Raw genomic sequence first — 89486 nt, forward strand, 5'->3', positions numbered from 1 at the left:
TCTAACATCTTCAATCTCATAGGTCTTTTCTTCTTGTTTTGCCTTCTCTTCTTTAGGTAGTTCCTCATCACTTTCTAGTGCTGTTAGAAGGACACCTATACTAGATGCAAGATTCTCTGCATCTTCTTTGATTTCCATTAGTAGCTTTATTCTTGGCACTTTTTTCTCCTTTCTCTGGTTGCATTAATTCCATAGCTATCTTCTTGGCAACAATTGAGATGGCTATTAAACTTTCTGCCATCTGTTCGTTTTTTACTAAGTCCACTTTGTTCCTCCTTTCATACTCCTTGGGACATTCATTAAATTTTTGAGTAAGATTTCTCCTCTCATACTCCTTAGGACATTTGCCTTCATTTTGAGTAAGTTGTATCTCCTCATACTTCTTAGGACATCCTGTTTGTATTTGAGTAAGACTTCTTCCCTCATATTCCTTAGGACATCTAGTAAGTTTTTGAGTAATTATTTTTTCCAGGGTCTTAATTTTTCTTGAATCTTTGGTAAATGCTTATTTTTGATGTTATTAACTGTTTTTTGGGATATTCCTACTACTTCTGCGACTTCTCTTTCTTTCATTTCGTAGAGGAAAAGTAGTTTTAGAACTTTTTTATCTCTTTCAGAAAATTCACTAATGACTTCTAAGAATGCTTCTTCTAAAAGTTTGTACGTTACTATTTCCTCAGTATTTTTAACGCTAGTTACTTCAAAGTCGTATTCTTCTTCAGCAACATCAAGGGATAAGGGAAGACCATATTCTTTTGTTTCGACAAAGCCTGTTTCTAAACTTCCTGCTTGGACGTAGTTTCCATTTTTCTCAGCCACTGTTTTAATTCTGTCTTTATCTTGTAGTTCTTCTAAATTCTTGTAGGCTCTTTGGATTCTCTTTTTTTCTCTCCAGATTGGTTTCATATATTCTTTGTAGACTTCTTCACTAACTTCGATTTCTTTGCCATTTATTTCTAAATATCTTTTCTTTGCCATCTTTTGCCTCCTTGCAAAATCTCTAGATCCGCAAGAAGGCCATCCGTAAAAACAAAAAAAGACGGCAATAGAAAACCATGATTTGGTTTTCCGACTGCCGTCTAGCGTTCTTGCGGATATCTTTTACTTATTTAAAATTTTAATTTCGCCTTTAACTACATAGGCTATGGTTGTACTTTTACCTCGCCTGATAGTTAGCTTTTTCTTGTCTTCACTAATATCACAGACTCTTTTTCCTTCTTTGTTTCTTATTTCTATAGGATCACCTCCTTAATATAAAAATAGCCAGATGAGTTTCCTTTTGAATACTCATCCGGCCATTTGATAGTTACATTTACTTCTTTGCTCGGTATGGTTTTTTCTTATTTTTGTTTGATATTTCCAGTGTTGAGATTTTCCCACAGTGTGGACATTTTGCTGCTATCTCTATTTTCTCTAAAGGAATTCTTGATACATCAAAAAATCTCTTTTTACAGACTGGACATGCCATTTGTTCCATAATACCTCCTTATCTTTCCTTGTTAGCTTCTTTGCTAATTTCTTTCTTAAAAAAATATAGCTAAGCTATATTTTAAAAACTAAATTCGTTATATAGTTCTTTTGTTAATTCAAAGTCATTAGGTGCATAGCCTAATACTTTTAATCGAACTAATGCTGCTGTTTTTGATACTTGGAATTGCTCTGATACTTTCATGATGAAATCAAATAGATAAGTCTCATCCTTAATGTGCTTATCATAACCTAGATAGTATAGATACTTTATAATCGCTTTTTTATTCATCAAAAGACAAGAAGCAAATGTGTTTGCCTGCCATTCTATTGTATCCATAAATCCCCAGCGTTTATTTTTCTTCTTATTAACATCGCCAGTTCTACAAGCTAGTGACGCAGGCTTTTCTTCTTCATTAAAAAAAGTTAGTTGGTTTGGATCTCTATAGAATACACACGGATGAATTACACCATGGCCACATTCATGAGCTAGGGTAAATCTTCTAAATCCTTTATCTCTTGGATTGTCCAATTGCTTATCTATTAGAATAGTATTGGCTCTATCTGTAAGATATTCTAGTTCCCATTGCCCAGTTTCAACATTTGGTATTAGGCTTTTCATTGTTCGTATTACTTGGTCATCATTAAAGACCATCATCCCTGCATAGCATCCGTTATGAGATAAGTAGGCATATTCAACATTAAACCCTAAATCAAATTCTGCCAGTCCCTCAATATCTACTGCTTCAAAATTCTCGATTGCAGAAGGACAATATTTATTGAGAATTTGCTCGGTCAGTGATTCAATTTGATCTAAAGTGATAAATGGAGCACCTGTACTTGATTTGTTGAAGTTATATTGATACATGCCTACCTCTCTTTTTCAATTTCTTCAATGAATTTTATCCACTCTTCTTCTTTAACATCTAAGTCTCTAGCCTTTCTCAAAGCTACGCTTAAGCCTTTAGTCTTTAAAATATACTCTGGCAAATCAGGTGCCACCGTATTTCTTTGCTTTCCAGCTAAATCCATCATAATGGATGATTCTTCTTCATCCAAGTTTAATATTTTAGCAATTTGGTTCAACCTATCTAAGTCAAAAGAATCTCTTTTTCCTTTCTCTACATCGCTTAGATACGGTGAGGAAATATTAAGCCTGTCCGCCATATCCTTTAAGGTGATTCTTAAATCCTTTCTCTTCTGAGAAATAAAATCCCCAAAAGTCAGTTCGTGATTGTTCATGATTACCTCCTATTACTTTATTAGCTAATATGCTAACTTGTTTATATTTTACAACTTATTAATTGATGTGTCAAGTCCTAATATCTATTCTGTTCACTCTCCCTATAAATATCTATCCTGCCTACACACCCCTACGATTTTTACTATTGATATGTTCCCACAAGGTGTTTTCCAAATAAAAAAATGGCTTTTAAGATTTCTTCTAAAATCCTAAAAGCCATTGATTTCAACAGTCTTATAGCTTGTTATTCTATTTTCTTGACATCAATACTACACTCTCCACGTGCATTGTCTTCGCGAACATATCCACCAATTTGACATCTATGACTGCAAATCCGTTTTCTGTTAACATCTTCAAATCTCTTGCTAGTGTTGCAGGGTCACAGGAGATGTAGACGAGTTTTTTTGCTGTGGATTTTATTATTGCGTCGACTACTTTCTCGTCCATTCCTTTTCGTGGTGGGTCGACGAGGATTATATCGAAGTGTTCTTGTGTGAGTTTTCCTACGACGTTTTCTGATTTTTCTTCAATAAACTGAATGCTTTCCAGGTTGTTTAGTTTTTTGTTTTCGTTAGCATCTTTTACTGCATCTTTTACGACTTCGACTCCGATTGTGTTGTTGCCATTTCCAATGTACATTGTTGTGGTTCCGATTCCGCAATATAAGTCCAATATTCTGTCATTTGCCTCTGCATTCATCATTTGTTTTGCTGTGTCGTAGAGCAAACTTGTGTTGTATTTGTTTACTTGGAAGAATGATTTAGGGCTTATTATGAATGATAAATCTCCAATTTTATCCACAAATTGTTTCTTCCTATAAATCAAATCAAAGTTTTTATTTTTCGCATAAATTTCTACGATGCTTTCTACAGATTTTAAATTTTCTAGCAATTGATCTGATAAATAATCCATGGAGATTTGGATTTCGTCGTTGTAATTGGATCTGATTTTGATTTCCGACACGCCATTCAAATCCTGATTTTCCAGCCAATTTATCATTTGATTGATTGCTTTTGATGCGATTTTGCAAGTGGATATTTGTGTTAGGTTGTGTGTTTTTCTGTTGTAATATCCAAGTTTTCCATTTTCCACTTTCAAATCTACTTTATTTCTGTAATAATATTCAGCGTTTGTGAGTATGTCGACATCTTTTACATCTAGTTTCGCGATTCTTTGCAATTTGTTGAGTACAGAATTTTTTTTGATTTCCAACTCTTTTTCATATGTAATGTCTTGCATGCTGCATCCGTCACATTCGTAGTAATGTGGGCAGAGCGGTTCTTGTTTATGAGGTGATTGTTGTATTGTTTTTGTTTTTGTTGCAAATATCAAATTCTTTTTTTCTTTTATTTTCTTTGCTTCGATTATTTCTCCGACACTTCCTCCATCTACGAATACTGTTTTTCCTTCGTATTTCGCGACACATCTTCCGTCATCTATCATATCTATTATTTCTAATTTCATTTAATCACCTCTTTATCTTTTTATTATATCAAATTTGGATGTAAAAAAGATTGGGACCAATTAATCCCAATCTCTATTTTCGCTATTTTCTTTCAAATTGCGCGTTGTATAATTGTGCGTAGAATCCGTCTTGTGCTAATAATTCGTCATGTTTTCCTTTTTCTACGATGTCTCCGTCTTTCATTACAAGTATCAAATCTGCGTTTTTGATTGTGGATAATCTGTGCGCGATTACAAATGATGTTCTTCCTTTTGCAAGTTCGTCCATTGCATCTTGAACGATTATTTCAGTTCTCGTATCCACGGAGCTTGTGGCTTCATCTAGTATCAACATTGGCGCGTGACTTACCATTGCACGTGCGATTGTGAGTAGTTGAAGTTGTCCTTGAGATAATGATTGTTTATCGTTTAAAATAGTGTCATATCCATTTGGAAGTGTTCTGATAAAGTGATCCAAGTTTACGCGTTTGCACACGTCAATCAATTCTTCATCAGTTATATCTTTTTCTCCGAATGTGATGTTTTCTCTTACACTTGCTTCAAATACCCAAGAATCTTGTAATACCATGCAGAATTGGTCTCTCAAATTCTCTCTAGATAAGTTTTTCGTATCAATTCCGTCTACCAATATTTGTCCGTTGTTTATTTCGTAAAATCTCATTAATAGATTTACAATCGTAGTCTTTCCAGCTCCAGTTGGTCCAACGATGGCGATTTTTTCTCCTGGATTTACTTTTACGCTGAAATCTTTGATGATGATTTTTTCAGGATCATATCCAAATCTAACGTCTTTGAATTCGACTTCGCCTTTTGCTCTGTCGAGTTTTTCAGTTACGTTTTCTTCTTCTAATTCTTTTTCGTTCAAAAATTCGAACACTCTCTCCCCTGCCGCTGCAGCTCTTTGCAATGTATTGAAGCTTTGTGCGATATCTGATAATGGATTGGTGAACAATCTCACATAAATCATAAACGCTACTATTACACCGAATGATATCTTGCCATTTATTGCCAATGCGCCACCGACTATGCAGACCATAACGTACGAAAAGTTTCCTGCAAATTGCATAATAGGCATCATTAGTCCTGACAAGAATTGCGATTTCCATGCGCTTGTGTAAAGTTGTGTATTCATTTGTTCAAATTCATCTATCACACGTTCACCAGCGTTGTATGCTTTGATTACGTTGTGACCAGTGTACACTTCTTCGATTTGTCCGTTGATATCACCTAAGTTTTGTTGTTGTGCTTTGAAATATTTTTGTGATTTTTTCATTATTATTGTGATGAACACAAACCCTACAAGTGATGACAATATCGTAGTTATCGTTAAAATCCCTGAATTGTAGATCATCATTACAAGTGTTCCTAAAAGCATTACAATACTTGTCAACAACGTTCCTATTGATTGGTTCAAGCTTTGGCTGATGGTGTCGACATCATTTGTAACCCTACTTAGAATGTCTCCGTAAGTTGTGTTATCAAAATAGCTAAATGGCAATTTGTTGATTTTGACTGCAATTTTTTCTCTGAATGATTTGGAGATTTTTTGCGTAACATCTGCCATGATAAATCTTTGCAACAAATTCAGCAATAAAGACGATCCATAAAATATTACAAGCATTATTGTAATAGATTTGACATTATCCATATTGATTGAAGCCAAAACAGGCTTTCCTTTGACCATTTTAGGAAGTCCTTTTGTGATTTCGTCTGTAATGAGTTTTAGCTTATCTGGTCCAATTATTTGCAAAATCGTCGCTATTACGCTTGCTACAACTGCTATCAATATCAATGGAAAATAAGGTTTCAAATACCTTGCCATTTCTTTTAATGTTTTTTTGAATTTTTTCGGTTTTTCATTTACAGTTTGTCTAGGCATTTAATTCCTCCTCTGTTAATTGCGAGTAGGCTATTTCCTTGTAAACTTCACAATTTTGTAATAAATCCTTGTGTTGACCAATTCCAGCTATTTGTCCGTTTTCAAGTACGATTATTTGATCTGAATCCATGATTGATCCCACTCTTTGTGCGACAATAATTGTCGTGGCATCAGGGTTGTTTTCTCTCAATTGATGTCTAAGTTCACTGTCTGTTTTGAAATCAAGAGCGGAAAAACTATCATCAAACAAGAATATATTTGGTTTTTTGTAGACTGCCCTTGCAATGGATAATCTCTGCTTTTGTCCACCAGAAACATTCTTGCCTAATTGCGCGATTTCGTGGTCAAATTTTTCGTCAAATTTTTCAATAAATTCCATAGATTGTGAAGTATCTGCAGCTTCTTCGACTTTTTCAGTATCCACACCATCTTCTGAAAATGAAATGTTCGATTTTACATTTCCTTTGAATAGGAATGATTTCTGTAGAACTGCACCTATTTTTTCGTACAAAAATTTAAGCTTATACTTTCTAATGTCGATTCCTTGGATTTTTACAACGCCTTCAGTTGCATCATAAAATCTCAAAAGCAAATTCAAGATAGTGCTTTTACCAGATCCTGTGGAACCTATTATAGCTACCTTTTCTCCTTTTTTCACCCTAAAATCAATATCCTTTAAAATATATTGCTCAGAATCTGTGTATTTGAAAGATACATTGTCAAACTCAATTTCATATTCGTAATCTTCATTTGATGTGTCAATATCTCCATCTTTAATTGAAAGTTCTGTATCCAACACTTCGTTGATACGATTTGCAGAGATTTGCGCTCTTGGAATCATGATGAAAATCATGCTCATCATCATAAATGACATGATAACTTGCATTGCATAAGAACTGAACACAACCATGTCTGAGAACAAAACGTATTTGTCCATCATCCCTGCGGCGTTGATAAGTCCTGCTCCGATAAAATAAATTACCAACGTCAAAATCGACATGCTGAAGTTAATCATTGGAAAAAGAGTTGACATCGCACGACTTGTGAATAATTGTGTGCTAGTTAACTCTTCATTCGCTTCGTCAAATTTATTTTCCCTGTATTCTTCAGAATTATATGCTCTGATTACAGCAAGTCCTGTCAAGTTTTCACGCAAAATCCTGTTGATATTGTCGGTCAAAGTTTGCATCATTCTGAAATTCGGCATAACCAAAACCATCAATATAGCTACAAAAATTATCAATATCACAACAGTTACAGCAGTTGCCATTGTCCATTCAAATCCCTTGTTGTAGATTTTCGTAATCGCCCACACAGCCATGATAGGAGCTTTTACTAATATTTGTAAACCTATCACTATTACCATTTGAATTTGCGTAATATCATTCGTAGATCTAGTTATCAAACTAGCAGTGGAAAATTCATTGATTTCTTTCATGGAAAAACTTTCCACCTTAGAAAAAATTCTAGACCTCAAATCTTTAGAAAATGACGCCGATACCTTCGACGCCAAATATCCTACGATAATTGCTGAAATTAAAGATCCGAATGCACACAAAAGCATCCATTTTCCTTCGCCGATAATATCACTTACAGTATGACCCGGACTTTCCACATACATCGTGATTTTCGACATATAATCCGGAATTTTCAAATCCAAATACACTTGAGTAACGATAAACACAAAACTCAAAAGTATCTGCATCCATTGTTTTTTATTCAAATATCTAATTATTTTTATCAAAATTATCATCCATTTCTTTAAATTTATCTTCGCAAATCTTGCTTATCTTTGGCAGATTTTTAATAAGCTTGTCGATTATTCTGACGAAATTTTCGGAATCTTCTTCTCCCAAAGCATCAAACATTTGACCAAGAGCATACATTATCTTGTCCTCAGTTTCTTGGGCGACTTTTTCTCCTTTTTCAGTTAAACTTACCAAAGTTTTTCTTCTGTCGATTTTATCTCCAGTTCTTGTTACAAGTTCGCGTTGTTCCAATTTTTTAATAATAGCTGCAACTCTCGCGCTGGAAATCCCCATAGCAAGTTCGATTTCTTTCGGATAAGTCGAACCGCCTTCCGATTTGATAAATCCCAAAGCCATGTTTTCTCCTCTGACAGAATCGTTGATTTGTTTGTGAGGATGATGCTTTCCAATGCTGTGCACGCATCTTATAACTTCTTTTGCTAATTTTTCATTCATAATATCACCTTTTACCTAATACTATTAGAATTATACGCTTAACAATAACCATTGTCAATGATTTTCTCGAATATTTTTCGATTTCGTTCAAATCAAAAACAACCACCAAGATATTCTTGATGGTTGAATTCATAAAATTATCTAAATCAAATTTTTCTAAATTAAATTGACATCTTCCCCGTTCAATACTTTCTTCACCGTTCTCATTGAACACATTTTACCGCACATTGTACATGAATCTTCTTCGATTGGTTGAGATTCTTTTCTGTATTTTTTTGGTTTTTCGCTGTCAATTGCAAGTTCGAACATTTTTTCCCAATCCAAGTTAAAACGTGCTCTGCTCATTTCGTCGTCTCTTTCTTTTGCTCCAGGGATTTTCTTTGCGATATCTCCAGCATGAGCTGCGATTTTCGTAGCGATGATTCCTTCTTTCATATCTTCCAAGTTAGGAAGTCTCAAATGTTCTGCAGGAGTTACATAGCACAAGAAATCTGCTCCAGTACTTGCTGCGATTGCACCACCAATTGCTGATGTGATGTGATCGTATCCCGGTGCAATGTCTGTTACCAAAGGTCCCAACACGTAAAATGGCGCATTGTTGCAGATTGTTTTTTCGATTTTCATGTTTGCTTCGATTTGATCGATTGGCACATGGCCTGGTCCTTCAATCATTACTTGGACATTTTTTTCGTAGGCTCTTTTTGCCATTCTGGATAAATTGATTAGCTCTTGAATTTGCAAATCATCTGTCGCATCGTTAATGCAACCCGGTCTTAAAGCATCTCCCAAGCTTAGTGTGACGTCGTATTTTTCGCAGATTTCAAGTACATCGTCGTATCTTGTTACAAGTGGGTTTTCCTTGTTATTAGCAATCATCCACGCGAATAATAATGACCCACCACGTGATACGATTTTTGTAATTCTGTCTGTTGTTTTCAAATGTTCAGCGATATCTCTTGTAAGTCCAACGTGAATTGTAATGAAATCCACACCGTCTTTTGCGTGTTGTTCCACAACTTGTAAGAATTCTTCTTCAGTAATATCCTTCAATTCTTTATCTAACATTCCAACGCAATCGTACATCGGAACGCTACCAATCATTGCAGGAGAATATTCGATAAGTTCTTCTCTGAACTGTCTAGTCTTTCCGTAATTTGACAAATCCATTATCGCTTCTGCATCCATGTCGATTGCCACTCTAACTTTTTCCATTTCCTTTTCAATGTTGTAGCAATCTTTTGAAATTCCCAAATTCACGTTGATTTTAGTCTTCAAACCTTCACCAACACCGTGAGCATCCAATGATTTGTGGTTTTTGTTCGCAGGAATAACCGCATATCCTTTTTCAACTTTTTCTCTAAGAATTTCTACGTCTATGTTTTCTTTTTCCGCTACTCTTTTCATTTCTTTTGTAATGATTTTCTTCTTTGCAGCGTCTAATTGAGTTGTATATTCCATAAATACCTCCTATGTTGATTTGGAGACTGGAAAAAAATAACGGATACATAACCCATGTATCCGCAAAAAACATTCTAAGTTCTTCCCTTCGCATGCATTATCATGAGCAGGTATAAGGGTTTCTAAAAAGATCTCAGCGTAAAGCACCCCCAGACTCCGAATATATTATAACACAAACTTTTAATTTAATTCTACAAGCTTGATTTTGTCGTTTTTCTTAATAATTCCGCCCTTTAAAACTTTGCAGAAAATTCCTTCCGTTGGCATAATACAATTGCCGACTTTTTGTTTAATCGCACAACCTTTGTGACATTCTTTTCCGATTTGTGTAACTTCTAGAACACATTCTCCAATCGTCAACACTTGACCGACAGGAAGCGTAAACAATTCAATGTTTCTCGTTGTAATATTTTCTGCGAAATCTCCGTCTTTCAAATCAAGTCCCATTTCTCGCATTTTGTCAATGGATTCTTCTGCCAAAAGCGACACTTGTCTGTGCCAATTTCCAGCGTGTGCATCTCCAACCAATCCATGATCCACTCTAAGTTCTGCAAATTCTACAGGAGTTTTCACAGTGCCTTTTTTCTCGCTGATATTCACATCGATTACAACTGCCTCATCACTGTCGACACTTCTGTTGTAAACGCCGCTTTTGCCGCCTTCTTTGTGAAGTAATTCCACATTTGTAATTCGCATCGAACGGTCAATTGCCTTGCACATATCGTAAATCGTAAGAGCCGCAACGCTTGCAGCCGTCAAGCTTTCCATCTCAATTCCTGTTTTTGATTCGGTGTTTGATTGGACGAAAATATCTATATAATCATCTGCTAATTCGAATTTAACATCAACACCTGTGATGAAAATATTGTGACACATTGGAATAATTTCCGATGTTTTCTTCGCAGCCATAATCGCAGCAGTTTGTGCGACACTCAAAACGTCGCCTTTTTTGATGGATTTTTCTGTGATTTTTTGCATAGTTTCTTTTTTCATATAAATCCTACTATGAGCCACAGCAACTCTTTTAGTAGTTTCCTTTTCAGATACATCCACCATTCTTGGCAAACCATCTTCGTTAAAATGAGTTAAATCCACATTAACCTCCTATAGTATTCATATCCCTCTTGTTGAAGTTACCTTCTTCGAGATAATGTCTTTCTGGTTTATTGTATATTTCTTGTGTAATAATTTGACGGATATCTTCATCATTTCGAATACAATCTTTCAAATTAATCGACTTATTAGAATGCAAACACATCAGCAAATTGCCCTTGCAATCCAGCCTAACTCTGTTACATTCTGAGCAGAATTTGTGAGAAATCGGATTGATAAATCCCACAATCGCACCATTCGGATTGGTGTAATATTCTGCGACCTTCGATTTTTGTGAATCGCTGTCAATTTTTTGAAGATTTCCGATTTTTTTGATAATTTCTTCGTTCGACACGTAATCATCAGATTTTCCAATCGCTTCGCCAATAGGCATCAGTTCGATAAATCTTACAATCACACCATTCTCTGCGAATTTCACAAAATCTTCTATCTCATCGTAGTTGAAATGTCTCATCACAACGGTGTTGATTTTAATTGGTTTCATATCCATTTGTTTTAATTTATCGATGGATTTCAGTACCTTTTTCAAATCTCCACCACGCGTTATGTCACGAAATTTATCTGCATCCAAAGTATCCAGCGAAATGTTGAATCTGTCCACGCCACTTTCCTTTAAATCATAAGCCATGTCGTACAATTTAATCGCATTGGTAGTCATGCAGATTTCTTCGATTCCCATGTTCTTGATGCCTTTTACCAAATTCAATATTCCGTTTCTAACAAGAGGTTCTCCTCCAGTTAAACGTACTTTTTTTATTCCCAAATCTTTGAAAACTTCTACGATTTTCAAAGTTTCATCTATAGTTAGAATTTCGTCGTGATTCAAATGCGTGATTCCTTCTTCTGGCATGCAGTATTTGCATCTCAAATTACACTTGTCAGTCACCGAAATTCTCAAATAATCTATCTTTCTTCCGAGAGCATCTTTCATTTTACCACCTTTGTATATTATATCATATAACGCTTGGCGATAAAAAATCCCCAACTCGATTTCTCAAATTGGGAATTCAATAAAAATTATTCTTTTAATAAAAGTTCCTTTGCTTTTTCTAATCTTTCCTTCATGGAATTAATGTGAGATTCAGACACATTATCTTGGTCGGATAATCTCTTGATACCTTCTTGCAAAATATCAATTTCGTTGTCGTAATCCTTCATACTTCTGTAAACATTAGCATAAGAACTGTAAAGTGCAGGAGTACACAATCCGTTTTCTCTTGCAGTATCATAAGATTTTATCGCAGATTGGAAATGCGAATCCTTTCTGAATTTTTCTCCTTCGTTCCAATATCTCAAACCTTCCTTTGCACCCTTTGCTAGATCGTCTAAGTTTTTGATATCGAACACTTCAACCCTGCTATTGTGTGGGTGAATTACAACTTCTTTTGTAGTCTTGATTTTGTTGAAAATCTCATCCAAGCTGTCCTTGTTCTTTTCTTTTAATTTCTTCAACACATCCATCATGTGATAAACAGGAATTTTCTTGGATAATTTTTCTTGTGCTTTGTCCTCGTATTCCTTAACCTTAGCTATGGAATCATCTCCAATGTAGACCCAAGCAGTCACATCATTTGCAAATTGGTCATCTACGATTTTGATGTTTTCATGTTCCATCAAAGATTTTGTTTGGTTCAAATACTTGTCCAAATCATCCTTGTAAATGTTTGCGATAATTTCATCGTCAACACCTTTTTCAACTAAGTACACCGATTTCAAATTATCCAAGTCAACTTTTTCGAAATCATCATAATCCATACCCAAATAATGTTGTTCGTATTCTGCAACATACAACACAGGTGCTTGTTCAAATCTGTAGTTTGGGGTCGTATCTGATTTTAACAATCCCGATTTTCTAGTAATCATATTAGGAGTTACACGATTGATAATCACATTATCAGTTTCTTTCAAAATCCTCTTTAATTCTTCTTGTTGCAAATCACGAGCTTCGTCTTCTTCCAAATTATCCTTGATGATTTTGGATTCCACATCCAACTTATCTTTTATTCTTTCTCCGTGATAAGTTTCGAATCCGAAAGACTTAGAATCATCACCATAACCGTAACCAACATAGAAAACTTCCCCAGTGTCTTTTACGCTCCATTCGTAAACGTACCAATCATTTTTGTGAGCTTGGTTATTAGTTTCCTTTTCTTCTGAAGAAAAAACGCTTTTTAATTTATCAAATATACCCATAATATCCTCCAAATTTTAAATAATACGATACATCAAATAAAGTCCTGCTAAAATGATTAAAATGAAAAGCAAAATATCAAAATCTCTGTTTTTAATCGCACTCAACATCTCCAAAACAATCATAATCAACACAATAGCAATGGATGCGTAGATGAAAATATTTGATAATGGAGATATCAACACGCTTACAAGTCTAGGATAACTCATTCTAAGTTTCAATTCCACGATAAACAGAATCACGCCCAAAATCATAGACCAAAACTCGTATTTGTATAATTTGTTTCTCAATTTATTCATAGTAGTGCCTCCCAAGATGCTTTTTACATTACTTTGAATATACTTTACTTTATTATACCATATTCGATTTGTCGCAATAAAAAAACGCGAAAATTTTTGCAAACCTTCACGATTAAAATTTATTATGATAAATTAAAAATAACAAACCATTAATGCTAAGAATATCATACGGAGCAAATTGTTTGATTTCAAATCGAAAAAATCCGTCCAAAATCGCATTTGCGTAAGCGTTAGCGTGCTTGCGATTTTGGATTTTGAGATTTAGAAATCTTCAATTTGTGGAGTTTAGATATTCGTGCATTAAGGTTTGTTATCCAGTTTTTTTAGCATTAATGGTTTGTCATTAAATACTCAATATTTAATTTTTCAAATTTATTCTAAAACAGGAGCCATTAGAACTTTACCAGTTCCTCTATACACATTCACAAGTCCTTCACCGCTTGTCGCAGAACCTATCAATGATTTACCAGCTCTTTCAACTGTAAAACTCAACGATCCACTCCAAGCAATTGCCATGTTTCCATCTATCTTCAACACATCATTGTCAAGCGTTATTTCAATCAATTCTTCTCTTGGTACATAAGATTCCAACGCAACAATTCCCGTTCCGTGAAGTCCTAAGTTGAACAACCCTTCTCCACCTGCAACAGCTGATGAAATATTGGATTGCATAATAGCTTTGTGTTCCAATTCAGAATCACAAGCCAAGAACAATCCATCTTCAATGATGATTTCGTTGTTCCAATCATCTGCATCCAATAAAATAATGTGCTTGTATGTTGGTTCCAAAACCAATAATCCATCGCCTGTGTATTCAGGTTTTATAGCACCTTCACCAGTCACAGAACCACGCAAAGCTTTTTTGAAGAAATCTCCCGCGCCTTTTATTCCAGTAGTTGAACTAACATTTCCAAGCATCCATTGCATAGCTCCTGCTTGTACAGTGATATTTGATTTTGAAACATCGCACAATAATTGTCTTCTTCTTACATTCATTTCTGATGCAAAGTAAGAACTTTGTGCTTGTTCATAATCTACGGACAAATCCCTCTTGTATTCAATAACTTTAAATGCTCCATTTTGTTCTTTGATTATAACATCATCATTGTCTTCAAAATTTTTAACTTTAAACATTTAGCACCTCTTTTCATGAATATTATATCATAATGTTCAATTTTTCTGATTTGCATTTTATCAAATTTGTTATATAATTACGTCTTGGCTATTTTAAAATTTTATTATATAATTTTACAAAAGAAGGGGATAATTATGTCAAAAAAAATATTACACACCTCCCTTGCATACGTGGCGGTACTAACTGGTGCAGGCCTTGCAAGTGGACAGGAAATTTTGCAATATTTTACAGCTTATGGCAAATCCGGCTTGTGGACAGCGCTATTTGTTTTGATATTGCACACATTTATAGGAGCGATTATTTTGGAACTTGGTTCTTATTATTTCGCAGATGAACACAGTGATGTTTTGGACGAAATAGCATCCAAGAAATTCACAAAAGTATTCGACATTTTACTTATTTTAACTGGATTTATAATCGGATTCGTTATGCTTTCCGGTGCAGGCTCCAACCTCAACCAGCAATTTGGACTAGCACCGTGGATTGGTTCACTTATTTGTGCATTGCTTGTAATTTTCGTAGGAATGATGGATTTTGAAAAAGTAACCAGAATTATCGGTGCATTTACGCCAGTTATCGTGGCTTTGATTTTAATCGCATCAGTCTACACAATAGCAAAATTTGACGGAAACTTTAACCACTTAGACCCAATCGCAAGAACTATTCCGAAAAACTTCGGCAATCCTTGGCTTGCAGTAGTCAATTATTTTTCATTGTGTATGATGGTAGGATTGAGTACGGCATTTGCAATTGGTGGTAACCATGTACTATCTGAAGAAGCGAAAGTCAGCGGATTGTTAGGAGGATTTATCACAGGAACAGTAACAGCTCTTTTGGCAGTTGTTTTGTTCATGAGAGTTGACATTCTAAAAGATGCAGACCTTCCTACACAAGTTTTAATCGAAGAAATCAATCCAGTTTTAGGTTTGATAATGAGTTTGGTAATATTTGGAATGATTTTCAACACAGCTATCGGGTTGTATTATTCGTTAGCCAAAAGATTTTCAAAGGACAATCCGGCAAAATACAAAATGTATTTGATAGGATTTGTAACGATAGGATTTTTCCTAAGCTTTTTAGGATTCAGAAAACTTATCAGCATCACTTATCCAATCATAGGATACGCTGGAATAATTCTTATAACATTCTTGATTTACGCATATATAAGAGATTTCCAAAAAATCAAAAAAGAATCCAAGAGAAGATTTAAAATCTTGGATTTGTTGGAAAAGAAATACGACGACGATCAAGATTACACTAAAAAAGACGAACGAAAAGTAAAATCTATGATTAATCAGTCAAACTTAGACAACGACGTATTGGAAGAAGAAATGGAAACTATGGCTGAAGAAAATCAAGAAGACGACGATGTTACTGAAGAAAACACAGAAAAATAATATGTGGGCTGCTTTTGTAAGCAGCCTTTTTTAGTGGAAATTTTTGTAGATTAGAAAGTCCTACGGATTAGAAACCTCAGCTAATTAAAAAATCCTCCGGCTAAGAATATCATACGGAACAAATTGTTTGATTTCAAATCGAAAAAATCTATCAAAAATCGTATTCGCGTAAGCGTTAGCGTGCTTACGATTTTAGGATTTTAAGATTTAGAAATCTTCAATTTGTGTAGTCTAGATATTCGTGACAGAGGATTTTTAATTTATTACACCAAAAGATTTCTCACTTCTCCTAATCAATTTTACTTGTTATTTTCTTGCATCATATTTTCATTAGTGATATACTAGGAAAAATATTTTAAAGCGAGGAGATAATATGAAAACCAATAAAAAATCCCTATTGAATTTTCTGATTCCGTCCATTATCGGGATAATTATATTCATGATTCCCGTAAAATACGACGGCAATTGGACTATAATAGTCAAAATTTTAGCCGATTTTATCGCCAAAATTGTCGGCGATTATCTGCCAGCACTTTGTACGATTATAATTACGATATCGTTCGTGATGAGCATTATGGCAAGTTTCAATGTCAAGTTCATCAAAGAAAACAAACTTTTGAACCAAACATTTTCTGTAACTCCTGTTTGGTTAGTACTTAGAATTCTAGGATTTATAGTCGTGTGGATGGTAGTGTTGAAGGACAAGCTTAACCTTGGGCCGTTTTTCGACATGATAGTTGCCGATGAATCTGCTACATTTATACTCAACGATTTGTTGACATCACTTGTAATTATTTTCGTAATAGCAAGCATGCTACTCCCACTGTTGCTTGATTTCGGTCTTTTGGAATTTATCGGTGCGATTTTCACAAAAATAATGCGCCCAGTGTTTTTGATTCCTGGACGTGCAGCTGTGGATTGCATCACAAGCTGGATTGGAGATGGAACTTTAGGGGTTATGCTTACGGCTAACCAATACGAATCAGGATATTATTCTGCCAAGGAAGCTGCGATTATTTCTACGAATTTCTCCGCAGTGTCCATAACATTCAGCCTTATCGTTTTGTCCCAAGTCGACATGGTAGATTATTTCGGAGTGTACTACCTTTTGGTGTGTCTTGTCGGAATTGTGTGTGCGATAATAATTCCAAGAATTCCACCATTGTCACTCAAAAAAGACGACTATGTAGTAGAATCAGCTCATGATAATGAAAATATATCAGAAAATTATTCTTCATCCGTCAAGTACGGGCTTGATTTGGCAATAAAAAGAGTTGAATCGCACAAAGGGATTGGAGAATTTTTGAAAAACGGATTGGAAAATGCATTCGGAATGTGGTTTTCGGTGATGCCGATTGTTATGATAATCGGAACGGCATCACTTGTACTTGCAAACAACACTCAAGTTTTTGAAATCCTTGGCAAGCCATTTTTGCCACTGTTGAATTTCTTGAAAGTTCCAGAAAGTTTGGAAGCTTCCAAGACAATGATTGTAGGTTTCAGCGACATGTTCACACCATCAATCATAGCTGCAAGCACAATTCAATCGCAAATGACCAAATTCATCGTAGCGACAATTTCCGTAACGCAATTAATCTACTTATCAGAAGTCGGTGGACTAATCCTCGCATCGTCAATTCCTGTAAATTTATTCGAATTGTTCGTAATTTTTATCGAACGAACAATAATCTCACTTTTGATAGTAGCTCCAATCGCACATTTGTTGTTTATGTAAACAAAAACCAGAGAAACATTCTCTGGTTTTTTTGATTATTCCATTAAAAATTCACTAATACACTCAGCTATTTCAACTGGCTTTTCAGTGTGAAAATCGTGTGATGTATTCTGGATAAATAGTGATTGTATATTCTCTTGATTATTATTTTTTTCTACTTTGTTTTTCTTATATTCATATAAATCATCTGGTGTATCAGCTAATAATAACAGCGTTTTTACTTTTATATGCATGTCAAAAACATCCACATCTTCTTTGAACTTTATATAAAGCAAATTAGAAATTGTGTCAGCATTCATCTCAAGACTATTTTCTTTTATATAACTTCCACTAAATTCAACTTCTTTTTCCACAGTTGTTTTCGTGAAATCATTCGTAATTATTGCCCCGTCTAAAATAACTAATTTATCTGGTTTTATCACTTCAATGTTCCTAATCAATAAGTCTGCACCTAGTGAATATCCAATAACTACTGAATTTTTTGGTATCTGAGTTTCTATCCATTTTCCAAAATCTTCTTTGTTTTCGACGTTCACATCTATATTTGAATATTGTCCAGGTAAATTGATATATTCAATGGTATAATTGAATTTATTTAACTCTTTTTCAAGCTCATTTACGTTTGATTTATCACATCCTAAACCTGATAGCATATATATTTTTTTCGTTATTTCTTTTGTATGATTCATATTTATTCTATTGTCCACGTAATTGTAACAGTATCTTGCACATCGATATCGTCAGCCTCGATGTCTATGTCATATGTCGATGCCGCTTCACAAACCATCAAATCATCCATCGGCGAAGAATATATCTCAATTTCTCCCCACGAATAATCTATGTTTAGTATTTCTTTCAACTTCACACCAGAAGCCTTCGCCAACACCTTTGCCTTCGTCGTAGAATCTTCTACAGCTTTTTCTAGCAAATCATTCTTGACCTTTTCCTTGTCCTTTACAGTGTGATTGATTTCAAACTTCACTTTTACATCGCAATGCGCCAATTCGTACAAAACTTTCCCCAGTATCTTATTGTCATTTTCAAACTCAATATATGTGCGATGCTCGTATTCGTAACCTACGAACTTTTCCTTGTAGTCGTTATTTTTATCGTGATAACTCTTATATTTTGAATCAATCGAAAAATGAGTTGTCTTCAAATTCTTCGGATCGAGCCCCGCATTTTTCAAAGCGTCTCGTAAAATCCTCGTGTCTTGTGTCGATTGTTCAATAGTTTCGTCATAATTCCAGCGCAACCCCTCAGCCTTTATCGTAATCTTGATAGTGTCAGGCTTCACCGAAATCTTTCCCTTACCTTTTACACGAATAGTTCTTTCCATAATAATCTCCTTTTGCTGACAAATTTATCCTACAACTTCGTCGATGTACTCTGCTTGTTCCACGATAAGATCGATGATTTTCGAGCGATAATCTTGTGGATATTTGTATTTTGCAAGAAGCCTTTTTATCGTCCTTCTCATATTTGCCCTGCCCGATTCTCTCATCATCCAATCGGAAGTCATCTCGTTTGCAATAGTCCTTGTCAAATCCTGAGTAAACTTCACAAGCTCCTCGTTAGTGTAGAAGTCCGTAATATTTTCAGGCTTACTAATCGCATGATAAAACGCCAACTCTTCCTTGCTAAGGCCAAGCTTCTTGTTCTCCTCGTCCATCTTCACCATATCTTGCGCTAACTTTATCAGCTCTTCACGAATATAATCCATATCGTACTTTGACTTCTCGTCTTCCACAACTCCCACAAAATGATCCAAACTCTTCGCGTTATCGACCATATTGTTTCGATATCTTTTCATAATATTTTGAAGTCTTTCGGAAAAATCCTGCCCCTTAACAATATCTCCCCTGGAGAAAATAGCAATCTCATCCTTTAATAGTTTATTCAAAAGTTCAATACTGATATTTTTTTGTTCCATCTTTTTGATTTTTTCCATAAACAAAGGATCAAACAAACTAAACCCATTCTCAAAATCTTGGAACAAATTGATAACGCCGTCGCTGTGAATGGATTTTCTCAAAAGTTTTGAAATCTCCATGTCGATTATGTGTTTTGGAATCTTACCACCAATTGTAATCCTATTCAAACTCGTTCGTATAGCTTCGATAAATGCAGCCTCTCTTTGCTCATGTTCTGAAGTAATCGAAGAACACAAAGTGTGCGATTGTTTTAATTCGTAGGATAGCTTCTTGAATTTATTTTGGTTATCTTCTGAAAATCCCAAAACGTAATTCAAGCCATCCATTATAAGTTCTGCAATTTTTTCGTCATTGACATTTTCATCGAAGATTGCCTCATAATCAAACCTTTTGAGATAAACTTCCCTGATTTTTTCTAACTTAGCTACAAACAAAGGATAGGCAGATTTTCTGATATCGGCATTGTCGATAATTTGTTGGTCTGATTTTGTGTAATCAATCATAGCCTTCTTCAACGCATTTGCAATCCCGATATAATCCACAACCAAACCGCCCTCCTTGTCCTTGAACACACGGTTAACTCTCGCGATAGCCTGCATCAAATTGTGACCTTGCATTGGCTTAAACACATACAACGTCGCCAAACTTGGAACATCAAATCCCGTCAACCACATATCCACGACAATCGCAATCTTGAACGGATCATCGTCGTTTTTAAACTTGCTCGCCAACTCTTCCATTTCGGATTTGTTGCCTATAATCTTCTTCCAATCCTCTGGATCGTTGTTGCTTGAAGTTGCCACCACATTAACCTTTTCATTCCAATTAGGACGAATCTCCATAATTTTCTTGTAAATCTTCACCGCAATTTCTCTGTTGTAAGCGACAATCATAGCCTTTCCTGTCAGAAGATCTTTTCTAGTAGTTTCGTAGTGATGAATAATATCGTGAACAAGCGTATCGATACATTCATCAGATCCAATCACCTGCTCCAACCTACTCAAATCACGCTTACTTCGTTCGATATCATACTCATTAGCATTTTCTGCAAGCTCTTCGTACTTATCATCAATCCTCTTCAAAATATCAGAATTCAAACCGAGATTAATTACCCTGTTTTCATAATACACAGGCTTAGTTGCACCATCCTCAACAGCTTGGCTCATATCGTAAATATCAATATATTCCCCGAAAATTTCCTGCGTATCCTTGTCATTCTTGCTAATAGGAGTTCCAGTAAAACCAATATAAGTAGCATTCGGAAGAGATTTTCTCACAAGCCTTGCCATCCCCGACTGAACCTTCCCGTCCTTCGATATTTTTTCACGAAGACCGTACTGTGACCTGTGAGCCTCATCTGCAATCACAATAACATCATCACGATCAGTCAACGACTCATCAGACTCTGCGAATTTTTGCATCGTTGAGAAGAAAATCCCGTTCGACTTTCTGTCATTAAGCAAATCGTGCAAATTCTTCCTTGAAGTTGCTTGAACAGGAGTTTGCCTTAAAAACCTTCTCGCCCTCGCAAACTGTTCAAAAAGTTGTGTATCCAAATCATTCCTGTCCGTCAACACCACAAAAGTCGGATTAGAATACCATTGATCCATATTCATCAAATAATGCACATAGAAAACCATCGACTTTGATTTGCCTGAACCTTGCGTGTGCCAAAAAACACCACCCCTGCCATCTCCGATAGCCATCGCTTGTGTAGTAGAATGCGCAGCCTTTTCCACAGCAAAATATTGGTGATATTGTGCGAGGATTTTATTTGTAGAATCATTTTGATGCTCGAAAAAAATGAAATTTCTTATAATATCCAACAACCTATGTTGCTCCAACACGCCTTCCACAAGCGTCTTGTAATCTGCATACTTCGTCGACTCATACGAACCATCCGTCGATTTCCATTCCTTATACCACGATTCTCCAGCAGTAATAGTTCCCACCTTCGTAGTCGTAAAATCAGAAATAATATTGAAAACATTGTACACGAAAAGCTCTTCGATATCGTGCTGATAGTTTTTGATCTGCCTGTAAGCGCTCGACACATCAGAATTTAACGAAGTCATAGATTTAAGTTCTACGACAACCAATGGAAGACCATTCACATACACCAACACATCCGGCCTTTTCGTATCCTTGCCGACAATCGTAAGCTGATTAGTCACCACGAAAGTATTATTCATAAAATGATCGTAATCAATCAAATGCACCCTGTCTGTCACAGGCATGTTATTTTCAAGGTGAACAATTTCGATACCGTTTTGCAAATATTCGAAGAAAATCTCGTTTCGATCCACAAGAAGGCCCGCGTCGATATTCTTAATCACATGAATAGCCTGATCAATTGCAGCATCTTCCAGCTCACAGTTAATTCTTCTAAGAGACTCCCTCAACATCTCAGATGCAATCGGACTTTTCATACTGTCCCTTACAATATCTTGGTGAGCTACGTATTTATATCCCAAATCCTCGATAGCCTTGATGAAAATCTTCTCAAAACCATCTTCCAAATAAACATCACTCATTTTTGACCTCCTCTCCCTCGATTTTAATATTACTAACATCAATCTCGCCCGCCATCAACTTCGGTAGCAAAGCATCACGTAATTCGGCAAGCTTGGTGTTTTGGATTCCTAATTTTGCTGATAAATTTATATTATTGCCAGTTACATTAAAATAACGTTCCATCGTTTTTCTATCTGGTACAGCTATTTTAAAATCATCCTTAAAAATCGTAAAACTAAAATTAGAAATTCCCGTAGATTTTACTTCGTATTTTGTTAAAATCTTATTTCTATATGAGTATTCCAATAAATTATACACAAACCACCTTATACTTGAATCATTAATTCTTATTAGTTTACAAAAACTAGCACATATAACATCATTATTGTACTCATTTAATAGTTCATCAGTCACCAAAAGCATTCTTCCCAAATCTTGATTAGTGCTTCCTCCAGATGATTCAAAAATAATATCCCCAACTTGTAGCCTTCTATTTTTCAAATTACTTTCAGTGTGATATCTGTAGTTATCCATATTAAAATATCCGAATTTACTATCTGGAATATCAGTTCCTCTTATGACATAAGCTGGAATCAAATACTTTTCTTGAGGTTTTTCTTTTCCCCAGCCTCCTCCAATATCGAAATCTAATAATTCTCCAATTGGTTTAACTTCCCAGCCTTCTGGAATCATGCCCAACTCACTCTCAACAAAATTCCCATCTTGAAATGGTTCAAAATCCACAAACCACGATTTGAATATCGCTTGTGCTTGGCTCTCTAAGTTGGAAATAATTTTATTGTTTATTTCGATTTTTGAGTCAAGACTTTTCAATATAGTTACAATTTTTTCTTGTATGGCTCTTGTAGGAATCAGTATTTCAAAATTATTCAAATTAGATATCGTTAATGCCTTTTGTGTAGATCCTATTTGTTTGCTAGTAATCTGATATTTAGCTTCTGGCGAAAAAAACCAGTAATATAGATATGATTTATTAATTTGTTTTAAGTTTCTAAACCATGTTAAATTTCCATCTTTAAAGTAGAACTCTTCATTTTTAACTAAATATGGTACTCCCAGCGTTCCAACTGATGTCAGTAATAAATCCCCACAAGATGGCACACCATATTTGTTTTTAATTTCAATATATCTTTCTTTCGAAATAAATAGTTTGTTTGATATTCTTTTATTTGATTGTTTCTCAATTATTTCCTTACTTCGATAAAACGGAATTCCTTTTTCTTTGTATTCTGACGCGAATATTCTTTTACTTGATGATATATCTGATAGTTCTTTAAGCTTATATTTTTCAAAGTTTTCCTTAAATTCCATAGCCAATAGCTCCAAGTTGTTCCTTAATCTTCTTTTCCAATTCGTTGGATTCTTCAAATAGATCTTTTAACTCTTCTGTTAGTCGTTGCATTTTGTCTTCGAAGTCTTCTCCGTCGTCGTCCATTTCTTCAAGTCCTACGTATCTTCCTGGTGTGAGTACGAATAGGTTTGTTTCTATTTCGTCCATGTATGCTGCGTGGGCGTATCCCAATTCTTCGATGTCTTTTCCATTGACGAAGTTTTTGTAAGTTGTGGTGATTTTTGCAATGTCTTCTTCTGACAAATCACGGTGCGCTCTGTCTATCATGTGGCCTAGGTTACGGCAATCCAAGAATAGTGTTTTGTTTTTTTGTTGTTTGTTTTTGTTTAATATCCACAACGACACTGATATTCCTGTGGAATAAAATAATCTGTCGGGCATTGCTATGATGCATTCCACTAGGTCATCTTTTATTATATTTTCTCGGATTTCTCCTTCTTTTCCAGATGCGGACAATGATCCGTTGGCAAGTACGAGTCCCATTTTGCCAGTGTTATCATCCAAATGGTATATCATGTGTTGCATCCATGCGTAGTTTGCGTTTCCTTGTGGTGGTGTTCCGTATTTCCATCTGGAATCTTCTGATAGTTTGTCGCCGCCCCATTCTTTTAAGTTGAATGGTGGATTTGCCAATATGAAGTCTGCTTTTAATGATGAGTGTTGGTCTTTGAAGAATGTATCTGCAGCACCATGTCCCAAATCACCTTCCAATCCGTGAATTGCGAGGTTCATTTGCGCAAGCTTCCACGTGTTGGTGTTGTATTCTTGTCCATAGATGGATATTTCGTTGATTCTTCCTTGATGGTTTTCGACGAATTTGGCAGATTGTACGAACATTCCCCCTGCGCCACAACAAGGATCGTACACGCGGCCTTCGTATGGTTCGAGGATTTCTACGAGTGTTTTTACGATGCTTGTAGGCGTGTAGAATTCGCCGGCGTTTTTTCCTTCAAGGGATGCGAATTGGGCGATTGTGTATTCGTAAGTGCGTCCGAGGATGTCTTTTGAGTTGCCGTGTTCTTTTAGTTTCAAATTGTTGAACAAATCCACAACTTCCCCGAGTCTTCTTTTGTCAAGTTCAGGACGTGCGTAGTTTTTAGGTAGGATTCCTCTTAGTCTGTCGTTTTCTTGTTCTATCGCAACCATGGCTTCGTCGATTATTTTTCCGATTTCTGCTGTCATTGCTTTGGATGCTACGTATTCCCATCTGGCTGTTTTCGGTACGAAGAATACATTTTCTGCGATGTATTCGTCGCGGTCTTCTTCGAATCCGTCACCTTCTTCTAACAATTGGTTGTATTTTTGTTCGAATGAATCCGATATGTATTTGAGAAATATCAGCCCAAGTACAACGTTTTTGTACTCTGCTGCATCTATGTTGCCTCTTAATTTGTCTGCCGCTTGGAAGATTTCTTTTTCAAATCCAAGGTTAGCTCCTGTTATATTATCCATGTAATCACCTGTTATATTTTCATTCTTGTTTATTAAATATTCTTACCTTTTATTATATCAAAATGAGTTTGTTAATTCAGCATTGTAGCATTTGATTTTCTGCATAAAAATAGAGCGAAAGTTTGGTTTATTTCGCTCTGATTTTAAAATTTTTGAAAAATAAATTATTCTTCTCCAAATATATCCAAGTTTTCTATGAATCCATTTTCTTTCCACCACGTTGCGACATCAACATCGTATTGTTTTGATTCGTAATCTATGTCGATTGCTTCGAGATCATCTAGTTCACGATCCACTTCGAACAGATGTAGCTTGCCTTTTACTGGAAATGGGTTGATTGGAATTACACGATTGAATATCCACGAATATCCCTCAAATGTTTCATCATCATATAAAAATGCGTCTTCTCTGTCGGTTTCGTCGTTGTATTTTCGAATGTCAGCCAATTCTGCAATTGCGATTGCGTGTCCATTCATGAGCGATGTTCTTTCGAATTTGTTTCTGGCAGTGGATGCGCAAATCAATATCCATCCGCGATAATCTGTTTTCCAACTGCGTAGTTCAATCCATTTGCATCCCATGGCTATCATGGTTGCGTAGAATGGTTGTATACTTAGTGCTTTCATTGATGTTTCCTCTTTTTAAAATTTCTTATGTACAAAATCGGGTTTGATTGTCAAACCCGATTTTCGTTAGATATTAGTTGTCACTTCTTGCGAATCCGTTTTTCATTTCGCAGCTTGCTGTGAATAAAACGTCGTGAAGTAATTTGTCTGTTTTTTCTTTTAAGAAATCTGCCATTTCTTGGTTTGCTTTTTCAAGTAATTCGTGAGCGTTTGCTGAATTCTTAGCAAATTCTTCGTCGTATTTGTTGATGATTTCGTTGGATTTTGATTGAACTGCTCCTTGGTATCTTTCGATGAAGATAGCTGTTTTGTTGAAGTGAGCATCGCAAAGTGCTGCTATGATTCTGTTAGCCCAGTAGAAGTTTTCAGATGTTGCTTTTACTACTTGGTCTCCTACATAGCTTGGTGTTGTTTCTACGTTTGCGTAGAATGCAACTGCTGCGTTGAATGCGTTGCTACCGAATGACAACCATTGAATTGCTCTGATTTCTTCTGGAGCGTAAGGTCTTATTTGTGTAAAATGAGTTACATTGTCACGGCTAATTCCTAATGGACGATACATTCCACGGTAGTTTGGATCTCCGTGTTTTGCGTAGCAATCGTAAGGTGTTCCTTCGTAGTGGCTGGACAATATTGTCTTCATATCTTCAACTGTGATTTTTCTTTCTGGTACCATTGCCCATGGCAAATCATCAGATTCTGGTGTAAAATCAGCATCAATTCCATCCCAAATCAATGTGTTTGGATTGAAATATCTTAGCATAATCCATGCTCTTGGTGTGTTATATGTGTGATCTGAATGATCATGAGATCCGTATGCTAATCTTGGATTTACATAATCTTCTTGATCTAAGAATAGATGATGTTTTTCGGACCATTCTTTCAAATCTTTTGAACACATGAATTCTTTTTGTTCGCCGTATGCATCATCAAAATCAAAATAATCAATTCCCAATTGGTTTGGCATTACAACGTATGCATCATCAGGAACTCTTCTTGCCATCCAGTGATGTCCACCGATTGTTTCCAACCACCAAATTTCGTCAACATCTTGGAATGCGATTCCGTTTGATTCATAAGTTCCGTGTTCTTCTAATAATTTTCCTAATCTTTCAACGCCTTCTCTTGCAGAGTTGATGTAAGGAAGAACAAGAGTTACGAAATCTTCTTCGCCAAGTCCACCGAATTTTTCATCTTTTGTTGGAGATTGAATCAAAGGATCTGCACCTTGAACTCTTGCGTTTGTAGTGATAGTTTCAGTAGCGCTCATTGAAATATTTTTTTCGTTAACGCCTGATGCCGCCCAATCTCCTTCAAATGTGTCAGAGTTTGGAAGTGCTGTGTATCTCATAGGATTATCAGGTAAATCCACCTTACATCCTGATAAAACTGATTCGTATTTTCTTGGTTGATCTTCTGGTTTTACAACGATAAATCTCTTAGCTGTAAAAATTCCAGAAGGAGAATCTTCACTTCTTGAAATAATTGTGGAGCCGTCAAAGCTCGCTTCTTTACCTACTAATAATGTAGTACATGCCATAATTACATACCTCCTTAAATGTGATATTCTTTTTTAATATCCAATATCATTATACCCCTTTTTCTATATTTTTTACACAGAAAAAAGAAAAAAGACTATCGTTTTTTTGATAGTCCTTTTGATTTTATTCCTCTTCGTTTAATGCATCGATTGTATCATCAGTCAATCCCTTTAATTTTTCGACATAGTTTGCATCGTGATTTTTCTTAGGAATCAATATTATCCTGTCGTTTTCAAGTTCACACTCAAATATATCTCCAACTCTTAGGTCGTATTTTCTCATTAATATATCTGGTATTGTAATTTTGTTTCCTTTTTCTACTTCGAAATTCATATTATCCTGCCTTCTTCTGTAATGTTGTGTTTACTTTATTTTAGCATTATTTCGTGAATTTGAAAAGTTTCTCCTATTTGGTTGTTTAATTTTTGAATATGCTACGAAAACTATCATTCCTATAACTGCATTTACTACGATTGCTCCACCTGGTTTAATATCAAATTGATAAGATTGAACTATTCCCAACATCATATACAAAATACCGAGTATTATCGTTATGATGTATGTTTTCTTGTAGCTTTTTGCAATTATGAGCGCTGTGGCTACTGGAAGTACAATCAATGATGTTACCATCAACGCTCCAACTATTTTCACTGCAAGAGCTATAGTAATCGCTGATAAAAAAGTAAATATTGCATTAATTCGATTTACTTTCACCCCAGCAAGGCGAGCGATATTTTTGTCGATAGAAATAGCCAATAGTCCAGAATATTGCGATATAGACACCACTAAAATTAATATGAAAATCACAGAAATATTTATCACATCTCTGTTTGTCACAGAAGAAATGCTTCCGAAAAGATACGATTCAAATGAATTTCCTCCTGGAGCAAAATCAGATAATATCGCTGCAATTCCAAGTCCCGTACTCATTATGACAGCAGTTGCCATATCTCCGTATTGTGGGAATTTTTTTCTGATTAATTCTATTAAAAATGCCGCTACAACACAGACTATTGCAGAGCCTAATAAAGGATCAAATCCTAAAATAAGTCCAAGCCCAACTCCACTAAGAGCAGTATGAGAAAGCGCATCTCCTATCATCGATGTTTTACGATTAACCATTATTATTCCAATCATCGGAATCATTATCGAAAGCATCAATCCTGCTACCAATGCTTTTCTCATAAACGCAAATTCTAGCATTTTACAAGCCTCCCTTCAATCATTTCGTATTGTGTTCTATCAATATCCAAAGCTTCTATTTCTTTTATTTCGTGAGTTACCATTATTACAGTTATGTTGTAATCTTTGTTGAGTTTAGCAATTGTTTTTATAAATTTCTCTTTGTTTTCTTTGTCAACACCTGCAGTCGGCTCATCGAGTATAAGAAGTTTGGGCTCGTTAATCATCGCCCTACAAATCATAGCTCTTTGTTGAAGCCCTCCCGACAACTCATTTACTGGACGATTAATATATTCTTTCATTCCCATTTCTTCCATAATTTTCCTAGCTTTATCGTAATGTTTTTTGCGTGCGACTTTAATTAGCCCAAAATCTTCATACAAATTTAACGTTACAAGCTCCAAACAAGTAATCGGAAACGCAATTTTGTTTACAATATTTATTTGAGGAACATATCCTATATCTCGGTAGCTTTTGTAATCTTTAATATTTTTATCTAAAACTTTGATTTCTCCGTCATCAGCTTTTAACTCTCCCAGCATTAATTTCAATAAAGTTGATTTACCGCTACCATTTCCTCCAAGGATTAGAGCCATTTCTCCTTGATTTATCTTCAAATTCAAATCTTTAAGCACCAAATCTTCATTATAACCAAAGTTTAAGTTTTTAATAGTTACTGCATTCATTTATACACCTGCCTTTTTCATAGATTCGTATAAGTTTTTCAAATTCATCTCAATTAATTCGATATATCCTTGATTATTGTCTTGTTGTTCTTTTGTTATAAATTCCATCGAAGCCAAAGGCTTTATATCTCCTCCCAATTCTTCCGATAAAGTCTTCGCTTCTTTAGGAGGTTTTCCATATTCATAAAATACCGTAGTAATGTTTTTTGTTTTCGCAAAATCCACGGCTTTTTTTATTGTTTTAAGACTTGGACTTTCCATGCTAGTAAGACCTTCTAATGGATACTGAGTAAGCCCAAAATCCCTCGCTATATATGCATAAGCGTAATGTGTTACCAAAAAGCTTTTGTTGTCTAATTTACTAAATTTTTCTTTGTATTCTGCGTCAATATCTGTCAATTTATCTACATATTTCAATTTGTTTTTGTGATAAATTTTCTTATTGTCTGGATACTTTTGTATCAATTTATCTTGGATACTATTCAAGTACTTCTTTGCATTTACAACTGATAACCATGAATGTGGATCGTAAGTTATCTTATCAAACCCTGACGAAGAACCTTCCATTACAGGCTTTAATTTGCCCTCATCTTGAAGTAATTTACCGTTAGTATCTTGTAAATAATACGGTAGCAAATCTTCGCTTATTCTGTCTGATACGAAAATCCACTTGCCATCATCTTTTATGTTGTAAAATATCTCCCCAGATTCATGGCCCATTTCAAGGCCATATACTTTTCCTTCTTCTACATCAAAAGTGTTTTTTTGGTGAACAATCTCACCCTTTTGATTCATAATTTCCTTTGCTTTTTTGACTAATTCTTTCTTGTCTTCTCCATTATCCTTGAAGAACGCAACTCTCATAATATCTTCATGAGTGTGCCCAAAATCTATTTTGCGTTTTCCTTTTGTTAAATCCAATCTTGCCATATATTGAAAGTCGCCCCTAGCAGCAGCTCCTTTGTATGTGATTAACTCTACAGAATCCGACAACTTCAAAATATCCAAATTAGGCAAATTCTCGTGTACCTTGTCTACCCAATGTTCCATATTCGCTCCGTTTACTACCAGCAAATCTGCCTCGGCAAGTTTTTTCATATCCTTGGCAGATGGCTCCCACAAATGAGGCTCCTTATCCACCGGCATGAAAGTTCTCACCTCTACAGTATCTCCTGCAATCATCTTCACCAATTCATGCACTGGAAAAAAAGATGTGTAGATAACAGGCTTTCCTGAAGATTTCTTCATATGATTGGAACATCCTGCAAACAAAATCATGCACAAGACTAATAGAAAACTCAACAGTCTTTTTTTCATTTAATTCTCCTTTTCAAAAATAAAAGGACAGGTTGTCCCTGTCCTTTGTCAATTTCATATTCAAACCTTATTCTTCGATTTCTCCGATAATTTGTTTATCAGTTGTGTTTGGTTTTACGAAAGTTGGGAACCATCCTTCTTTTGCAAATAATTCATCCTTGTCATTGCCATATCTCATGTGGAAATGTGTCAATTCTTCTTCGCCGTGAATTGGCATCATTAATAAAACTTTATATTTCGCATTAGAATCCACAGCTTCGAAAACATCCCATTCTAGCATATGTGATCCGTGTTTAACAGCCTTTTTTTCTACAAATTTGTACTCAGTTTCAGCGATTTTGTCTCCATTTTCTGAAGGAATTTTGCTTGTGAAAGTAATTTTATTTCCTTCGATTTTCAATCCATTGAATTCACATTTTCTTTTTTCAAGATAATCTGCTTTTGCTTTTTTCTCATCAATATTTTCTTTTTTTGCTAAAGTTTTGAAAGCACCTTGAACTTCTGGCTTTTCCAAATAGCTTCCCATGTTGTTCCATTCTCCAGCCCAATCAGACAAGCTTACTTCTTCTTTTTTGTCCTCAGTTTTTTCAGTAGCGTTGTTGTCTTCTTTTTTGTCTTCTTGTTTTTGTTCAGCTTGTTTTGTGTTTTCTTTCGGTGCATCTTTTTGTGCTCCACAACCATTCAGCAATAACGCCGCTGACATCACTCCAACTATAGCCATCAATTTTAATTTATTCATATCAATACTCCTTATTTGTATTTGTTAGTAGAGCAATACAAGTAGTTATTAATATCTCAAAACAAATTTGAATGCATTCTAATTTTATTAATTAATTAACTTATTACAATAAAATCTTATTTTTAGTCTAATCATTCTATTAAATTTTAAATATGTAATAAGTTTTTTGAGAATTAAAAACTTATTTAGTTGCAAATTACGTCTAATCTGCAAAATCAATTGTAAAAATCATCCTACTAACTTTATCCAAATAAATAATAACATTATTTTTTTGTTCTGTCAATAATGATAATCATTTGAATTTAGATTTTTTCAATCAAAAAATCGGATTTGAATAATCAAATCCGATCTGTGATGTTCTATTTATCTTGTTTATTCATTGTGCAACAGTCCAATCTTTCTTCGCCGAAAGTGTTTTTGTTTTCGTTGCCCAATTTTTTTAAAAATTCTTCAAAATTTTTCTTTATTTTGCTAAAAATTTTCATTTAATCACTACCTTTTTAGTTTCAATGTCAACTTGTTTACATTTATATTATACACCTATTGAGTTTCATTTTCAAATTCCAAAAAAATTTGACGTGATTAGAAGTTTAAATTATAATATTAGTAGTTACAGTTCATATTTTGTATTTGAACTTCTAATTTAATTTATGGAGGAAATCAATGAGCTTTGGTGCTAAATTAAAACAACTCAGAGAAGACAGAGGTCTTACTCAGACGGAACTTGCGGACAAGCTTGGCGTGACTTTGAAGACTATAAGCAACTACGAAACGAAGGGCACTCGCCCACGCACGCAAGATATGTACAAGAAAATCGCGGAGTTTTTCAATGTCGACATCAATTTTTTGTTGACTGTGGAGGATAATTTCGTGCTGGATTCTGCTAAAAAATTTGGATATTCTGGTAAAAAGGATGCTGAGAATTTGGTGGATAATTTGTCGGGGCTTTTTGCTGGAGGTTCTCTTCCAGAAGAGGACAAGGACAAACTTTTCAATGCGATTGCTGAAGCCTATTACGAAGCCAAGTTAGAGAACAAAAAATACGGAAAAAACAAGAATAAAAGGTAGTTTATGTACAATAGATGGATATATGATAAGGTAAATAATTTGGTTGAAAAATACCACACCAGAAATCCCGATGAGCTTTTGGATTTGTTGGGAATTAAGCTTCACTATATCGATAGTCCGTCCAAACTTTTGGGAGTGTATCAAGTAATTCTTAGAAATAGGGTTATTTTGATTGCGAACAATATCGGAAGTTTGAAAAAAATCGTTCTGGCTCACGAGATTGGCCACGACCAACTTCACAGGAAATACTGCATTGATGGTCACGCTTTTCACGAGAACAAGGTGTTCAATCCTACGGATGTTTTTGAGAATGAGGCGAATATTTTCGCAGCTCATCTTTTGATTTCGGATGAAGATTTGATTAAAACGATGCGTGAGTACACCGACGATAAGACTATGGCCTACAAGCTGGGTGTGGATATTAATTTGTTGAATTTGAAAATATCTGAGATGGTGAAGCTGAACAAGTTTCCAGCAGATATTTGTTATATTGAAAATCCAAAATCTACTTTTTTGGAAGATTATAGTCCGTTGGATGACGAGTAAGGAGGTTGTTATGGGACTTATAGATTACTCTTTGGAGCCAAAATCTGATATTGCTTTTGTGGATATCAAAAGTTTTTACGCTAGTGTTGAATGCGTCAAGAGAAATCTGAATCCTTTGACAACTTCTCTTTGCGTCATGAGTAATTCCGACAACGCGAGTGGATTAATTCTCGCAAGTTCTCCTACTTTCAAGAAAGTTTTCGGAAAGAAGAACGTCGGTAGGGCTTTTGATTTGCCTTTTCACGTCCACGATAGGAAGTTTAACTTCCAATCAGCTCTCAGACAGAATTTGCCTATCACCGACTCTTATATAAAATACATTGAAACTTGGGCGAAAAACACCGTCATCGTCCCTCCTCGAATGGCCCTGTACATTGAGGAGAATTTGAAAATCCAGAAGATTTTCATGAATTACGCAGCGAAAGATGAGATTCTTCCCTATTCTATCGACGAGGGCTTTATCGATTTGACTACTAGTTTGAATTATTTCATTCCCGATAAAACAATATCGCACAAGGACAAATTGGATTTGATATCTTCTAGAATCCAAAACGAAATCAGAAACAAAACTGGTTTGTACTCTACGGTTGGAATGAGTAATTCCAATCCTCTGTTGGCAAAACTTGCGCTGGACAACGAAGCGAAGAAAACCGTGAATATGAGGGCAAATTGGTCTTACGAAGATGTGGAGGAAAAAGTGTGGAACATTCCCGATTTGACAGATTTTTGGGGAATCGGTGAAAGAACAAAAAGAAGGCTGAATAAATTGTGTATTTTTTCGGTGAGAGACCTCGCAAATTCCAATCCCGATATTTTGAAAAAAGAATTCGGAATAATGGGCGTGCAGTTGTGGTTTCACGCAAACGGCGTCGATGAATCCAAGGTCACACAGCCTTATAAGGGAAAATCAAAAGGTCTCGGCAATTCGCAAGTCCTTCCCAGAGATTACTCCAAGAAAAGTGAAATCGAAATAGTTCTCAAAGAAATCGCAGAACAAGTCGCAATCAGAATTCGACGAATCAAAAAGAAGGCGACTGTGGTGTCGATCTACGTTGGATATTCCTTCAAGGAAAACAAAAGATCCATCCACGCACAAAAAACCATCTCCCCTTCTCAATCAACAGCAGAGCTAACAGCTCATGTCATGGATTTGTTCCATCAAAAATATCAGAGAGGATCTGTCAGAAGACTTGGCGTAAGTTATGAAAATTTGGTGGACGAAGCGTGCATATCATTTTCACTTTTCGAAGACATTGAGAAAATAGAAAAGCAGAAGAATTTGGAATCTGCAATCGACGAAATAAGAGACAAATACGGATTCACTTCCATTCAAAAAGCGACATCTCTCATGGAAGGATCGCGTGTAATCGAACGAAGCAAACTAATTGGAGGCCACTGCGGTGGAATGGACGGTACTTATGATTATTAGAAATTATCTTCCCTACAAATCAGCAAGGGAATATTGCGACAGAAAAATGGCAAAATGGATGGGATTTTTCCTGTCAGAACACACGACAGCACTACATTCGATGACTGAAAATGTCAGCATTCAATCGTTGGGTGCGAGTAGTTTGCTTTTACTGATAAGCCAAGCTTTTCTGAATGATTTCACAGTTGAAATCTTCATACTCAACAACAAATCATACGTCGGGACAATCTACGATTTTTTCGAAGACAAGATATATTTCGAAAGCGACAATCAAATGATAGAGATAAAATTCAGCGAGATTTTGAACATTAATTTGATGGAGTAATTATGAACACATTACACAAAAACACATTTCAATTCGATTATTTTTCGGACAATTTCATAACTTTTGAGAAGGACTTTTACAAATACGCAAACATCAACGTGCCTCTTACATTTCTCACAGACGACATTTTGGAACACATGGTGACTACGAAAAGCGATTATTTCAGAATAAATGCGAAAAACTGCAAAGATAATCGCGACCATTATTTTATCTTCAGGAAAAGTTTCGTAAAAGAAAACAAATCCATAATTCTTTTTGAATACGTCGGTCACAAAACGCAAGCTTAAAGATTTGTAGAAATTTTTATTTACTTGTGTTGTAAAGTCGTGGTCTTGCTTTGTGATTCCAAATGCAAAAACCCTTATGAACGAATATTTTTCCGTACATAAGGGTTTTTTAGTGCAGAATGTTACTGCAATTTATTGTCAAAACTAAAGTCTTTCTAGAAGTGATTTCACAAATTCGTAAGTTCTTTGTGTAGATTCAATTGAAAGTCTTTCCTTAGGACTGTGAACGTCTTTCATAGTAGGTCCTATGGAGATCATTTCCATGTCTGGGAAAGTATCGATGAATACTGCTGGTTCCAATGCTGCGTGGACTACTTCAACCTTCATTTCTTTTCCAAACAAATCTTTGTATGTTTCAAGCGCCAAGTTTCTCAATTCAGAATCTTTTGCAAACGCCCATGGTTTGTAGTAATCTTCCTTTTTAACTTCAAATCCGTATTTTTCATAAACTTTTGACACATCTTCAGTGTGTGCATCGAATGTTTCAGGGTTTGAACTTCTAAGAGAAATGGTTACCTTCAACACATCATCTTTTATTTCGAAAATCGCCAAGTTGTTGGAGCATTCAACGATATCTGGGTATTCCTTCATCATGCTGTACACTCCGTGAGGGACCTCTTCGATGAAAGATAAGATATCTTCCTTATCTTTTTCATCCAATACTTTGTCTGCGTTGTCGCATTTTTCAATCTTAACTCTCATATCTTTATCCAATGGATATTTTGCAATTAAATCAGAAAAATCAACATCGTAATCGTCTTCGTTAGAACTGAACACAACCTTCGCATCTCTTGGAATAGCGTTGTGTTTTGTTCCACCTTCTATACTAACAAGTGCTACAGGTGATTTTTCTTCGATTAACTTCAAGGCTTCACGTGCAAATTTGATGGAGTTACCTCTTTGTTGGTGAATTTCCATTCCTGAGTGACCACCAAGCATATTGTTGATGTTCATAACAAATGTGTTTTTCATTTTATTGTCCACGTAATTTAGCTTTTTCGTACCAATTATATTGTGTCCACCAGAACAACCAGACAACAAAATTCCTTCTACTTCAGCGTCAATATTCAAAAGTTTTCTACCTTTGATATTTTCTCTCTTCAAAGCTCTCGCACCGACCATTGTAGTTTCTTCATTAGTTGTAACCAACAATTCAAGCGCTGGATGCTTAGCTTCCTTGTCTTCCATAATCGCAAGTCCAATAGCACTTGCAATACCATCATCTGCTCCTAAAGTTGTGCCTTCTGTTTTAACCCAATCACCATCTACAACAAGTGGAATAGGATCTGTCAAAAAGTCGTGTTCAACTCCGTCAGCTTTTTCTGCGACCATATCCATGTGGCCTTGAATTACAACTGAAGGATGATCCACATAATCTGGATGAGCTGGTTTTCTGATTATAATGTTGTTGCTTTCGTCTTGAATTGTTTCAAGTCCCAAATTTTTTCCAGTCTTGTACAAGAAATCACTCACTGCTTGTTCATTTCCAGATTCTCTAGGAATTTTAGTCAATTCTTCAAAATAATGAAACACTCTTTCTGGTTTTAAATTTTCTAACATATTTTCTCCTTTTCTGTTCAAATTACTCTTCAAACAAACACATTCTTTGAGATTAACCCAAAGAATGTGTTCAAATTTCTAAATTAATGTAACAATATTCCCGAAAGAATACCGTAGTAGTTACCAATTACATAACCTAACGTACCTACCAGAAGCGCAGGAACGATAAGTTCTGTCCAACCTTTTGATACAGCCATTGCTGCTGCAGTAGTTGGTCCACCAACATTCGCATTTGATGCGATAATGATTTCTTCGATATTGAATTTGAAAAGTTTTCCAAATATCAATGAAACTATTAAGTTGATTAATACAACGATTAATGCGAATACTAATAACAATGGAGATTCTCTCAAAATCAATCCTATTGATGCTGGAGCACCAATAACTGCGAAGAACAAATAAATCAAGAAAGTACCAATTTCTTGGCTACCTCTGATAGATGAAATTTGTTTAGGAAATACTGATGCAATTATCATAGTAAATGTAGTCATTAACAAGTATTTATTTCCCAATAATCCACCTAAAATTGCACTTCCAGCTCCTTCGCCTGAGAATAAGTTCCCAAAAACAGTGGCTAATTTGTCAGAAATAGCTACGATAACAAATGATAATGCTACTGTGAAAGCAATGTCTTTAAGAGAGATTTCTTTTGCTCCCCAATATTTTGCAGCCATAGTTTTATTAGCTTCCTTGTCAGATTCTGATTGTTCTTCCAAAGCGTTAACAAGTGGCATCTTATAATGTTTCTTGATAACAGCCATTGTTGGAAGTGCCATCAATGTGAAGAAATATAAAGCCATAAGTAAGTTATCTGCAACTAATGCAGCTGATACAGTTGCTCCAGGAACCTTGTATTGTTGACTCATTGCAACGAAGTTTACTGAACCACCAGTATAAGTACCCACAAACATTGGAACTATGTCGTTCAAAGCAGGAATTGCATTCTTCAAAGCAAAGTATGCAACAAATCCACCTAAAATTGTTCCAATACCACTGAATAAATAAATAATTAAAACTCTTCCTGAATCTCTACCAATTTTTTTGATATCAGCGTTAAATAACAACATTGGTACAGCCAACGGAACTACATAACTCCATACAGCATCGTAAACAGGTGCTTCTGTTGGAATAATTTTAAGGTTTGACAAAATTAAAGTAAAAGTCAAAGCCAAAATACATCCTGTAACCTTACTTGCCCATGTATATTTTTGTTCCAAATATATTGCAAGAGCAGCACATGATGCCAACACAGCCCAAAGTATCCAAGTACTTTCGGCACTAATAAATGATCCCATAAGAATCCTCCTTCAAAATATTTTATTTAATTAAATTATAATACCAATAAATAAATCATGCAAGTGTTTTCTTAAAATTTATAAATAAAATCACAAGTAATTTACTTGCTTTTAAACCTATATTTTTACAATAATTTCCCGTTAAATTCAAATCATATTTGCGTTAAATATGAAAATGTTTTTGTTCTCACAAATAAAAAAGGCATTAGATTTACTAACGCCTTCAAAATTATTTTTGAATCATTGTGTTAAGCACAATAATATCAGTTTCTTTCATACCTTCCTTAGCAACATAACCAATGCTTCTGATAGTTTCTTCGATATCGTCTTTTAACAAACCATCGCCAGCTTCGAAGTTTCTGTTATTTTTCGCCAAATAATATCCTGAAATTCCTGCATCTACAGCTGTTGCGATTTTTGCAGCACAGGATGGTTTCGCACCGTCACAAATCATACCCGATGCAATCATCAAGGCATTGCCGATTGTTTTTTCAATCAAATCCAAATCCTTAGTTTCCATGTAGCAAATTCCAGCTCCTGCTGCAACTCCCGCAGAAGTAACTCCACAAAACGCTGAAAGCCTACCTATAAATCTTTTGATGTGAAGTGCTGTCAAGTTTGTTATCAAAAGTCCACGGTATAATGTTTCTCTGTCGTAATTTTTTTCATTTGCAAATACAACCAAAGGCATCGTGCATGTTATACCTTGGTTTCCACTTCCTGCATTTATTACAACTGGTAGTGAACAGCCACTCATGCGTGCATCTGATCCTGCTGCAGCTCTTGCCTTAGCTTTTGTTCTGATAGATTCATCTTCGTCTATCAAAATCTTGCCCATTGCAACTCCCCATTTTCCAGTCAATCCTTCATCGGAAATATCAGAATTCAAAGTAATTTGTTTTTCCAACAAATCCTTAACCTCATCTAAGTTAACATTGTTTGCGTATTCAAAAATATCCTTTACTGAAAGTTCGTCATAATTTTCGTATTCTGGTGTGTGAGTGTAGCAGTTATCAATATGTATTACTTCGTCATTTTTCGTAACTTTGACAATATTTGTGTGTTTGTTTTTGATTTCAACATCCACAGTATTTCCATTTTCGTCCTCTGCTACAATTTCTATGTCTAAGTTTTCCACGCCTTCTTTTAAGCTAACTGTGATGATGTCCTTTGCCATCAAATCCTTTGCAGCCTTGATGTCATCTTCTGTAACCTTTGACAAAACCTCAAGCCCAAGACAAGAATCTCCCGCAACAGTTCCAATAGCAGTCGCAGCTTCCACACCCTTCATACCGTTAGTGTTTGGAACAGTAACTCCCTTAACGTTTTTGATAATATTTCCTGAACACATAACCTCGATTTTAGTTGGAATATCCCCCAAAACTTCCCTAGCCTTTGCCGCTGCCAACGCAATAGAAATCGGTTCAGTACATCCCAACGCCATAATTAATTCAGATTTTAATAATTCAGTGTAATTCTTCATTTGTACTCCTTAATAAAAAATAAATTTATAACAATTTCGTCTATATATTAACCATTATAACACTACAGATACATTATTGTAAATGATTTCAAACTGTTACAAATACTCCAAAATCACCTTCCACTCATCTTCCAAATCATCCAACCTGTATCTAGCATTTGCAGGTGATGTCGAAGGAAGCTTCGTAGCATCCACCCCCAAATTCTTTTTGTGATATCTCTCAAAACACTTAAAAGAAGCAGTCCCGTTGCAAAAAACATGATTAATATTTGCACAATCCACAATCTCCTTCAATTTAGAAGGCACCACGTTTTTGATACTAGAATCTGATGAACCAATAATATCGCACTGATAAATCGAATCGTACACAGCAATATTATGCCCCAACAAAAACCTCTTCCTCTTCTCAATACTCACATCCAAATCCACATCGAAAAGACTCTCCATCAACTTCCAAAACCTGTTTTGTGGATGACCATAGAAAAACCCGTACTCCCTAGTCTTCACCGATGGAAAAGAACCCAAAATCAAAATCTTGGAATTCTCATCGTAAAGAGGAGACAACGGATGAACAATCGTCTCGTAATTTCCCTTCATAAATCCCCCTCTCTTTTGATTATATCACACGCTTTTCTCTGAAAAATAAAACCATCGCAATCATGCAAACAATACACTCACTCACAGGATACGCTGCCCACACGCCAGTCATCAGAAAAACCCTCGACAAAATCAAAGCCGTAGGAATAATAACCACAAATCCCCTCGCAAATGAAATCACCTGAGATTTTGTTGATCTTTCAGTTGACGTAAAATACGTCGAAACCACTATATTAAAACCAATGAAAAAGCACGCTACAAAATATATCTTCATTCCATTCACAGCGTAATCTTGAAGCAAAACATCATTCGCCTTATTGTAAAATGCCGCTAAAATATCCGCGTTCAAATAAATCACACCGTAAATTAAAACCGACAACATAATTTGCGTAACAACAGAATACTTCAAAATTTTTCTCACATCTTCAAAATCATTTTTCCCGTAATAATGACTGATAAGAGGTTGAATACCTTGCGACAAACCAGTATAAATAGCCGTAACCACCAAAGAAATCACAGTAATAATACTGAAAGCCGCCACCCCAACATTTCCTGAAATCCCGAGAATAATCATATTGAAAGTAAACATCACACTCGCAGAAGTCGCCTCCGTCAACAAAGCAAACATCCCCTTCGACACAATCTCCCCAAAACTTTGAAAATCAAAAAAATTCTTGTTCAAATGAAAACCGTTGTTTCTCGCAATAATATACGGAAAAATCACCATCATACTTATAATTGGAGCAAGACCCGTCGCAAAAATCGCCCCGAAAATCCCCATATCCATTGGAAAAATAAACACATAATCCAAAATCACATTCGAAATACTACCAATAACCATCGCAGCCATCGATAACCTCGGATTCCTGTCATTTCGGACAAAACACTGCAAAATATTATTCATAAAAAAAGCCGGCGCAAATAACATCATAACCCTCAGATAAGTATTAGTCATCTCAAAAATACTATCGTCCGCTCCCAGAAATCTCACCAATTTACCCGAGAAAAATGCCCCCGAAATCACAAACAAACATGCAATGCTAAGCCCCAAAACCACAGCATTCGTGAAAATAGTATTCGCATCATCATCCAAATCCTTACTCTTGAAAATCGAATATTTGATACCACCACCAATACCAATCATCAAACCGATCCCGTTAATAATACAAAACATCGGAAACGCAATATTAAGAGCAGATAAACCGTCCGCCTTTAACCTCCACGACACAAAATAAGTATCCATCAAAGTATAACAAGAAAAAGCAATTTGCGCGAAAATATTCAGAAATACATATTTCCCAAACTCGCGAAAAGTCTTGTGATTTCCCATAAAAACTCCTTCAATAAAAATAAAACGCCCACACACAATAGCCTTTGTGTATGGACGCGTTTCAAACCATGAAATAATTATACCATATCTCGCCCCAGTTTGTCGGGAGTGGGGTTAGAGGGTGTGGCGCGGAGTGAGTGTGGGTGCGGTGTGGTGTGGAGAGGGTGTGGATATGAGTGCGGGTGTGTGAGCGTGGACGTGCGTGGGTGTGTGTAGATAGGGTGTGGAGCAGAGCATTGAAACAAACAAAAAAGATCGTAGCTAAAAGAGTCATCTGGAAAAAATTGTTCAAAATTCAATCAAAAAAATCCATCAAAAATTTGACCGCGTAAGCGAAGCGTGCTTCAAATTTTAGGATTTTGAGATTTAGAAATCACAAATTTGCGTAGTCTAGATATTCGTGCAAATTGGTTTTCTACTTTCCCTTGTTCTGAAAGTAACTTCAACAATTTTTGTAAGCCAGATGAATGTGCTACGACTTTTTGTGTTCTCCATGTCTCTGTAAAACGTAAATGTTCTGTGATTATTTTTTGTGTAAAATTTTGGGAGGTGTGCATCGAAATAAAAGTAGATTACCAGTTTTGCTAAGAATATCATACGGAGAAAATTTAGCTGATTTCAAATCGAAAAAATCCGTCCAAAATTTGACCGCGTAAGCGAAGCGTGCTTCAAATTTTAGGATTTTGAGATTAGAATTTTCCAATTTTTGTAAGCAAGACGAATGTGCTACGACTTTTCTTGTTTTGCATGTCCTTGTACAACTTCTATGTCCTGCATCTTCGTCTTTATGTGAAATAAAGTAGATTACCAGTTTTGCTAAGTTTGCATTGAAACAAACCAAAAGCATCGTAAACAAGCAAATCATTCGGAAAAAATTGTTCTAAATTCAAGCAAAATGAAACGTTAAAAATCGCACTGTTTGGGCGTCAGCGAGTTTGCGATTTTAGTTTCATGAGCGATGAATTTATCAATTTTTGTAGACAGATGAGTGATTTACGAGTTTTTGTGTTTTATGGTCTTGAAGCTACCTACACAAATTTGCGCAGTCTAGATATTCGTGCGAACTGGTTTTTTACTTTCCCTGTCCCTGTAAAAGGTAGCTGTCCAGCGATTTTGTTGTTATGTGAAATAAAAGTAGATTACCAGTTTTGTTAATTGTGCATTAAAATAAACAAAAAAGATCGTAGCTAAATGAGTCATCTGGAAAAAATTGTGTAAAATTCAATCGAAAAAATCCGTCCAAAATTTGACTGCGTAAGCGAAGCGTGCTTCAAATTTTAGGATTTTGAGATTAGAATTTTCCAATTTTTGTAAGCCAGACGAATGTGCTACGACTTTTCTTGTTTTGTATGTCTCTGTACAACGTCAATGTCTTGCGATACCTTCCCTGCATCAAAAAAGAGGTGCCCTTGCACCCCTTTACTCACAACAAATTATTTTACAACAACTCTGTTGTTAATGTCTTCCTTTTCCTTTGGATCTGGATCAGCAGTTTTGTTACCGAATACCATTTGCGCGTCTAGTTTCCAAGATTTTGGAATATCGAACATTTCCTTAACCGCATCGTCTATAACTGGATTGTAGTGTTGGATATTTGCTCCCAAACCCAATTCTTCAAGCGCCGTCCAAATATTTAATTCCAACATACCGATAGATTGTGCTGCCCAGTGTTCAAATCTTTCAATTTCAGCGCCTGTGTCTTCTGAAGCCTTCTTCAAAGTTTCTTCGTCAGAAAAATACAATACAGTTCCATAGCCACTCTTGAACATATTTATCTTGTCCTCAGCAACCTTTCCATTGAAAACCTCTCCGATTTTGTCCCATAACTTGTCGTGGTCTTCTTTGAAAACAACCACAACTCTTTGACTTCTGATACCGTAAGCATCAGGTGTCAACTCAGTAATATTCTTTATAGTATTAGTAATTTCCTCTTCGTTTGATTTTATATTCTTGTCCAAACTGTAAATAGTTCTTCTGTTTTGTAGTGATTTTTCAATATTTGTCATCATTTTCTCCTTTTTATTGATCCTCTTCTGGTTTTTCCTTAATAAAAGTTCCATTTCTCAAATCTAAGCTCGCTTGTCGCAAATCCTCGTTAGTGTTCATAACAATTGGACCAGCCCAAGCAATCTCCTCATTCGTAGGAATAGATTGTAAAAATAAAACAATAACATCTTCATCTTTTGCTTTTATTGTCAATTTGTCGCCATCAGTAGTCGTCACAGCTGTTTTCTCAGAAACAACATCACCTTCCACCTCAATATCGCCAATCAACGTAAACAAAATAACTTGCTGATCATCTTTCGTGTCAATCGTAATTTCCTCGTTCTTCTTAATCTCGATTTCGTAAAAATCAAGCGGCAAATATTTCGGCGCATATCCTTTTATACCCTTGTACTCGCCAGAAATAACCTTAACCTTCGCATTGTCTTTTTCAATGATTTTCAAATCATCACCACGAAGCGATTGATAATGAGGCCTTACCATCTTGTCCTTTGCAAGTAAATTCAACCACAATTGAACACCAAGCATCCTCTTTGATGGCTTCGGCATCTCCTCGTGCATAATCCCACTTCCAGCAGTCATCCATTGAACCTCGTTGTCAGTAATCGTGTCCTCATTTCCCATCGAATCCTTGTGAGTCATCGTACCCTCACGCAAATACGTTATCGTCTCAATCCCACGATGTGGATGCATCGGAAATCCCTTAATATAATCCTCAGGATCAGTGCTGTCAAAAGAATCCAACATCAAAATCGGATCGTATTCTTTTGTAGTATTGCGGCTCAACACCCTCACAAGACTAACCCCAGCACCATCCTTCGTTCTAAAACCCTGCGTCCTATTCAAAATTTTCCTCTTCATATTTCCTCCTGAATTTATTCATCAATATTATTAATTCTTCCTTCTCATCATCATCCCACAGAGAAATCAATTCATCCATAAATTTCAAATTCTCAGGAACAATCTCATCCATCAAATCTTTTCCCTTATCAGTCAAATCCAGGATAAATCTTCTCTTGTCAGCCTCATCCTGCTTCCTCGTAATAAACCCATCCTTCTCCAAATTCTTCACGATAACAGGAATATTGCCACTCGTAGTCAAAATCTTCTCCATAACCTCTCCAGTTGAAAGCCTCCCCTTAGAATATAAAGCCTCCATAACTGCAAACTGTCCCAAAGTAAGATCGTGCTTCAAAATTAATTTGTTGTTCTCGCGGCGCAGAGTATTAATAACCCTACTCATAGAAATATACACCGCCATTGATTTTTTTGTATTCATACTATCCCTCTGACTCAATATTATCACTAACTAGAGATAATTGCAACTAACCTCTCCCTTTTCCGTTTAAAAAAGATGAGATGATATTTTGTTCTTCTTGTCCCCTATAGAAAAAACGTAGATGTCCAGCGAATTATTACGTGTGCATTGAAACAAAAGTAGATTACCAGTTTTGCTAAGTTTGCATTGAAACAAACCAAAAACATCGCAAACAAGCGAATCATTCGGAAAAAATTGTCCTAAATTCAAGCGAAATGAAACGTTAAAAAATCGCACTGTTTGAGCGTCAGCGAGTTTGCGATTTTAGTTTCATGAGCGATGAATTTATCAATTTTTGTAGACAGATGAGTGGTTTACGAGTTTTTGTGTTTTCCATGTCTCTGTCATGTGTCGGTGTCCAGCGATTTGTAATTCTGTGAAACAAAACTAGATTACCAGTTTTGCTAAGTTTGCATTGAAACAAACCAAAAACATCGTAAACAAGCGAATCATTCGGAAAAAATTGTTCTAAATTCAAGCGAAATGAAACGTGAAAAAATCGCACTGTCTGAGCGTCAGCGAGTTTGCGATTTTAGTTTCATGAGCGATGAATTTATCAATTTTTGTAGACAGATGAGTGGTTTACGAGTTTTTGTGTTTACTTGTCCATGTCATGTGTCTATGTCTTGCAAACTGGTTTTCTACTTTCCCCTTGTCCCTGTACAACGTCTATGTCCTGCGACACCTTCACCGCATCAAAAAAGAGGTGCCCTCGCACCCCTTGCTATCTACTCAAAATCATATCGAATTTTTGTTTCAACTCTTGTGTTGATGCTGCAACATCTCCCGTCGAAAATACCGCCGATGTCAATGACACAGAATCCACATTACAATCGAAAATCATCCTAATATTGTTCTTGTTAATGCCACCAATCGCAGTGATTGGAATGTGAATTTTCTCAGCAATCTCCTTCAACGTGTCGATTGTAACCCTCACGAAATCATCTCCAGTGAACGTCGGAAAAATCGCCCCCACACCAATGTAATCAGCGCCAGCCTCTTGTGCCTCCAACGCTTGTTCCAACGTGTGACAACTAATCCCAATAATCTTATTGTCACCAAGAATCTCCCTAGCGTACTTAATCGGCATATCCTTTTGTCCCAAATGCACCCCGTCGACATCACACGCCTTAGCAATATCAACCCTGTCATTCACAATCAAAAGTTTGCCCATGCTTTGAGTAATCTCTTTTATCCTAAAAGCCTCGCGCATAATGCTTCTTGTATCCATGTTTTTTTCTCTAAGTCTCACAGAATCTGCACCATTTTTCAGCGCAATCTCAATAGTCTCTGATAAATCCCTTCCCTTGAGAGTTTGTTTATTCGTGACCAAGTTCAACCCTAAGTTAAATTCCTTATTCATTTTCCAACTCTCCTTCAAAAAATTTGTAGAAATGATTTGTCGGCCCATTTCCCTTGCCAATATGCAAATCATGCTTAATAGCATTAGTAATGTAATCCTTACTGAATTTCACAGCACCATCTATCGATTTTCCAAGCGCCAAATTACTAGCGATCGCACTTGAAAGCGTACAACCAGTCCCATGAGTGTTCTTCGTGTCAATCTTTTCAGTCACAAATTCGTGGAAATTCTCGCCATCATACAAAATATCAATCGCATCTCCCACATGATGACCGCCCTTCACAAGAACGTATTTCGCTCCCATATCGTGAATAATCACAGCTGCCTTTTTCATATCGTCCACGCCGTCAATCTTCATTCCACTAATTCTCTCTGCCTCTGGAATGTTCGGAGTTATACAAGTGCACAAAGGAATCAAATCCTCAATCAACAAATCAATCGCATCTTCTTGCATCAAACAAGCGCCGTGTTTTGCATACATCACAGGATCCAACACCACATTTTCTGGTTTGTACTCCAATAATTTGTCCCTAACACAACTCATAATCCTCTTGTTCGATAACATTCCGATCTTCACAGCGTCAGTTCCCATATCATTATAAATACAATCAATCTGATCCTTTATAATCTTGTCGGGCAAATCCTCAATCGACACCACCTCAAAAGTATTCTCTGCGACCACCGAAACAATAACGCTCATCGCATACACCCCGTGCGCCGACATAGTCTTGATATCCGCTTGAATTCCCGCTCCGCCTGAACAATCAGAACCTGCAATCGTAAGAACTTTCTTCATAACTCCTCCTAATAATTTGCTGCAAATTAAATTATATACCTATAATCATTTTACTTCAACTAATCCCTGTTGTAGAGTTTCACAATCGAAGAAATTTTACATTCAAGCTCATCCGTAAGCCAATCTTTTTTCATTCTCCACGTCCAGTTACCTAACGTGTTTGGCGTGTTCGTCCTGTAATCATCACCCAAATCCAAGAAATCCTGCATCTGACACATACACAAACTAGCACTCGTCATGTAGGCAACTCTTATCATAGCCATTTCCGCATCATCTGAATTCACATAATTTTTAATGTATTCAAGCTCTTCTGAAGACCTGCTTGTAACAAATCCATTTAACGTTTGATTGTCGTGAGTTCCAGTGTAGTAAACACAATTTTCCCCCACGTTGTGCGGCAAATAATCCGATTCCTCGTTCACATCAAACGCAAACTGCATCACCTTCATGCCCTTGAAACCAAACCTGTCGCGCAAATTTATCACATCATCAGTAATCAAACCAAAATCCTCAGCGATAATTCTGTCAATCAAGTCCTCTTTCTTCAAAATCTCAAACAACTTCGCGCCCTTCGCCTTAATCCATCGTCCGTTTTCAGCAGTGTTCTCCGATGCGACAATTGCCCAAAAAGCTTCGAATCCTCTAAAATGATCCAAGCGAAGCACATCGTACATTTTCAAATTGTGATTCAACCTTTTCAACCACCAATCAAAACCAGTTTTCTCACAATAATCCCAATCATACACAGGATTTCCCCAATATTGCCCAGTTTCAGAAAACCTGTCCGGAGGAACACCTGCAACAAGCTTCGGTGACAAATCCTCGTTCACCACAAACATATCGGGGTTTTGCCACATATCGCTGCTTTCCTTCGACACATAAATCGGTAAATCGCCAAATATTTTTATCCCCAAATCATTCGCGTAATTTTTCAATTCGAAATACTGCTTGTAAAACAAAGCCTGAACGAATACATTGTATTCAATCTCATCTTTTAACAATTTTTCGTAATAATCGACGCTTTTCTTCTTTCGGTATTTTATATCATCTGGAAATTCCAACCAAGATTTGCCATTAAAATGCTTTTTCAAAGCCTCAAATAAGCAAAATTCTCGAACAAGTTCACGCTCACTAAAATTTTCTGTGTCGATTATCTTCAAAACCTCGTTGTTCTCAAAAGCCTTTCGTAAAATCTCATCCTTTACTTTTGCCACATAATCGTAATCCACAAAATCATCTTCGAATTCATATCCACGAACATCACTCTTCGTCAGCAAACCATCCTCAATCAACTTGTCGATGTCGATGTACATGTAGTTTCCAGCAAAAGTTGACGGCGACAAATACGGGCTGTTGCCATCAGAACTAATCGGAACAAGTGGCAATATTTGCCAGTAAGTTTGCTTCAATTTCTTCAAAAATCTCACAAATTCATACGCACTCTCACCAAAACTTCCGATTCCATATTTAGAACTCAAACTGAACACAGGACACAAAATCCCTGCTTTTCTATTACCACTCATATTAGCCCTTCTTGTTTTGTTCACGATACATTCTCGTGTAAATCTTGCCATTCGCCAACAATTCTTCGTGCGTTCCTTTTTCCACAATAACGCCCTTGTCCAACACGTAAATGCAATCCACGTTTTTAATCGTGGACAATCTGTGCGCAATTATAAATGTAGTCCTGTTTTGTTTCAATTTGTCGATCGCGTATTGAATCACAGATTCCGTTTGCGTGTCGATGTTTGCCGTCGCCTCGTCCAATATCAAAATCTTCGGATTGGTGATGTAACTTCTCGCAAATGCTATAAGTTGTTTTTCACCAGCAGAGAAACTTGCGCCATTGTCCTTGACTTCCTCATCAAGACCATTTCTAAAATCTATCAACCTGTCCGCACCGATATCTCTCAACGCATTCTCCACTTCTTCATCTGTAAAATCCTTGTCGAGCCTGATGTTACTCCTAACATCTCCCATAAAAAGCACCGGATCTTGTGGCACCAGCGAAATATTCTTTCTTATAGAATCCACACTGTAATCGTTGAAATTCTTGCCGTCGATTTTGATTACGCCTCGTTGTGGCTTATAAAATCCTAAAAGCAAATTGATTATCGTAGTCTTGCCACTTCCAGTAAATCCAACAAATGCAACACTCTCTCCACTTTTTATATCGAGCGACAAATCTTTAAGCACAGGTTCGTTTTCAATATACGAAAAATCCACATTTTCAAACTTCACATCGCCCTTGATGTCGCCGATTTCTCGTTCTGGGAACTCCTCAACCTCAGTGTCCAACAATTCAAACACATGCTCTGCTGCACTGAACGATTGCTCCAACGAGCCCATTCTTTCCACGCAGTTACTGATGTACAAGAAAGTCCTCGAAGTGTATTCCATCGTCAAATACATGCTCCCCAACTTTACATCAGTATTTCCAGTCAAAACATTGTACGCGTAAATTCCAAGTATCGTAATCGTCGCAAAGTTTCTGAGAAGCTGCGACACATTATAGCTCATCGTACCGTAAGCCCTCGTCACCATATACCCGTAATCGTAGACATTTTTCGCAGAAGTTTCATAATCCTTGCTGAAATCATCTTCCAAATTAAACGCCTTTATTATCTCAATATTGTTTATTGTCTCGTTGATTTTCGCATTTTCCTCGCTGATGTATTTTCTCATATTTGTAAATGCAAAGCGTGATTTTCGCAAAAATCTTCTGAAAATATAAAACATAATTGGGAAAAACAAACACACAATAATCCCGATTTTCGTGTCAGTTATCAGCACCATCGCAATCATGAATATACTCACAATCACGCTTACCATAAGCTGCGCCAATACCATTTGGTAGAAACTCTTCACAGTTTTCGTGTCGTTCGTAATCCTGCTGACAACTTTTCCAGCCGGTAAATTATCGTAAAATGATATCGGCATTTTTTGAATGTGATCGTACACATCCATTTGCATCCTACGTGCGATTTTGTTCGCAGTCTTCTCCAAATAAACCGTAGAATTGTATTTCCACAACGAATCCACGAAGAAAACCATCGCATACAAGCACAACACAAGCGCTAATTTTCTAATATTGTAGACAAGTTTTTCTCCTGTAAGTAAATTGTTGATGATATACGCAAGTATAATCGGCCCGATAATCTCGAACACAGTCATCAACACCGTAAACACCATCCCTATCGCCAAGTTTTTCTTCTCGTTTAGGGAGTATTTTATAATTCTATTCGTCACACTCTTTTTCATATGCACTCTCCACTGTCTGTCTCAAATATTGCTCCTTGTACCAACCGTCTTGTTTCATCAAATAGTCGTGATTACCTCTTTCAACTATTTTGCCGTTTTCAAGAACGATAATCTCGTCTGCATCCTTCATTTGGCTAATCCTGTGAGTCGCGATGATATTCGTCTTGCCGGAGCGAATCCTTCTGAAATTATCCAAAATATTCTTTTCCGTCGTTCCGTCCACAGCGCTCATGCAGTCGTCCATAATCAAAATATCCGGATCTTTTATCAAAGCCCTCGACAACGCAATCCTTTGTTTTTGACCTCCAGACAAACTAATTCCCTTTTCTCCACACAACGTGTCCGCTCCATTCACAAGCTTATTCAAATCCTTTTCAAAATCGCTCATTCGTATAGCTTCCATCAATTCTTCATCCGTTGCATCCTTTTTAGTAAGCTTGATATTCTCGCCAATAGTTTTCGAGAAAATCATGTGGTTTTGTGGAACATATCCCATTCTTTCTCTGACTGATTCGACGGTATAATCGGTCAAGTTTTTGTCATTCAGAAGTATCTCTCCATCTTCCACATCGTAAAATCTCAGAAATTGCTTCAACAAAGTAGTCTTGCCGCTTCCAGTTTTCCCCAAAACTCCCAAAGTCTTGCCAGGTGTAACCAAGAAATTGATATCACTCAGAACATTCTCCTTGGAAGTTGGATATTTGAACGACAAATTCCTAAACTCAATCGTAGGATTTTCCGTCAAATCCACTGCATCAGGTTTATTCACAATGTCTTCCTTGTAATCCCACACCTCTTGAATTCTGTCCATACTCGCATCGGCTTGTTTCTTCACACTGATGAAATCGCCCATGCCAATCATCGGCCAAATCAACAAATTCAAATAAAACATAAAACTCATAAGTCTTCCCACAGTAATGCTGCCAGTTCGTATCAAATAAGTTCCGTAAGAAATCGCAAGAACATAAGTCATAACCTCGATTGGCTTTTGGATTGGGCCATACCATGCGATTAATTTTGCAGTCGCCATGTTTTTTTCGTACAAATCATCTGCTCTATCTTGGAATTTCTTCCTTTGAAAATCCTTCAAATTATTTGCACGAACCACACGCACACCACTCACAGTTTCCAAAGTCTGATCGTTCATCTTATCAAACGATTTTTGCGACTCTTCAAAAGTCGTATTCAATTTGTTGCCGATTTTATTACTCACCACAACCAGTATTGGAAGTGGAAGAACGCTCAGCAAAGTCAACCTGAAATCCGTCGTCACAATCATAACGATTACAATTAAAATAGGATAAAAAGTCGAATCAAACAAACTCATCAGACCATATCCCGCAAAATCTCCCAAAGCGTACGGATCATTTGTAGCCTTCCCCATCAAAGACCCCGTGGAATTCTTCTCGAAAAACTCCGGCGATTGCTTCAAATACTTGTCGTACAACCTCGTAGTCACCAAATACCTAATCGTGTCATCTCCCCTGAACACATTCAAATTCCACACAACGCTCACCACATAACACAACACACTTGCAACCAGACAAATCCCCAAATTAATCTTCAAATTTTCAGCTGTCACATTCCTGTTGAAAATATTGTCCGCCACATTACCAATCATGTACGGCAAAATCAACTTGAAAGCATAATCAAAAACAAGTGCGATAATTGCGATTATGTAGCTTTTCTTATAATAATTTATAAACCACTTATACCTTCCTAACATATTTACTCCTTTACTTGCAATAAAAAATAGGGCTCATAAAGAGCCCCAATAGCAAATTCTATTTTTGCAATAATTTAATGATGTGTTCTCTGAAATCTTCTCCATCCATAGTAACAGCACCTGTGCCACCAAAAATATCCACAGACACCTTGAAGAAGTTCACAACTAATTTGTCTCCCAAATCATAGTATTCATCAACATGACCTGGAACGAAAATCAATTCCTTCTTGTCTGTTTCAACATCATCAAGGTTTAGATGTTTGATAGGTTGTACCATGGCGTCAACCACACCCATATCTTCCATCATCCACATGTTGTTGTTCCAGAATCTTTTTTCTTCAGGACTTCCACCATTCAAAAGCTCTTTGTTTGTAATAGATGACAAAACTCTTCTTACAGCTTCCTCATCAAATTTGTCATTGTATATTAATTTCATTTCGTCTCTATTAGCTACATCAATGATAAAAGATTCAACAACCTTTTGACCTTCTGACGCTGATTGCCAGAAATATAGCATCATTTCAACTACTTCATTATTAATTTTAATGCTCATCGTTCAGACCTCCTTCTCTCTAAAAATTCTCTATACTAAATATTATACAACTAACGAAAATTTTTTTCTACATAATTTATCAGTTTTTTTCTGATTTAATATTTTCAAAAATATTATTTACTAATTTCTCCGTAAACCTTCATCGTATCCTCATATCCAAGCTTCAAACCGTATCGCATCTTTTCCTTCTCAAACTCCATAACTTTTGGAAAATCCCTGTCCCACGTTTTAATAATCGTGTATTTGGGATTTCTCTTCAATTTATTCGTCAACAAATACGGCTTCAACGACACAAGCACAATCTCATCGCACACATCATCAATCATCTTGTACGGATTATTCTCCATATATCCACCGTCAATCAGCTTCTTCCCGTCCAATTTTTCTTGCTTAAACACCAACAAATTGGAACTTGCACGTAAATAATCACGCAAATGACCTTCTGGAATATCCTCAATAAACAAATTCAAAACCCTTCTTTGTTCCACATCAACAGTATTAAGCCCGAACTTCATCTTAGATTCGCGAACCCTCTTCTCATCAATATTTTTGCTCAACAACTCATCCAAAGGCTCCACCCCGAAACCCTTGTTGTCGATAAAATCCTTCGCCAAGCCTAGCTTGTCCCTCGCATTTTCCAACGTCAGATTCTCCTTCATAATAGAATTGACATCATTGTCCTTTAGGCTAATCACATCATCGTAAGTCAAATTCTCCCACAATTTGTACGCAATCTCCCAATCGCCCTGACAAATCATAGCCGCATTGATAGCGCCAATCGAAGTTCCCACGACATAATCAAAGTCAATTCCCATTTCCACCAACGCCTTGTAAGCGCCAATCTGATAACAGCCCTTCGCTCCGCCGCCTTCCAATACTAACCCTCTCATGACAACCCCCTTCTTAATATGATTATACCATCAAACAAACCCACAATGTGTGATATAATTTTTCGTGAAAGGAATACACATGTACGCACTACTACTCATATCTGCGATACTACTAATAATCGCAGCCATAGACAACTTCATAAGTATGTTCACAGCAACAAGCATCGTTTTGATCGTGGTCAGCGCCATCGGACTAATATTTACACCAAGTTCAGCCACAATCTTGAACATAATTGTCACAATCAACGTAATCACAGACGTATTTATATTAGCGATAATATCCTACAGACTCTACCAAAAAGCCAAAGTCAAAGCCAACATCGCGCTGCACTTGACGGCAAGTATACTCTACATCGCAATGATAATAGTCAACCTGTTCAAAATATTTGACCTTTACAAATACATAATAGGAATGAATTTGTATCTGAGCTTGATGGTATTATCGCATCTACTTGGAAACCTCATAATCAAATACCGAAAAATCGCCACAGATTTTGACTACATCGTAGTCCTCGGAGGATCCATGAAAGGAATCGAACTGTCTGATCCCATCAAACAAAGAATGCTCACATCATTTTCCTACTACAGAACCGATAAAAGCATTATGATATTTTCCGGCGGCAAATCCAACGGAGACATCGAAGAATCCGTAGCCATGAAAAACTTCGCCGTCCAAAACAACATCCAGGACACAGATATTTTATTGGAAAAACTTGCCATGAACACAATGCAAAACATAGAATACGTAAAAACACTCATACAACAGCAAGATGCAGAACACGACAGAAAAAAAGTCTGCGTCATCACCAACAACTTCCACGCATTCAGAACCAAACTCATCTGCAACAAAATGAAAGTCAATTGGACAGTAATACCCGCAGAATCCAACCTCAACTCCAAAATCAACACCTACCTAATAGAATTATTAGCCGCAATCTACCTAGACATCGTACTTCACATCATAATGCTTCTCATCATCACCATAATAATAGGCATCTTAGTATAATCGTAGCTATATTGTAGACATTGTCCTGATTGGAAAATCAAAATAGTGGTATAATATATATAAAGAAATCGGAGGAGGATTTTATGAAAAACATTAAAAAATTTGGACTATTACTTGCACTTGTAGCTTCAGTATCATTATCAAGCTGTAGCAGCGAACAATCATTGAATAAACCAGATACAACAACATCAACAGCTGAAAACAACAAAAAAGACACAGCAGCTGACACACAAGAAAACAAAAAAGAAGACAAAGAAAACAAAGAAGACAAAAAACCAGAAGAAACAACAGAAGCTACAGAAAAAGACGAAACAAAAAAAGACAACCAACAAGAACTTACAAATGATGAAAAAGCAACACTAGATGAATTTGTAGAAAGATTAGAAAAATACGAAAACGGAACAGCAGGCGCATCACTAAAAATGGATAGACTATTCACAGAAATGGTCAACAGATGCACATCATTAGAAACAAAACCAGAAAAATCACAAGAATATCTAATCAAAAAAGTATCCCAAGTCAAAGACACTGAAAACTTCAAACAATCAGTAAAAGGACTAAAAGATACCATAGAATACTACAAATCAAACAAACAACAATACATCCAAGAACTAAAAGACAGTGGCGCAACATGGGATCCACAAATCAAACTAGAATCCTTGGAAAATGTACTAAACAAATTACAATAGAAATGATGAAAGAAGCTGACAAACAGCTTCTTTTTAGTACCATAAATAGTGTAAGAAAGGAAGTAATTCCTATCTTGCACTATTTTTGTATAATGAAGAAGTAGTATGACGAGGCTCTTTTAGGGTTGAAACATCCGCCATTAAAACTGTCAACTACCTTTTCATTATTCATATTCGGTTAAGCAGGTTGGGCAAAACGTCCGTGTCACAAGCTAAAAAGAGTGTAATGGTGCAGGTAGAAGCTACAAAATAAACAGAAAGAAGGAAAAATAATGATATCTGTAGGAATAGATATATCAAAAGACAAAATCACAGTTTGTGCATTAGAACAAGGAAGCAAAATAATATGGAAACCATTTGATGTTTCTCTAAAAAAAAACAGAAGTAGAAAAATTATTGAATAAACTAGAAAAGTTAAAAGAAGAAATAAAAATAACAATGGAAGCAACAGGAAAATATCATCTACCAATACTTTATGAATTAAAAGATAGAGGATACTTTGTAGCAGTAATAAATCCACTAAAGATGAAACAATATTGTCGAGCATTAAACTTTAGAAAAGCAAAAAATGACAAAATAGATGCAAAACAAATAGCAGAATATGGACTAATGTATTGGAAAGAATTAGAAGAATACAAAGTAGATAAAGACAACTACAAAATCTTAAAAGAATTAAACAGAAGCTACCAACATTACATGGAGCTAAGAATCGATCAAATGAACTACATAGATCAAACAATACATCAAACATTTCCAGGCATAAAAAAACTAATACCACATAATTCAGGAGACTTTTCAAAAGACAAACTCTTAGACTTTTTAGAAAAATGGTGGCATAAAGACCTAGTGTTAGAAAAAACAGAAGAAGAATTTATAGAAGAATATAAAAGGTGGGCAAAAGAAAAGAGATACCATCCAAATGCAAACAAAGCAAAAGCCATTTACCAATTAGCAGAGGATAGTATCTCAACACAGCCTTCCCATAACTCAAAAATAGAAACGAATATCAGAGAAGGAATAAACCTGATAAAACAAATAAATCAGATTCTAAATAGAATTTTATCACAAATGATAGAAATATCCGAGCCCTTAGAAGAATATAAAGAAGCAAAAAAATTCTCAGGAATATCAGAAAAATTAGCAGTACAAATAGTAGCAGAATTTGGAGACCTATCAAAATTTAAAAACAAAAAAAGCCTAATATCCTTTATAGGAATAGACGCACCACCATATGAATCAGGAAATTTTAAAGCGGATCAAAGAAAAATAAGTAAAAGAGGAAACGCAATACTAAGAAAAGTGGGCTACCAGGCAATGAAATGTATGATGAGTGCTAAAAAACCAGAAAATGAAATATATAAGTACATGATAAAAAAAGAAAAAGAAGGAAAAGCCAAAAAAGTATGTAAATTTGCAGGATTAAACAAATTCTTAAGAATCTACTATGCAAGAGTTATGGAATCAAAAGCCCAAAAACAAGAATTAAAAGTAGCATAAAATCTAAAATTACACTAAAAAAACCGATTGATTACACTCGGTTTGTTTGCCATGCACTAATTTAATTACTCAAATAATCAAATAACCTGAAATTAATTTCAGGTTATGCTTGACTTTTGTTAGCAGGTTTTTGTGAGAATAAAAACCTCTTCAAAATATGCAAAGCAGAAAACCACAATTGCCCGAATATCTAGCTTACGAAAATAGGATTAATTTATCCTATATCGTGATATAATTCTATTAGGAGGCATAATCATGAAAATTAACACAAAAAATCTTGTATCAATCACAGAAGCAAACCAAAACTTCTCCAAAGTAGCACGACTAGTGGATGAACAAGGATCTGCTGTGATACTAAAAAACAATAATCCTAAATACGTACTCATTAAATATACTGAATTTGAATCAGAACAAAATACTGATGATGAAAACATCACAGAAATCTCAAAACGTATTATGAGTCAAAATAAAAAAGCATATAAGGAACTCTACAAATAAAAATTGCCAACACATCGAGACTGTGAAATAGTTTGTGTATAGAATCCTCCTGATATAATAGTAATCAGGAGGATTTTAAAATGCCAAGAAAAAGACCAGAAACTAGACTCAACAAAATATCCAAGATGTTAATTGAAGAATATCAACCAGAAACAGTACAAGATTTACAAGAAGCTTTGAAAGATCTTCTAGGAGACACAATGGAACAAATGTTAAAAGCAGAGTTAGATGAACATCTAGATTATGAATATGGTGAAAAACCACTGTCATTAAACACAAGAAATGGATCAAGTAAAAAAACAGTTAAATCATCATACGGAAACATAGACCTAAACATCCCACGAGACAGAGAAGGATCCTTTGAGCCACAAGCATTGAAAAAATATCAAAAAGACATATCAAACATAGAAAACCAAATAATATCTATGTATGCAAAAGGAATGACAACAAGAGACATATCAACACACATAAAAGAAATCTATGGATTTGGAATATCAGAATCCATGGTAAGCAAAATAACAAATAAAATACTACCAACTATTGAAGAATGGCAAAATAGACCATTAGAAAAAGTATATCCATTTGTATTTTTAGATGCAATACACTATCATGTAAGAGAAAATAACATAGTAGTAAAAAAAGCAGTATATATAGCACTAGGATACAATACAGAAGGATACAAAGAAATACTTGGAATGTGGGTAGGAGAAAATGAATCAAGTAAATACTGGCTATTGGTATTAAATCAATTAAAAGAACGAGGATTAGAAGATATATTAATAGTCTCAACAGATAATTTATCAGGATTTAGCCAAGCAATAGAAAGTGTATATCCAAAAACAGAAATTCAAAAATGCATAATTCATCAAATAAGAAATTCAACAAAATTCGTATCATATAGAGATATAAAAGAGCTAATGAAAGACTTAAAAACAGTATACAAAGCATCAACAGAAGAACTAGCACTAAGTAATCTAGATATATTTGAAGAAAAATGGGGCAAAAAATACCCAATGTGTGTAAATTCATGGAGAAATAACTGGGCTGAATTATCAACATATTTCAAATATCCAGAAGGAATAAGAAAACTAATATATACAACAAATAGCATAGAAAACTTTAATAGACAACTTAGAAAAGTAACAAAAAACAAAACAATATTTCCAAGTGACTACGCCCTACAAAAAAGCTTGTATCTAGCGATGGTAGATGCTTCAAGTAAATGGACGAGTAGAATAAGAGGATGGGATCAAATATTGTCACAACTATCAATATTTTTTGAAGGCAGAATCTAAATTTTGCCATAAAGATAATAAAAAATTTGAATCATTCAATCAAGAGTAAAGGTATAGCCCTGGTCTGACGACCAGCTCTTGACAGAAATCTTCAAATTTTTAAGAAATACAATTAGGCAAAAAGGGAGATTTTTAGAAAAATCTTGACCTTTTAGTTTAATTGTGCCAAAATTAGGTTACAAATATCTGAACTTTCAGATTTTAGTAATAAAAGTATATTTTTTAAAAATCAAAAAAATATCAGCTCACAACCTATCAGGAGGAGCTGATACACAAAACTTTTCACATACCCAACACATCATCAAATCACACAAAGCAGAAAACGACAATTGCCCGAATATCTAGCTTACGAAAATAAATAAATCCTAAGCTCATGAACCTAAAATCTCAAGTGCGAGCTCCGCTCTGGCACGAGTGAGATTTCTTAACGGTTCATTTCGCTTGGATTTATACTTATTTTCTCCAGATGATATTCTACAGCAATTGTAGGAATCTGCTTTTTTTCTCGTTTAGAGATATGTAAACCTATCGTAATTTTCAAATTCATATCCACGATTTTTAGGGTATTTCATACAAAAACCATAAGTTTATCCGTAATTCCTTTAGAATAAAAGGCTTTAACTAAGCGAGTCATCTGGAGAAAATTGTGAAAACTCAATCGCAGAAATCCGGCCAAAATTTGACCGCGTAAGCGAAGCGTGCTTCAAATTTTAGGATTTCGAGATTAGAGTTTTCCAATTTTTGGAAGCCAGACGAAGCGTGTTAAACCTTTTATTCTGGTTTGAAACCAAGTAAATCCTGCAACCAATCGTTTGTAAAAACCTACGATCACACAAATTTTCCTACTCCTCTATATCCTCAATATCATATCGATCCAAATCCTCATACACATACGACTGTTGAATACCTCGCAAATAAACACCCCTGTCATCAACCCTCTTCGTCAAAGCATTCCTCAACAAGTGTTTAATCTCCAAAGAATTCACCGGCGACCTCTCCATAGCACTCAAATAATCAGCCCTGTCCACCATCACCCAGTCAACACACACATTCAGATTTTTCTTCAACATCAAATCCAGCCAAATCCTAGTCGCACGACCATTCCCTTCCCTGAAAGGATGCGCCACATTCATCTCCACATACTTCTCAATAATCTCATCAAAAGAACCCTCAGGCATCCTCTCAATAATCGCCAAATTACTCTCTAAATACAACAAATTTGCAAACCTGAAATTTCCTTTTGACAAATTCACATCACGAGTCTTACCTGCAAAATCAAAAATATCCTGAAACAAAAACCCGTGAATCTCCTGCAAACCCTTGTAAGTACCAACCTCAAAGTCATTGATCAAACCCTTGTCCCAAAGCTCAATAGCTCTTCTTTTAGACAAAAGCTCCTCATCAATAAAACGACCCATCAAACACCATCCCTTCTTATAATTATTTTATGTAAATTTCTGCTTAATTTCTAAACGTGTCGAATTTCATACGGTTAAATTTTATTATTGTAAATTACCTTTTATCCACAAATTCCTTTAGAATAAAAGGCTTTAACTAAGCGAGTCATCTGGAGAAAATTGGAAGCCAGACAAGTGAAGTTAAACCTTTTATTCTGGTTTGAAACCAAGTAAATCCTGCAACCAAATTTCTGTCCCTGTCTATCATCACACGAACACTCTGACTCCATCCTACAACATCTCCCCATCATCATAACCTACCTCAGCACTCCCCATACAAACGAAAATTCATTCGAAAAAATCCGTCAAAATCAGGGAGTGAAACTTTAGTCCGCGGACTGATTTAGGATTTTGAGAGTTGAATTATCAACTTTCTCCCCAAATCCCCCAATGAGGTGTGACCCTTTAGAATAAAAGGCTTTAACTAAGCGAGTCATCTGGAGAAATTTGTGAAAACTCAATCGCAGAAATCCGGCCAAAATTTGACCGCGTAAGCGAAGCGTGCTTCAAATTTTAGGATTTCGAGATTAGAGTTTTCCAGTTTTTGGAAGCCAGACAAGTGAAGTTAAACCTTTTATTCTGCCCAGCGACCAAGTAAATCCTGCAACAAAAAACCTGTCCCTGTCTGCCTAACCACGAACTCTATAACTCCAATCCAGCAACAAAACCCCATCATAACCTATCCCAGCAACGCCCATACAAACGAAAATTCATTCGAAAAAATCCGTCAAAATCAGGAAGCGCAAGCGAAGCTAGCAGACTGATTTAGGATTTTGAGAGTTGAATTATCAACTTTCTCCCCAAATCCCCCAGAGGTGTGATCCCTTTAGAATAAAAGGCTTTAACTAAGCGAGTCATCTGGAGAAAATTGTGAAAACTCAATCGCAGAAATCCGGCCAAAATTTGACCGCGTAAGCGAAGCGTGCTTCAAATTTTAGGATTTCGAGATTAGAGTTTTCCAGTTTTTGGAAGCCAGACGAGTGAAGTTAAACCTTTTATTCTGGTATGAAACCAAGTAAATCCTGCAACCAAACCCTGTCCCTGTCTACCTAACCACGAATTCTCACACTAAGCTAACAACCCCTCACTCAAAACCTATCTCCACACGAATTCTCTATCTCTATCTAACAACACCTCACTACTTCCTATACTCATACCTCAACACGCCCTCTTTCCCTGGTTCTAGTTCCTCAACAACCTTCCCTTGGAAAAACACATACGCGCCACCCTTCGCCCTGTCATCCTCATCCACAAACGAATTCACAAACAACACCGGCATCGGCACAAGCTGCGATTGGTTCCTGTAGTCCTCAAACTCATTCTTATACCAGTCAAGCACCGAAAAATCCACAAACACCGGCCACAACAAAACATCAGAGTCAATCATAGAAATATAAGTATACAAATCCTCATCCCAGAAGTCCCCGCAAATCAACGTCGAAAAACTCACGCCATCCATCTTGTACAAATACAACTTATCGCCTTCCCTGTAATCGCTACACGCATTAGGCTCCTTCCAACCAGGACTCATTCTCCTGTAATTGTTGATAATCTCGCCACGTTTCGTCACAGTCATCTGCGAAGAATAAAAAGCGCCATGATCATTCTCAATATATCCGAACGAAATCGCAATCTCATTCTCCCTCGCAATTCTGCGAATCTCCGCAATCTCATTCGAATTTTGCGTCACAGGAACACCGACATCATCCTTGTACACAAAACTCAAACACTCAAACCCTTGCAGAAAACTCTCCCCAAATACGCACATATCAGCTCCATTTGCCGACTCAACGCTTGCATATTTCTCAATCTGCTTCAAATTAAATTCCTTATCATTCAAACGCTGCTCCACAGCACACAAACTAATCTTCATTACTCAAAAAACTCCCTCGCATAACTCAACTCACCACGAGTCTTGAAACCATCCTCGCATCTCGCCATGAAATAATCATCCTCCACATAAAAAGGACACAAAATCCCGTAGTCCCTCGCTCTCGTGAAACCAAACCTCGTGAACACATCAGGCTCACCCATCACGCAGATAAATTTCACCCCGCGACTCATAACATCATCGACAGCACTTCCCACAAGCAAATCCACATTATCATCACTCAAATGCTCATCGTCAATGTAGAAAATCGACAGCAACAACCCTTCGAACTTCCTCACACGACCCCTCGTGAACATCACAAGCCCACAAATCGCATCGCCATCTTCCAACACAAACGTACAATCCTCACAAAAACTCTCCGATTTCACAATGTCCTCGAACAACTTCGCATCACTCTTCTCAGAAAAACTATACTTCATATTAGAATCTCTCAACAAATCACAACAACTGTCGTAATCATCCGCATTATATAATCTATATCTCATAAATCCCTCTTTTTCATCATTCGTTACATCAATTATATCCTAATTCACACACATTTACCATTTCTATCATCACATCACCCACCAACCACACACTCATAAAATAACCACATTTAAAGATTACAATTGCATTAATACAAATCAAGGAGGAATCAATGCAACAAACTAAAAAAAGATACACAATAGGCGAAGAAATCTTCAACTCCGTCACACATGGAGTGGGAGTTCTAATAGCAATAGCGTTCATGGTACTATTAATCATAAAATCACAAGGTAACCCTCCACTCATAATTGCAAACATAATCTACGGAGTAAGCCTAATGCTGATGTTCCTATTCTCCACACTATATCACGCCATCACCAACACCAAAGCAAAAAAAGTCCTCAGATATTTCGACCACTCCGCAATATTCATCTGCATAGCTGGAACATTCACACCAATAATAGTTAGAGTGTTACAAGGCGCACAAAGAGTAGGATTCTTAGTAGCCATTTGGCTTATAGCACTAGTAGGAATAATCCTTAAAATCACAATATTCAGGAAAAATCTCCAAGAAAAATACAAAAAGCAATCACTCATACTTTACGTAGTAATGGGATGGATGTCTGTATTACTTATGAAAAATGTCATCCAAATCTCTGGAATTCTTTCATTCATACTTATATTGTCGGGAGGAATACTCTATTCCATCGGCGTGTACTTCTACGCTAAAAAAAGAAAATACTTCCATTCAATATGGCACATATTCATAATACTAGCATCAGTAGCACAGTTTTTCGGAATATATTTCGGATAAAAAAGTAAATAGATATAAATTAAAAACGACTAACTCGTAAGAGAAAGTCGTTTTTGTGTATTTTGCACAGTAATATCAAATAAATCAAATCTCTATTAATATACCTTAATTTTCCTGATCGTCTTTTTGCAAACTTAATGCATTAATTATAAGTGTTTTAAATTCATCATATTTTGCTTCGTTTGTTGATATTTTTTTATTATTTTTATATATGTCATTTTTCGTTATTTCAGAAAAGTTGTCATTATCTAAATGTCTAAGTGTATAGAAATACTCCTTGTGTAATTCTTTAATTATATTGTCAATAGCAATATTAATAGCTTTATCTTCTTTGACAGAATCACCTTTATCTTCTTTGACAGAATCATCTTTATCTTTTTCAAAAAAATCTTTTCTAAGCACATTTTCTATTGATGGTCTCCAAGCTTGGTTGAATCTTCTAAATATGAACACTGGTTTAACTTTACCTTTAGGATTATTAATATATTCCAAAATTTTCCATATTATTATCCTTGCACTTAGCATACTTACTTTTGAAGTTGATTTTACCAAGCAATTAGCAAATCTATTTTCATAATCCTTCGTAGTCTTTCTAGCAAAATTTGGGCTACTGCTTCTAAAAGGAAAAGCTTCTAAATTAACTATTTTCTTTGATATTTCTTTATAATATATTGAATTTTCATTATTTTCTACATTTTCAGAATCATTAATAATTTTTAATAATCCATTAAGATATTTATCTGTATAATATCCTGGTTTTTCAAGTCCATTTTTTTCTAATTCCTTATACAAGATTCCTCCTTTAGAACTTGAATTGAAAATATATTTTTTTATGTCCTTATTGTTTTTCATCTGAACAGCTTCGCACATTGCAACTTTAACATCTATATTTGGATTCACCAGACACAAGAACACTGTTCCATTTTCGACATCTCCTCTAACATGACTAGGTATCCCATAATCAATACTTGCTGCCCTTCCATTTTTATCCTTTAATTCCTTATATAAACCATTATCTATCTTTAGCCATGAAAACTCCTTATCATCATTCTTCAAAGCTGCAAAGAAATCGTCTAATAAATCATCAAAGTCTTTACCTTTCCATGGATTATATTTTCTTAGAAATTCATCAATTGTTTCTACTTTATCCTTTTTTTCCTTATAACTTTCTACCAACTTTTCCAATGCTCTTGTCTCTTCCAATTCTTTTGACTTTTTCAATTCTTCAGACTTTTTAGTCATAACTGCACCTCCACAAACTATTCGGTTAAAATCTTTACAACTTATATATACCCAATTCTAAAATATAATCATATATCCCCACTTCAGCTCAAACAAAAAGGGTAGCTCAATAGAAAATCTATTGCACTACCCTTTATTTTATTTCCTGTGTCTTCTAATATCCAACACAAACTTTCTAATATTCACAATCAACACAATCCACGCTACGATTGTAAACGCCAAAAAAACATAATCCACAGTCTTTGATGACGAATCTGCCTTCACGTTCAATTGTGATGCCTTCTCATTATTCGTAGCATCAGCCGTACTTTTCGAAGAATGATCATCAACCCTCACGCAGTTAATCAAAATCCTTCTAGTAAACGGAGGATACATCGGATCACACGACAATATCGTCAGCATATCCTTGTCTTCCACAGGCTTCAACCTATCCCAATCTGACGGACTGATGTACTCTCTTCCGACAACCTTGTACGTCAACGTCTTCCCATGATGATGCACATACACCACATCATTCGAATACAATTGACCCACCTTCAATAGCATAATATCTCCGTACCAACCCCTGTGGCCCGCAAGCACACTACGCCTGCCCTTACCACCCACAGGAATCGAAGTACCGTCAAGCTGACCGACACCCTTCGCCAAATGATTGTAGCTCGCACCCAAATAGATAGGCTTCTTGAAATTAATCTTCGGAATCTCCAAATACCCGAAAATCCCATTCTCATCAATCACCTTGCTACTTTCAAGCTCAATATCCTCCGAATTAAAAGGATCCATGAGTCCTGTTTCATCCACATTCACATTCGAATTATATTTTTCGATTCTTTCGGAAAGCTCAGTTGACATCTCACCTTGTGCCCTCAAAAAATCATCCATCTTTTTATCTTGTGAGAAAATCTTGTACGACAAATTGCTCAAACAAAACGTCAACAACCCAATCCCCACAAACAAAATCACATAACCAAACTTCCTACTTGATCTCATTATTCTTCTTCCTTCTTCTTTGCCTAATATAATACCACAACAAAATCGCTATAATAATCAGTGAAATAATCAAATAAATCTTGTACTTACCAGTCACTTGACTCACCAAATCCTTCTCCACAGCAGCAGGATTGTATTCAGTACGCTCAGCACGCACCAACAACCTGTGCGAATTAATCATATACGGAGTACAAGTCAATAACGTACAATAATCCTTGCCCTCCACAACCAAAACCTTGTCAAAATCGCTCGGCTCCACAACAAAAACGTCGATAACCTTGTACGCCAACACCTCTTTTATATTGTGAATGTAGAACACATCGCCCTTCTTCATTTTGTTCAAATCAGTAAACAGCTTCGCAGTAGGAAGACCCCTGTGAGCAGTCAATACAGTATGAGTACCCTTGCCACCAACAGGAAGGGAAGTCCCCTCCAAGTGACCAACACCCTTTTGCAAAACCTCCTCACTCGTACCAGCATAAATCGGCAAATCCTGATTAATCTTTGGAATCTCAACGTGACCGATCTTTTCCTTCACCTCGAGCATTCTCGCATACTCGCTAATCGCATTCTTCTTTTCCTTCTCAGAATAAGGATCCGCAAGCTTACTAGGATCCAAAGTCTTGTTGTAAATCTGAGCGAGCCTAATCCTCCTGTCAATCTCCTTCTTGTCAATCTTCTTGGCCGTAGTATCAAAATCGTGCACCGCACTATTAGCCTCAATCCTGTAGTACAACCTCGAAATCAAAGGATACATCGCCACAGCAAACCCCACCAAGAAAATCAACACATACTTCAAATTTTCCTTTAACTTAGACTTCTTCATGCTTATCCTCTACATCAAGTTCTTTCAACTTTTTCTTCGCCTTACGTTGACGATAAATCAAATACAACAAAATAGCGATAATAACCAAAGAAACATAGAACAAATACCTGTAAATATAACTTGCCTTGTTATCAGCAATCAACGCCTCATCCACAGCCGGAACATAAGGAACCCTGTGACCCCTAACCAAAAGCCTGTGCGAATTAATCATAATAGGAGTACAAGTAAGTAACGTACAATAATCATGCCCCTTCACAATCAGCAAATCGTTAAAATTCGACGGCTCCACAATCTTAATCTGATCCACCTGATAAGCCAACGTCCCGAAAACATTGTGAACATAGAACTTATCGCCAATCTTCATCATCTTCAAATCAGTAAACAACTTCGCCGTAGGAAGTCCACTGTGAGCAGTCAACACCGCATGAGTATTGTTCCCACCAATAGGAAGAGAAGTCCCCTCCAAGTGACCAATCCCAATCTGCAACACATCCTCGCTCGTACCAGCATACATCGGCAAATCCTGATTAATCTTCGGAATCTCCACGTGACCAATCTTCTCCTTCACCTCGAGCATTCTCGCATAAGCCTTCCTGCCCTCTTCTTGGTTCTTCTTATCATAAGGATCCTTGCTCACCACATTATTCAACGAATCATTGTAGCCCTTAGCCAAAGCCAACCTCTTGTCCAATTCCTCCTTCGACAAACCCTTCACAGCCTTGTCGAACTCCTTTACTTGATTAGTGGAATCCACCCTATAATACAACCTAGAAATCACAGGATACATCATCACACCAAATCCCAATAAAAATATTAAAATAAACACAAAATTATGCTTAATCTTCTTCCACATTACAATTACCTTTCTCAAATACCGGTTTCTAAGTCAATTATACCTTAAAAAAATAAAATCGAAAAACATTTGATAACGAACATAACCAAACCCTCACACCAATAACACATCTCACAAAATCGTAGACCACCTAGCATGAGGGTTTATTTTTACATATTCTCAAATCTATTTTTCGAATTACTTAATATTTTTTCCTATTAACTTATCGTCCTTTGCAATTATCCACTTACCAATAAAGAACATAATCGCACCACCAATCATACTCATGAAAAATCTAATGTCCCCAGTCTTTGGAATCTTACCACCGCGTGTAATATCTCCACCTGGAGTAGTTCTTCTTCTAGTAATAGTGTCACTCTTGTTAGTAATGAAAGCAATGGAAATAGTCTTATCATCGGCTTGTTTTTTGATTTCAAATTCCACAGGCTCACTCAATAAAATGAAACCTTGTGGAGCCTTTATCTCAACCAAGTAATACTTACCATAATCCATATCCTCAACGGCAAACTTACCATTGTCAGCACTTGTTACAATATAATCCTTGCCGTCCTTCTTCACTGGCTCAAACTTTCCATCTTTGTTCTTAGTCATAACCTTGAACATCGCACCACCCAAAGGCTTCTTAGCTTCATCAGTCTTCATGAAATCGTGTCTGCCCTTGTCATTAGAAGTCTTACTATTCACAACCCTAAGTTCCACAGACTTATCAGAAATAGTAAACTTAGTGTCCACATTCTTAATCACATAACCTGCTGGAGCTTCCACCTCTCTGAAAATATAATCGCCCTTCTTAATATCGTTGATTATAATCTCACCAGATTCGTTGGAAATATATAAGCCCTCATCAGATTTTTCCTCTTTTTTAGATTCTTCGCCGGACTTTTCTTCCTTTTTTTCATCCTTGGATTTTGCTTCATCTTTTTCAGACTTGGAATTTTCGTCCTTCGACTCATCTACATTTTCTTCAGATTTTACCTTGGATCTGTCGTCATCTTTTGGAGATAGTTCAAGCTTGTCATCTGATTTTAAAGTAGCCTTGTTCTTCAACTCGACATACTCGCTACCACGTCTAACAAGTAACTTAAACTTAGCACCCTTCAAAGGATTGCCGCTCTCGTCCACTTTCACAAGTCTCACATTCGTAGAAGATTCCTTCGCATGAATAGTCACATTCTTGCTGTCACCCTCCACATCATCTGGAAGGTTAACCAATACCGAAGCTATCTCCTTGTCACGTTTAATGCCCGAAGTGTCACGCACATAATACGCACCCTTATCCAAATTCCTAAACACTGCCTCATTATTGGAAAACTCCACATCAGCCTTGTCCTTGTATGTAGAATTCAGATTTTCTACGGACAACTTATTCAAATCACCAAGCACAGTAGACTTTTCGGAATTTGGAATTTGTTCATCAGAAACCTTCCACAAACTCATCTTCCCCGTAACATCACCGTATTTCTTAGCCACAGTCACAGTTATCGAATAATCCCCCGCAGCAAATGAACTGCTAGTAAGAGTCATCGCCACCATTACCATAACCATTAATATCTTTTTTAAAATCTTCATATTATTACCTTCCATTTTTAGTTCTATATTAATATTGTTATATTCTTCTAAAAGTGCAAATACATCACATATTTGCACTTTTAGAAGAAGGAAAATTGCTTTTCCTCTCTTCTTTTAGTTATTATCTAGCTTCAGTTGCTTGTCTTTTTTTGATAGCGATAATAGCTGATGCCATTATTGCAAGACCGATAGCAGTGAAGATAATAGTACCAATACCACCTGTTTGTGGGATAGTTACTTTCTTGTTGACGATTTGTTGTCCTTTTTCAGTATCAGTATCGCTAGTATAACCTATATGTGTAGGTACTGCTTCACCTTTTTTATAACCAGCAGCATCACTATATGAACCCTTAGCTACTTTGAAATCAATATCGCCATTTAATTTAGCAAATCCTTTTGGAGGAGTTTTTTCTTCAAGTTTGTAGTCGCCGTATTCAAGACCTGAAATTTCAAATCTACCTTGGCCATCTGAAGTTAATACAACTCTATTATCTACTTCACCTTCTTTTGGTGCATTTACCCAAGTATATGCTGTTGCATTTTTTATGAAAGCTTTATTGTAAGCATCTTGAGCTGTATCTATAGCTGCTTTCTTAGTTTTTCCTTCTTGACCTTCTTGTTGTTCAGCTGTTAAAGCATTATATTCTTCAACTGCTTTGTCTAAAGCTGCTTTAGCAACTGCTACTTCTTTTTCATCTTTTTTAGTTGCTACAAGGTATTTATCTACTTGTTTTCCTTCTTCAGTTACAGTCTTTTTAACAAAGAATTCTGCTCCTGCAAGTCTCTTTCCATTTTCATCAGTCTTAACAAATTTCTTACCACCAAGTACAACCTTTGGTTCTGTTGGGTTAAGTGGTTTTGGATTATTATCCTTATTGTTTGTTATTAATATTTCACCGTTTTCACCTTTTGTAAAGTGTGCAGTTTGGTTCATGTTATTATCTTCTTCAACTTTGTATTGAAGTTCTTTGTCTAAACCTTTCCAAGTAAATGACCATACATTACCTTCTTCTGTCTTAGTTTCTGGACCTGTTATAGTTTTTTCATTTCCAATTGGTGTGTAAGCTGCATTTGGTGTATAAGTTGTAGTAGTTTCTAATTTCCCAGCGTTTTCTTTTGTTTCAAATTTAACTGTACCAATTTCTTCCCCAGTTTGAGCGTTAACTAATTTAAATGATGCCCATTCTCCTTTTGCTGGAGTTCCATCAGCCCAAGTTTTCTTAACAGTTAAATCTCCATTATCGTTTGGTTTTGTAGGGATAGGAGTGTTTCCTTCGCCTGGTTTGTTATTTCCATAGTGGAAAGTGATGTCGTTGGCTTCAGGAATGTCAACTACTGTTATAGATTTTACAGTTGCAGAGTAAGTTAACACAACTTCTACGTCTTTATCTTGTCCATTTACCTTATCAAATCCAGCTTGAGTAAGTTCTATTCTAAATCCATTTGTATTTTTATCTGTAGTTACAGTGTAATCTGTACCAGCTACTGCTTTTGTTCCACCAATTGTAACTTTTAAATCATTATTATATTGTAGACCTTCAGTCATTTCATCTGACCAGTAAGCTGTTTTTAATTTAGATTTTGCTGGAATTTGTGTTTTTACTTCGTAAGGAATCTTTTTACCAATTTCTGCTTTAGCTGTTGCTTTTTTCTTTTGGTAGTTTTCATAGTTAGCACCTACCCCAATACCGGCACCTTTTTCTGCTTCTTCAAATCCATCTGCTTTTTCTAATTCAGTTTCGCCTTTTTCTGCTTTTTTAAAGTTCTTATCGATTTGTGGTTTTTCTTCAGTGTTCTTTGGATAAACGTGAGCATCAGGTACTACACCATTATTATTTACTAATGGTAGAGTAATTTTAACTGGTACAGCTTTGCTATCTGTAATAATCTTTCCATTTTCATCTTTATTTTTATCTTTATTAAAGTAACTTGATTTTTCATGGATTTCTTCGATTAAGAAGTCTCCTTTTAATCCCTTAGTAGTAAATTTAATACCGTCTGCCTCAGTTAAACCTGCAAGAAGTTCAAATCCTTCTGGTAATTTTTCATCTAAAGAGTCTACTGCACCATATACTGGTTTTTCAGTTGCTTTTGTATCTTTTTTAATAGTTACATATTTGCCTTTGTTATCTGTACTGTTGTATTTAACAGCAAAGTATGCACCTGCAATCTCTTTAGAACCTGCACCAAAATAGCTTTCCAATGCTTTTTTTATGTCTTCTGCAGTTTGTTTATTATCTTCTTTCTTACCGATTAAATTACCGTCATATTCGGTTCCATCTAAACCTGTAGTTCCTGGGAACTTTTCATTTTTTAAGTTTTCTTTTGTCATTAACATTTTGTGAAGTGTTACAGTGTTTGTTGTTTCATCAGCCGCACTAGCTATCAATGGGGTGAATACACCAACCATCATCGCTAATGCTATGATTAGTGATAAAAATCTTTTTTTCATAATATAACTCCTTTATATTTATTTTATAACCATTTGCTTCTCGCAAATTATTACCTTGTCCTTGCCCCCTTGGGCACTTCTTCTCTTAGGCTTCTGCCTTCCAACCCTTCCGGTTTCATAAGCATCGCCTACATCTCACGAACCTCTCAGTCCGCTTTCTATAATCAAGCCCTTTTTCTTAGAACTTAGATTAGCATGTTAATTTTTCTTAACGTCTTTTTCTCTCATACATAGCCCTTGGACTATATTTGTTCTTCGTAGCCTTGTATGTTCTTATCTCTTTTACTTCTGTAAGCTCAAGACCTTCATATCTCTCATCAGCTTCTTCAGTTGCAATATCCTCAGTATTAGCATCATCTAGCTTGTCATTCACACTACTTATTATCTCATCAGCATCTTCACTTGCAATATTTTCAGTATTACCATCATCTTGCTTGTCATTCACACTGCTTATTATCTCATCAGATTCCGTACTCGAATTACCATTTCTGTACATATCTTCCTTGATAGCTTCCAGTGTGTATATTGCATTTGTGATATATTTTAGCTTCGCTGATTCAGATTTATTGCCAGTAGAACATAGATTAAATACAAATATTACAAAGCTTATTAAAACTACTACTAACACGAAGTATTTCATAGCCTTTGAATCTTCTATAATATCATAAACTATTCCTAATACCGCTATAAACATTGCTAAGTAATCAGAAAAACTACTTTGATTTCCTACAAGCGAATCTACATCATCTCTATAAGTCTTAAATGTGTTTAGGTCATTCAGTAAATTCTCTTCAATGATATTGTCATTTTCCAAGTAATGCTTATTAACATATTTCAAAATATATTCACGTGTAAAACAACTTCTTTTTTCTTCGTCATACGCTAACTTATATAAGCATTCATCATCTTTTAATTTCACTGTTCTTAATTTCCTATTTATCTTCCCATCATAACTCATAAGACCACCTCATCGACGTTTAATAGATTTACCTCAACATCATTGAGACCCCAGGGACTTGGCTTGTCGCCTCATCCCCTTGTCTCTTATTTAGTCCCTTTACGGAGGGTACCTCATCTTTTGATCAACCTCAATCATGATAAAGCACGTCCTCTCTTCTTCTTCCTATACTTGTAGTACGATGTTGTCATAATAATCGCCCCTGCAATTAGGAATCCGAATATACCCAACGCCCCTGTGTGAGGGAATGTCGCCTTATGGTTTTCCACTTGTATTGGATCTTTGCTTACATAATCGATGTAAGTTCCATTACCTTCTGACATGTTGTTAATGTCAAGCTTGTAACTTACTTTGTCAATTGAAGTAGTAAATGCTCTTGAGTACACTTCTGGTTTTAAGTCTACTGCTTTAGTCTTATCAGTTATTGTACCAGTGATTTCTACTACCAATCCCTTTTCTGTAACTAAGTTGCTTATTGTTGGAGATGGTTTTGTATAATCATTAGCATTATACAAACTTGGAATACTGTATATAAGTGGATTTGTATTATATCCTTGATTTCTTGGATTAACTTCTTTAAAGTCAGTATCCTTCAAATCAGCAACAGTTTTACCCTTTTCAAGAGTTGCCACTTTTATTGTTCTGTAGTTATCACTTACATTCCAATTATTAACATCAAGTTGTAGCAATGTGTCATGCTCATCAAATGTCCATTGAGTGTGACCTGGATTTATTACAAGTCTTTGCTTGAATGTTCCCTTGTCCTTATCCACTTCACGGATTTCACTTGTTATCATGCTATTTGCACCCTTAGTCAAGCTTGCCTTTAATGGATCTTTTTCAAGAATTTGAACCTTGCCGTCTTTTACTACAAATTCTTTGACGTAGTCTCTTGGTGTTATATAACCTGATGGAGCTTTTGTTTCTTTAAGAGCGTAGTAGCCATTTTCATAGAAGGTAAACTCAATTTTACCATCTTTACCTGTAGTAAAATTATCTACATTAGTATATCCTGTTGGAGCAGTTTCTCCATCTTTAAGAACAAGTCTTTCTGTCTTTCCACCACTTGTTTTTTCGTAAAGTTTAAGAGCTGTAGTTGAATACTTTTCTTCACCCTTATCCTTTTTATACCAAACTTCAAATTTTGCACCTGCAAGTTTTTTATCTTTGTTACTAGCATCAACTTTTTTGAAGCTTATCTTTTGTTCCTTCTTATTTTCTATATAAATAGGAACTATACCATCCTCTTCTGTATCTTTTTCTTCGTCAGGTTTATCTCCAATAGTCTTTCTTATAATCTTGCCGTTACTATTTACTACAAACTCGTAGGCAGGATTTGCTAGGATGTTGTATCCATCTGGTGCAGATGTTTCTTCTAGCTCATAGAATCCTGGTTTTAGTTTAGTATATTCAAACTTACCATCTTCGCCAGATGTTTTTACTAAATCATTGTTATTTTCATCCTTAACATATGACCATTGATCTACAGCTTTTTCTTTGTATTTTAATTTAAACTTAGCATTTGCTAGAGCCTTACCATCCTGGTCAACTTTCTTAAACAAGATTTTGTTTTCTGGGTTGACTGCTACTATTTCTGGTTTAACACTACCACTTGCCTCATTTACAAAGTGATGGATTGAGTCATGTCTTTCAGCGTAGGTTGGTGTGGAATTATTATTAAATTTAAGGAGTGTTCCGTGTGCTGTATACTCAGACTTATCATCTCCAGCTACCCTTCCAGTTACTTTTATGATATAAGAATGGGTGTTGTTGATTCCATTATCGAATTTAACATTTGTATAGTATCCTTTTTCTAAGGTACGGAAAGATTTCACTGTGTCAAAAGGTGTTAGGTTAGAACTATTTTCATTTACAGCAAATGATTCTGGCATATCTCTAGATACATCAGAGTTATTTTTTAGATAGCTTACAGACATATTGAAGTTTTCTATATTTTGCTCTGATTCATATCTTAACTGAACAGGACCATCTGTATTTTCTTTTAGTCTATTGACATAATAGTAATGTAAGAACTCGCCTGTTTCTGGATTGTATTTTACTATCTTTGAAACAAGGTTAATCCTGTTTCCATAGGCATCTATCTCGTGACCATAGTCAAGATCATAGATTACTTTCATATCCTTATATTGACTAGTATCCTTTCCAATAGCAAATCCAACTTTTTGTTTAATAAACAGTCCGTCTGTTTGCCTTACCTTATATAGATCAATGAAGGAAGTTAGTTTGTTTGAGAATTCTACTAGAGAGTAGGTTTTTGCATAGTCTGTGAATGTATAGGTTATAGTTCTCTTTGCTCTGTCATAATCAGCCTTAGCAATAGTACCAATTCCAGCTGCAATGATATCTAAGTTTTCAATTTCACTCTCAGAGATTCCATTTAGATCTGTCACATCACTCATATTGAGTACGAAATAATCCCCTGGGTTTACCTTTACGCTAGAATCAACAGAGTACTTGTTGGTAAATTCCATACTTTCACCAAAGTGTGGATGAATATTATCTCTATCTTCACTGGTCTTTTTATCTGGGTTTAGAACTTTCATACTAGATGCTAACTTTATATTACTTGATAAATCACGTCCATTTCTTTCAATAGGACCTGCGTATGGATCAAGTCCTTCACCACCTACTGTAAAGTTCCATACTTGGTTAGTATTTACATATCCATCTGGTGACTTAATCTCTTCTAGTCTGTAGTTACCAATTGGTAATTTATCGAAAAGTATTGTACCATCTTCTCCAACAGTTTTATCAGTTACTGAGCCATTTGTTAAGTTAGTTAGCTTAAACTTAGCACTAGCTAAAAGATTGCTTACTTTGATAACATCACCATTTTGATCGACCTTTGTAACAGTCATTTCTCCTTCACCTGGTTTTTCGTTAATAATCTTACCCATGTTTTTGGCTGTAGCACTTGTTACAAAGTCTATAAGTTTACCGTCTTTTGCAGAAGTTTTGTTTTCTGGAACATATTGATAAACTCCATTTGCATTGTCATATTCTAGGGAGATATATCCACTAGATGCAGGGATGATTTTGATTTGTTTTACTGGATATTCATTTTGGTAAGATGTGCCATCTTCTTTAAATTGTTCCTTACCTACTACTATCATATCTTTTAGTAAAACTTCTTTACCTGTGTCTGGGTTAACAATTTTACTTGTTTCTATGTCTATATCTTTTGAAACTACATTCTTGATATCAAGCTTCTTAGTAGTATCTTTAGGATCTACCATTTTAAGGTCAGATAGTTTGTAAGTTTTTCCCTTACTTTCGAATCTAACATTTATAGTTTTAATATCAACTGTATCACCTGTTTCTGGATCTACTACATCTCCTGAATTTGTATTAACAGTTTTGATTGTGAAATATAGTAGTGGATCTGTGATTGGCTTGTATCCTTTTGGAGCCTTAACTTCCTTTAGTCTATAACGACCTGGCTCTAAGTTTCTAAAACCAAAATATCCGTTAAAGGCTGACCCTACATATGAACCTTCTACATCTACATAAGTGTTGGCAATTTCTTTTTCAAGTTTAAATATAGCGCCTTCAAGTCTGTTTGTTGTTACTTTTTCGCTATCAACTTTATCTTTTGGATTATCACGACCGTGTTTAGAAAATGTTACATTGTATCTTTCTTCTTCATTTACAACACTCATTCCATCTTGTGGAACTTCTGTGTAGTTTGTAGATGAATAAAGTGTATGAAGATCTATACTTGTTGAAACTCTTGTTCTATCATTTTCATTTAATGGAGGATAGATTCGTCCACCAGTTTTACCTAATTGTCCAGTTGGTGATTTTTCAAATTTTGTTAATCCAAGGGCTAAGTTACCAGCTTGGTAAGAGCCTTTGTCAACTTTTTTAAATATTATATTTCCTTGATTATCTCTACCAACTGCTTGTTGGAATTCTCTCGCTCCATCATAGAAGTCAAAATTGAGTTCAAGTTTTTTCAAATCTGCTTCTGGAATAGTATTTTTATTATCTTGTTTACTATCATATCCTGTTAAAATAGCATCATCATAGAAACCTTCAACGTCAATATAATATACTCCGCCTTTATCTAGGTTCATTATATCTTCATCAAATCCCCAATCAAATGGTCTCCATCTTGCAGTATTAAGCATTGTTACATCATTTTTAGATAAGTCATAATTGTTTAATACTGTATCAGCAAAGTTGTCATCTTTTGGAGCACCTGTAATCTTGTAGGTTGATCTGTAAGCAGTTTTTACACCTTCTACATCTATAGTTGGTGCATTTCCTGGCCCACGGTCAGTTTCTTCTCTTTTGTGTTTTGGATTAATTTGAATATTAATCTTATCACTTGCCCCTCTATATCCTCTTGTATCAATGTATATTCTTTGGATATAAGTCTTAGACTGAGTATTTATATAAGTTATTTTAGACTTATACTTAATACCATTATCTGCAGTTTTTACTGCTTCGCTATCATAAGACTTCTTATTTCTTAGATAATCATATGAAGTATGTTCTGCTGATTTATATTTTGCTTTTAGTTGACCAGCATTTTCATATACTTCTATATCAAAAGGAGCTTGTGGCTTTTTGTAACCTAATGGTGACTGTGTTTCTGTTAGTCTATAGAAACCAACTGGTAAACTTACAGGATTACCTTCCTTATCTTTTAGTTTTACATTACCGTTAGAATCTGATGTTCCGAAAAGTTTTTCGAAATTTTTATATTTTATTTTATAAGTTTTATCAGTATATCTTTCTAATTCAAACTCTGCCTTTTCAAGTCTTCTATCATAGTTATCTCTTTTTATAATCCTAAGATCAAGACCTGTTTGCTTGTTGGTAATTTGTGCAGCACCACCAGTAATTTCTTTCCAACCTTCTTTAGGATCTGGAGTGTCATCAATTTTATTGAACGTTGCAGAAACAGTTACAGGGCCTGCTGGCATTTTGAATGAGTAAGTTCCATCAGCGCTTGCTGTTAATGATTGTCCATTCATTGTTACACTTCCGATTTCAAAACCTTCGTTTTGTGTAACAGTTAAGTTAATTGGTGTTCCTTCTGTTGCAGAATCTTTATCAGCAGAAATACTTCCACCTTCTTGTGGATTATTAACTGTAATAGTATAAGTGTCAGCTTGAGGTTTTATAAAGTAGACACTAACTGTTACATGTGCTTCTGGCATTGTAAATGTGTAGGTATTGTCTTTTACTTTAGTAGTTCCTACTTCTCCTTTGGTACTATTTACTTCTAGTTTATTTAGTACATAATCTGCTGTCTTAGGACTTAATGTTAGTGTAACTTTGTCTCCAGCTTTCAAATTTTGATTTGGTTCTGCAGTAACAGTGCCATTTTCTTGTACATTAGGAGTTACTGTATAAGTTTTTTCTTCTATCTTTTCAAATTCTGCATTAACACTTACATTACCTGCTGGCATAGTAAATTGATTATTGTTTACTGGAACAATATTTCCCTTGTCATCAGTAACTGTTAAAGATTTTAACTTATATCCATTTTGTGTTTGTGGACTTATATTTAATGTTACATTTTCATTAGTTTTAGCATTTGCTGGTCCACTTACATTTCCGCCTATTGGTTTGTTATAAGTGATCTTATAAGTTTCTGCTTCAAATGTTGCATTAATTGTGACATCACTATCTGGCATTGTAAAAGTATTACCATTTCTAATTGAAACGTCTCTGCCATTTTTATTATTAGTAACTGTTACATCTCCTACTAATTTATATCCTGGGTTTGGTTTAGCTGTGAAAGTTACAGGTTGTCCATTACGTTGATAGTTTAGTGGGTCTGTAATAATAGTTCCGTTTTGAGCATTTTGATAAATTGTATATGCATCAAACTTTTTAGCTTTAAGTTTACCACAATCTATGTTATATACTTTTAAACTGTCTATAATATTACCAACTTGGCCTGATCTTAAGTCAGGTTTCATCTTAACCTTAAATTCCATGCTAGCAGTATCACCTTTGTTGATACTTATAGCTCCGTCTCTTACACCAATTGTCTTAGTGTTTGGATCATATCTAGTATGCCACCTACTTGGATTGTTCGGAATTTGACCTTTGTCATTTGAATTTTTCTTCCAAGTAATTGTTGAGTTAGGAACAAATGTTACATCATCATGAAGTTGCAAATCGAATGATACGTCTGAGTAATCTTTATTAGCATTACCATTTACATCAATTCTAACTAAAAACTCATCATTTCCTAGATATTTTGCATCAGTGGATACTTTTACAAATCTCTTTTGTACATCAGAAATTGTACCTAAAATTTCATAAGTTACTGCGTTTCCAGCTCTCAACGCCGCTTCTACCATTTCTGGGCCAAATTCTAATCCAGTATTCACTCCGTATAATGATGTGGAGTTTCGTGCTAGATACTGTATTATTTTATTGGCTGATGAGCTAGGAGCTGCTTGTACTACTGACAGATGTGCATTTGTTACAGTTGCCGGTGGTTGAGTATTATTGTCTTTGATATAAACTCTTCCATCAGATGTAATTCTTACTGTCCAAGTTGTATTTGCCTTTTCATAACCTTGGGCTGGTTTAAACTCTTCTAGTTTGTAAGTTCCTGGTTTTAAACCGTTGAATGATAGCATTCCGTTTTTGTCTGTAGTTTCATATCTTTCATCTTCAAGAGGATCTGGTCCTATTAATTTGAATACTGCACCTGGAACTGCTGTTTTAGGTTCGCCTTCTTTAACTTCTTTTACTTTTTCAATCTTAAAGCCATAAGTTTTGATGTCGTTTGTTACATCAAGTGATCCTTCTCCTACGTAAGATCCTATAATAGAACCTTCTTCTCTTGTTGTTGGATCACTTTCTACAATATCAGAAACTCTTTCATAGTAGTCAGACTTCCAGTAAGTTTGTCCACCCTCATACCAGTCCATTCCAGTACCAACTCCACCATTTATATCTTTGTATGGTATTTTGACATCTATTACTATTGGCTTAGTAGTAGCTGGAAGTTCTAGTTTTAATCTACTTTCTCCATAGTGAGATTTATCTACTGATTTTGTAACACTATTTGTAATATCTGTTTCATTAAAGTCCGCAAGTCTTAGGTCAGATACAAATCCTGTGACTTTACCGTCAGTATTTCCGCCCTCTTTTGGATCAAGGGTAAATACTTTGTATTCTTCATTGTTATACCAATCCATATTTGGATATTCTGGTTTTTCTCTATGAATTATCGCTGTAGTATCACCGATTTTTCTTGCTTCTGGGTTTATTACATATCTTTGGATAACATAATTTTTATCTTTATTTATAGCGACAATTCTGGTACCCATGTATCTTGCTTCATTTGAGTTTGCAGTCCATCCTGTAAGTCTATTGTCATATCTTGACCAGCCTGTTGTTGGTCTTTCCTTTACATTAACCCAATGAGTTCCTTTTTCGCCAAGGATTGATTTTATAACATTAGTATCTGATTTTGAGTAGGTATAGATTTTGGTTTTACCATTTTCTACTCTTAGAACCCATTTCTTGTTAAGTGGATTATAGCCTGCTGGTGGCTTTATTTCTTCAAGGATATAATTCTTGCCTTCTTTTAGAGTAGCATCGAATTCTGCGATACCATTTTGTCCTGATGTAGCTTCATATGAGAATTTTGAATCGTCTGGATCTGTAATTTTGAATTTTGCTCCAGGAAGTGGCTGTCCATCGCCATCTTTTTTGTAAACTCTAAACTTTTCTCCAACTGGCTTGTTTGTTACTGGAATATTTATAGTATCTTTTCCAGTGTATTCTTCCCCTCCACCTATGATTGATGTTGAAGTGATTTTTACATTTCCATCACTGTAAACAGTAACATTCCATTCTTTAGTAGATTTAATATATCCATTTGGTTCTCTATACTCTCTTAAAGTATATTTGCCAGGAGCAAGATTATTAAAGCTAACCTCTCCGTTTTGACCTGATGTTCTAAAAATTTTGTTTCCATCAGAATCTATTAAAATGAAAGTTGCTCCTTTAAGTTTTTCATTTTGATTTGCTTCATTTAGCTTAGTTATCTTGAAGCTTGCAGGTTGGTATTTTTTATTTATGATACCAACTACTTCTTTAGTAAATGAAGGTAGTTGTTCACCTGTTTGGTCTGCCTTAGAATAGTTATCATTAGGGCCTGTTACAAAGGATGAGTTTAGTGAATTGGCTCTATTTCCATTTTTTTCTTCACCATTTGCCATGTAAAAGGCTCTCCAGTGAGTGTTAAACTCATTTATATCTCTAATCCTAAATGTTTGTTCTATTAAATAAGCATCTTTTGTAGGATTTATCTTTGGTACAGATATAGTTAGAGGAGAATTTTTTGTATCAAATAATTCTCCTTGGCTTGTTAACTTGCTTGGATCGTAAGTTAAATTAAATCCACCCTGTGACCTATTATAAGCTTTGGTGTGATCAATTTCTGCATGATATACAAGACTATAAATGTCTGGGTTTTGTTCAGGTCTTACCCCCATTGACAAAGGCATATAGTCATTTATTGGAGGGTTGTAGTCAGGATGAGCATTATATTTGTTAAGTGGTGGAATGGTTGTTTCATAGATTTTAACATCATCTAAATAATAAGGAGATTCGTATTGACCTTGCCAAGTTTCCTGCTTGGCACCTTGGTAGTTCGCAAATTTCCAGTTAAACCAAATTTTGTTAGCATCACCAGTTTTATAATCTCCTAATGGGTTGTAGTATCCAATCGCTGTTACATACCAGTTTCCATCATCTGCCTTATAAACATCTCTAAAGTAGTAAGCTTGACTTGGGAACTTACCCTTAGTGGTATGGGAATCATAACCACCGTAGTCAGCATGGACTTTTATATTTTGTACTCGGTTACCTATAATTGTTCCTGATTGGTTAGGAGCAACTACATTGGTGAAATTCCAATCTCCAGAGTGTGTCGCATAAAACTTAGATGGAATCATTCCCTTAAGATCTAGACTAAATGTTGTTTCACCATTGCTTAATGAGTTTTCATTAAAGACATAAGTCAATAGGTTAGTCTTATAATTAAAGTGTGGTTCTGCTATCATCTTTCCTTTAAAATATAGGTTTGGGAAAGTCTTGAAATATTGAGTAAAGTCTAGGTTAGGGTCAAATTGGATTTCAAATCTAGAGCCTGGAGCTGCATTATTAATTTTAACGTCCAAGTGATATTTTAAGGATTCTAGTCTATATGCTTCCCAAATTCCTCTAAAGTAACCGCTACCTTCATCATCGTTAATTTGCATATTTTGATTAACATAGGTAACAACAGCTTTGTCTGTCCCTTGACCACCTTTTTCTCTTTCTATATAGTAATCAACTCCTGCTGTTGGTGATGCAGATGAGTTATTAAACTTAGCATCGTAAGAAACTTGTCCATCTTCACTTACAGTTACTTTAAAATATACGTTAGATTTTTCGTATCCTTCTGGAGCTTTCACTTCTTCTAGGTAGTAGGTTCCTGTCGGATATTTTCCAAAGTTTACCTTACCATCTTCTGTTGCTATTTTATTAGCAATTATTTCTCCGTTTTCATTTTTAAGGACAAATTCCGCTCCACCTAATCTATCTTTCTTTCCATTAGTAGAAGTGTTCGCAAATTTAGCAATTTCTATTTCACTTTTTTGAAGTTCGTCGTTTGAAATTGTTATTGTTGGATGTCCATTTTCATTAGAATTTTTGCTTAAATTTACATTTGCTCTAATTTTAGATTGATTAGCTGGGGTATCTTTTGCAAGCCAATCATAAGATAAAACTGTACTATCTTTATCTCCTATATTAGCACTTACTTCAACTAAGAAACCCCAATTGTCACCAAATCTTCCTTGAGGGAAGGTTATTTGATAGCCTGTATTTCCTGATAGAGGATTTTTTGTATTTGCTTTTCCTTCAATCGCTCCGTTATTGTTCGCTTCCCCTAGAGTAATTTGACCTAGACTAGATAGTTTTTGATCAACGCTTTGATTATTCATAGAGGCAAAAATATCTGGTCTTTTAGAAGGACTTACATCATATACCTTAATATCTGAATTTTGTAAGTTAACTCCAGGTATTGATATATTAAATGTTGTGTCCTTATCAGTTCTTCCGCCTACTCTTTGGTCATATGGTTTTAGATATACATAGAATTTTAAATTTCCATTTTTATCAACTTTGCCATAGTGTTGAGTATTCATGAAGTCTTTCCAGTTTGGAAAGTCAGAATGTTCTAATATATCTGTTTTACCAGAACCAGAAGAAAATTGAGCATTTTTACCTGCTACAGATACTTTTCCATCATCTGAAATTGTGATAGTTTTTTCTTCTTGGTCAAGCTTGTAGCCTGTTGGTGCTTTTGTTTCTTTTAGAGTATATGTGCCTGGTTTGATATTATTAAAAGTAGCTTCACCATTAGAATCTGTTGTTATTCCTATTCCTGCACCTAGTAGGTAGAAGTTTGCTCCTGGGATTCTTTTTTCATGATTATTTGCATCTACTTTTATTACAGTAAATGTTGCAGGTATTTTGTCATTTTTTTCTACCAAGGCATTTACAATTTGGTGAGATTTTGAATCTACATCATAGTAGTTTGCATTTTCTTTAAATGTATATTTTTTATCAGCTACTGAAATAACATCAGTTGGTAGAACTTGAGATATTTCATGATCTATCATTGAAGATTTGCCATCACGTCCTATATTCCAAAATCTTACATTTTGAATTGTAACTAGTCTTTGATGACCGTTTTCTTCATTTAAATCTATTCCACCTAACTCACTATCCTTATTATCTTTAACTGTTAATCTTTGAGCTGGCATTTTTTCATAGCCTTCAGCTAGTGACCAGTGTTGGTCAACTATTATATCTTTATATTTAGAAATTGTAACTCCACCAACACTGTAATCAGTTGGATCATTTGGTGTGTTTAACTTTGTATCAAACTTATATACTCCAATATTTCCTACTGCTTGTGTGCCAGTTGGGTCAGTTTCTTTTACTGGTACATTTTGTATGTCAGTTTCTTTATTTTTAACTTCCATCTGACCATTTGTGGTATTTATTCCATAAACTGCTCTTTTGCCAGAATTTAGAGTTTGGTTTTTAAGACTTCTTGTTTCTAGTGGAAGTCCATTATTAGTATCTCCTGTAGAAACCGCATCTGTTATAGTCCATTCTCCTTTAGTTTCTGATTTGAACTCACCTTTTATAGTAGTTCTATTATTCATACTGGTACGGTTAGGAGAATTTTCTTCTATTTTTTCTTGAGGATATCCTTCTTTTAATATATGTCTTAGAGCACCAACCTTATTATTTTTATTTGTAAGGATAGTTGATACATCTATCATATAAGAAGCTTGTTTATTTGTTCTTGGAGTGTAGAAGGTATAAACAAGTGTTTGACCACTTTCACTTTCACTTAGGTCATGGTGTTTTGAATCTGTTATTCCAAGTTTTCCTTCTAGTTGATCTTTTAGCTTTACAGATTTTCCGTTTATTTTTACATCTTGAATTTCTCCAAGTCCAGAACCTTCTACTGTAGTTAGGTTCAGTTTGTAGCCTAATTCTTTTAGGTCTACTGTTGAGTTGACTCTTATTGTCCAATTGATTCCACTAAGTTCGTTGCCATCTACGGCTGGATTCCCTAAGATATCCATGTTTACCTTGTAGTCCTCATCATCTTCACCAATTATTTGGACTACATCATCTCCACCTTCTTCTATGATAGTTCCAGCTGGATTGCCGTTTTTATCGATTTTTTCTGCAGGTAGGGCTTTTGGATTTGTAACTCCTAGACCTGATATTCTATTTACTACAGTAAAGCTTTCTCCAGCTTTTATGTTTGCTGTGTTATAATCAACATCTATATTTAATGGTACTTGTAAGTTTTCATTGATTTCACTTACAATTTTATACTTTATTGTGTTAGTATCTTTGTCGTATTTTGGTTCAGCTATTTTAGTATTACCATTATAGATTGGCTTTAATTCGCTTGGGTTCTTAACTGTTAACTTGTCATCTAAGTGGATATTGAAAAATTGGTCTGTCTTAATAGGTCCAACTCTTGTTGACGTATCGAACCTAGTCCTGATTGTAAATTTTTTATTTTCCAAGCCTTGATCTGAATTAGCAAGAAGCATTTGTGGGTTGAAGTTCTTGTCGGCATCTCTTTCGATAAGTGCTTTGATTGCGTCTGCGTTATCATCCATTAGCTTTGCTTGTTCTTGTTGTGTTAGGTGATATTTTGCTTCAAAGCTTGTTAATAATGCTTGAACTTCTTTTAATCCGTTTGCTTTTACTGATAGGATTGCTTTTAGTTCACGGTCTGCTTTTTGAAGATTTGTAAGTCCGAAGAATTCTTTGATGCCTTCCAATAATCCTTTTGTTTCTTTGCTGACTTCTTTTTTGTCAGTTGTCTTGTTATTGTCTTCTTTATTATTAGCATCTTTTTTATCTTCTGATTTTTTTATTTCTTCTTTTTTATCTTTTAATGCTTTGTCAAATTCTTCTGCTTTTTGTTTTCTTTCTTCTGGTGTTGCAGGTTCTGATTTTACTTCTTGTTTTGTTTCCTTCTTCTTTATAATAGGTTCTTCTTCTTGGTTTTCTTCTGTGTCTTGTACTAGTCCAAGAAGTTTTTTGTTTTCAAGGTCTTTCTTTACCTTTTCTTCTGCTTGCTTTTTGGCTTCTGCCTCAGTTTGTTCTTTTGCAAGTTGTTCTTGTTTTGCTTTTTCTTCGGCAGCTATTTTTTCTGCTTCTGCCTTTGCTTTGGCATCAGCTTCTGCTTTTGCCTTTGCATCTGCTTCGGCTTTTTCTTTGGCTTCTTTTTCTGCCTTTGCTTTTTCTTCAGCTGTTTTTTGTTCTTGTGCTTTTTTGTCTTGTTCTGCTTTTATTTTGTCAGCTTCTTCTTTTGCTTTGACATCAGCCTTTGCCTTTTCTTCCGCTTCTTTTTTAGCTTTTTCGTCGGCTTCTTTTTTAGCTTTTTCGTCAGCTTCTTTTTTAGCCTTTGCATCTGCTTCCGTCTTCGCTTTGGCGTCTGCCTCTGATTTGGCTTTGGCAACTTCTTTTTTGTGTTCTATTGATGATGTAACTTCAGCTGGTAATTGTTCTGTTTGATATGTGCTGTAAGTTTTATCATCTAATATAGCCGCAAATAAGTCTGCGTTTTGTTTTACTTCAAGTGGATTGTTTTCATCCTTATTAAGAGATATTGTTGTAAGTTTGCTGTCAACAGCTTTGTCAACTTTGAAGTCGAAGATGTAAGTACGGTTGTGTTTGTCGCCTTCTGGTACTTCGCCATCTTGTTGCAGTCTACGTTCTTCTGATGTTTTAAGTCTGTTTTCTTCTGATAACTTTTCGTTTTCTGGAAGTTTGTTGAACAATCCTTCTTTGTCAAAATCAAATTCTGGAACAACTTTTAGGCTGTATACTTTGTAGTCGTCTCCAAAGGCTTCCTTATCGGCTTGAGGTACGTAGTTGTTGTGGATTCTGTATTTATCCCCTTCTTGTACTACGGATACATCTAAGCTCAATCCTTGATCTTTGAGTAATTTATCAACTCTGTCGAATTCTTTGTGAGCATCTTCTATCGTTTCAAATGTCCTCTCGTCATAAAGACTAAAATCCTTTCTAACTAACAGTTTGATGTTAGAATTGATGTTAGTGGCGTTTAATACAAACTTGACGTTCGTACCGGTGTCCAGATTCTTGTCATCAATTACTGTAGCGAGGTTCAATGAAAAGTTCGCATAAGTATCCTGTTTCAAGGTCTCGAGCTTTTGTATTACGTATCTCTTGTCGAGCTCTTCCTCCTTAGCAAATGATGTTATGGCTGGTGTTATAGTCTGAATTACCATCAGCATCACCATGACTAACGCTGTTAGCCTATCTAATATTTTCTTCATTTTAACCTCCCAATTTACTTGCTTTTTATTTCAAATGTTAGTAATTTGATATTTATTATATTAATTTTATCCTCTACTGCTTTACATGCATTTAGATTAAAAAACCACAAACTTTCAGTTAGTTAATGCATATCGTTTGCATTTATCTGCTTAACATAAAGAAAGAATCAGCCCAACATGTCTGATGAATAATGTTGCCTGACTCACTTAGTTCAAAATAAAATGCATTGCTTTTTATATCCATTATAATTACGTTTACGTGAGTTTATATGTAATATATATTTGCATGTACTATTTATGGGTAAATACTATCATACTATATAGGAAATGTCAATTTACTTGATTTGTTCAAATTTTTTTAAAGTGATTTTATTGTTATAGTTCAAAAATTGATTTATAATTTTAACTATTTATTTTATTACATGACATTATTTGTTGTTTATTTGTCTTTTTATTCTCTTGTTAAATATTATATACTGCGTTTCATGAAATATTTTGTGTATATTCAGTTTATCGGAACATTTTTGTTCATATTTTATTTTTATTTTTAGTATAATGTAGCGTAAATTTTTTTTGGATTTTTTTATATTTTTTTTGGAAATTTATCAGATAGTATTGAAATACCAACGTTATCAAAAGTAACATTTTGACATTTTAGCTTGAAATGTGTGAAAAATATGTGGAAAATTTAAAAAATTTTAATTTTTTGAAAAAATATTTAAAAGACGAAAAGAAACAAGAGATTGTTTGATCAAATTTTGTGGTGTGAATGTATACTGTGAGCAAATTTAAAATAAAAAAAGACTACAGATTCGCAATTGAATCTATAGTCTTGGCGAACGATAGAGGATTCGAACCCCCGACCTTCTGGTCCGTAGCCAGACGCTCTATCCAGCTGAGCTAATCGTTCACATACAACAAAACAGATGTATGCACATCTGTTGTTGTCTGGAGCGGAAGACGAGACTCGAACTCGCGACCCTCGCCTTGGCAAGGCGATGCTCTACCACTGAGCCACTTCCGCATGAATTCTTTTGGTGGAGGAGGGTGGATTTGAACCACCGAAACATAAAGTAACGGATTTACAGTCCGTCCCCTTTGGCCACTCGGGAACTCCTCCTTAATCCTTTTTTAAAAGGATTTGGAGCTGGTGGGAGGACTTGAACCCCTAACCTACTGATTACAAGTCAGTTGCTCTACCAATTGAGCTACACCAGCATACTTGGCGACCCGGAACGGACTTGAACCGTCGACCTCCAGCGTGACAGGCTGGCATTCTAACCAACTGAACTACCGGGCCTTGTGTTAGAATTTGTGTTTAAAAATATATGGTGGGCGATACAGGGCTCGAACCTGTGACCCCCTGCTTGTAAGGCAGATGCTCTCCCAGCTGAGCTAATCGCCCATATATCTGGTGACCCTACCGGGATTCGAACCCGGGATACCGCCGTGAAAGGGCGATGTCTTAACCGCTTGACCATAGGGCCTAATTATTCAAGTTTATTATATTATATTAAATTGTGAAAGTATGTTGCAGCTTCGCTGCAAATGTCTTGGTCGCTACATAACGAAATCGAAGATTTCTATTGCGCGACATTTGACCTACCAACAAATTACTTCGTAATTTGGATTAGGATCAAGGGTCAGCTTCAGCACGAAATCAAAGATTTCTATTTCGTGACATTTGACCTACCTGCAAATTACTTCGTAATTTGGGTTAGGATCAAGAACCGCTGTGACCATAGACTTAATGCCAAGGGTAATTTAATTTTCAAATACCACATAGCTGAATAAAAAATTGGTAGCGGAGAAGGGAATCGAACCCCTGACACCACGGGTATGAACCGTGTGCTCTAGCCATCTGAGCTACTCCGCCATATTAAAAAATTAGTTGCTATGTATGGTTGCGGGAGCAGGATTTGAACCTACGACCTCCGGGTTATGAGCCCGACGAGCTACCAAACTGCTCTATCCCGCGTTATTGGTGCCGAGGATCGGAATCGAACCGATACGGTGTTTTACCACCGCAGGATTTTAAGTCCTGTGCGTCTGCCAGTTCCGCCACCCCGGCATTTGGCTCCCAGGGTGGGACTCGAACCCACAGCCTATCGGTTAACAGCCGAGTGCTCCACCATTGAGCTACCTAGGAATATGTTAACAAAAGATCCCTTGATTTATGAATTTAATGTTTTCACTCGCTCAGCCTCACTTCAAAAATCTTCTTTTTAATAAATATTATGGAAGATTTTATCGTTCGAAGCGTCGCTCGTAAAATACATTAAATTCTTCAAGGTCTCTTTAAGTGGTTTGCGCACCACTTGTTTGTTTGGCGACTACCTACTCTCCCACGACGTTTCCATCGTAGTACCATCGGCGTTAAGAGGCTTAACTTCTGTGTTCGGCATGGGTACAGGTGTATCCCTCTTGCTCTTATCACCATACTTGTATTTACTTTTACATTTCAATCAATAACAGTATATATTTCCAGTCAAGTTTTCGATTTATTAGTATCAGTTAGCTTTGATATTACTATCTTTACACCTCTGACCTATCTATCTTGTTTTCTTCAAGTAATCTCATAGAAATCTTATCTTGAGGTTGGTTTCGTGCTTAGATGCCTTCAGCACTTATCCTTCCCAGACGTAGCTACCGAGCTGTGCACTTGGCAGTACAACTCGTACACCAGCGGTCTGTCCATCCCGGTCCTCTCGTACTAAGGACAGATCCTCTCAAATTTCTCACGCCCACGGTGGATAGGGACCGAACTGTCTCACGACGTTCTGAACCCAGCTCGCGTGCCTCTTTAATGGGCGAACAGCCCAACCCTTGGAACCTACTCCAGCTCCAGGATGAGACGAGCCGACATCGAGGTGCCAAACCTCCCCGTCGATGTGGACTCGTTGGGGGAGATAAGCCTGTTATCCCCGGGGTAGCTTTTATCCGTTGAGCGATGGCCCTTCCACTCGGTACCACCGGATCACTAAGTCCGACTTTCGTCTCTGCTCGACCTGTATGTCTCGCAGTTAAGCTCGCTTTTGCCTTTGTACTCTTTGAATGATTTCCAACCATTCTGAGCGAACCTTTGAACGCCTCCGTTACTTTTTTGGAGGCGACCGCCCCAGTCAAACTGCCCGACTGACAGTGTCCTATTACCAGTTTCATGGTAACTAGTTAGAACTTTAGAATTAAAAGGGTGGTATCCCAACAGTGACTCTGCAAACTCTGGCGAGCTTGCTTCTTCGTCTCCCACCTATCCTGTACATTTAATCCCAAAATTCAATGTCAACCTGCAGTAAAGCTCCACGGGGTCTTTCCGTCCTACCGTGGGTAAGTCGCATCTTCACGACTACTACAATTTCACCGGATCCTTTGTTGAGACAGCGCCCAAATCGTTACACCTTTCGTGCGGGTCGGAACTTACCCGACAAGGAATTTCGCTACCTTAGGACCGTTATAGTTACGGCCGCCGTTTACTGGGGCTTAAGTTCGTTGCTTCGATTGCTCTAACAAGTCCCCTTGACCTTCCAGCACCGGGCAGGTGTCAGCACCTATACTTCATCTTTCGATTTAGCAGATACTTGTGTTTTTGGTAAACAGTCGCTTGGGCCTATTCTCTGCGACCTAATTTCTTAGGCATCCCTTCTCGCTAACTTACGGGATTATTTGCCGAGTTCCTTAACAAAGGTTCTTCCGCGCGTCTTAGAATTCTCTTCTTGCCTACCTGTGTCGGTTTTGCGGTACGGGTACAAGATTATTCGATAGCACCTTTTCTTGGCAGTTTGAATCTGTCGCTTCGCATCTTTCTGCTCCCCATGATAACTTACGTTGACGAATATACGGATTTGCCTGTATATTCTGGCTTGTTACTTGGACGTGCTCTACCATTCACACGCTCGACTTTTCCTTCTGCGTCAGTACTTCTCTCAATCACAATCTTGTAGTACAGGAATTTCTACCTGTTGTCCATCGACTACGCCTTTCGGCCTCGCCTTAGGTCCCGACTTACCCTGAGAGGACGAGCCTTGCTCAGGAATCCTTGGGCTTTCGACGGGGATGATTCTCACATCCCTTTTCGCTACTCATGCCAGCATTCTCACTTGTATATAATCCACAATTGCTTACGCTTTTTGCTTCAATTCATATACAACGCTCCTCTACCGATAGAAAAGCTATTATGCCAGTTGTATGTTGTTAAGTGTTTTTGAAATTGTATCGTTTAATAGTTTTATTTAATGTCTTTCTCTCTTACTTTACTAGTTGATATATTTCCTAATCACTTTTACTTCATACTTCTCGCATAATTGCTT

At 35.9% G+C, this 89486-nt stretch carries 69 protein-coding genes, 11 tRNA genes, 2 rRNA genes and 1 riboswitch (2 of these 83 running past the window's edge); of the genes, 14 read left to right on the forward strand and 68 right to left on the reverse strand.

The features are described from left to right. From HMPREF0391_RS00805 to HMPREF0391_RS00870, 16 genes are all read right to left on the reverse strand, one after another. Positions 1-159, reverse strand: partial view of a hypothetical protein gene (locus HMPREF0391_RS00805; protein WP_035109048.1) — the 5' portion only. 138 nt of this gene lie to the left of the window's left edge; only the first 159 of its 297 coding nucleotides appear in the window; the start codon lies at positions 157-159; the stop codon falls past the left edge of the window. Next, positions 101-265, reverse strand: a complete 165-nt coding sequence (locus HMPREF0391_RS09395; protein ID WP_002834906.1) for a hypothetical protein — start codon at positions 263-265, stop codon at positions 101-103. Before HMPREF0391_RS09395 ends, HMPREF0391_RS00805 begins: the two co-directional genes overlap by 59 nt. A 194-nt stretch (positions 266-459) precedes the next feature. Next, a complete protein-coding gene (locus HMPREF0391_RS00810; protein ID WP_002834908.1) occupies positions 460-978 on the reverse strand; it encodes a sigma-70 family RNA polymerase sigma factor in 519 nt (172 codons plus the stop codon). A 334-nt stretch (positions 979-1312) separates the two neighbouring features. Then, positions 1313-1477: a hypothetical protein gene (locus tag HMPREF0391_RS09465; protein ID WP_002834910.1), complete on the reverse strand. Its 165-nt coding sequence runs from the start codon at positions 1475-1477 to the stop codon at positions 1313-1315. A 72-nt stretch (positions 1478-1549) separates the two neighbouring features. Beyond that, positions 1550-2335, reverse strand: coding sequence for an ImmA/IrrE family metallo-endopeptidase (locus HMPREF0391_RS00815; RefSeq protein WP_002834912.1), 786 nt, complete (start codon positions 2333-2335; stop codon positions 1550-1552). Positions 2336-2337: 2 nt separating this feature from the next. After that, the gene (locus HMPREF0391_RS00820; RefSeq protein ID WP_002834913.1) at positions 2338-2709 is read right to left on the reverse strand and encodes a helix-turn-helix domain-containing protein; all 372 of its coding nucleotides are present in this window, start codon (positions 2707-2709) and stop codon (positions 2338-2340) included. A gap of 250 nt (positions 2710-2959) precedes the next feature. Beyond that, positions 2960-4174, reverse strand: coding sequence for a 23S rRNA (uracil(1939)-C(5))-methyltransferase RlmD (gene rlmD / locus HMPREF0391_RS00825; RefSeq protein WP_002834914.1), 1215 nt, complete (start codon positions 4172-4174; stop codon positions 2960-2962). An 82-nt stretch (positions 4175-4256) separates the two neighbouring features. Further along, the gene (locus HMPREF0391_RS00830) at positions 4257-6053 is read right to left on the reverse strand and encodes an ABC transporter ATP-binding protein (RefSeq protein WP_002834916.1); all 1797 of its coding nucleotides are present in this window, start codon (positions 6051-6053) and stop codon (positions 4257-4259) included. Beyond that, positions 6046-7806 carry an ABC transporter ATP-binding protein gene (locus tag HMPREF0391_RS00835; RefSeq protein WP_002834918.1) on the reverse strand — a complete coding sequence of 587 codons (1761 nt, stop codon included), beginning with the start codon at positions 7804-7806 and terminating at the stop codon, positions 6046-6048. The genes HMPREF0391_RS00830 and HMPREF0391_RS00835 overlap by 8 nt, the downstream gene beginning before the upstream one ends. Next, positions 7781-8257: a MarR family winged helix-turn-helix transcriptional regulator gene (locus tag HMPREF0391_RS00840; protein ID WP_002834919.1), complete on the reverse strand. Its 477-nt coding sequence runs from the start codon at positions 8255-8257 to the stop codon at positions 7781-7783. The genes HMPREF0391_RS00835 and HMPREF0391_RS00840 overlap by 26 nt, the downstream gene beginning before the upstream one ends. A 156-nt stretch (positions 8258-8413) precedes the next feature. Beyond that, entirely contained in the window at positions 8414-9715 is a 1302-nt protein-coding gene (gene thiC, locus HMPREF0391_RS00845) for a phosphomethylpyrimidine synthase ThiC (RefSeq protein WP_002834921.1), read from the reverse strand. Between the two features lie 66 nt (positions 9716-9781). Beyond that, a riboswitch (TPP riboswitch) is annotated at positions 9782-9876 on the reverse strand. A 19-nt stretch (positions 9877-9895) separates the two neighbouring features. Then, positions 9896-10810 (reverse strand): cyclic pyranopterin monophosphate synthase MoaC/MOSC-domain-containing protein, encoded by a 915-nt coding sequence (locus tag HMPREF0391_RS00850; RefSeq protein WP_002834922.1) that lies wholly within the window; start codon positions 10808-10810, stop codon positions 9896-9898. Between the two features lies 1 nt (position 10811). After that, positions 10812-11759 (reverse strand): GTP 3',8-cyclase MoaA, encoded by a 948-nt coding sequence (gene moaA, locus HMPREF0391_RS00855; protein WP_002834923.1) that lies wholly within the window; start codon positions 11757-11759, stop codon positions 10812-10814. 86 nt (positions 11760-11845) lie between these two features. Then, positions 11846-13021, reverse strand: coding sequence for a hypothetical protein (locus tag HMPREF0391_RS00860; protein WP_002834924.1), 1176 nt, complete (start codon positions 13019-13021; stop codon positions 11846-11848). A gap of 15 nt (positions 13022-13036) precedes the next feature. Beyond that, a complete protein-coding gene (locus HMPREF0391_RS00865; RefSeq protein WP_002834925.1) occupies positions 13037-13318 on the reverse strand; it encodes a hypothetical protein in 282 nt (93 codons plus the stop codon). Between the two features lie 372 nt (positions 13319-13690). Further along, positions 13691-14452 carry an AIM24 family protein gene (locus HMPREF0391_RS00870; protein ID WP_002834926.1) on the reverse strand — a complete coding sequence of 254 codons (762 nt, stop codon included), beginning with the start codon at positions 14450-14452 and terminating at the stop codon, positions 13691-13693. A gap of 135 nt (positions 14453-14587) precedes the next feature. On the opposite strand from HMPREF0391_RS00870, the gene HMPREF0391_RS00875 reads away from it, so the two are divergent. Then, positions 14588-15850, forward strand: a complete 1263-nt coding sequence (locus HMPREF0391_RS00875; protein WP_002834927.1) for a hypothetical protein — start codon at positions 14588-14590, stop codon at positions 15848-15850. Positions 15851-16223: 373 nt separating this feature from the next. After that, the gene (locus tag HMPREF0391_RS00880) at positions 16224-17585 is read left to right on the forward strand and encodes a YjiH family protein (RefSeq protein ID WP_002834928.1); all 1362 of its coding nucleotides are present in this window, start codon (positions 16224-16226) and stop codon (positions 17583-17585) included. Between the two features lie 35 nt (positions 17586-17620). Here HMPREF0391_RS00880 and HMPREF0391_RS00885 read toward each other — a convergent pair whose 3' ends face one another. The 13 genes from HMPREF0391_RS00885 to HMPREF0391_RS09650 form a co-directional block, all read right to left on the reverse strand. Next, complete coding sequence (locus HMPREF0391_RS00885) at positions 17621-18274, reverse strand: hypothetical protein (protein WP_035109050.1); 654 nt, start codon at positions 18272-18274, stop codon at positions 17621-17623. 2 nt (positions 18275-18276) lie between these two features. Continuing rightward, the gene (locus tag HMPREF0391_RS00890) at positions 18277-18924 is read right to left on the reverse strand and encodes an SIMPL domain-containing protein (RefSeq protein ID WP_002834930.1); all 648 of its coding nucleotides are present in this window, start codon (positions 18922-18924) and stop codon (positions 18277-18279) included. A 24-nt stretch (positions 18925-18948) separates the two neighbouring features. Next, positions 18949-22053 (reverse strand): type I restriction endonuclease subunit R, encoded by a 3105-nt coding sequence (locus HMPREF0391_RS00895; protein ID WP_002834931.1) that lies wholly within the window; start codon positions 22051-22053, stop codon positions 18949-18951. Beyond that, positions 22046-23365 (reverse strand): restriction endonuclease subunit S, encoded by a 1320-nt coding sequence (locus tag HMPREF0391_RS09265; protein WP_002834932.1) that lies wholly within the window; start codon positions 23363-23365, stop codon positions 22046-22048. The genes HMPREF0391_RS00895 and HMPREF0391_RS09265 overlap by 8 nt, the downstream gene beginning before the upstream one ends. Beyond that, positions 23355-24857, reverse strand: coding sequence for a type I restriction-modification system subunit M (locus tag HMPREF0391_RS00905; RefSeq protein WP_002834933.1), 1503 nt, complete (start codon positions 24855-24857; stop codon positions 23355-23357). The genes HMPREF0391_RS09265 and HMPREF0391_RS00905 overlap by 11 nt, the downstream gene beginning before the upstream one ends. A 164-nt stretch (positions 24858-25021) precedes the next feature. Continuing rightward, entirely contained in the window at positions 25022-25483 is a 462-nt protein-coding gene (locus tag HMPREF0391_RS00910) for an ASCH domain-containing protein (RefSeq protein WP_002834934.1), read from the reverse strand. 73 nt (positions 25484-25556) lie between these two features. Then, positions 25557-27023 carry a C69 family dipeptidase gene (locus tag HMPREF0391_RS00915; protein ID WP_002834936.1) on the reverse strand — a complete coding sequence of 489 codons (1467 nt, stop codon included), beginning with the start codon at positions 27021-27023 and terminating at the stop codon, positions 25557-25559. Between the two features lie 124 nt (positions 27024-27147). Beyond that, entirely contained in the window at positions 27148-27357 is a 210-nt protein-coding gene (locus tag HMPREF0391_RS00920) for an AbrB/MazE/SpoVT family DNA-binding domain-containing protein (RefSeq protein ID WP_002834937.1), read from the reverse strand. A 30-nt stretch (positions 27358-27387) separates the two neighbouring features. Continuing rightward, positions 27388-28227, reverse strand: coding sequence for a metal ABC transporter permease (locus HMPREF0391_RS00925; protein WP_002834939.1), 840 nt, complete (start codon positions 28225-28227; stop codon positions 27388-27390). After that, positions 28221-28892, reverse strand: coding sequence for a metal ABC transporter ATP-binding protein (locus tag HMPREF0391_RS00930; RefSeq protein WP_002834940.1), 672 nt, complete (start codon positions 28890-28892; stop codon positions 28221-28223). The genes HMPREF0391_RS00925 and HMPREF0391_RS00930 overlap by 7 nt, the downstream gene beginning before the upstream one ends. Next, complete coding sequence (locus tag HMPREF0391_RS00935) at positions 28893-30209, reverse strand: metal ABC transporter substrate-binding protein (RefSeq protein WP_002834941.1); 1317 nt, start codon at positions 30207-30209, stop codon at positions 28893-28895. A 67-nt stretch (positions 30210-30276) separates the two neighbouring features. Further along, positions 30277-30948 (reverse strand): ZinT/AdcA family metal-binding protein, encoded by a 672-nt coding sequence (locus HMPREF0391_RS00940; RefSeq protein WP_002834944.1) that lies wholly within the window; start codon positions 30946-30948, stop codon positions 30277-30279. A 359-nt stretch (positions 30949-31307) separates the two neighbouring features. After that, a complete protein-coding gene (locus HMPREF0391_RS09650) occupies positions 31308-31433 on the reverse strand; it encodes an LDCC motif putative metal-binding protein (RefSeq protein ID WP_002834945.1) in 126 nt (41 codons plus the stop codon). A 178-nt stretch (positions 31434-31611) separates the two neighbouring features. On the opposite strand from HMPREF0391_RS09650, the gene HMPREF0391_RS00945 reads away from it, so the two are divergent. Genes HMPREF0391_RS00945 through HMPREF0391_RS00965 form a run of 5 tightly spaced genes read left to right on the forward strand, consistent with a single transcriptional unit; the run spans position 31612 to position 34603 of the window. Then, positions 31612-32016, forward strand: a complete 405-nt coding sequence (locus tag HMPREF0391_RS00945) for a helix-turn-helix domain-containing protein (RefSeq protein ID WP_002834946.1) — start codon at positions 31612-31614, stop codon at positions 32014-32016. A 3-nt stretch (positions 32017-32019) separates the two neighbouring features. Next, entirely contained in the window at positions 32020-32562 is a 543-nt protein-coding gene (locus HMPREF0391_RS00950) for an ImmA/IrrE family metallo-endopeptidase (protein ID WP_002834947.1), read from the forward strand. 10 nt (positions 32563-32572) lie between these two features. Continuing rightward, complete coding sequence (locus HMPREF0391_RS09720) at positions 32573-33991, forward strand: Y-family DNA polymerase (RefSeq protein ID WP_035109053.1); 1419 nt, start codon at positions 32573-32575, stop codon at positions 33989-33991. Next, positions 33981-34316 (forward strand): hypothetical protein, encoded by a 336-nt coding sequence (locus tag HMPREF0391_RS00960; RefSeq protein ID WP_035109055.1) that lies wholly within the window; start codon positions 33981-33983, stop codon positions 34314-34316. Before HMPREF0391_RS09720 ends, HMPREF0391_RS00960 begins: the two co-directional genes overlap by 11 nt. A gap of 2 nt (positions 34317-34318) precedes the next feature. Continuing rightward, positions 34319-34603, forward strand: coding sequence for a DUF5960 family protein (locus tag HMPREF0391_RS00965; protein ID WP_002834950.1), 285 nt, complete (start codon positions 34319-34321; stop codon positions 34601-34603). 144 nt (positions 34604-34747) lie between these two features. Here the strand turns inward: HMPREF0391_RS00965 and pepD are convergent, their stop codons facing one another. The 15 genes from pepD to HMPREF0391_RS01040 form a co-directional block, all read right to left on the reverse strand. Continuing rightward, on the reverse strand, positions 34748-36163 hold the full coding sequence (gene pepD / locus HMPREF0391_RS00970; protein WP_002834953.1) for a beta-Ala-His dipeptidase: 1416 nt from the start codon (positions 36161-36163) through the stop codon (positions 34748-34750). Between the two features lie 83 nt (positions 36164-36246). Then, entirely contained in the window at positions 36247-37458 is a 1212-nt protein-coding gene (locus HMPREF0391_RS00975; protein ID WP_002834954.1) for a DUF819 domain-containing protein, read from the reverse strand. Positions 37459-37687: 229 nt separating this feature from the next. Next, positions 37688-38941 (reverse strand): serine dehydratase subunit alpha family protein, encoded by a 1254-nt coding sequence (locus tag HMPREF0391_RS00980; protein ID WP_002834955.1) that lies wholly within the window; start codon positions 38939-38941, stop codon positions 37688-37690. Between the two features lie 96 nt (positions 38942-39037). Continuing rightward, the gene (locus tag HMPREF0391_RS00985) at positions 39038-39538 is read right to left on the reverse strand and encodes a DNA-deoxyinosine glycosylase (RefSeq protein ID WP_002834956.1); all 501 of its coding nucleotides are present in this window, start codon (positions 39536-39538) and stop codon (positions 39038-39040) included. A 19-nt stretch (positions 39539-39557) separates the two neighbouring features. Then, on the reverse strand, positions 39558-40868 hold the full coding sequence (locus HMPREF0391_RS00990; protein WP_035109057.1) for an MATE family efflux transporter: 1311 nt from the start codon (positions 40866-40868) through the stop codon (positions 39558-39560). Positions 40869-42301: 1433 nt separating this feature from the next. Further along, the gene (locus HMPREF0391_RS00995; RefSeq protein ID WP_035109059.1) at positions 42302-42874 is read right to left on the reverse strand and encodes a nitroreductase family protein; all 573 of its coding nucleotides are present in this window, start codon (positions 42872-42874) and stop codon (positions 42302-42304) included. A gap of 13 nt (positions 42875-42887) precedes the next feature. Then, positions 42888-43733, reverse strand: coding sequence for a pirin family protein (locus tag HMPREF0391_RS01000; protein WP_002834960.1), 846 nt, complete (start codon positions 43731-43733; stop codon positions 42888-42890). Then, positions 43711-44151, reverse strand: a complete 441-nt coding sequence (locus tag HMPREF0391_RS01005) for a MarR family winged helix-turn-helix transcriptional regulator (protein ID WP_002834961.1) — start codon at positions 44149-44151, stop codon at positions 43711-43713. The genes HMPREF0391_RS01000 and HMPREF0391_RS01005 overlap by 23 nt, the downstream gene beginning before the upstream one ends. 763 nt (positions 44152-44914) lie before the next feature. Further along, positions 44915-45553: a thiamine phosphate synthase gene (thiE, locus tag HMPREF0391_RS01010; protein WP_002834962.1), complete on the reverse strand. Its 639-nt coding sequence runs from the start codon at positions 45551-45553 to the stop codon at positions 44915-44917. Next, complete coding sequence (gene thiD / locus HMPREF0391_RS01015) at positions 45546-46349, reverse strand: bifunctional hydroxymethylpyrimidine kinase/phosphomethylpyrimidine kinase (protein ID WP_002834963.1); 804 nt, start codon at positions 46347-46349, stop codon at positions 45546-45548. The genes thiE and thiD overlap by 8 nt, the downstream gene beginning before the upstream one ends. Positions 46350-46408: 59 nt before the next feature. Continuing rightward, positions 46409-47872 (reverse strand): 4-alpha-glucanotransferase, encoded by a 1464-nt coding sequence (gene malQ / locus HMPREF0391_RS01020; protein WP_002834965.1) that lies wholly within the window; start codon positions 47870-47872, stop codon positions 46409-46411. Position 47873: 1 nt separating this feature from the next. Continuing rightward, entirely contained in the window at positions 47874-49610 is a 1737-nt protein-coding gene (locus HMPREF0391_RS01025) for an ABC transporter ATP-binding protein (RefSeq protein WP_002834966.1), read from the reverse strand. Then, positions 49588-51336, reverse strand: a complete 1749-nt coding sequence (locus HMPREF0391_RS01030) for an ABC transporter ATP-binding protein (RefSeq protein ID WP_002834967.1) — start codon at positions 51334-51336, stop codon at positions 49588-49590. Before HMPREF0391_RS01030 ends, HMPREF0391_RS01025 begins: the two co-directional genes overlap by 23 nt. A gap of 58 nt (positions 51337-51394) precedes the next feature. Continuing rightward, positions 51395-51889 (reverse strand): hypothetical protein, encoded by a 495-nt coding sequence (locus tag HMPREF0391_RS01035; protein WP_002834968.1) that lies wholly within the window; start codon positions 51887-51889, stop codon positions 51395-51397. A 113-nt stretch (positions 51890-52002) separates the two neighbouring features. Then, positions 52003-52779, reverse strand: a complete 777-nt coding sequence (locus HMPREF0391_RS01040; protein WP_002834969.1) for a patatin-like phospholipase family protein — start codon at positions 52777-52779, stop codon at positions 52003-52005. Between the two features lie 79 nt (positions 52780-52858). Here HMPREF0391_RS01040 and HMPREF0391_RS01045 point away from each other — a divergent pair, with 79 nt between their 5' ends. The 6 genes from HMPREF0391_RS01045 to HMPREF0391_RS01065 all read left to right on the forward strand — a co-directional run bounded on the left by HMPREF0391_RS01045 (position 52859) and on the right by HMPREF0391_RS01065 (position 57764). Beyond that, on the forward strand, positions 52859-53785 hold the full coding sequence (locus HMPREF0391_RS01045; RefSeq protein ID WP_002834970.1) for a YdcF family protein: 927 nt from the start codon (positions 52859-52861) through the stop codon (positions 53783-53785). Between the two features lie 83 nt (positions 53786-53868). Further along, positions 53869-54474, forward strand: a complete 606-nt coding sequence (locus tag HMPREF0391_RS01050) for a hypothetical protein (protein WP_035109060.1) — start codon at positions 53869-53871, stop codon at positions 54472-54474. 272 nt (positions 54475-54746) lie between these two features. Then, positions 54747-54878 carry a hypothetical protein gene (locus tag HMPREF0391_RS09665; protein ID WP_002834972.1) on the forward strand — a complete coding sequence of 44 codons (132 nt, stop codon included), beginning with the start codon at positions 54747-54749 and terminating at the stop codon, positions 54876-54878. Next, on the forward strand, positions 54871-55971 hold the full coding sequence (locus HMPREF0391_RS01055) for an IS110 family transposase (RefSeq protein WP_002834974.1): 1101 nt from the start codon (positions 54871-54873) through the stop codon (positions 55969-55971). Before HMPREF0391_RS09665 ends, HMPREF0391_RS01055 begins: the two co-directional genes overlap by 8 nt. 255 nt (positions 55972-56226) lie before the next feature. Then, positions 56227-56469 carry a type II toxin-antitoxin system Phd/YefM family antitoxin gene (locus HMPREF0391_RS01060; RefSeq protein ID WP_002834975.1) on the forward strand — a complete coding sequence of 81 codons (243 nt, stop codon included), beginning with the start codon at positions 56227-56229 and terminating at the stop codon, positions 56467-56469. A gap of 125 nt (positions 56470-56594) precedes the next feature. Further along, positions 56595-57764 carry an IS256 family transposase gene (locus HMPREF0391_RS01065; protein WP_196218489.1) on the forward strand — a complete coding sequence of 390 codons (1170 nt, stop codon included), beginning with the start codon at positions 56595-56597 and terminating at the stop codon, positions 57762-57764. Between the two features lie 842 nt (positions 57765-58606). Here HMPREF0391_RS01065 and fic read toward each other — a convergent pair. The 3 genes from fic to HMPREF0391_RS01080 all read right to left on the reverse strand — a co-directional run bounded on the left by fic (position 58607) and on the right by HMPREF0391_RS01080 (position 61597). Beyond that, a complete protein-coding gene (gene fic / locus HMPREF0391_RS01070) occupies positions 58607-59182 on the reverse strand; it encodes a protein adenylyltransferase Fic (RefSeq protein WP_002834976.1) in 576 nt (191 codons plus the stop codon). Between the two features lie 1177 nt (positions 59183-60359). After that, on the reverse strand, positions 60360-61094 hold the full coding sequence (locus tag HMPREF0391_RS01075) for a carbon-nitrogen hydrolase family protein (protein WP_002834977.1): 735 nt from the start codon (positions 61092-61094) through the stop codon (positions 60360-60362). Further along, positions 61094-61597, reverse strand: a complete 504-nt coding sequence (locus tag HMPREF0391_RS01080) for a GNAT family N-acetyltransferase (RefSeq protein WP_002834978.1) — start codon at positions 61595-61597, stop codon at positions 61094-61096. The genes HMPREF0391_RS01075 and HMPREF0391_RS01080 overlap by 1 nt, the downstream gene beginning before the upstream one ends. 152 nt (positions 61598-61749) lie before the next feature. On the opposite strand from HMPREF0391_RS01080, the gene trhA reads away from it, so the two are divergent. Then, positions 61750-62391 carry a PAQR family membrane homeostasis protein TrhA gene (gene trhA / locus HMPREF0391_RS01085; RefSeq protein ID WP_002834979.1) on the forward strand — a complete coding sequence of 214 codons (642 nt, stop codon included), beginning with the start codon at positions 61750-61752 and terminating at the stop codon, positions 62389-62391. A 105-nt stretch (positions 62392-62496) separates the two neighbouring features. Here trhA and HMPREF0391_RS01090 read toward each other — a convergent pair whose 3' ends face one another. From HMPREF0391_RS01090 to HMPREF0391_RS01190, 21 genes are all read right to left on the reverse strand, one after another. Continuing rightward, a complete protein-coding gene (locus tag HMPREF0391_RS01090) occupies positions 62497-63633 on the reverse strand; it encodes a hypothetical protein (RefSeq protein WP_002834980.1) in 1137 nt (378 codons plus the stop codon). Positions 63634-63771: 138 nt separating this feature from the next. Beyond that, positions 63772-64623 (reverse strand): class C sortase, encoded by an 852-nt coding sequence (locus tag HMPREF0391_RS01095; protein ID WP_002834981.1) that lies wholly within the window; start codon positions 64621-64623, stop codon positions 63772-63774. Further along, positions 64610-65449: a class C sortase gene (locus tag HMPREF0391_RS01100; protein ID WP_002834982.1), complete on the reverse strand. Its 840-nt coding sequence runs from the start codon at positions 65447-65449 to the stop codon at positions 64610-64612. The genes HMPREF0391_RS01095 and HMPREF0391_RS01100 overlap by 14 nt, the downstream gene beginning before the upstream one ends. Then, entirely contained in the window at positions 65436-66302 is an 867-nt protein-coding gene (locus HMPREF0391_RS01105) for a class C sortase (protein WP_002834983.1), read from the reverse strand. Before HMPREF0391_RS01105 ends, HMPREF0391_RS01100 begins: the two co-directional genes overlap by 14 nt. Positions 66303-66479: 177 nt before the next feature. Then, a complete protein-coding gene (locus HMPREF0391_RS01110) occupies positions 66480-67871 on the reverse strand; it encodes an MSCRAMM family protein (protein WP_035109661.1) in 1392 nt (463 codons plus the stop codon). 121 nt (positions 67872-67992) lie between these two features. After that, positions 67993-70323: a pilin N-terminal domain-containing protein gene (locus tag HMPREF0391_RS01115; RefSeq protein ID WP_002834986.1), complete on the reverse strand. Its 2331-nt coding sequence runs from the start codon at positions 70321-70323 to the stop codon at positions 67993-67995. A gap of 208 nt (positions 70324-70531) precedes the next feature. After that, the gene (locus HMPREF0391_RS01120) at positions 70532-71281 is read right to left on the reverse strand and encodes a hypothetical protein (RefSeq protein WP_002834988.1); all 750 of its coding nucleotides are present in this window, start codon (positions 71279-71281) and stop codon (positions 70532-70534) included. A 134-nt stretch (positions 71282-71415) separates the two neighbouring features. Next, positions 71416-85179, reverse strand: coding sequence for a SpaA isopeptide-forming pilin-related protein (locus tag HMPREF0391_RS01125; RefSeq protein ID WP_002834989.1), 13764 nt, complete (start codon positions 85177-85179; stop codon positions 71416-71418). 833 nt (positions 85180-86012) lie between these two features. After that, positions 86013-86089: transfer RNA gene (locus HMPREF0391_RS01130), tRNA-Arg, on the reverse strand. Between the two features lie 39 nt (positions 86090-86128). Further along, positions 86129-86203 (reverse strand) — tRNA-Gly (locus HMPREF0391_RS01135). Positions 86204-86214: 11 nt separating this feature from the next. Further along, positions 86215-86299: transfer RNA gene (locus HMPREF0391_RS01140), tRNA-Tyr, on the reverse strand. A 22-nt stretch (positions 86300-86321) separates the two neighbouring features. Then, positions 86322-86397, reverse strand: a tRNA-Thr gene (locus HMPREF0391_RS01145). A gap of 5 nt (positions 86398-86402) precedes the next feature. Beyond that, positions 86403-86479: transfer RNA gene (locus HMPREF0391_RS01150), tRNA-Asp, on the reverse strand. Positions 86480-86508: 29 nt separating this feature from the next. Then, a tRNA-Val gene (locus HMPREF0391_RS01155) sits at positions 86509-86584 on the reverse strand. Between the two features lie 7 nt (positions 86585-86591). Further along, positions 86592-86666 (reverse strand) — tRNA-Glu (locus HMPREF0391_RS01160). 312 nt (positions 86667-86978) lie between these two features. Continuing rightward, a tRNA-Met gene (locus HMPREF0391_RS01165) sits at positions 86979-87055 on the reverse strand. Positions 87056-87080: 25 nt separating this feature from the next. Beyond that, positions 87081-87157 (reverse strand) — tRNA-Met (locus HMPREF0391_RS01170). A 4-nt stretch (positions 87158-87161) separates the two neighbouring features. Beyond that, positions 87162-87250 (reverse strand) — tRNA-Leu (locus tag HMPREF0391_RS01175). 3 nt (positions 87251-87253) lie between these two features. Further along, a tRNA-Asn gene (locus tag HMPREF0391_RS01180) sits at positions 87254-87328 on the reverse strand. 175 nt (positions 87329-87503) lie between these two features. After that, positions 87504-87620: ribosomal RNA gene (gene rrf / locus HMPREF0391_RS01185) — 5S ribosomal RNA — on the reverse strand. Positions 87621-87663: 43 nt separating this feature from the next. Beyond that, a 23S ribosomal RNA gene (locus HMPREF0391_RS01190) occupies positions 87664-89486 on the reverse strand; it runs 1161 nt beyond the window's last position.

Source organism: Finegoldia magna ATCC 53516 (assembly GCF_000159695.1).
Lineage (GTDB): Bacteria > Bacillota > Clostridia > Tissierellales > Peptoniphilaceae > Finegoldia > Finegoldia magna_F.

Bases quoted from the DNA above. Each gene is read 5' to 3' on its own strand.
- HMPREF0391_RS00870 (WP_002834926.1), bottom strand. From the start codon at position 14,452: ATGTTTAAAGTTAAAAATTTTGAAGACAATGATGATGTTATAATCAAA.
- HMPREF0391_RS00830 (WP_002834916.1), bottom strand. From the start codon at position 6,053: ATGCCTAGACAAACTGTAAATGAAAAACCGAAAAAATTCAAAAAAACA.
- HMPREF0391_RS00960 (WP_035109055.1), top strand. From the start codon at position 33,981: ATGATTATTAGAAATTATCTTCCCTACAAATCAGCAAGGGAATATTGC.
- HMPREF0391_RS00950 (WP_002834947.1), top strand. From the start codon at position 32,020: ATGTACAATAGATGGATATATGATAAGGTAAATAATTTGGTTGAAAAA.
- HMPREF0391_RS01115 (WP_002834986.1), bottom strand. From the start codon at position 70,323: ATGAAAAAAAGATTTTTATCACTAATCATAGCATTAGCGATGATGGTT.
- HMPREF0391_RS01095 (WP_002834981.1), bottom strand. From the start codon at position 64,623: ATGAGATCAAGTAGGAAGTTTGGTTATGTGATTTTGTTTGTGGGGATT.
- HMPREF0391_RS09650 (WP_002834945.1), bottom strand. From the start codon at position 31,433: ATGAAAATTTTTAGCAAAATAAAGAAAAATTTTGAAGAATTTTTAAAA.
- HMPREF0391_RS00995 (WP_035109059.1), bottom strand. From the start codon at position 42,874: ATGACAAATATTGAAAAATCACTACAAAACAGAAGAACTATTTACAGT.
- HMPREF0391_RS01005 (WP_002834961.1), bottom strand. From the start codon at position 44,151: ATGAATACAAAAAAATCAATGGCGGTGTATATTTCTATGAGTAGGGTT.
- HMPREF0391_RS00930 (WP_002834940.1), bottom strand. From the start codon at position 28,892: ATGAATGCAGTAACTATTAAAAACTTAAACTTTGGTTATAATGAAGAT.
- HMPREF0391_RS01030 (WP_002834967.1), bottom strand. From the start codon at position 51,336: ATGTTAGGAAGGTATAAGTGGTTTATAAATTATTATAAGAAAAGCTAC.
- HMPREF0391_RS00990 (WP_035109057.1), bottom strand. From the start codon at position 40,868: ATGGGAAATCACAAGACTTTTCGCGAGTTTGGGAAATATGTATTTCTG.
- HMPREF0391_RS00915 (WP_002834936.1), bottom strand. From the start codon at position 27,023: ATGGCATGTACTACATTATTAGTAGGTAAAGAAGCGAGCTTTGACGGC.
- HMPREF0391_RS01110 (WP_035109661.1), bottom strand. From the start codon at position 67,871: ATGAAGATTTTAAAAAAGATATTAATGGTTATGGTAATGGTGGCGATG.
- HMPREF0391_RS00945 (WP_002834946.1), top strand. From the start codon at position 31,612: ATGAGCTTTGGTGCTAAATTAAAACAACTCAGAGAAGACAGAGGTCTT.
- HMPREF0391_RS01100 (WP_002834982.1), bottom strand. From the start codon at position 65,449: ATGAAGAAGTCTAAGTTAAAGGAAAATTTGAAGTATGTGTTGATTTTC.
- HMPREF0391_RS00860 (WP_002834924.1), bottom strand. From the start codon at position 13,021: ATGGGTATATTTGATAAATTAAAAAGCGTTTTTTCTTCAGAAGAAAAG.
- HMPREF0391_RS00905 (WP_002834933.1), bottom strand. From the start codon at position 24,857: ATGGATAATATAACAGGAGCTAACCTTGGATTTGAAAAAGAAATCTTC.
- HMPREF0391_RS01035 (WP_002834968.1), bottom strand. From the start codon at position 51,889: ATGAGCATTAAAATTAATAATGAAGTAGTTGAAATGATGCTATATTTC.
- HMPREF0391_RS01045 (WP_002834970.1), top strand. From the start codon at position 52,859: ATGTACGCACTACTACTCATATCTGCGATACTACTAATAATCGCAGCC.
- HMPREF0391_RS01065 (WP_196218489.1), top strand. From the start codon at position 56,595: ATGTTAATTGAAGAATATCAACCAGAAACAGTACAAGATTTACAAGAA.
- HMPREF0391_RS00975 (WP_002834954.1), bottom strand. From the start codon at position 37,458: ATGGGATCATTTATTAGTGCCGAAAGTACTTGGATACTTTGGGCTGTG.
- HMPREF0391_RS00875 (WP_002834927.1), top strand. From the start codon at position 14,588: ATGTCAAAAAAAATATTACACACCTCCCTTGCATACGTGGCGGTACTA.
- HMPREF0391_RS01080 (WP_002834978.1), bottom strand. From the start codon at position 61,597: ATGAGATATAGATTATATAATGCGGATGATTACGACAGTTGTTGTGAT.
- HMPREF0391_RS00920 (WP_002834937.1), bottom strand. From the start codon at position 27,357: ATGAATTTCGAAGTAGAAAAAGGAAACAAAATTACAATACCAGATATA.
- malQ (WP_002834965.1), bottom strand. From the start codon at position 47,872: ATGAGTGGTAATAGAAAAGCAGGGATTTTGTGTCCTGTGTTCAGTTTG.
- HMPREF0391_RS01025 (WP_002834966.1), bottom strand. From the start codon at position 49,610: ATGAAAAAGAGTGTGACGAATAGAATTATAAAATACTCCCTAAACGAG.
- HMPREF0391_RS01050 (WP_035109060.1), top strand. From the start codon at position 53,869: ATGAAAAACATTAAAAAATTTGGACTATTACTTGCACTTGTAGCTTCA.
- HMPREF0391_RS00835 (WP_002834918.1), bottom strand. From the start codon at position 7,806: ATGATAATTTTGATAAAAATAATTAGATATTTGAATAAAAAACAATGG.
- HMPREF0391_RS01000 (WP_002834960.1), bottom strand. From the start codon at position 43,733: ATGAAGAGGAAAATTTTGAATAGGACGCAGGGTTTTAGAACGAAGGAT.
- HMPREF0391_RS00910 (WP_002834934.1), bottom strand. From the start codon at position 25,483: ATGAAAGCACTAAGTATACAACCATTCTACGCAACCATGATAGCCATG.
- HMPREF0391_RS01090 (WP_002834980.1), bottom strand. From the start codon at position 63,633: ATGACTAAAAAGTCTGAAGAATTGAAAAAGTCAAAAGAATTGGAAGAG.
- HMPREF0391_RS00880 (WP_002834928.1), top strand. From the start codon at position 16,224: ATGAAAACCAATAAAAAATCCCTATTGAATTTTCTGATTCCGTCCATT.
- rlmD (WP_002834914.1), bottom strand. From the start codon at position 4,174: ATGAAATTAGAAATAATAGATATGATAGATGACGGAAGATGTGTCGCG.
- HMPREF0391_RS00815 (WP_002834912.1), bottom strand. From the start codon at position 2,335: ATGTATCAATATAACTTCAACAAATCAAGTACAGGTGCTCCATTTATC.
- HMPREF0391_RS09665 (WP_002834972.1), top strand. From the start codon at position 54,747: ATGATATCTGTAGGAATAGATATATCAAAAGACAAAATCACAGTTTGT.
- HMPREF0391_RS00865 (WP_002834925.1), bottom strand. From the start codon at position 13,318: ATGAATAAATTGAGAAACAAATTATACAAATACGAGTTTTGGTCTATG.
- HMPREF0391_RS00840 (WP_002834919.1), bottom strand. From the start codon at position 8,257: ATGAATGAAAAATTAGCAAAAGAAGTTATAAGATGCGTGCACAGCATT.
- HMPREF0391_RS09265 (WP_002834932.1), bottom strand. From the start codon at position 23,365: ATGGAATTTAAGGAAAACTTTGAAAAATATAAGCTTAAAGAACTATCA.
- HMPREF0391_RS00885 (WP_035109050.1), bottom strand. From the start codon at position 18,274: ATGAATCATACAAAAGAAATAACGAAAAAAATATATATGCTATCAGGT.
- HMPREF0391_RS00925 (WP_002834939.1), bottom strand. From the start codon at position 28,227: ATGCTAGAATTTGCGTTTATGAGAAAAGCATTGGTAGCAGGATTGATG.
- HMPREF0391_RS00820 (WP_002834913.1), bottom strand. From the start codon at position 2,709: ATGAACAATCACGAACTGACTTTTGGGGATTTTATTTCTCAGAAGAGA.
- pepD (WP_002834953.1), bottom strand. From the start codon at position 36,163: ATGTTAGAAAATTTAAAACCAGAAAGAGTGTTTCATTATTTTGAAGAA.
- HMPREF0391_RS09465 (WP_002834910.1), bottom strand. From the start codon at position 1,477: ATGGAACAAATGGCATGTCCAGTCTGTAAAAAGAGATTTTTTGATGTA.
- HMPREF0391_RS01040 (WP_002834969.1), bottom strand. From the start codon at position 52,779: ATGAGAGGGTTAGTATTGGAAGGCGGCGGAGCGAAGGGCTGTTATCAG.
- thiC (WP_002834921.1), bottom strand. From the start codon at position 9,715: ATGGAATATACAACTCAATTAGACGCTGCAAAGAAGAAAATCATTACA.
- HMPREF0391_RS01120 (WP_002834988.1), bottom strand. From the start codon at position 71,281: ATGAGTTATGATGGGAAGATAAATAGGAAATTAAGAACAGTGAAATTA.
- HMPREF0391_RS09720 (WP_035109053.1), top strand. From the start codon at position 32,573: ATGGGACTTATAGATTACTCTTTGGAGCCAAAATCTGATATTGCTTTT.
- fic (WP_002834976.1), bottom strand. From the start codon at position 59,182: ATGGGTCGTTTTATTGATGAGGAGCTTTTGTCTAAAAGAAGAGCTATT.
- HMPREF0391_RS01105 (WP_002834983.1), bottom strand. From the start codon at position 66,302: ATGTGGAAGAAGATTAAGCATAATTTTGTGTTTATTTTAATATTTTTA.
- HMPREF0391_RS00935 (WP_002834941.1), bottom strand. From the start codon at position 30,209: ATGAAAAAAAGACTGTTGAGTTTTCTATTAGTCTTGTGCATGATTTTG.
- thiE (WP_002834962.1), bottom strand. From the start codon at position 45,553: ATGAATAAGGAATTTAACTTAGGGTTGAACTTGGTCACGAATAAACAA.
- HMPREF0391_RS00980 (WP_002834955.1), bottom strand. From the start codon at position 38,941: ATGAAGAATTACACTGAATTATTAAAATCTGAATTAATTATGGCGTTG.
- HMPREF0391_RS00890 (WP_002834930.1), bottom strand. From the start codon at position 18,924: ATGGAAAGAACTATTCGTGTAAAAGGTAAGGGAAAGATTTCGGTGAAG.
- HMPREF0391_RS01075 (WP_002834977.1), bottom strand. From the start codon at position 61,094: ATGAAGATTAGTTTGTGTGCTGTGGAGCAGCGTTTGAATGATAAGGAA.
- HMPREF0391_RS00985 (WP_002834956.1), bottom strand. From the start codon at position 39,538: ATGAAGGGAAATTACGAGACGATTGTTCATCCGTTGTCTCCTCTTTAC.
- HMPREF0391_RS00940 (WP_002834944.1), bottom strand. From the start codon at position 30,948: ATGAATAAATTAAAATTGATGGCTATAGTTGGAGTGATGTCAGCGGCG.
- HMPREF0391_RS00810 (WP_002834908.1), bottom strand. From the start codon at position 978: ATGGCAAAGAAAAGATATTTAGAAATAAATGGCAAAGAAATCGAAGTT.
- HMPREF0391_RS00895 (WP_002834931.1), bottom strand. From the start codon at position 22,053: ATGAGTGATGTTTATTTGGAAGATGGTTTTGAGAAGATTTTCATCAAG.
- HMPREF0391_RS01125 (WP_002834989.1), bottom strand. From the start codon at position 85,179: ATGAAGAAAATATTAGATAGGCTAACAGCGTTAGTCATGGTGATGCTG.
- moaA (WP_002834923.1), bottom strand. From the start codon at position 11,759: ATGAAAGATGCTCTCGGAAGAAAGATAGATTATTTGAGAATTTCGGTG.
- HMPREF0391_RS01060 (WP_002834975.1), top strand. From the start codon at position 56,227: ATGAAAATTAACACAAAAAATCTTGTATCAATCACAGAAGCAAACCAA.
- trhA (WP_002834979.1), top strand. From the start codon at position 61,750: ATGCAACAAACTAAAAAAAGATACACAATAGGCGAAGAAATCTTCAAC.
- thiD (WP_002834963.1), bottom strand. From the start codon at position 46,349: ATGAAGAAAGTTCTTACGATTGCAGGTTCTGATTGTTCAGGCGGAGCG.
- HMPREF0391_RS00965 (WP_002834950.1), top strand. From the start codon at position 34,319: ATGAACACATTACACAAAAACACATTTCAATTCGATTATTTTTCGGAC.